Source organism: Pseudomonas sp. Z18(2022) (genome assembly GCF_036346535.1).
Lineage (GTDB): Bacteria > Pseudomonadota > Gammaproteobacteria > Pseudomonadales > Pseudomonadaceae > Aquipseudomonas > Aquipseudomonas yamanorum_A.
In genome coordinates this window covers 171,169-261,284 of sequence record NZ_JAOTOA010000006.1, presented here as the reverse complement: position 1 = coordinate 261,284, position 90,116 = coordinate 171,169, and the positions used below count along the sequence as shown (strand labels likewise).

Sequence of the window (90,116 nt, the reverse complement as noted above, 5' to 3'; positions counted from 1 at the left end):
TGGGGCTGCTACGCAGCCCAGCGGGAGCAAGCTCCCTCGCCACAGCAAGCTCCCTCGCCACAGCAAGCCCCCTTGCCACAGCATGCTCCAAAGCCACATTGGGTGTATTACCACTGCACCTTGTTGAGGGCCTCGGCAAACGCCATCAACTTCGGCGAGTACTGCCGCGACGGCGGATACACCAACGATATCGCCCGGCTGCGTCCGGCAAACTCCTCCAGCAAGGGCACCAGGCGCCCGGCCGCCAGATCCTCGCGCACCGCAAAATCCATCACCTGGGCAATGCCAAATCCGCCCACCGCGCCATCCACCAGCGCGTCACCGATATCAAAGATCAGCCTTCCTTCGACACTCACGTCCTGCACCTTGCCATCAAGTACGAATTGCCAGTCCACCAGCCGGCTGGTGCGCAGGTTGCGTACGGTCAGGCAGTTGTGGTCCTTGAGTTCATCGACGGTTTGCGGCGTACCAAAACGCGCGAGATAAGCCGGGGCGGCCACGGTGACCCAGCGCAACGGCGGCAGTGCCCGGGCGATCAGGCGCTGGTCCTGAATCTCGCCGGTGCGCAGAAGGGCGTCAAAGCCTTCGTCGACGATGTCCACCAGGCGGTCGGTCATCACCGCTTCAATGCGCAGGTCGGGGTATTGCAGGGTCAATTCGCCGATCACCGGCATCACCACCTTGCGGCCAAACAGCGACGGCGTGCTGATCTTCAGCAGACCGGACGGCGAGCTGCGGCGGTCGAGCATCTGACGCTCGGCTTCGGCCAGTTCCGCCAGCAGCGGCGCGCTGCGCTCATAGAGCATCTGCCCGTCCGGCGTGAGGCTGACGCTGCGGGTGTTGCGTTGCAGCAGGCGTACGCCCAATTGGTTTTCCAGCCGGGAAATGGCCCGGGACAAGCCCGATTGGGTCAGCCCCAGGTCCCCGGCAGCACGGGTGAAACTGCGGGTTTCGGCGACGCGAACCAGCAGGCGAACGGCGTTCAAATCCATGATTAAAGTCATTACTGAAAGAGTGATAAGGCTATTTATCATCTGTTGAGCATGAAAGACACTGGCGCCTCTCATTTTCTGGCAGGACGCTGTGATGTCTTTATCTCGACCCTCAGGCTGGATGTTGTCGTTGCTGGCAACCGCGCAACTGATCATCGCCCTGGACGCGACCATCGTGTTTGTCGCGCTGCCGCAGATCGGCAGCCACCTGGGTTTTTCCGCCCAGCAATTGCAGTGGGTGGTCAGCGCCTACACCGTGGCGTTCGGCGGTTTCCTGCTGTTGGGTGGCCGCGCCGCAGACCTGCTGGGCAAGCGGCGCTTGTACATCCTCGGTCAGTCGCTGTACGCGCTGTCATCCCTGGCGGCGGTGCTCGGCGCCAGCGCCTTGTTGCTGGTGCTGGCCCGGGCGGTGCAGGGCGTGGGCGGGGCGCTGTTGTTCCCGGCCACCTTGGCGCTGATCAACACCCACTACGCCGAAGGGCCGGCGCGCAACCGTGCGTTTGCGGTATGGAGCGCGGCGTCTGCGGCGGGCCTGGCCTTGGGTGCGTTGCTCGGCGGCGTGCTGACCCAGGCCTGGGGCTGGGAAGCGGTCTTCCTGGTGAATGTGCCGTTGGCCGGCGCCTGCGCCCTGGCGGCGCGCTACTGGATTCCCGTCGATGGCGAGCGGGCCCGTGGGCGCAATTTTGATATCAGCGGCGCGTTGACCGTGACGCTGGGCGGAACCTTGCTGGTGTTCGCCCTGGTGCAAGGGCCGGAGTGGGGCTGGGCGGCGCCGTCGACCCTGGGTTGCATGGCCCTGGCAGTGGCGCTGCTGGGGTTGTTCGCCTGGATCGAACACCACGGCCGTGATCCCTTGATGCCGCTGCGGCTGTTGGGCTACCGCGAGTTGCGCATGGCCATGGTGTTGACCGCAGTGTTCATGAGCAGCTTTGGCGTGCAGTACTATTTTCTGGCGGTGTATTACCAGCAGGTCTACGGCTACAGCGTGTTGCAGGCGGGGCTGGCGTTTTTGCCGGCGACCCTGGTGTGCACCGCCGGCATCTGGCTGGCGGAACGTTCGCTGGCGCGGCTGGGTTTGCGCACCACCTTGGTCAGCGGCCAGTTGGCGGGCGCGGTGGGCATCGCCCTGGTGTGTGTGGCGTTGCCGACGGGGGCGGGGTTCTGGTCGTTGCTGCCGGGGATTTTCATCCTGAGTATCGGCCAGGGCATGACCTGGACGGCGATGTGGGTGGCGGCCGGGTTGGGCATCCGCCCGGGCGAGCAAGGTGTGGCGGCGGGCATGGCCTCCACCAGCCAGCAGATTGGCGGCGCGTTGGGGCTGGCGTTGCTGGTGTCGTTGGCGAATGCCGGCGGGTCGACGGGTGCGGCGCAGGCGGGTGGGATCGAATTGGCGCTGTGGTGGAGCGCGGCGATTGCCCTGGTGGGTGCGGTGCTGGCGTTAGCGCTTAAAGAGCGCGCTATAGATTCGGATGCGATTTCAGCAGCGACATAAATCAACTGTGGGAGCTGGCTTGCCTGCGATGGCGGAGTGTCAGTCAGTCATTTATTCGCTGACCCACCGCTATCGCAGGCAAGCCAGCTCCCACAGGTTGATCGCGTTTCAAGGCGGGATTTTCAGCGTCCGAGCATCTTCACCCAGCGCGACGGCGGCATGCCGAAGGTGCTGCGAAACTGGCGGGTCATGTGGCTCTGGTCGGTGAAGCCTGCGGTCAGTGCCGCATCCACCAGTGACTGGCCATGGCCGAGCAGGCTGCGCACCAGGTCCAGGCGGCGCATGGTCAGGTAGCGATAAGGGCTGGTGCCGAACAACAAACGAAAATCCCGCGACAACGCCCAGCGGTCACGATTGGCGTATTCCGCCATCTCGTCGAGGGTGATCGGGCGGCCCAGGGCGCTGTGGATAAATTCCCGGGCGCGCTCGGCGGCGCGGTAGTCGAAGGTCTTGCGACTGACGGTGATGCCCGACGCATTGTTCAGCGCCTGGGCCAGGTCGAACATCGCGTCCTGTTCCTGCAACGGATCGATCGGGCAATCCAGGCTTTGCAGCAACGCTTCGCTGGCGCGGTACAGCCACGGGTCGCTGGACAGCCCGCCGGGAATAAACGGCAACGGCTTGCCACCGAGCACCTGCTGGATCAGCGCCGGCTCCACGTAAATCATCCGGTATTTGAAGCCTTCCTCGCTGCCGGCCCAACCATCATGCACTTCGTCGGGATGGATCACCATGGTCCGCCCCGGCAGGCTGTGGGTCATGCCGCCGCGATAGTGAAAACTCTGCACGCCGAACAGGGTGCGGCCGATGGCGTAGGTGTCGTGGCGATGGGGGTCGAAGCCAAATCCGGCAAAGTACGCCTCTATACGCTCCAGGCCACTGGCGTGGGGCGCGCGGTGCAGCCAGTCGATATTGGTCGCCATGATGAGTTGTCGCGCAAAGAGATGGAAATACGTTAACCCAGTCTGAATCCGCTGTCTGCCGGGGTCTTGTACGATTGTGCGCGGCGGATGCCGGGCCTATGATCCTGATTCCTGCACTGTCCTCGGCGGAATCCCACATGGAATTGTTCAATCCGGCCTACGCGGTTCCTCTGGTCTCGCTGGCCCTGCTCTGGACCGTCGCGGTCGTCACGCCCGGCCCGAACTTCTTCAACACCGCGCAACTGGCCGCCAGTTGCTCGCGTCGCCACGGCGTGGTGGCGTCCTCGGGCGTGGCCACCGGCACGGTGATCTGGGGGCTGGCAGGCGGCCTGGGGATCAAGTCGCTGTTCACCGCAGCGCCGATGCTGTACCTGGCGTTCAAGATCATCGGCGGCTGCTACCTGATTTACCTGGGGTTGAAACTGTTCCGGCGCTCGGCACCGTCCATGGCCCAGAACCTGTTGCCGGATGAGCCTCGGCGCTCACTGTTTTCCGCCTGGCGCCTGGGCTTGCTGGGCAACCTGTCCAACCCCAAGGCGGCGCTGTTCGTCGCGACGATCTTTGCGTCCACCATGCCGCAGTCACCGTCGCCGATGCTGCTGACCCTGGCGGTGATCACCATGGCGACGCTGTCGTTCAGTTGGTACTCCTGCGTGGCGCTGGTGTTTTCCAGCGAGCGGATGGCCAACGTCTACAGCCGTTCGCGCAAGTGGCTGGACCGGTTTGCCGGTGGTTGTTATGTGCTGTTCGGGGCCACGCTGGTAGCGAATCGCTGACGGCTCATGGTAAGAAGCCTTACTTTCAAACGTGAGGCCGATCATGAGCAAGCTGCGGGTAGGGATTATTTTTGGTGGCCGTTCGGCCGAGCACGAAGTGTCGCTGCAATCGGCGCGCAACATCGTCGATGCACTGGACCGTTCGCGCTTCGAGCCGATCCTGATCGGCATCGACAAGGCCGGCCACTGGCACCTCAACGACACCTCGGGGTTTTTGCTCAACGAGGAAAACCCGGCGCTGATCGCCCTCAACCAATCCAACCGCGAACTGGCCGTGGTGCCGGGCAAGGCCAGCCAGCAACTGGTGGAAACCGCCAGCCAGGCCTCGCTGGAGCATGTCGATGTGATCTTCCCGATCGTCCACGGCACCCTCGGTGAAGACGGCTGCCTGCAAGGGCTGCTGCGCATGGCCGACTTGCCGTTTGTCGGCTCTGACGTGCTGGGTTCGGCGGTGTGCATGGACAAGGACATCAGCAAACGCCTGCTGCGGGATGCCGGGATTGCCGTGACGCCGTTCATTACCCTCAACCGTCGCACGGCGGCGCGTACCACCTTCGAACAGGCCCAACAGACACTTGGATTGCCGATGTTCGTGAAGCCGGCGAACCAGGGTTCATCCGTGGGCGTGAGCAAGGTAGGCAGCGAGGCTGAATACCACGCGGCCGTTGAGCTGGCCCTGGGGTTTGATGAAAAAGTGCTGGTGGAATCGGCAGTAAAAGGCCGGGAAATCGAATGCGCCGTGTTGGGCAACGAGAACCCCATCGCCAGCGGCTGCGGCGAGATCGTGGTGCGCGACGGGTTCTATTCCTACGACAGCAAATACATCGATGACCAGGCGGCCCAGGTGGTGGTGCCGGCGGACATCAGTGTTGAACACAGCGAGCGCATTCGTGCGTTGGCCATCGAAGCGTTTGAAACCCTGGGCTGCGCCGGGCTGGCGCGGGTGGACGTGTTTCTGACGGATGAGGGTGAGGTGCTGATCAACGAGATCAACTCGTTGCCGGGTTTTACCCGCATCAGCATGTACCCCAAGTTGTGGCAGGCGGCGGGCATGAGCTACAGCGAGCTGGTAAGCCGGTTGATCGAGCTGGCGCTGGAGCGGCATGCGGGGCGTAAGGGGCTGAAGATCAGCCGGTGATTTTTACGGTTTTAGACTTGGGAGCGCCGATTACTTTTTCATGAGCGCGACTCCATTGTGGCGAGGGAGCTTGCTCCCGTTGGGCTGCGCAGCAGCCCTGAAACTGGGTACGGTGCTCTTCCTGAAAAAACGCATCAGCTCATTCTGGGGGCGCTTCGCACCCCAGCGGGAGCAAGCTCCCTCGCCACAAATTGAGTGTTGCCGGAGACGGTGTTGTTATAGGTCGCTTTATCGTTGTGCTTTTCGCGAAATCCACGAATACAACAACGTCTTGCGCTCCGTGCTGTCATGGGTCCTTCGGCGATAACTCGCAAACGTCGGTGAGGTGCAATACGTACACACCTCGCTCACCTCAACCTGCTCACGCTTGATACCCGCCGCCTCCAGCAAGATCAGCGCATAACGGCTCAAATCAAACCACGCACTCAAGGCCTGCCTGGGTTCTGGCGGCTGAATCTGCGGTGCCAACAACGGCCCCGGCTGCTCGAGCGTCCACGGCGCATTCCCGTCCAGCCATAAGTGCCCCTGACTCGCCTGCAACTGCGCCACAAACTCGCCGCTCACCTCATAACAACAAGGCTTGATCGACGGCCCGATCGCAATCCGCAACTGGTTCAGCGCCACGCCCTCGGCGGTAAACCGTTGCATGGCATTCGCGATGATCCCGCCTTGCAGCCCCTTCCAGCCGCCATGAATTGCCGCAACAAGATCCCCATTTTCCGAGGCGATCAGCAGCGGCAAACAGTCGGCAGTGATCACCGCAATCGGCTGCGCATCCCGGCTGAAAACCCCGTCGGCTTCCACCGTATTGGTCATCAGCTCCGGGCGCCATTCAATGGTCGTGGCGCTGTGCACCTGCTTGCAGATGAACACCGCGTCCGGCCGCAATGGATCGTCAATCGTACAAAACCCATGGTCGACGCCAACCAGGGCGCCGAGGTTATTTGCCTTGTGCACGCGCAGCTCTCCAGTGAGTCACATCAGTCCCCGAGGGCCTCGCCTTCACGACGCGGATCAGCCCCGCCGATCAACGATACCTTGCCCTGTGCATCACGCACCCGAACGATCGCCTGGGCGCCGCTGGTCATGTCGATTTCGCTCAGGGCGTGGCCCTTGTCCTTCAGCGCCTGCTTCAACGGCGCACTGAATAACCCGGCTTCCAGCTCGGTAGGCCCGTTGCGGCTGCCGAAGTTGGGCAGGCCGACGGCGGCTTGCGGGTCGAGGTTCCAGTCGAGCATGGCCACCAGGGATTTGCTCACATATTCGATGATCTGCGAACCGCCCGGCGAACCCACCGTGGCCACCAGCTCGCCGCTCTGGCGATCAAACACCAGCGTCGGCGCCATGGACGAACGCGGACGCTTGCCCGGCTCGATGCGGTTGGCCACCGGCTGGCCGTTCTCTTCCGGGATGAACGAGAAGTCCGTCATTTGGTTGTTCAGCAAAAAGCCCTGGACCATCACATGGGAGCCGAATGCCGACTCCACGGTAGTGGTCATCGACACCGCGCCACCCACGTCATCCACCGCCACCACTTGCGAGGTGGAAATGCGCAGTGGCGAGCGATCCGGCGCGTAGGCCACCTGAATGCCGGCAGGCTTGCCCGGCTTGGCGACGCCCATGCTGCGCTCACCAATCAATGCGGCACGGCCGGCCAGATAATCCGGCGCGACCAGCCCGGCCACCGGCACCGGCACGTAGTCGGAATCCGCCACGTACTGCGCGCGGTCGGCATAGGCCAGGCGGTCGGCCTCGGCGATCAGGTGCACCGCTTCGGGGACCGGCTCCAGGCCAGCGGGAGAGTCGTTCTTCACCGGCTTCAAAAGCGCAAGCGTCATACGCGGGTCGCGGGCTTCCAGGGCCTGCAACGTGCCGAGGATCTGCGCGATGGCGATCCCGCCCGACGACGGTGGCGGCATGCCGCAGACTTTCCAGCGCTTGTAGTCGGTGCACAGCGGCGCCCGCTCAACCGCGCTGTAGCCCTTGAGGTCGGTCAGCGTCAGGCTGCCGGCGTTGCTGTTGCCTTGCACCTTGCGGGTGATTTCCTCGGCGATCGGGCCGTAGTACAGCGCGTCCGGCCCTTCCTTGGCGATGCGCTTGAACACGTTGGCCAACGCCGGATTCTTCAACAGCGTACCGGTGGCCTTGGGGCTGCCGTCGGCGTTCAGAAAGTACGCGGTCATTTCCGGCGAGCGGCTCATGTAACGGTCGGCGGCGATCAGGCTGTGCAGGCGCGCCGAGATCGGGAAGCCCTGTTCGGCCAGGCGAATGGCCGGCTCGAACAGCGTTGCCCATTGCAGGTGGCCGGTCTTTTTGTGGGCCATTTCCAGGGCGCGCAACACGCCCGGCGTTGCCACCGAGCGCCCGCCAATCTGTGCCTGCGGGAACGACATCGGCGTGCCGTCGGCGTTGAGGAACAACCGCTCGGTAGCGCCCGCCGGTGCGGTTTCGCGACCGTCATAGGCCTGCACCTTTTTGCCGTCCCACAGCATGATGAACGCACCGCCGCCGATCCCGGACGACTGCGGTTCCACCAGGGTCAGTACAGCCTGCATGGCAATCGCCGCGTCGATGGCCGAGCCGCCCTTGCGCAGGATCTCGCGCCCGGCTTCGGCGGCCAGCGGGTTGGCGGCGGCGGCCATATGGCGCTCCGCGTGGCGGGTGCTCATGTCGGTGCGATAGCCCGAGCCGAGTTCCGGGGCGGGCGGCAGTTCCGGCGCGGTGGCGCTGTGGCAGGCGGCGAGGGTGAGGGCAGTGGTAATCAGTGAGAGGGCGGTAAGGCGTTGACGGTGGAAAATCGAAAACACGCGATGACTCCGTTCATTTGAGAATGATCTGTTGTCCGTGGAGTAAATGTACCTCAGTGCGCAAAAACGATCTTGGGCAAATCAGCCTGTGCGGGACAATGCTACCCGCTATCAAGACGGCTGCAGGTACAGGGAACCAATGCCTACAAATGGTCACTAGGGAGTTTTGAGCAGAAACTTCGAGAGGTTGCAATGAATTCAGTACCAGGAGGCCTGGCCGGATCGTATCGTCAGGGTGTGGAGTCGCCGATAACGTCAGTCACCGAAGGCGCTTCTCAGGAAACGCCTGTAAAACAACCGCACAAAGGGCTTTCAGGCTGGTTCTCGAAAGCTCCGTCTCCCGAGCAACTGAGCCGCTACCAATCGTTGCAACCCACTTCGATGTTGTTCACGCCGACCCTCAAAGAGGGGAAAGTACAGGCGGATGGAACCCGTGAGGGCCAGGAGATTGCGCGCCATTTGAACCAGGCGAACAAGCAGTATGTCGCCGAGGATCATGGCGGTGCGGGCAAGCATGCGTTGGGCTTCAAGGATGAGCGGCACTACCGGTTTCAGATCCAGTCCACGCCTGCTGCGGCGGCGGTGTTCAAAAGCAGCCGCCCCGAGGACCGGGCATCAACCCCCGCGGGCAACAACCCGGGCCGGGCCCTCATGGGGATTATCAGCCAGGTATACACCACCGTTGATGACCAGCAGTATCGCCTGGAGGGCGGGCGCCTGTACCGTTTCGATCCAGCCATCACCACCTGGTTGCCTGACCCCGACACTCGCGCCTTGAGCCGTATCAGCCTGACCCGTGAGGGCCAGTTGCTCAAGGTGCCCCTGGGCATGGCAGACAGCAGCGTCGAGGGCAAGACCACGGTCTCCCTGAGCGATGCCCCGGGTGGCTCCATTCTGCACGCGGCAGGGACGAGGTTGCGTGCGCTGGACGAGGCCGGTAACCCGCTGCAACTTACGCGTATCGGGTTGTCCGGCAATACCCTCCATGCAACCAATGCCCATGGCGAATTGTTGCAGGCCGATCTGCAACAGGCGCAGGGCGGCGTGCTGACGATGACCGTGCAACCGGTTGAGTCGTTGGAGCGGGCATTGAAGGGGGCGGTCAACGTCGAGGGATTTTTCCATGACGATGCGGGGCAGCTCAACACGCTGGTTCGGGATTCGCGCCAGCAACTGCACAGCGCCCCCTTGGCCGGCAAGGACTCACTGAGCCCGCAATGGAACCTGAGTGATGTGCTGGTCAAGGGCATCGAAAAAGGGTTGCCGCAGCCGAGCTTGCAGGCATTGGCCGGGGCGGTCGATCTCGGGCAGCGCGGAAAGGTTGTACTGGATGAGGGCAATCTGCTGGTCTGGGACAGGGCGACGCAACGCTGGGAGCGCGATCCGCAGGTGGGCCTCCAGGGGCTGGAGCGAGGGCTGGATGGCCGTGGTTATGTGCTGCAGGATGGGCAGTTGAAGGCGGTGGCGACCCAGCAAGCCCGGGAACCGATCCATGAAGGCGCGAGCCACGACTTGTCAGCGCTACCCAAACCTCGTACGCAAATCACCCTTGACGAGGTCTTGGCAGGAAACAACCAGCAGAAAGTCACGGCGTTTGCCGTGGCTGACGCCAGGACGTATGTGACGGCCAATCAAGACCATCAGCTTCAGGTCAACCTGGGCGGTGTTGCCCGCCAGTTGACCCTGACCCCGCCCATCGCCGTGCAGGTGTTGGCACTGGATCAAGACGCAAACCTCTACGCCCGAAGCAAAGACGGCGAGCTGTTCACCTTGAAGCGCGAGGATTGGCAGGAGCGCCCCGAGGCTGCGTTGAGCTGGAGCAAGGTCGAGCTGCCGAAGGGGCAGCGGCTGGACTCTCTGCGCATGGGCGCCGACAAGCACCTGGTGGGGGAGTGGGATAAGCGCTTCTTTCGCCTGGAGACATCCGCCGAGGGCACGATGACGTGGGGGCCGGTGCCATCGGCATCGTCCGCCCCTGGTCAGTCATTAACCGAGACCCTGGCAGGCGCCCAAATGCGCGCCCAGTTTCCGGGTGGCGCACTGTCCGCCACCAGTAACGTGCTGGGTCAGACCACTGAAGGTGTTCCGCTCAAGCGCGGTTTTTTCGCAGGGGTGAACGCGCACTTTCATCCGTTGGACAGCCTCAAGGAAATGGGCAAGGGCATTCAGCATCACTTCACCGGTCGCCAGGGCCTGGAAAGCGTCTACACCGAAAACAAACACCTGCACGAGCAACTCAAGGCGCTTTCCCAGGCCAGGCCGGTTCCCGGCGATATTCAGTCGCGCCTGGAAACCCTGAGCCAGTCGGGGCCGCGCGAGGCGTTGGCCAAGGGCATCAGTGAAGCACTGGCCAAGGTGGAAAAAGACAGCAAGTCTGCGGCGCAACGCCTGGGGGATGCGCATGGGATAACGTTTGATCCGAAGCCCGGCTTGAGTCGGGCGAACATTCAATCTGAGTCGACGCTGCATCAACTGTACGAGGCGTTCAAACGGCTGTCGCCCTCCACACAGAAAGAGACCGCGGCGTTGCTGGCCAATTTCGAGGGGCAGGCCCTGTCGCTTGCGGCATGGGACCCAGGCCGCAAGCGCGACCTCAGTCATCCCTCGGCGATGATCGAAGGCGACCTGATTCACCAGGCCAGCACCCTTAAGCAACTGACGGATTTGACGGTTGAGCTGGAGCGAGCCTCCGGTATGAGCTCGAGTGCCCTGGAAAGAATCAAGCAGTCCCTCGAATCCGTGATGAAGGACTATGAGCAAAGCCTGGTGCACAAGCTGTCCGGTCAGAACGTCGCCAGCTATGACCAGGCCGAGACGCTCTACAAAAACTTCAAGCTGCTGGCGAAGGACCTCGGAACCCCCGGATCGGCCCTGCATTGGCACCTCTCGCGGTTGTTGGGGCTGCCTGCCGATGGGAGCCTCAAGGAGGCGATGACGCAAGAGATCCAGCAGATGGGGAGCGGCCAGACGTTGTCCCCAAGCCGCACCAAGGGCAAAAACCTGGGGGCCATGGTGACCGGAATAAAACCGGTGGCGCCGCTGGAGTTTTTTGTCGGCGTGTCCAAGTCCCATTCCAACGGTGTCAGCATCAGTCGTACCGACAAAGGCGCCAAGTTAGAAATCAGCATGGATGACACCCGTCGGTTGGCCGCCTCGGTGGCCTCCGGGTTGACCCTTGGCAAAGGCCCAGAAGTCGTGGGCCACGGCCTGCGGGTAGCGGCGGAAATGACCGCGGCGCTGGCCAATACCAAAGGGTCGAGTATCGGTTTCGACGTGAAAGAAGCTGACTTTCCCAAGATGATGTCGATCCTGATGGGAGAGCAGGGCAACGTCTTTGACCTGCTGCAGTTGGGTGAGGCTCACGCCGTGGGTGAGAGCTCGAAAACCAACGTTGACCTCAGCCTGGATGCGCTTGCGCAATTGCGTTTGCTCTACCACCCGCAGGAAGATGTTCCCGAGGTGGCCTCGGTGCTTCGAGCCGGCGTGGGGCTGGTGGGTAACGTCAATCTGGCCCACTTTGACCAAAGCCAGTCAACCAGTCGTAGCGCCGCGGGTACAAGCCAGGGTGGCGCAACCAATGCACAACTCCTGCGCCAGGGCGGTGTGGGTGTCAACCTCGGCCCGCTGAATGCGGTGGGGCTGGGCATGCCGGGAGGCCCTGGCCATGGCGCAGCAGTGTTCGCACTGCCGGAGGTGTCGGTCATGGTGAAGTTTGATCGCGGGCAATCCCGGGGTTTCAGCTTTTCCTTCAAGCGGCCAGAGCCTGTGGCTCAGTCAGCGATCGACAGCCTTGTCAGTGACCTTTCTCGCTACGCTCCCGGATTCAAAGGCGACCTTGGCGCCCTGAAGCTGGAGGGCAAACCGGTGGCAGAACAACTGGCCACGCTGCAACGGTTTCTGGAAACGCATCCCGCGACCGCAACGAAACTCGAGGCTTACCACACACTCAGCGACTCACTGGATAAGCTCGTTCACCAGCAGAATCTGGTAGAGAAGGGGCTTCGCCAATTGGTGTCGGTGACGGCGTCTGCCACTTACGTCGGTTTGCGTGATGATGGACAGCATGCCTGGTTGAACGATGTTGCACCGGCCAACAAAGCTGACATTGTGCAGTGGCTCAAGGACGACCCACAGTTTGCCCAGGTGCTGGACCAGTTGCAGAACGGCGAAGGGACCTCGGTGGGCATCGGCCTGGAACTCAAGCCGGATGTGGTGCGCGCCGTCGAGCGCAAAATCCTCGACGGTGAAAGCCCGGAGTCGCTGATCAAAGAGGCCTTGGGCAAGCGTGAAAACCTGCGCATCAAAACCATGAGCCTCAGTTATACCGCGAGCCAGTCCCATGCGATGTCGATACCCTCAATGACCAATATCGGCTTTTCGAGCAACGCCGCACTGAGCCATACCCATAAACGCGTCAATGCCGAACTTGAGTACGGGGCCGACGCGGACAAACCCCTGAGAATGAAGTTGAACGATACGCTGGGCAGCCCGCCGCCCGCTGAATTGACCCTTGATTTGGCGGACCAGCGAGTCCGGACGCCTCGCGCCCCGAAGGTCGCGTAAAAAAAAGCCCGCGTGATGCGGGCTTTTTTTGATCGCTCCCACGCGGGCGCGAACCCGTTGCATTGAATTTGGTTGTGCGATACAACTACTTGCCTCTTCATTCGGGAAAAGGGTGTCCCCGTGAACCGTTCAATGCCAGACCTTATCGATCAGATCCGCTGTGCCTCGCGCCTGATGGTGCGAGAGCTGGGCTTCATGCAGCCGAAGTTGGCGGCCAGCAGCTACCCGCCTTCCTCCGTTCACACCCTGGTTGAAATCGGCGAGCGCGGCGCGCTGACGGCGGCGGAACTGGTCACGTTGCTGGGGCTGGAAAAGTCGTCCGTGAGCCGCATGGTGCGCAAGCTGATCGAGGCGGGCGAACTGGAAGAGTTTGCCCACGAGGACGATGCCCGCTCGAAAAAACTGCGGCTCACTGCGCGAGGCCAAAAGACGCTGGGCGCCATCGAGACGTTTGCCCGGCGGCAGGTGGGCGAGGCGATTGCCGATCTTTCCAGCGAGCAGCAACAAGCCGTCAGCCGTGGCCTGGACCAATACGCCGGGGCCCTGCAAACCCAGCGCACCGGCGCCCGGCAACCCCGGCACTACCGCATTGCCCGTGGCTACAGGCCTGGCGTGATCGGACGTATCGCGCAGATGCACGCCGAGTACTACGCCCAGCACGCTAACTTTGGCCAGCCGTTTGAAAGCCTGGTGGCGGCGGACATGGCCGAGTTGATGGGGCGCTTATCCAACCCGCGCAACGAAGTGTGGACGGTGCTGGACGGGGCACAGATCGTCGGCTCGATCGCCATCGATGGCGAGGGCGAAAACGGCGAGGCGATCCTGCGCTGCTTCATCCTCGACCCGTCGGCCCACGGCCAGGGCTTGGGCAAGCAGTTGTTGAAAGAGGCAGTGGATTTCTGTGATGAACACCGTTTTCCGGCGGTGCGGTTGTGGACGTTCAAGGGCCTGGATGTGGCGCGCAAGCTCTATGAAAACGCAGGCTTTGTGCTGGAGTCGGAACAGGAAGGGCAGCAGTGGGGCAAGGCGGTGGTGGAGCAGTGTTTTGTGCGGCGTGGTATTTGACGCAACAGCGCCCCGCGTGACGGGGCGCTGCGGCTTGGCCGCTTAGAAGTCCCAGCGCGTGGTGAGCATCACATTGCGCGGGGTGCCGTAATAGGCCGTGTTATAGAAGCCGATGTTGGTGTAGTACTGCTTGTCGAACAGGTTGTTGACGTTCAGCGTCGCGGAAAGATGTTCGCTGACCTGATACTTGGCCATCGCGTCCACCACCCAATAGGCTTCCTGCGAGAACTCTTCGTTTTGCGCCTTGGGCCGGTTGTACACCACTTGCCAGCTTCTGCTCTGCCAGCGTGCGCCGCCGCCGACGGTCAGGCGGTCCAGCGGGCCCTTGAGTTTGTACGAGGTGAAGAAACTGAGCTGGTCCTCCGGCTCCCAGGTCGACGCCTTGTCGCCATTTTCATCCCGCAGGATCTTGTGGGTGTAGCCGGCCTGGGCCTGCCAACCCGGCGCCAGCTCGCCGGACATCTCGGCCTCGAAACCCTTGGTCTTGGCCTTGATGCCTTTCTCGGCGTACCCGAGGGACGGGTTGGTCGGCGCAGCGTTGTATTCGGCGTCCGGCTCCGCGCGGTTGGTTTCATGCACTTCGAAGTAGGCCATGCTGGTGTTGAGCCGGCCCTCGAAGAACTCGCCCTTGAGGCCGGTTTCGTAGTTCTTGCCTTCATCCGGTTCCAGCAATTTGTTGTTGCGGTCGCGGCTGTAGCTCGACGGCATGAAGATGTCGGTGTAGCTGGCGTACGCGGTGAAGTTGTCGTTCAGGTCGTAGGTGACCCCGGCGTAGGGCACCAGCTTGCCGGTCTCGGTGGAGTCGTCATCGCCGCGCAATTTGTAGTTGGCCACGCGGCTGCCGAGGAACAGGTTCAAGTCGTCCGTGAGATTGAAACGTGCCGCCATATAGCCTGCGGATTGCCGGGTGGTGGCATCGATGGTCCGCGTCGGCGCGCCCCAGTCCGGCTCCGGAACGTTGCCGTCGAAGTTCCAGAAATCGATCTGGTTGTTGCCCACAAAAGTGGGGTCGCCGTAGTCTTTTCCGGTCCAGTGGGAGTTGGAGGCCGACGCGCCGATCACCAGTTCATGGGTACGGCCCAGCAGGCTGAACGGGCCGCTGGCGTAGATATCACCCGAGTCGGCGCGGGTGTTGCCGGTGAATTTGTTGGCGTACAGGGACGACAAGCCGGTGGCGGCGTACGGGCCACTCATGATCGAGCCCAGGGGCGCGTCGTAGCCCATGAGTTGGTGGGTGTATTGGCCCTTGATCACCCAGCCATTGTCGAAGTTGTGTTCCAGGGTGGAGAACGCGCTGCGGGAATACTGCTCCCAACGGCTCCACTTGGCGCCGTTGTTGTAGGAGCGTTTCACGTCGATGCGGTTGCCGCTGCGGTCGAACAGCGCCCGGCTGCCGGACCAGCCCGAGCCCTGCGGATCGCTGTCCAGGTAATCGAAGCCAACGGTGAGCAGGGTGTCGTCGGTCAGGTCGGCTTCCAGCGTGCCGAAGTACACATTGGTGTTGCGCTGGTAGTGGTCCATGAACGAGTGCTTGTCCTGGTACGCCGCCACCGCCCGCCCGCGCACGTTGCCGCTGTCGGTCAGCGGGCCACTCACGTCGATCTGGGAGCGATAGTTGTCCCAACTGCCGGCGCCCAGTTCGACACTGGCCTTGAAGTCTCGCGTGGGCTTTTTGCGGATCAGGTTGATCGTCGCGCCAGGGGCGCCGGCGCCGGTCAGCAGCCCGGTGGCGCCCTTGAGGATTTCCACCCGGTCATAGATCGCCATGTCGCTGAGGGTCTGGCTGGACGAGTAGGCGGAGTTGCGCAGGGTCGGGATGCCGTCGTACTGGAAGTTCTCCACCGAGAAGCCGCGGGCGTAGTAATTGTTGCGCTCGCTGTCGAAGGTCGACACGGTGATACCTGGCGTATGGCGCATCACGTCGTCGATCGAGGTGAGCGCGAAGTCATCCATATGCTGGCGCGTGATCACGGTGATCGACTGCGGGGTTTCCCGTGGCGTCAGCACCATGCGCGTGGCGGTGGCGATGGTGCCCGGGGTGTAGGAGCCAGTGCCTTCAGTGATAGTGCCCAACTGGTTGGCGCTGATCTCGGTTGCACCCAGCGACAGCGTGCCGCTGGCCACCGGCAGGCTTTCCAGCTGGTAGCCATCGGCGTTGCCGGTTGCAGCGAAGCCGGTGCCGGCCAGCACCTGGGCGAACCCGTCTGTCACGCTGTAGCTGCCGCGTACACCGGGGCTGTTCAACCCGGCCACCTGTTGCGACAGGAACGAAATCGGCACGCCGGCGGCCTGGGCATAACGGGTCAGCACGTCACCGAGTGGGCCTGGGGCGACGTCGAACGTCTGTACCTGCTGTTGCGCATACGCCAGGCCCGGCACCGCCAGCGGCAGGCAGCCAAGCAACAGTCGACTGGCCAGCAACAGGCCGCCGCGAGTGGGGGTTGAAGACATGTGATCGGTGCTCCTTTGGATGTTGGCCAAGGGAAGGACGCGGCAAAACCGAAAACACGCAGCGCTGCGCAAAAAATTATTCGGCAGGTACTTTCAAGCGCACGCGAGTGAGCCACGGGGTGTAGGTGCTGACTTCAATCGGCAGGGAGCGCGAGAGCAGGCGCAGCGCACGGTCGCTGTCGTCAGTCGGCAGCATCACCGTCACGCGCATGCCTTGCAGCGCCTTGCGATCAAACATCAAAACGCCCGGGCGATGCCGTGCCAGGCGCTCAAGCACATCCGCCAGCGGCTCGTCGTTGGCCAGCAATTGATGGGCCGCCCAGGCTTGCTGCTGGGCCTGCACATCGACACTTTTCGGCGTGCCCGGGCCGCTTGCATCCAGGCGCACCTGCTCGCCGGGGCCGAGGGTGATCGTGTGCCCGGCGCTGTCGATGCGGGTCGAGGATTCGAGCATCTTGACCACGGTGGCGGTGTCGCTGAGCTCGACGATAAAGCGCGTGCCCAGGGCGCGAATGCTGCCTTGGGGGGTGTCGACATAAAACGGGCGCTGGGCGTCCTTGGCCACCGTCACCAGCATCTCACCGTGCAGCAGTTGCACGCGGCGCTGGCTGGCGTCCAGGTGCAGGTTCACGGCGGAGTTGCCTTCCAGTTGCAGGTCACTGCCGTCGGCCAGCAGCGTCTGGTGCCATTCGCTTCGGCCGGTGCTCAGGTCGGCGAACAGATAGCCGCGCTGCTCGTACTGATACGCCGGCACGCCCGCCATCAGCAGTGCCAGGGCCAGGCACTTGACCAGCGTTGCCCCATGGCGAGGCTGCCGGGCGCGACGTAACGCAGCGCGGGCCGGCGCTTGTTTGAGCGGCTGCAAGTGGCCCTGAAGGCGGGCAATGGCTTGCGGGTGCTGTGGGTCGGCGGCCAGCCAGGCATGAAACGCCTGTTCGTTGGCGGCATTGCCTTCGTGATCCAGCCGCACCAGCCATTCGGCGGCCTGGCGCAACACGGATTGGGGCAGAGGCTGACTCATGGCTGTGCGCACGCATCGCACGCCAGCAAGGCTTCCACCAGATCGTTCTGCACCGTGCGCACCGAAACGCCCAGGCGCTGGGCAATCTGCGCTTGGTCCAGGCCTTCGAGGTAACGCAGGATGAAGGTGTCGCGGATCCGCTTGTTCATGCGTGCCAAGGCCCGGTCAATCGCCTCAAGCATTTGCGCGGCTTGCAGGATCTGCTCCGGTGAAGGCGCCTGTTCCAGGTACGCGGCGCAGCGTTCCAGCTCTTCGCGGTAGGCCTGTTCCAGGCGACGGCGGCGGCCATTGTCCATCAGCAAGCGGCGCGCGATGGTGGCCAGATAAGCCCGTGGTTCACCCGGCGCCACGTAAGTGCCCGATGCCAGCAAGCGTACGAAAGTGTCCTGCGCCACGTCGGCCGCCTGATGGGAGCACTGCACACGGCGCCGCAACCAGGTCAACAACCAGCCGTGGTAGCCGCGGTACAGCGCATCGAGCGTAGGCGCATCGGTGGGCGAAGCCAGCTTCATGAGATAATTTCGTAAGTGAGAATTAATCCCATTCTAGTGGTTTAAAACTTCGGGCTGCAATAGACGGCACACCAACGGTTGAGAGAGACTTTCCCAGGGTAGTGGCATTAAGCTATCTGCCGCATAACCTTTCTGACATTTAATCGGGTTTGAATTTATCTATGGGTCGTTCCTTTGCTTGGGTCATTCCGTTGTGCCTGGTGGCTGCTGTTGGAGCGGGGTGTTCTTCTCATAAAGGCCCGCCGCCGGCCAAACCCAAGCCGGTGGTACTGACGACGGACGACCACCATGCGAAGGTGATTTTCAGAATGCTCAGCACTGAATCACAGGTGCATTTCAGCGTTGGCCCGGCGGGAAACCTGAGCAGCGTGGGGAGTGTTTACAACGATGCCCAAGAGCAACAAATGCCGGCGTTTGCCCGCGGGTTGTACAAGGGGCTGGCCCGCGGGCTCTATCAGGTGCGGCCGTTCCGGGAGACGTTGGTGCCGGCGGATCAGGTGACCGTGGTAGAAGGCGTTGCGAACTGGCGCAATGATCGCGGCACGTCCTATACCCTGGAAAAGTGCGGGCCGTTGTCCCGCAGCTTCCTGCCGAAGGCTAACAAAACCTATCTGGTGGAGTTTGATTTGCAAGGATTCTCGGTGTGCAGCGAGAAGATTTATGACGTGACAGTGGAAGGGCAAAAGGACCTGGTTTTACCGGTAGCGATTTAATGGATTGACACCTTCTCATCCCGTTTTCTGGAGTTTTGATGCGCACTTTACCGCTGGTTTTCGTCCTTGCTGCACTGCTGCTCAGTGGCTGCAGCATCCCGTACCAAACCCCTGAAGCCCGCGCCCAGATACAGCAGGACCTGGGCGTTTCCGGCAGTGACATCATCGACATCTCCTACACCAACTTCTGCAAACTGAAGTACGGCGATGAAGCGATCTGCCATGCCGAGCAAGGCTTGGCGGTGCTGACCCGCAAAGGCTTGATTCTGAGCAAGTACCAAAGCAGCCGTTACGTGCCGGCCTACACCCTGAAAACCGCCGAAGTGCTGTGCGGCCATACCGCCACCTCGCGGGAGGCGGCGGAAGCGTTGAACATGTTTACCGCGGACTCCAACTTCGTGTTGTTGCCGCTCAATGCCGACAAGCAATGGAATGGCGCGATGCACCGGGAGATCGTGGATTACTTGCTGGCGGATGGTCAGCCATTGTTAATTGGTGCGGGCGCGAAGGCGGTGAGGCCGAGCGGCAAGAAGAAGTACGGCGGAGGGATGATCCCGGGGACAAAGATTCCGTACTTCACGGAGTTTGAGTATTCGGAGTTGGTGAATCCTTGTCCGGGTGCTCCAAGTGATGCCGCCCACACCGACTGAGTTGTTTAAATATCGTAGGGGTTGATCAGGGCGGTCAGTACATGGTCCGCCCAAACCCCGTTGATCTTCAGATACGCCCGCGCTTCACCTTCTCGTTCAAACCCCAGCCGCGCCAGCAGGCGCGCACTGCGCTCATTCTCCGGACGGTAGTTGGCCATGATTCGGTGCAGCTGCATTGCGTTGAACACATGAGCAATGCCCGCCGTCAGCGCTTCCTGCATCAGGCCCTTGCCTTGGGCGGATTCAGCCAGCGCGTAACCCAGGTGACAGGCCTGGAACGCACCACGCACGATATTGCTGAAGTTGCAGGCGCCGATGATTGTGCCGTGGCTGAATATCAGCAGGTGCAATGCTTCACCGTTGGCGGTTTTGTCGGCCATGGTTTCGAGGCGTTCGGTGATGGCTGTCAGTTCGAAAAAGGCTTCATCGCGCGACGGTTCCCAAGGCTTGAGGAAGTCGCGATTCTCCAGCAGGTACGCTTGCAGGGCACGTGCGTGGGAAGGGTGGGCGGGGAGCAGTAAAAGCCGGTCGGTGTGGATGCCGGTGGCGGGGAATGTCATGCGTCACCTCCATGTGGTGGGGCAGTGTACTTTTCTTCAGGCATAAAAAAACGGCCTACCTTTCGGTAAGCCGTTTTTAGTACTTGGTGGCTACACAGGGACTTGAACCCCGGACCCCAGCATTATGAATGCTATGCTCTAACCAACTGAGCTATGTAGCCAAGTGGCGCGCATTATTCGCGGAGAACGGGAATGCGTCAAGCGCTTTTTTTGAAAATTTATCTACGCTATCAACTGTTTAACGGGAAACACCTGGCAAGGCGACGAGTGGCCTGGGGTTTTCACCTTTCTTAAGATCAACATAAATCTTCTGTGGGAGCTGGCTTGCCTGCGATACAGGCGCCTCGGTCTATCAGTGGCACCGGGGTGATGCCATCGCAGGCAAGCCAGCTCCCACATTTGTTCGGTGTTAGTCGTCAGGTTTTGCGCGGGTGCAGGCACTCTATCGAGCGGTCGACCATGGCCTTGGCGATTTCCAGCAGGTGCCATACGGCGAGGACTTTGGCGCGTTCGGGGCTTTGCAGCTGTTCGCCGCAGTCGAGCGCGGTGGCCGAGGCGCTGTGCAGCAGGTCGGCGGTATAGAGCAGGGAGTCTTCGAAGCTGATGTCGTCGCTGATGGCGTAGAAGTTCGTCGACGGTTGCGGCGGGTCGGTCGGCAGGTAGTGGTCGAGCGCTCGGTTGAAGGCGGCGCGGTCTTTGGCTTGGTCACGGGGTGGATCGGGCACAATTTTAAACATGGCATAGCTCCTGATTAACTGGGAGCCGTACCGTTCGCGACTAAACGAAGGGTGGCGGCTGTACGCAGGTTAGTCGACCGGCTAATCAGGAAAACCCGGCGCACCCGAAGGTGCCCTGCGCACAGCCACCATGAAACCTCATGAGAGCATGCGCCTGATATAAGTCCGGGCGACTAAACCCGATCACTGAAAACCAGCGACGGACCGAAGACTAGCCACCGACTCCCCCAGGCACAAGGCCGAAAGATTCTCTAGGAAACGTCCCGCAAATTAAAGGGATTCATCTTGCTGGCCCTTTACAAACCATGACCGCTGCATCGATTCATCTAGTCGTTAGCCTGCTAACGGGATAGCCTTCCTGCCCCCAAAAGTGGCACATTGTCGCACCTGCACCTGTGCATCCATCTGCTGTACGGAAAACCTCCCATGGCTCTGAGCAATTCCCAGCCCTCCGTGGCTACGACGCCTGCTGCCGGGCAAACCAGCCCGTTGGTGATGCGTGTGATCGGCGCGGTGGCGCTGGCGCATTTGATCAATGACTTGATCCAGTCGGTACTGCCCTCGATCTACCCGATGCTCAAGGCCAATTACGGCCTGACGTTCACCCAGGTCGGCCTGATCACCCTCACGTTCCAGCTCACCGCGTCCCTGTTGCAGCCATGGGTGGGTTATTACACCGACCGCCACCCCAAGCCGTACCTGTTGCCCTGCGGAATGATCTGCACGCTGGTGGGCATCTTGATGATGTCCCAGGTGGGCAGCTTCCCGTTGATCCTGCTGGCAGCCGGGCTGATTGGCATCGGATCGTCGACCTTCCACCCGGAAGCGTCCCGCGTGGCGCGCCTGGCGTCGGGCGGGCGTTATGGTTTGGCGCAGTCGACCTTCCAGGTCGGCGGCAACGCCGGCTCGGCCTTTGGCCCGTTGCTGGCGGCGGCGATCATCATTCCGTTCGGCCAGGGCAATGTGGCCTGGTTCGGCCTGTTCGCGGTGTTTGCGTTGTTTGTGCTGTATGCGATCAGCCGTTGGTACGCCAACCACTTGAACCTGTTCAAGCTCAAGCAAGGCCAGGCGGCCACTCATGGCCTGTCCAAGGGGCGGGTGCTGAGTGCGCTGGTGGTGCTGGGCCTGCTGGTGTTTTCCAAGTACTTCTACATGGCCAGTTTCACCAGTTACTTCACCTTCTACCTGATCGAGAAGTTCGACCTGTCGGTGGCCAGTTCCCAGCTGCATCTGTTCCTGTTCCTGGGCGCGGTGGCGGCGGGCACGTTCTTTGGCGGGCCGATTGGCGACAAGATCGGCCGTAAGGCGGTGATCTGGTTCTCGATTCTCGGCGTTGCACCGTTCACCCTGATCTTGCCCCATGTGGACCTGTTCTGGACCAGCATCCTGAGTGTGGTGATCGGCTTTATCCTGGCCTCGGCGTTCTCGGCGATTGTGGTGTACGCGCAGGAGCTGGTGCCGGGCAATGTGGGGATGATCGCCGGGGTGTTCTTCGGTCTGATGTTCGGTTTTGGCGGGATTGGTGCGGCGCTGCTGGGGCACCTGGCAGACATCCACGGCATCGAGTACGTGTACACGTTGTGCTCCTTCCTGCCGCTGTTCGGGGTGTTGGCGATTCTGTTGCCGCGTACCAAAAAGGCCTGACTTCAAGCCAATCGAGTCGGGCAGATATCCTTGCTGCCCAACGCTTGCATCAAACGGGTAAATCAGTTGCTCCTGCAAAGGGTATCGGCATTGCGTCGGTGCCCCGATTTACGGGTGCAGTGGGTTGTAGGTGGCTCGCTTCAGCTGTTCGCGCGCACGGGATAACCGTGAGCGCACGGTGCCAATGGGGATGTCCATGGCGTCGGCGGTGTCCTGGTAACTGCCGTCAGTTTCCAGTGAGGCGTAAAGGGTTTTACGCATTTCCAGTGGCAAATTCGTGATTGCCCGCAGGGTTCTTTCGAGCTTGCGGTTGACCTCGAATTGCCAGTCCAGGTTGTTGTTGTCTTCCTGCCCATGCCACAGCGCTTCATCGAACTCGCAATGCACCGGTTTGGCGTACATACGCCGAAAGTGATTGCGGATCAGGTTCTGGGCAATCCCGCACATCCATGTGCTGAGGGTGGCCTGGCCGCTGAAGCGGTCCCTGTTGCGCCAGGCTTCCAGGTACGTCAGCTGCAGAATATCGTCTGCATCTTCTGGATTGAGCACGCGTTTATGAATGAACCGTCGGAGTTTCTTGTGGTGTTCTTCCGACAGGTTCTGGATGGAGCGGTGCGGGTCAGGTGTAAGGTGAACTAAAACATCGATAGGGATATCCATGATTTTTCCTCAGGGTAGACACGGTCGAAATAATTTCGACGGGAACCCTGTTAGCACTGCCTGTGCCAAACGATTAATTCTTGTAACTATTTGATATTTATAGATAAATATTTTGTTTCAGTGGTTTTTTGTGCCAGGGCTTGCACAAGCCGGCACGGGTTTGTGCCGACTTTTTCGCAAGCCCCGGTATCGCCGATAAAGATGGAACCGTAACGGGTTTGCCTGCCACACAAGGAAACGAAACTTCCTGTGCAGGCATCTTCATGAAACTCGATCCCAACTTTGATGTGCAGAAAAGCCAGCGCTCGGATCAGCCTGTTCCAGCGAGCATTGATAGCCACACAGTTCGCCAGTCGCCTGCGGCACCGGCCGTTGATGATCTCGCGGCGCTGTTCAGTCAGGAGGTCGAACTCAACAGCAGGGGCTTGAGTCGGCGTCAACTGGGGACGCGCGTGACGCCCGTGCAGCAGTTGGCCCAACTCTATGAGCAACTGGGCCATCCGGCTCAAGCAACACTGGCGACCATCGCGCGTAACGTCAGGGTTCAACTGTTGCTCAGGCCCAGCATCGACAAGTTGCTGGACCTGACAGGAAACGACCCGGCCCGTACGTTTGTCGTGCTCAAGCAGGTGGCTGCGCAGGCGCAGGCCGAAGCGCGCACTAACGAGGCCGCTCTGGCCAGCGACGCCCTGGCCCGGCTGGAGATCCGTTTTAAGCCGCAGATCCAGGCGGGCTTGAATATCGCGCTGGCCTTGCAGGCAAACAGTGATGACCCGAACTTGCGCCAGGCAGTGCGCAATGTGTATTACGCCAGCGTGGTCGCCCGGCAATCATTGGCCAGCATGATGCAGGCGTTGTTGGGGTTGTTCGGTGGCGATGAGTTTGGCCACGGGTTGAATTTGATGCGCCGGGCCCTGGCGGACGACATTGCGGCCTATAGTCCCTCGCTGCCCACCGCTCAATTGCGCACCTTGCTGTTGGGTTTGCGCAGTTGCGGTCAACTGGGCAGTGTCTTGGCGAGTTGCCAGGGGTTGATTGATCGACTGGTCGCCTTGCATCCCGGTATTGATCGGGACGCCGTCGCGCTGCTGCAGCGTTTATTGGGGTACGTGAGCACGGGCATCGCGCCTGCCGAGATTCAGCGCCTGGCCAGTGAGTTGGGTGGCGCGGCGCTATCCGACCAGGTGGTGTCGCTCAATACCCTCTATCCCGTGTTCGGGAGCTTGCCCCTGGCCTTGTGGCGCGACAGCAAGGGGCGCCAGGAAGCCCTGCTGGGTTTTATGGTGGTGATGGATGAGTACGCGCTCAGTGAGCGAGGTTTCCGGCACGTCGGTGCGTGGCCGAGCAACCATCCATGAGTGCATTGCGGGCAATCAACACGATGCTGCTCAAGGTTGCACAACGCGCCGAGGTGCTGGGTGCGGTCGTGATCATGGGCATTGTGTTCATCTTTATCGTGCCGTTGCCGACCTGGCTGGTGGATATCCTGATTGCCGTGAACATTTGCATTTCGTGCCTGCTGATCGTGCTGGCGCTGTACCTGCCAGGGCCGCTGGCGTTTTCCTCGTTTCCGTCGATCCTGCTGCTGACCACCATGTTTCGCCTGGCGTTGTCGATTGCGACCACACGCCTGATCCTGCTGGAGCAGGACGCCGGCGACATTGTGGAAGCCTTCGGCAACTTCGTGGTGGGGGGTAACCTGGCGGTGGGGTTGGTGATCTTCATGATCCTGACCATCGTCAACTTCCTGGTGATTACCAAGGGCTCGGAACGCGTCGCGGAAGTGGCGGCGCGCTTCAGCCTGGATGCGATGCCCGGCAAGCAAATGTCCATCGACAGTGACTTGCGTGCCGGCCTGATCGATGGCGAGCAGGCGCGTGACAAGCGCGAGCAGTTGTCCCGCGAGAGCCAGCTGTTCGGCGCGATGGACGGGGCCATGAAATTCGTCAAGGGCGATGCCGTGGCCGGGCTGATCATCGTGGTGATCAACTTGCTGGGCGGGTTCAGCACCGGCATGTTCCAGCACGGCATGAGCGCCGGCGACTCCATGGCGTTGTATTCGGTACTGACGATTGGTGACGGCCTGATTGCGCAGATTCCTGCGCTGCTGATCTCCCTGACGGCCGGCATGATCATTACTCGTGTAGCGCCGTCCGGGCGCAATAAAGGAGCCAATAACATGGGCGCCGAAATCGCCCGGCAAATGACCAGTGAGCCCAAGAGCTGGATGATTGCTTCGATCGGCATGCTGGCTTTCGCGGCGCTTCCGGGGATGCCGACGGTGGTCTTTATCCTCATTTCCCTGATGACAGGTTCCCTCGGTTACTACCTCATGCGCCAGCGCCAACGGCAGGAAGCGCCTCCCGACAAGGCGGCTGACGTCTTGCCTGCGGACAAAAACGGTGATGAGGACCTGCGCGGTTTTGACCCGTCGCGACCTTACCTGTTGCAGTTTTCGTCGCACTTGCAGGGGACTGGCAAGGCGGAAGAAATCATCCACGGGATTCGCCAGATCCGTAATCGCCTGGTTGCCCAGGTTGGCTTGACGCTGCCGCCGTTCGAGGTTGAATTCGCGCCGTCGCTGCCTGACGATGAGTTGCGCTTTTGCGTGCATGAAGTGCCGATGGTCAGGGCTACGCTTGGTGATCGGATAGCGGTTGAGCTGGCAGCACTGGGCGCCGAACCACAAGAAGGTGCCCAGGGGCTGTCGGAGCGTGACGAACAGGGCTGGGTATGGTTGGCCGCCGATGATCCGTTGCTCGACGATGCACAGCTTGAACGCCATACCGCCCATGAATTGATCCTTGAGCGCATGGAGCGAGCGATGATGCTCAGTGGGCCGCAGTTTCTCGGGATTCAGGAGAGCAAGTCGATTCTCAGCTGGCTCGAGTTCAACCAGCCGGAACTGGTCCAGGAACTGCAGCGGATCATGCCGCTGTCGCGCTTTTCGTCCGTGTTGCAGCGCCTGGCCAGCGAGGGCGTTCCGTTGCGGGCTGTGCGGTTGATTGTCGAGTCGTTGATCGAGTACGGCCAGCATGAGCGTGAACCGGACGCCCTGGCCGACTATGCGCGAATCGCCCTCAAGTCGCAGATTCTGCACCAGTACAGTGAAGCCGATGGCCTGCATGCCTGGCTGCTCTCACCCCATACCGAAAATATCCTGCGCGAGGCGCTGCGCCAGACTCAGACCGGGGTGTTCTTTTCCCTCGACAATGACAGCAGCGCGGCACTGGTGAACTTGCTCAAGCAGGCCTTCAACGTGCGTGCCAAGAGCAAACGCGTGCTGTTGGTCGCCCAAGACTTGCGCAGCCCCTTGCGTACGCTGTTGCTGGAAGAGTTCAACCATGTGCCGGTGTTGTCGTTTGCCGAGTTGGGCAGTTCGTCCAAGGTCAAGGTGCTCGGACGGTTTGACCTGGCTCAGGACGATCTGCTGCGTGGAGCCGTGGCATGAGCACGTTTTTGGCGATTGTGCGCGGGCTTGCATCGGACGGTGCTGCGTGGGGCAGGCTGTCTCGCGCCGCCATGAGGCCTGATGATGTTTGAGCTACGGGTACTCGATGGTTCGCACCAGGGGGCCGCGTTACCGTTGTTCGGCGAGCAGTGGAGCATAGGTGCGCACCCGGACGCGGACCTCGCGCTATACGATCCGGGCATTGCCGAGCGCCATGTGCGGTTGCAATGTATTGAGCAGCGCTGGTCGGTGCAGGCCGAGGAAGGGGTGGTGCAGGATGCCGATGGCCTGATCCTGGCACAGATTGCTGACCTGGCACTCAATGCAACGTTTTCGATTGGCAAGGTTCGGCTCTGCGTCGCCCGCGCCGATCAACCCTGGCCCCAGGCGCCTGTGCGTCAAGCGCCCACACCACCGGTCGAGGCGCCTGCCACGCTGAAGCTTTCTTCTATTTCGGGATCGCAGCAGAAACGGTTGATAAGCCTCGCGGTCGTGGTTGCCGTCATCATCACGGCGCTGGGCATGGCCTCTACGGGTGAGCGTGAGGCACAGGCATCGCTGATGCCACCGATGGTCCGGAAAAACGAGCTGGGCTCGCCTTACGATGTCCGCCAGCAATTGCTGAAGATGCTTAATGAGCGCGAGTTGATCAACCGCATCAGCCTTCAGTTGGTCAACGGCCAGGTGCTGCTCGATGGCCATGTTTCCCAGGACGATGTGGAGTTGGTATCGCGCATGCTCAGCCGGTTTGGCGAACAGTTTGATACGGCGGTGCCGGTGATCAGCCGGGTCAAGCTGCGCGACTCAACGCTGCCGTTCAAGATTCTGCAGATCGTCGGCGGGCCTAACGGTCACGTGGTTCTGGAGCAGGGTAACCGGCTGTTTGTCGGCGATGAAATGGATGGCTTGCGACTGGTGCTGATCGATAACACCAAAGTGGTCTTTGACGGCCAGCAACGCTTTGAGGTGCGCTGGTGACCCAGGACCTGCAAGCCCGTCTTGAGGCCTGGGAGCAACGCCAGTCGAGTACGCTGGCCAACTTTGCGCCGGTGGCGATGCGCGGCCGTGTCCAGCGCGTCAATGGCATGTTGCTGCAATGCCGGCTGCCCCAGGCGTGCATCGGCGATCTGTGCCAGATCGAAAAGTCTGCCGGCGAATATATGCTGGCCGAGATCATCGGGTTCGACCAGCAGGACGCCGTGCTCAGTGCCCTGGGCAATCTTGAGGGCGTGCGCGTGGGGGCCAGTGTGCAACGTTTGGGCGTGCCCCATCGGGTGCGAGTCAGCGATGAATTGCTGGGCCAGGTTCTCGATGGTTTTGGGCGACCGATTGCGGGCGACGGCCCCAGCGCCTTTGTGGAGGACGACACACCCGGTGCGAGCACGGTGTTGTGTGAGGCGCCATTGCCCACCGAACGCCCCAGGATCAACCGGGCGTTGTCCACCGGCGTACGTTCGATCGATGGGCTGATCACGCTGGGAGAAGGGCAGCGCGTCGGCCTGTTCGCCGGTGCCGGTTGTGGCAAGACCACCTTGTTGGCCGAGATCGCGCGCAACGTCGAGTGTGATGTGATCGTGTTCGGGCTGATTGGGGAGCGCGGCCGTGAGTTGCGGGAATTTCTCGACCACGAACTGGATGATCAATTGCGCGCCAAGGCGGTGCTGGTGTGTGCAACCTCCGATCGCTCAAGCATGGAGCGCGCCCGCGCGGCCTTCACCGCAACAGCGCTGGCCGAAGGGTTCCGGCGCAAGGGCAAGCGGGTATTGCTGCTGATTGACTCCTTGACCCGTTTTGCCCGGGCCCAGCGTGAAATCGGCCTGGCCGCTGGCGAGCCCCTGGGCCGTGGCGGCTTGCCACCGTCGGTCTACAGCCTGATGCCGCGCCTGGTGGAGCGGGCCGGCTTGACCCGCGACGGAGTGATCACCGCCATCTACACCGTGCTGATCGAGCAGGACTCGATGAATGACCCGGTGGCGGATGAAGTGCGCTCCCTGCTCGACGGCCACATCGTGTTGTCACGCAAGCTGGCCGAGCGTGGCCATTACCCGGCGGTTGACGTATTGGCCAGCCTTTCGCGGATTTTGAGCAACGTCGCGTCCCCCGAGCATATCCAGGCCGGCACTGCCTTGCGGCGTTTGTTGTCGGCCTACCAGCAGATCGAGCTGATGCTCAAGTTGGGTGAGTACCAACCCGGCAGTGATGCCCTGACCGATCTTGCGGTGAACAGCCGCCAGGCAGTCGATGGGTTTCTGCGCCAGGACCTGCGGGAGCCCGCGCCGCTGGCGGCGACCCTGGACCAACTGATGGAGTTGACGACCGATGTCCCTTTCTGAAATCGATACCTTGCGGCGTTTGCGCAAGCATCGGGCTGACCGGGCCGAGCGTGCGTTGCGTGCGGCCAAACGGCAGCAGCAAGCGCTGCTTCTGGAAATCCAGCAGGCAGGCGATGCCCTTGAACAAACCCGGTTGGACGAAGCACGGAAAACCGCCGAGTTGTTGGGCAAGCACCAAGGCCAGGTGATCTCGTTCCGCGACATCAAGTCCTGGAATGCCGAGGAGCGCACGTTGTCCGCTGACACTCGCCGTGAAGAGGGGCAGTTACGCGAACTGCACGGTCAGCGCGACGAGCAGTTGACCCACATCGACAGCGCGCAGAAGCAGGTTACCCAATGCTTGCGCGAGGTCGAGAAACTCCAGGAGTTATCCATTTTGTTGGCGCAAGAAGAAACGACGCAGGAAGAAACATGACGCAAGTTCCAGTGAGCAAGCCAGAGCGCCCGCGTTTGCGTGAGCCTCGGGATGAACGTGAACCCGGCCCGGGGGCGATCGTGCCTTGGGAGCACGGACGGTTATTTGCCCAGCTTTTTGGCAATGATAATGAGGAAGGCGGTTACGGCTCTTCCCTGCCGGGAGCCCCCGCGTCAACCCAGGCCGCGATGATCGCGGCCATGACCGAGCAGTTGGTACCGCGGATACAGGCGGCTGTTCAGTGGCCTTTGCAGGCAGTGCTTTACCTGCCGCGCCTTGGGCGGATCAACGCCAGTGTGCGCCGCGAGCAGGGTGCCTGGAACGTTGAGCTGGACGCGGAGGACGAGCGAACTGCGCGCTGGCTGCCTGGCGTGCGCCAGCACCTTGAGGACGGGCTGGCCGGCGCGTTGTCGCAGCCTGTCAACGTGCACCTTGTGCATGTGGACCCTGCGTGATCATGCCGTTTTTAACCCTGCCGGTGGTCAGCGGGGCCAACGTCGCAGCGCGGCGCAGGCTGGGTTGCGGCTTGCGCATGGCGTTTCAGGTCGCGGGGCAGGGCGGTGAGTTGTTGATGGAGCCGGGTCGTGCCCCGGCAGGTGTCAAGCCGCTGTTTTTCGAGAGCGCCAGCGGAGTGCTGGCCTTCGCCGAACCGGGGCCGCTGTTCAGCCTGCTGGGGGAGTGCCCGGTGACACTGGCCGAGGCGGGTAACGACCCGGATTCGTGGTTTTGGGAGTTGTTCCAGCACCACCTGAGCCCGCAGGTGCGTGCGCTGTTCGGCTTCCTGCGGTTGCTGCCGGCGCCCCGGAAACTGAACTTCGGTTGTCGCTTCACGGTGACGTTGGGACCGTCCCGTGTCGTGGGTTATCTGTGGCTGACGCCAGAGAGCTTGCTGGCACTGTGCGAGGCCGGTCCCTGGCATTCGATAGCGGGGCCCTTGCCGGCTTCGTTCCAGTTGGCAGTGGCGGTGACCCTGGGGCGCCTGAGGTTGCCCATCACGCGTTTGCGCAGTGTACGGGCCGGTGACGTGGTGATGCTTGAGCAGCCCTTTTTCGATGTGCAGGGTAACGGGAACCTGCACGTCGGCAGGTACCGGCTGCACGGGTGTATTGACGATGAATCCGGGCCGTTGTGCCTGACGCTTGTTTCGATTGAGGAAACGTCCATGGACGAAGATTTTGCAACACAGGACTACTCAGGGGATGCAGGGCCTGAGTTGGATGAACCGGTAGTGGATGTTTTCGGCCACGAGCCGTTTGATGAGTTGAGCATGGCGCTGAATGTGCGTTGTGGAACCCTTGCCTTGACCCTGGGAGAACTGCGCAATCTCGCCCCCGGTGCGGTGTTGGGCATCTCCGGGTACGCGCCCGGCATGGCCGGGCTCTATTACGGTGACCGGCCTATTGGCCAGGGGCAACTGGTCGAGGTGGACGGTCGACTCGGGCTGCAGTTGTCTCGCGTGATTTTTTCCCGATGACGTTTCAGGGGATTGACCCCCTTGTCCTTGCCGTTTTCCTCGGCGCATTGTCGTTGATGCCGATGCTGTTGATCATCTGCACCTCGTTCTTGAAGATCGTGATTGTGCTGATGATCACCCGTAACGCCATTGGCGTGCAGCAGGTGCCGCCGAGCATGGCGATCAATGGAATCGCGCTGGCTGCCACACTGTTCATCATGGCGCCCGTTGGCTATCAGATTGCCCAGAACGTCAAGGCCGCGCCGGTGGACATGAGCAACGTACAAACGCTCATGGATACCGGATATGAAGCCATACAGCCGTTGCGCGCGTTCATGTTGCGCAACACCGATGCGGATGTGTTGACCCACCTGCTGGAAAACACCGCGCGCATGTGGCCGCCTGAAATGGCGCAGAGCACTCAGCGGGAAGACTTGATCCTGTTAGTCCCGGCCTTTGTGCTTTCGCAACTGCAGGCGGGGTTCGAGATCGGCTTCCTGATCTACATCCCGTTCATCGTCATCGACCTGATTGTGTCCAACCTGCTGTTGGCCCTGGGGATGCAAATGGTCTCGCCCATGACCATTTCCCTGCCGCTCAAACTGTTGTTGTTCGTGATGGTTTCCGGGTGGTCGCGGTTGCTCGACAGCCTGTTCCTTTCTTACCTCTGAGTGACCTATGGAACCGATCGTGCTGTTCAAGCAGGGCATGTTGCTGGTGGTGGTGCTGTCGGCGCCGCCGTTGATCGTGGCGGTGGTCGTTGGTGTGTTGACGTCCCTGGTGCAGGCCCTGATGCAGATACAGGACCAGACGCTGCCCTTTGGCATCAAGCTGGTGGCGGTGGGGATCACGCTGGTGATGACCGGCCGCTGGATCGGCCTGGAGCTGATCCAGCTGATCAACCTGATGTTCGACATGATTGCCCGTTCGGCATTGAACTGAGGGAACAGATTTGCTGCTTTATCTCGAATATTTGCCCAGCCTGCTGGTGGCCATGGCGCGCATTTATCCTGTCGCGATTCTGGTGCCGGCGTTTTGTTTCCAGCACATAAAAGGCATGCTTCGGCACGTCATCGTGATGGTCATGGCATTGATCCCGGCTCCCGGTATCCATGCTGCAATGGCCGGCCAGGATTACTCCGCACTGATGATCAGCGGCCTGGTACTCAAGGAAGCGGCCCTGGGGTTTTTACTGGGGACCCTGTTGGCGATGCCGTTCTGGATGTTCGAGTCGGTGGGTGCCCTGCTGGATAACCAGCGTGGCGCCTTGGCGGGCGGCCAACTCAACCCGTCGCTGGGCCCGGATGCCACCCCCATCGGCCACCTGTTCAAACAGTTGGTGATTTACCTGCTGATCGCCGTCCTGGGCCTGAGCGTGCTGACCCAGGTGATCTGGGACAGCTACCTGATCTGGCCGCCAACCGCCTGGTTGCCGCTGCCGGCAGTCAATGGGTTCAGTGTTTTCCTCGGTGTGCTCGGCGATACCTTTACCCACATGATGCTGTACGCCGCGCCGTTTATTGCGGTGCTGTTGTTTCTGGAATTCGGTTTCGCCGTGTTGGGGCTGTACAGCCCGCAACTGCAGGTTTCTACCCTGGCCACGCCGGTCAAGAGCCTGGTGGGGCTAGGTATCCTGCTGCTGTACTTCCCGCTGCTGCAGGATTTGATCGTCGAACGCATGGCGCAGTTGGCAGACCTCAAGCATTCCCTGGGACTGATGTTCGGGAGCTCGGCACCATGAGTGATTCGGGTGAGAAAAAACACGCGGCCACGCCCAAGAAACTCAAGGATCAGCGCCAGAAGGGCCAGGTCGCCCAAAGCCAGGACGTCGGCAAGCTACTGGTGTTGACCGCCCTCAGCGAAATCGCGTTGTTCACTGCCGAACCCAGTATGCAGCGCTTCCAGCAATTGATGGTGATGCCCATGTCACGTTTCGGGCAGCCCTTTGTGCGGGCGCTGGAGGAAGTGCTGACGGAAGGCTTGATCGTGTTTTTTTCCTTCGCCTTGCTGATGGCCGGGGTGGCGATCACGGTGAAGTTGATCAGCGGCTGGATGCAGTTCGGTTTCCTGTTTGCGCCGGAAAGCCTGAAGCTGAATTTCAGCCGTCTCAACCCACTCAGCCAGGTCAAGCAGATGTTCTCTGCCAAGTCAGTGATGAACCTGTTGATGGGGGTGGCCAAGGCGCTGATGCTTGGGGTGATCTTGTACGTGGTGATCGGCCCGTCATTGAGCGCCTTGATCAACCTGGCCACCAGCGACCTGCAGAGTTACATCCTCGCGTTGATCATCCTGTTCCGCCATCTGTTGCACATGTGCCTGGGTTTGCTGCTGGTGCTGGCGCTGATCGACATGGCGTTGCAGAAGCACTTCTTTGCCAAGAGCATGCGCATGACTCAGGTGGAGGTGGTCAAGGAATACAAAGATATGGAAGGCGACCCTCACGTCAAGGGGCAGCGCCGGTCGCTGGCCATGCAGCTGGCCCAGGAGGAACCCAAGGTCAAGCTGCCCAAGCTGGAAGAGTCTGACATGTTGGTGGTCAACCCGACGCACTATGCCGTCGCGCTGTACTACCGGCCGGGTAAAACGCCGCTGCCGCTGCTGGTGGATAAAGGCACGGATGCCGAGGCCCGTAAACTGATTGACCGGGCCAAGGCAGCCGATGTACCGGTGATCCAGTGTGTGTGGCTGGCGCGCATGCTGTACGAGAAAAAGCTCGGGGCGAACATTCCCCGGGAGGCGTTACAGGCGGTAGCGTTCATCTACCGCACCCTGCGTGAGCTCGACGATGAGGCCAAGCGTGAGACGCTGGAGTTGCCGGAACTTGAACAGCGTTAACGGTGGCGGTGCACGTCCAGCGCTTCCAGGTTAGCCAGTGAAAGCAGGGTGCTGATGATGTCATCCGCCGCCTCTCCATCTGCTGGCAGCGCGTGCCAGATCACCAGGGCTCCCCTGGCATCGAGATAGACAAAGTAGCCGTCAAACGCCAGCGCCTGTTCAAAACGCCGCTCCAGCACCCGTTCCAACTGTCCGGCGCTCAGCGCCCCAAGGTCAAACTGCAAAGCCAGTCCAGGTTTGTCACCGGCTTTTAAGCGGCACACGCCTATGCCAGGGCTGAGAGACAGGTGGGCGTTGTTGCCGCCCACCAGGTCATTCAGGAATACCTGGCGATGCGAAGCATCGTTGGGCAGTCCCATCATGGTGCTCACCGTTCCAGTGAAATCGTTTGATAGTCCGAACGCTCGCCGGCCGGGCCGGGTTCGACGCGCATCTGCGGTGGCCACCAGACCACCATCTTATCGGCGCCCGATTGCGGGCGTGAGCAGGAGTCGCCCTTGCACGTCGGTGTGCAACCAACGACAAGCAAGGTGATGCCGAGGAGGGTGAATAGCCGTTTCATTGCGCAGTCTTCCGGGTGGGGGTGAGCAGGGAGGGGCGGGGCACACCGATGTGTTCATCTTTGACCACAGGGCGCATGGCGATGAAGACCTCGGCTTCTTCCCCCGGCTTGAGCCAGGCATGTGGCCATACGCTGACGGCGAGGGTCTGGGAGTTGCTGCATTCTTTTTCATCGATGCGCACATTGCGATTGAACTGGTTGCGCATCACTACTACCGCCACGTTGAACTGTGGGCCGGCATACCATTGGTTGCGGTCGGTATTCATCGCCAACAGGTCGCGGGTGGAGCACAGTGTGTCGATGCCCAGGGGCATCGGTGCGGCTTTGAAGGCGCTCGGCACTTGCCCGGTGACGAGATGCGCCAGGGTGCTGGTGATGTCGCTGCGCTTGATCACAGGCGCGTGTTCGGCATAGCGCCGGGCCAAAGGTTTGAGTGCGGCCTGCAGCTCCGCCTGATCGGCCTGGGGCAGGTAACGTGATGGATCGGCCTGGTCGCCGATGACCCTCGGGGTCAGGATGAACAGCCGTTCACGGCGATTGTTCTGTCGTTCGGTCGAGGAAAACAACGTCTTGCCGAGTAACGGGATGTCCCCCAGCAAGGGGATCTTGCTGTGCTTGTCGGAGCTTTCGGTGACGTGGAAGCCGCCGACCACCAGCGAGCGTTTTTCCGCCATCACCGCTTGGGTACTGACCTTGCCGCGGCGTACGTCCGGGCCGATGCGCTCGGGGTTGGACTCATCGAAGTTACCGTCCTCGATATCCACCACCAGATGGATCTGGTGAGTGCCTCGGGTGGTGATCACCCTGGGTACCACCTGGAAACTGGTGCCAACGGTAATTGGCAGGACGGTCGCCACTTCTGTGCCGGCGGTGAGGTACTGCGTGCGGTTGAAATCAATCACGGCTGGCTGGTTTTCCAAGGTGAGGACCGACGGATTGGACACCATGGACGCCAGGCCGCGTTGCTCCAGTGCACGTATATCGGCATAGAAGCGGTCACGGTTTTCAATCGACAGTTGCGACGAGGTCCCGGGCGCCATGTTCACGCCGCCACGGAAACGACTGTTTTGAAAGCCCCAGTTGACCCCGAATTCCCGCAGTTGAGTGCGCTCGATGTCGAGGATGATTGCATCGATTTCCACCAGCTTGCGCGCCACGTCCAGCTGGGCGATCAGTTCGCGGTACATCGCCTGGCGTTCCGGCAGGTCGTAGATCAGGATGGCGTTGTTGCGCACGTCGGCCTCGACCCGGATTCTGCTGGTGGAAACCGGCGCTCGTGGCGTGAGCGACATACCGCTGTCCAGCGTGCCCGGGTTGATGGTGGGGCCAAGCATCTGCCCCAGCATCGGGTTGCCCAGCCGGGGAAAGGTTGGGGTGATGGGGGACGGTTGTGATTGGGCGTTGGGGCGCGGGCTCATCCCCGAAAGGGTTGAGGCCTGCCTGGGTTCCAACAGCCCGCGCAGCATGCTGGCGACGCCCGGGATGGTGATTTTTTCGCCGCGATAATCAATCTGGCGATCCGCCGCATTGGCAAACTTCAGCGGGTAGCTCAGCACGCTTTGTTTTTCTTCCGGGGATTTGCGCTGGCTGCTGAATTGCTTGATCTGTTCGATATAGCGTTTGGGACCGGACACCAGTACGACACCGTCGTCAGGCAATTCGCCCCAACCGAAGCGGCTATCGAGCAAGCCTATATCGGTGAGGGCCTGCTTGAGGTCGGCGATGGTCTCGGAGGAGACCTCCAGGCGTGCAGACTCTTGTTGGTCCAGGGTGCTGATATACAGCGTGTTGTTGTACAGGTACCACTGGAAGCGGTGCTCTACGCCGAGCCTGTCGAGCAACGATTGCGGGGTATTGGCGCGTATCTTGCCATTGACGTTGCCATCGAGGAGGCCGTCGATTTGCAGTTGGGTACCGAAGGTCTGGGCGAAATCTTCCAGTACATCGCGCAGGGGCTTATGCTCTGCCTCATAGGCGTAGGCGGTGTTTTTCCATTCGCTGGGGACGGCGGCCAGGGTGCTTTCCACGGGAGCCAACAGGCAGGTCAGTGCAATCAGGTAGCGCCAGTCGGCGCGTTTTGATGGAACACCAGGCAAGTCAATCTGCAAGCCGGTGCGCTTGTGGGTCTTGTTATACATGAGGGTTCTCTAATTAGTACGACAGCGAACGTAGCGAGGTGGGTTTGAGGTTTTGGGCAGGCTGCGCAAGGCGGGCGAACAGGGAGCGCCATGTGTCACGCTGGTTGAGCAGGGATTCAATGCAACCCAGCACGGAGTCCAACCCCTGCGAATCCTGAACGCTTTGAATCAGCCATAACGCACCGCTGTCAGGCTTTTGGGAAAGCGCACCCTGGAAATGATTCAGGCTGGCGGCGCCCAGGCGCATCCAGTTTTGCAAGGTCGTGTTATCTGGCCGGCTTGAGGTCAGTTGAGCCCCGAGCAACAACGCGTCTCCCTGATGTTTCAGCATGAGTTCATCATCGCCTTCAAACAGCGAGAGCTGTTCTTTACGGCTGTTCAGCCAGTGACTGACGAGCTCCTGCATTTTATTGAAAGCTGTCAAAGGTACTTTTGAGCAGCATATGCTCAACGCGGTTATGTTCCAGGTACGCCATCTGGGACACGGTGCTCTTTACTGCCAGTTCATAGAATAATTCTGCGTCTCCCCCCTCTTGCGCAGCCCCCCCGGAACTTGATTTAAAAAGCTTATGGGAGGTACTGCTGGTTCTTAAAAGTTCGCGCGACAGATCATTGAAAAGGCTCATGGGCGTTCCTTTGTTATGGGTGGGTGTGCATTGAAAAATCAATTTTTTCAGGCGTGAGTCATCAAGCGCTTATCCGGTGCTCTTGGGCCTGATTGAAAAAAAGCTCGAGCATCGAGTGCCAACTGATACGGAAATCACCCTCGTCGGTTTTCAACACAAGTGTTTGAGGGGGAATCGTCTCGTCGGCGTGAAGCTTCCAGATCGTGGCCTTGCGATTAGCGAGACACTGTTTTATCTCCTCAAGGTCATGAGGGTGGCAGAGCAGCGACGCATCGATCTCCTGGACCTGGTTCGCCAGTAATTGCTTCAACAGGGCGGCCAGCCTTTGCGGGGCTACCGTTGCGTCAAGCAGGGAGCGAATCGCCTGGTTGGTGATTGATGTTGCGTACTGCTCCAGGCTGTCGCACATGGCTTGGCGGTCACGTTCCCATCGCTTGAATTGGGCATCCGCGCGCTGCCAGACTTCCAGCGAGGCCTTCTCCAGCAGCGCTTCGCATTTCTTCTCTGTCTGGGCTATCAGTTCATCGGCCTGCGCATTGGCGCGACTGATGAGCTGGCTGGCTTGCTCCCAGGTCGCGAGTTCCTCTCGGGGGATCAGGCTGCGTGGCAACCCTGGTTTGTCCTTGAGCAACTCAATGGTGTACTGACATAGCATCGTTGTGTTCCTTACCCGTTCGAGTCAGGGGGCATAGGGTCGTTTTCCGGTGTCGTCACACGCCAGACGACGGCTTGCCATAGCATGTTCAGTCGGCTGCTGGCGTTCTCGAGTGAGGCGTTGTTCTGCTCAACCTTGTGTACGCGCTCACGGGGGAACCTTAGTCGAAGGCGCTGCCAGGTCTCGGGCCCGGTCCAGCTGTGGAGCAGTTGCAACGGATCCGCACCAGGCGACAGCATGGCGGGGGGCAGAGCCTTGGAAAGACGCGTGCACCACAGGTGCTGACTGTCGCTCAAAGGCGCTGTGGCGTCAGGGTTGAACGTGTAGTGAACCAGTGTCAGCGCCAGGTCGAGCTGTTCCGTCGAGGCCAAAACCAGGCGAAGCACGGTGGGATCCGGTGCTGGCGGCAAGCAGGCTGCAATACCCGTGAGGTCGTCCGGTGCTGACCGACCGATGCGATACAGCGCGTTAATCGCAGGGTACTTGCCATCCTTCCAGTCCCGGAGGGCGTGCTTCCAGGGAAATGCCCACCATTGAGCCCAGGCCAGATGTTCGCTCAAGGGCTGATCAGGTCTAGGCGTCATGAGTTGGGCCGGCCAATTCGGCTGTCACGGGCGGCCCTTGCACAAGACGCTGGCGCCTGTTGTTTAGAAACAGGGCGCCAATCACGGTCAACATCAAGGCGAGCAGGGAGATGAGAAGGCTGCCTCGCCAAAACCCGAGATCATCGCCGGGGACCAGAAAAGGGCCGAAATACACCAGGCGTTGCGGATCCTGGTAAGCGGTAGCAGGCACGAATATCACGGTCAGTTTTTGCGGGTTGTCCACCGCGGTGGTCATGCCCGGAATGCTGCTCGCGACCATCCTGCGAACCCGTGCGCGAATGTTGTCGGGATCCAGGCGCGGATCATGCTTGATGAATACGGATGCGGATGCGGGTTGGACAGGCTCTCCCGGTGCGATGCGTTCGGGCAGTACCACGTGCACTCGGGCTACGATGACGCCGTCAATGTTGGACAGTGTGGCCTCAAGCTCCTGGGACAAGGCATAGATGTAGCGTGCCCGCTCTTCCAGCGGAGTTGAAATAACCCCCTCCTTGCGAAACGTATCGCCCAGTGTGGTCCGCGCCACTTTGGGTAGCCCGGCGGCTTCCAGTGTGCGCACTGCGCGTCCGATATCGATAGCGTTAACCGCTACGACGACACCGTCTTTGGCCGGAATCTTCTGGGCACGAATATGCTTGTCCGCCAACTCGGCGATCACTTCATTAGCCTCTTGCTCAGAGAGCTGGCGATGAAGTTCAACGCGGTCGCCGCAACCGGTCAACATAAATGCCACCGTCAGAAGTAAAGCGACAGGCAGGGATCGGGTCATGTTCACTATTGCAAGTTGCAAATTTTGTCGATGCATTGGGTTGCCTTGCCAAGGCTCTTGGTCAGCAACTGGGAAGTGAGCGTCGTGTGAGACAGTTCCCGTGGGTATTTTCTGAGTGTGTCTGCGTCCAGGCCGTTGGTTGAAGCTTTCAACGCTCGCGCGAGGCGGCTTTTCGCCGCAGTGAGGTGGTTCGATGTCTCCGTCAGCATCGTCGATACACTGTTGTTAACGGAGGCAGCTGACCTCGCTGTTGAGGGCTCGAGCATTGACGTGAAAAAGGCAACATCTGTCGTGGACGCTGAAGGTTCTCGCGCGCTGTTGGCACCTTCTCGGCGATTAGAAAGTGTTGAAGGGGCAAATGCTTCTATCTGCATATAAGGCCTGCTGCGTGAGTGTGTGAAACCATTTGCTAATAATGGCTGATGCCGAATTTTCTGCTTCAGCGCATAGGACTGCCTCCCCGGCAGATGAGCAGGGGAGGCCGTTGTGTTACGAACGGATCTCTTTAGCTGCGGCGTATAAACCCGAGATCATTTTTGCTTTTAAACTTTCTTGGAAAGTTGCTTCGGCAACGGCTTCTGCTCGATCAGACGCAGAAGTACTGCCACCACTACCAGCATCCGTTCCGTTGTTAAGGGTATTCTCCAATGGAGAAAAAGCGTTGCTGACGGCATTGTAGGATCCAACACTTGACATATTTAAACTCCAGGTTCTTCAATCGTTAGTCGTTGGTTTTTTGGTCGTGATCAGTGATACGGGTTCCGTGCTTCTCGCATTTTGTAATCACGCTACGACTGTGTGGTCGATACGACTAAAGCGTTCCAGCGTTTTTTAGATTTTTCCAAATGTTTGGCTGTTACGCAGTGGGTGCCTGGAGAGTGACGATGCCCAGTTGTTTAATCCTGTAATACAGCGTGCGCCTTGCAACCCCCAGTTCAGCCGCCACAGTGTCCACACAGTGGTGATGGCGGCTCAGCGATTCCTGAATCAGTGCTTTTTCAATGTGTCGCAGACGTGCCTTCAGGCCTGTCTGGGTATCCTGTTGTTCGCTTATCGGGGTTGCAATCGGTGGCAGACCCAGCACAAACCGCTTGGCGGTCGAACGCAGTTCGCGAACATTTCCCAGCCAGGGGTGGCAGAGCAACCGGTGCAGCAGTGCGCTGGATGGGGCAGGGAAGGTGCACTTGAAGTGCTCTGCCTCTTGTTGAATCATGTTCAAGAACAATGGAATGATCTGCTCACGGCGTTCGCGCAGGGGCGGGAGCCGGATATCGACAACGTTCAGCCGAAAGTACAGGTCGCGCCTGAAGGCCCCTTGTTCGACCATCTCCTCCAGTGATTGCTGTGCGGAGGCGATCACTCGCATGTCCACCGGGATAAAACGAGTGGAGCCCAGACGCTCAACGCCCCGGCACTCCAGTGCTCGCAGCAACTTGGCCTGCAGGTTGAGGGGCATGCTGTCAATTTCGTCGAGGTACAAGGTGCCCAGGTGGGCGGCTTCGACAAACCCGGCCCGTGATTGCATCGCACCGGTATAGGCACCGCTGTTGACACCAAACAGTTGGCTTTCAGCCAGGCTTTCCGGGATCGCCGCGCAGTTGACGGCAACAAAGTTTCCCTTTCTTCCGGATAACAGATGTATGCGTTGTGCCAACGTATCTTTACCTGTCCCTGTTTCACCCAGCAGTAGCATATCGATATTAAGTGCGGCCGTGTTCTGAACAGTAGCCTCGATCGCTGGGCATTCGGTAAGTGGTGCATCTGTAACATACTTAGGGTGATAGGAAAGCGACATATTGCTATTGCTCCAATATTGGATCGCATCACTATTTTCAGACTATTTGAGTCCATTCGAATACAGAGAAGTAAACCGGAAATTGTTTATTTTGTCACCTTGGTCAAGAAATGTCGGAGGGGTATTTAAATCTATAGTTCAAGAGGCTGATCAAAGTTCAAGTGTTTCTATGCTGTTATTTTCTTTTTGTTTGAAGGATAAATCCTAAAGACGGCTTGTCTTTTTATGGAGGGGGGTGAGTTGCTGTTGGGGGGTGGGGGGAATCGGCGTTTTGAGTGTTTTATATTTTTAATATATAAAGTTAATTAATGTGTCGTGATGCTTTTTTGTTAAGTTTGGAAGTGAGCGCCCACAAAAAAGCCGATGCACTGCATCGGCTTTTTGTTTTGCGGCATAGGCCGCAGGTGACGCTTAGACGTTGAAACGGAAGTGCATCACGTCGCCATCCTTGACGATGTATTCCTTGCCTTCCAGGCGCCATTTACCGGCTTCCTTGGCACCGGCTTCACCCTTGAACTGGATGAAGTCGTTGTAGGCGATGACTTCGGCGCGGATAAAGCCTTTTTCGAAGTCGGTGTGGATCACGCCAGCCGCTTGCGGGGCAGTGGCACCGACCTTGACGGTCCAGGCGCGGACTTCTTCAACACCGGCGGTGAAGTAGGTCTGCAGGTGCAGCATTTCGTAGCCGGCGCGGATCACGCGGTTCAGGCCAGGCTCTTCCAGGCCCAGGGCCTCGAGGAACATGTCCTTCTCTTCGCCGTCTTCCAGCTCGGCGATTTCCGCTTCGATCTTGTTGCACACCGGTACAACGATCGCGCCTTCTTCTTCGGCAATGGCCAGGACCACGTCCAGCAGCGGGTTGTTTTCGAAACCGTCTTCAGCCACGTTGGCGATGTACATCACAGGCTTGGTGGTCAGCAGGTGGAAGCCCTTGATCACCGCTTTTTCGTCGGTGCTCATGCTCTTCATCAGGCTGCGTGCCGGCTTGCCCAGGGTGAAGTGAGCAATCAACTGCTCCAGCAAGGCTTTCTGGACCACTGCGTCCTTGTCGCCGCCCTTGGCGTTGCGCGTGACCTTTTGCAGTTGCTTCTCGCAGCTGTCGAGGTCGGCGAAGATCAGTTCCAGGTCGATGATCTCGATGTCGCGTTTCGGGTCGACGCTGTTGGAGACGTGAATCACGTTCTCGTCTTCAAAGCAGCGGACCACGTGAGCGATGGCATCGGTCTCACGGATGTTGGCGAGGAACTTGTTGCCCAGGCCTTCACCTTTCGACGCGCCGGCTACCAGGCCTGCGATGTCGACGAACTCCATGGTGGTCGGCAGGATGCGCTTTGGATTCACGATGGCCGCCAGGGCGTCCAGGCGTGTATCGGGCATCGGCACGATACCGGTGTTCGGTTCGATGGTGCAGAAGGGGAAGTTCTCCGCCGCAATGCCGGATTTGGTCAGGGCGTTGAACAGGGTGGACTTGCCGACGTTAGGTAGGCCGACGATGCCGCAATTGAATCCCATGGTGTTTCCCCTCGGGTAAAGAGTCAGGCCTTCTGGCTGTGCAGGTTTTTCATCGCGCGGTTCCATTCACCGGCGAAGATATCCGGCAGCACGCCGAGGGCAAAATCGATGCTGGCATCGAGTTTTTCCTGTTCGGCGCGTGGCGCACGACCCAGGACGAAATTTGAAACCATACTGGCAACGCCCGGGTGGCCAATGCCAAGCCGCAAGCGGTAGAACGTATTCTGATTGCCCAACTGCGCGATGATGTCCCGCAGGCCATTATGCCCGCCATGGCCGCCGCCTTGCTTGAGCTTGGCAACGCCGGGTGGCAGGTCAAGTTCGTCATGGGCCACCAGGATTTCTTCGGGTTTGATCCGGAAGAAGCCCGCAAGCGCCGCGACAGCCTGGCCGCTGCGGTTCATGTAGGTGGTGGGAATCAACAGACGAACATCCTGACCCTGATGCGAAAAGCGCCCGGTCAGGCCGAAATATTTGCGATCGGCCACAAGATTGACGCCTTGGGCGTGGGCGATACGCTCAACAAAAAGGGCCCCCGCGTTATGCCGGGTCTGTTCGTATTCGGCGCCTGGATTTCCCAGGCCAACGATCAGTTTAATGGCAGTCACGACAGGGGCCCTTCCTTTGGAGTTGTGGATAACATCGCCGTTGGTGCGGCGAAAGTGGACGACAAACGCTTATCAACCGTTAGAGGCCAACCTCGCATTCTCGCCCGCTTTCTCGCTACGTTCCGGTCCGCGATGTTTCCTCAAGCTCCGGCATTACAGAGTGAATTACTCTGCAGCGCCTTCTTCAGCTTCTGGTGCAACGCGTGGAGCGTGTACGTTTGCAACAGCTTTGTCATCACCGTGAGCCAGTGCAACAAACTCAACGCCTTTAGGGGCTTTGAGGTCGGACAGGTGGATGATGTCGCCGATTTCAGCAGCCGACAGGTCGACTTCGATGAACTCAGGCAGGTCTTTCGGCAGGCAGGTCACTTCGATCTCGGCTACAACGTGCGAGATTTCGCCGCCTTTCTTGATCGGAGCAGCTTCGCCAACGAAGTGCACAGGCACGATAGCGGTCAGTTTCTGACCGGCTACTACGCGAACGAAGTCAGCGTGCAGCACGTGGCCTTTAGCTGGGTGACGTTGCAGTGCCTTGATGATGACGTTCTGCTTGGAACCACCAACGTTCAGCTCGATGATGTGGCTGTAAGCCGCGTCGTTTTCGAGCAGTTTGGCGATTTCTTTAGCCAGCATGCTGATGGATTCAGGGGCTTTTTCGCCACCGTAAACTACAGCTGGAACCAGGCTTGCGAGACGACGCAGGCGGCGGCTCGCACCTTTCCCCAGGTCGGAACGCAGTTCAGCATTCAAAGTAAAATCGTTCATGTTGTATCTCCAAAATAACCACATTCGCCCTAGCGTTTGCGACCAGCGCTAAAGGCGATATGGGCAAAAAAGCCCCGCCCCAACAGAATGCTGGGGCGGGGCGCTTTTCGTCAGGTTGATGCCTAAGGTGTGACCCTTAACGGAACATCGCGCTGATCGATTCTTCGTTGCTGATGCGGCGAACCGCTTCGGCAACTACCGGTGCGATATCCAGTTGACGGATACGCGAACAGGCTTGAGCTGCAGCGGACAACGGGATGGTGTTGGTCACCACCAGTTCGTCCAGCATTGAGTTCTCGATGTTCTCGATCGCTCGGCCCGACAGCACAGGGTGTGTGCAGTAGGCGAAGACTTTTGCTGCACCGTGCTCTTTCAGGGCTTTCGCCGCGTGGCACAGGGTGCCGGCGGTGTCGACCATGTCATCAACCAGAATACAGGTACGCCCTTCGACATCACCGATGATATGCATCACTTCAGAGTGATTGGCTTTCTCACGGCGTTTGTCGATGATCCCGAGGTCCACGCCCAGGGATTTGGCAACAGCCCGTGCACGCACGACGCCACCAATGTCCGGGGACACGATCATCAGGTTTTCAAAGCGCTGGTCTTCGATGTCATCCACCAGGACGGGGGAGCCGTAGATGTTATCTACCGGAATATCGAAGAACCCCTGGATTTGGTCAGCGTGCAGGTCAACCGTGAGAACACGGTCGATGCCTACCACGGTCAGCATGTCAGCAACGACTTTCGCGCTGATAGCCACACGTGCGGAACGCGGACGGCGATCCTGACGGGCATAACCAAAGTAAGGGATTACAGCTGTGATTCGAGTCGCTGAGGAGCGGCGGAAGGCATCAGCCATCACGACGAGTTCCATCAGGTTATCGTTGGTCGGAGCGCAAGTCGGCTGAATAATGAACACGTCTTTACCGCGGACGTTTTCATTGATCTCGGCTGTAATTTCGCCGTCGGAGAACTTACCGACAGAGATGTCACCGAGAGGGATATGCAGCTGACGTACAACACGCCGAGCCAGATCGGGGTTAGCATTCCCCGTAAAGACCATCATCTTGGACACGCGCAGTACCTAGAGGCTGAGGGTAACCTGGATGAGTATAGAAAATGGCAGGGGCGGCTGGATTCGAACCAACGCATGGCAGGATCAAAACCTGCTGCCTTACCGCTTGGCGACGCCCCTGTATCTGTTGCAACGAGTACCCAGTACTCGGTTCCTTTAGAGCAGACTTTGCAGCTTGCGATGCAACATCGAAACGTTGCTTCCCTTTGCTACAAACCCTGTAAGGGTCTCTGTAAGAAGGGCCGAGACTTTATCAGCTTCAGCTTTGCTTGGGAAGCCCCCAAACACACAACTTCCAGTTCCGGTTAATTTTGCTTCGGTAAAATTACCTAACAAATTCAAAGCGTTACGTACATCTGGATAACGCCTTGCTACAACCGGTAAGCAGTCATTTCGACTGTTTCCCTTGGGAACGGGGCGCACTTTAATGGGAGGAGAGTTACGTGTCAACAGTGGATCTGAAAAAATTTCTGCTGTACTTACAGATACTTGCGGAACAAGCACGACATACCACGGCTCTTCGGGGTCTACAGGGGTGAGTTTCTCCCCCACGCCCTCGGCAAAAGCGGCGTGCCCACGCACGAAAACCGGGACGTCCGCGCCCAGTGTCAGGCCCAGCGCGGCCAGGCGATCGTGGTCCCAACCCAGTTGCCACAAGTGATTCAGGCCGAGCAGCGTCGTTGCGGCATTCGAGCTGCCGCCACCGATGCCGCCACCCATGGGCAGGATTTTTTCGATCCAGATGTCGATGCCCAACGGGCAACCGGATTGTTCCTGAAGTTTTTTCGCGGCCTTCACAATCAGGTTGCTGTCGTGAGGCACGCCTTCGAATTCGGTGTGCAGTTGAATCACGCCGTCATCGCGAACGGCGAAGGTCAGCTCATCGCCGTAGTCGAGAAACTGAAAAATCGTCTGCAACTCGTGATAGCCGTCTTCACGGCGACCGAGAATGTGCAGCATCAAATTGAGTTTGGCCGGGGAGGGCAGGGTCAGGCGTTGTGCGGTCATGTCACTGCCCCAGCTTGCGAGGTTGCCAGTCCTTGATCACCAGCGTGACGTCAAGGTCGGTGCCATGCAGCTTGATGCGCTCGGGCAGCCAGTAACCGTTCTGTTGCACATAGCTCAGGTACTCGACCTGCCAGCCATCCTGCGCAAGCGACGCCAGGCGGCTGTCGCCGTTGAGGCTCAGGCGGCTCTTGCTGTCCGGTGCGGGAAGGCCACGCACCCACCATACGAGGTGCGAGACGGGGAGCTTCCAGCCCATCTGTTCTTCCAGCAGGGCTTCCGGCGTCGGTGCCTCAAAGCGGCCCTGATTGGCCACTTCCAGGCTGACTTGCCCCGGCCGGCCGGTCAGGCGTGCCGCACCGCGGCCCAGCGGGCCTGACAGGCGAATGTCGTAATAGTCCTGGCGTTGCAGCCAGAACAAGGTGCCGCTGCCCGAATCCTTCGGCGCACGAATGCCGACCTTGCCTTCAATCTGCCAGCCGTCGAGGCTGCTCAGTTGGTCCTTGTGCTGCTGCCATTGCGCCGGGTTGCCCGGGCCTTCGACAGATTCACGGGTGCCAAGGCCTGAACAGCCGGCGAGCAGGGCGATAAAGCTGAAAACGATGACGTGGCGCAAAAACATAGAATTAAAGGGTCTCGGATCCGGTCAGGCGCTTGATGGTGCTGCGCAGGATTGGGCTTTCGGGCTGTTCCTTGAGGAACTTCTCCCAGATTTGTCGCGCTTCGCGTTGCTTGCCATTGGCCCAGAGCACTTCGCCCAGGTGCGCGGCCACTTCCTGGTCGGGGAAACGCTCCAGCGCCTGGCGCAGCAAACGTTCAGCTTCGTCCAGGTTGCCCAGGCGGTAGTTCACCCAGCCGAGGCTGTCGAGAACGGCCGGGTCTTCCGGGTTCAACTGGTGAGCCTTTTCAATCAGCTCCTTGGCTTCGGCGTAGCGCGTTGTACGGTCGGACAAGGTGTATCCCAGGGCGTTCAGTGCCATGGCGTTGTCCGGGTCGCGCTTGATGATCAGGCGCAGGTCTTTTTCCATCTGCGCCAGGTCATTGCGTTTTTCCGCCTGCATGGCGCGGGTGTACAGCAGGTTCAGGTCGTCCGGGTATTGCAGCAAGGCTTGCTGCAGGATTTTCCAGGCGCGGTCGCCCTGCTTGTTGGCCGACAAGGTCTCGGCCTGGATCAAATACAGCTGGATCGCGTAGTCCGGTTCGGCATCCCGTGCGGCAGCCAGGCGTTTTTCCGCCTCGTCGGTGCGGCCGTTGTTCATCAGGATATCGGCCTGGCGCAGCTGCGCCGGCAGGTAATCGTTGCCGGGACCGACCTGGGCGTACTCGAGCAGCGCAGCCTGCGGGTCGTTACGCTCTTCAGCGATGCGGCCCAGGTTCAGGTGCGCCGAATCAACGTGGCTCTCGCGGGCGATCAAGTCTTCCAGATAACCCTTGGCCTCATCCCACGCCTTGGCTTCCAGGCAGACCAGCGCCAGGGAGTAACGCAACTCGTCATCGTCCGGGTATTGCTGGACGAGGTTGGCGAACTGCACCTTGGCGTCTTCCATGCGGTCCTGTTCAACCAGCATGCGCGCATAGGTCAGCAGCAGGCGCTTGTCGCCTGGGTACTTCTTGATACTTTTTTCCAGCAGCGGAATCGCTTCCTTGCCGCGGTTGAGGTTTTGCAGCAGGCGGGCCCGCAGCAGGATCGGCGCAATTTCGCCGTCTTCCGGCGGGTGTTGCTCCAGCAGCTTCAAGGCGGCCTCGGGCTCGTCATCCTGTTGCAGCAACAGCGCCTTGCCGAAAATCAGCTGGCTGTTGTTCGGGTGTTTTTGCAGCAGGCGGTCGAAACTCTTCATCAGGCCGTTGCGGGTGTCCTGATCGGTGTCGGCGGCCGACAGCGCGAGGAAGTCGAAATGCGTGTCGCCCTTGCCCTGCAGAACCTTCTCCATATACACCATGGAGTCGTCATAGCGCCCGGCGCGGGCCAGTTGAATGGCCGCTGCCCGTTGCGCCTCAAGATCGTCCGGGGCGTTCTTCGCCCAGATCAGCGAGGAATCCAGGGCTGCCTGATCGGCGCCCAGGTACTCGGCGATGCGAAACGCCCGCTCCGAAATCCCCGGATCCTGAGTATTGATGGCCTGGGTCACGTAGTTATCCAGGGCAATGTCGAAACGATTGCGCTGGCCGGCCAGCTCCGCGCTCAGCAGACTGAAGATCGTCTCTTCACTGAACGAGGAATAAACCTTGGGCTTTTCAGGGGCGGGAGTGCTGTCTTCTACCGGCGGCGTACCGTCCGGCGACACGGGTGCCATGGCCTGGCAGCCGCTGAGGAAGACAAAAGCAAGGAGCAACGCGGAAGATCTATTCATATAGGAAGAGGACGACTAACCTGCGGTCGGATCATCATGACACAAGCCTTCGGCCAAACATAACCGGGGCGCCCGTAATACGCTTATTGCTTTCCCTGTAGGAGCAAGCTTGCTCGCGAAGATCGTCAACGATAACGCGTTCATTCTGGATTGACGCGTTGCCTGAGCGTTTTTCGCGAGCAAGCTCGCTCCTACAGGATGCCTTTATAGACACAAGGCATTAGGACAATAGCCTACGGTGGTTGTTCTGAATCATTCGAAGTAGGACAATTGTCGGCTTCCCGACATCATCAGCGATATTGAATGGCCTTCCTTGCACTCGGTATTAACCACAAGACTGCTTCTGTAGACGTCCGCGAGCGCGTGGCTTTTACTCCCGAGCAGTTGGTTGAGGCCTTGCAGCAGCTCTGCCGGCTCACCGACAGTCGCGAAGCTGCGATCCTTTCGACCTGCAATCGCAGCGAGCTCTATATAGAGCAGGAGCATCTTTCAGCCGATGTGGTGCTGCGCTGGCTGGCCGATTACCACCATTTGAGCCTCGACGAGCTGCGCCAAAGCTCATATGTGCACGAAGAGGATGCGGCAGTTCGTCACATGATGCGCGTCGCCTCCGGGCTCGATTCGCTGGTGTTGGGCGAACCGCAGATCCTCGGCCAGATGAAGTCGGCCTACGCCGTGGCCCGCGAGGCCGGCACCATCGGCCCGTTGCTGGGTCGCCTGTTCCAGGCCACCTTCAATTCGGCCAAGCAAGTGCGCACCGACACCGCCATCGGTGAAAACCCGGTGTCCGTGGCGTTTGCGGCCGTCAGCCTGGCCAAACAGATTTTCAGTGACTTGCAACGCAGCCAGGCCCTGCTGATCGGCGCCGGCGAGACCATCACCCTGGTCGCCCGCCATCTGCACGAGCTGGGGGTTAAGCGTATCGTCGTCGCCAACCGCACCCTGGAGCGCGCGAGTATCCTCGCCGAGCAGTTCGGTGCCCACGCGGTGTTGCTCTCCGACATCCCGGCCGAACTGGTGCGCAGCGATATCGTTATCAGCTCCACCGCCAGCCAGTTGCCGATCCTGGGTAAGGGCGCGGTGGAAAGCGCCCTGAAACTGCGCAAGCACAAGCCGATCTTCATGGTGGATATCGCCGTTCCCCGGGATATCGAACCTGAAGTCGGCGAGTTGGACGACGTTTACCTCTACAGCGTCGACGACCTGCACGAAGTGGTCGCCGAAAATCTCAAGAGTCGCCAGGGCGCAGCCCAGGCCGCCGAGGAAATGGTCAGCACCGGTGCCGACGATTTCATGGTGCGCCTGCGTGAACTGGCGGCGGTGGACGTGCTCAAGGCCTATCGTCAGCAAGGCGAACGCCTGCGGGACGAGGAATTAATCAAGGCCCAGCGTATGCTCGCCAACGGCAGCAGCGCCGAAGACGTGCTGATGCAACTGGCGCGCGGCCTGACCAACAAATTGCTGCACGCCCCCAGTGTCCAGTTGAAAAAGCTTACCGCCGAAGGCCGCCTCGATGCGCTGGCCATGGCCCAGGAACTCTTTGCCCTCGGTGAGGGCGCGACAGAAAGCTCTTCGGATAAAAAACCGCAATGAAAGCGTCACTGCTCAATAAACTGGACGTCCTTCAGGACCGTTTCGAAGAACTGACCGCCTTGCTCGGCGATGGCGAAGTCATCTCCGATCAAACCAAGTTCCGCACCTATTCCAAGGAATACGCGGAAGTTGAACCGATTGTGGGCGCCTATACACAGTTGCTCAAGGTTCAGGCTGACCTCGAAGGCGCCCAGGCGCTGCTCAAGGACAGTGACCCGGACATGCGCGAAATGGCCGTTGAAGAAGTGCGTGAAGCCAAGGACAAGCTGATCGAACTGGAAGGCGACCTGCAGCGCATGCTGCTGCCCAAGGACCCTAACGACGGTCGCAACGTGTTCCTCGAAATCCGTGCCGGCACCGGCGGTGACGAGGCGGCGATTTTCTCCGGCGACCTGTTCCGCATGTACTCGCGCTATGCCGAGCGTCGTGGCTGGCGGGTCGAGATCCTGTCGGAGAACGAAGGCGAACACGGCGGCTATAAAGAAGTGATCGCCCGGGTGGAAGGCGAGAATGTCTACGGCAAGCTGAAGTTCGAGTCTGGCGTGCACCGCGTGCAGCGGGTGCCGGCGACGGAATCCCAGGGCCGTATCCACACCTCTGCGTGCACCGTGGCCGTGTTGCCCGAGCCCGACGAGCAGGAAGCCATCGAGATCAACCCGGCGGACCTGCGGGTCGACACCTACCGTTCATCGGGCGCCGGTGGTCAGCACGTCAACAAGACCGACTCGGCGATCCGTATCACCCACTTGCCTTCGGGCATCGTGGTGGAGTGCCAGGAAGAACGTTCCCAGCACAAGAACCGTGCGCGGGCCATGTCCTGGCTGTCGGCCAAGCTCAACGACCAGCAGACCAGCGCCGCCGCCAACGCGATTGCCAGCGAGCGCAAGTTGCTGGTGGGTTCGGGCGACCGTTCCGAGCGCATCCGTACTTACAACTTTGCCCAGGGCCGGGTCACCGACCACCGCGTCAACCTGACGCTGTACTCTCTGGACGAAATCCTCGCCGGTGGCGTTGATGCGGTCATCGAGCCGTTGTTGGCCGAGTACCAAGCCGACCAGCTGGCGGCGATAGGTGAATAAATGACCATTATTGCCAGCCTGTTACGCGCCGCCGACCTACCGGACTCGCCCACTGCGCGCCTGGACGTGGAATTGTTGCTGGCGGCTGCCCTGGGCAAGTCCCGCAGCTACCTGCACACCTGGCCGGAAAAAATCGTCAGCAGCGAAGACGCACTGACCTTCGCCGACTACCTGCAACGCCGCCGCACCGGTGAGCCGGTGGCCTACATCCTCGGCCAGCAGGGCTTCTGGAAACTCGACCTGGAAGTGGCACCGCACACGCTGATCCCGCGTCCGGAAACCGAGATGTTGGTGGAAGCCGCCCTGGAATTGCTGCCGGCCACCCCGGCCAAGGTCCTCGACCTGGGCACCGGCAGCGGCGCGATTGCCCTGGCCCTGGCCAGTGAGCGCCCGGCCTGGCAAGTTACCGCCGTCGACCGCGTGCTGGAAGCCGTGGCCCTGGCCGAGCGCAACCGCCAGCGCCTGCACCTGAACAACGCCACGGTGCTGAACAGCCATTGGTTCAGCGCCCTCAAAGGCCACACCTACAACCTGATCATCAGCAACCCGCCTTATATCGCCGATACCGACCCCCATCTGGTGGCCGGTGATGTGCGCTTTGAGCCGGCCAGTGCGCTGGTGGCCGGGCACGATGGCCTGGACGACCTGCGGCTGATCATCGCCCAGGCGCCTGCGCACCTCGACGCCGCTGGCTGGTTGTTGCTGGAACACGGTTACGACCAGGCGCCTGCCGTTCGCGACCTGCTGCTGGGGGAGGGCTTTGAAGAAGTCCACAGCCGCATCGACCTGGGCGGCCACGAACGCATCACGTTGGGACGCCGCCCGTGATGAACGACCAGGAGCTGTTGCGCTATAGCCGGCAGATTCTGTTGCAGCATGTCGACATCGATGGCCAGTTGCGCCTGAAAAACGGCCGCGCGCTGATCGTCGGGCTCGGTGGCCTTGGTTCGCCCGTGGCGCTGTACCTGGCGGCGGCGGGTGTGGGTGAGCTGCATTTGGCGGATTTCGATACCGTCGACCTGACCAACTTGCAGCGCCAGATCCTTCATGACACCGACAGCGTCGGCCTGAGCAAGGTCGACTCGGCGATTCGCCGCCTGGGCGCGATCAATCCTGAGATTCAGCTGGTCGCCCATCGCAGCGCGCTGGATGTGGATTCCCTTGCGGCCGCAGTGGCGGCGGTCGACGTGGTACTGGATTGCAGCGACAACTTCTCCACCCGCGAGGCAGTCAATGCTGCGTGTGTGGCTGCCGGCAAGCCGCTGGTCAGCGGCGCCGCGATTCGCCTGGAGGGCCAGTTGTCGGTGTTCGACCCGCGCCGCGCCGAAAGCCCGTGCTACCACTGTTTATACGGGCACGGCAGCGAAGCCGAACTGACCTGCAGCGAAGCCGGCGTCATCGGCCCGCTGGTGGGTTTGGTCGGCAGCCTGCAGGCCCTGGAAGCCTTGAAGTTGCTCGCCGGTTTCGGCGAGCCACTGGTGGGGCGGCTGTTGTTGATCGACGCTCTTACCAGCCGGTTCCGTGAACTGCGGGTCAAGCGCGACCCCGGTTGCAGCGTCTGCGGTAGCCAGCATGGTTAAGGACGCGCCGATTGGTGTGTTCGACTCCGGTGTCGGCGGCCTGTCGGTGCTGGACGAAATCCAGCGTCTGCTGCCCCATGAATCGCTGCTGTACGTGGCGGATGGCGGCCATATTCCCTACGGCGAAAAAACTCCGGCGTTCATCCTTGATCGCTCGCGACGGGTGGCGCAGTTCTTCCGCGAAAAAGGCGCCAAGGCCTTTGTGATTGCCTGCAACACGGCGACCGTCGCCGCCGTCGCCGATTTGCGCCAGGACTATCCCGACTGGCCATTGGTGGGCATGGAGCCTGCGGTTAAACCCGCCGCCGCCGCGACCCGCAGTGGCGTGGTCGGCGTGCTGGCGACCACCGGCACCCTGCAAAGCGCCAAGTTCGCCGCGTTGCTCGACCGTTTCGCCACCGATGTGCGGGTGATCACACAACCCTGCCCGGGCCTGGTGGAGCTGATCGAGACCGGCGACTTGAACAGCCTGGCGTTGCGCCGGCTGTTGCAAGGCTATGTCGAGCCGCTGATTGCGGCCGGTTGCGACACCATCATCCTGGGCTGCACCCACTATCCCTTCCTCAAGCCCTTGCTTGCCGAAATGCTCCCGCCGACGATCATTCTGATCGACACGGGCGCGGCAGTCGCCCGTCAGTTACAGCGCCTGCTGAGTGATCGCGAACTGCTGGCCACCGGCAATCCCGAGCCTGCACAGTTCTGGACCAGCGGCGATCCCGAGCACCTAAGAAAAATCCTACCAACCCTATGGAAATCTCCTGGCGTTGTGCGTAGTTTTGGCGTGTGAAAAAAACGTGAAATAACGCCTTTATCCGCTGAACTTCTGGCTACACGGCAGCTTCTATAGCAAGTTAGCCGGTACAAAATCATACAACTTCGTTCGGAAGGGATGTTTCTCTATGAAGCGCTTGTTCTGTTTGGCTGCGATTGCGGCTGCAATGTTGGGGCACTCTTTTTCTGCGCAGGCTGCGGGCCTGGAATTTGGAGTGGGGAGTACGAGCGATTCGACCATGACCTATCGGTTGGGGCTGACCTCGAATTGGGACAAAAGCTGGTGGCAGACCGATACGGGCCGCGTGACCGGGTACTGGAGTGGGGCCTACACCTATTGGGACGGTGACAAGCGCGCCAGCGTCAGCAGCCTGTCGTTCTCGCCGGTGTTTGTGTATGAGTTTGCCGGGGAGCGGGTGAAGCCGTACATCGAGGCCGGGGTTGGCGTGGCGGTGTTCTCCCGCACGCGGGTGGAAGACAACAACATTGGCCAGGCTTTCCAGTTTGAAGACCGACTGGGCTTTGGCTTGCGCTTTGTCGGTGGGAGTGAAGTGGGCATTCGTGCCACCCATTACTCCAATGCCGGGATCAGCAGCAATAACGATGGTGTCGAGAGCTATTCGCTGCACTACACGATGCCACTGTAACGCTCAAGAACACCGCAAAACCCTTGTAGGAGCTGGCTTGCCAGCGATGCAGGCACCTCGGTGCATCAGTTACACCGAGTTGATGCTATCGCCGGCAAGCCAGCTCCCACAGTTGATCTATATCGGTTTCAAAATCAGCGATACACCGTCGCAATCCCCTGGCGCTCATCAATGCACTCCGGCGCGCCCATCTCGAACTCCCGGCAGATCAGCGGTCGCTTCTCATAGATCGTGCACATCATCGTGTCGCGATCCAGCGCCGCGCACCAGCCATCATCCAGGCGCAGCATGACTTCGCCGCCCCAATCGTCGGTGTCGATAAAGCGATCAGGCACGCCGGTGTCGGTGATCAGCATGACTTCCAGCTGGCAGCAGCACGCGGCGCAGGTGGAGCAGGTGACGGCGGGTTCGGCGATTTGGGTGTGAGGGATGTTGGTCATAGGCGCGCAGTGTAAGGCAAGCGGCTTATGCGTGTGTGAAAGGCCTGACGGACGTCAGTGTGCCAACTGCCTGGCGACCCAGTGCAGCAATGGAAAAATCATGCCCCAGAGCAACGCCAGGCCGAGGAGGGTCGCCACGGTGCCGTAGCCGAAACTGACCCCGGCCAACTGGCTGCCGGCGTAATAAGACAACGGCCCGCCCACCGCACCCAACAGGCTCGCGCGCCACCAGGGCTGCGCGCTCCAGGCCAGGCAATGGCGCAGCGTGGTTGCCAGCAGCGCCCACAACAGGATCAGCCATAAAGGCGCCAATGGCCCCGGCATGCTGAAATGAAACACGCCAAACCCGCGCAACGCGGTGTCGATCACCGTGCCCAGCAGGGTGACGGCCAGGATCACCTGGCCCTCCTCGGACCACGAACTTATCCACAGCAGATGGACCGCCAGCACGGCCGCTCCCACCAACAGCCACAGGCTGTTGCCGCCCAGCACACAGGCAAACCAGCCGCACTGGAACAGCACGGCGTTCGCCAGCGGTTTAAGCATCAAAACGCCCGAGCAGCGGTTGGGTCAGCGCCGCCGGCTTGGCGAGTAGCATCTGCGCGGTGCCGATGGTGCGCTCCATGAAGCCGCCTTCGCAGTAGCACAGGTAAAACTCCCACAGGCGCAGGAAGTATTCGTCGTAGCCCATGTCTGTCAGGCGGCTGTGGGCGCGGCGAAAGTTTTCATGCCACAGGCGCAGGGTACGCGCGTAGTGCAGGCCGAAATCCTCCATGTGCAGCAGGTTCATGTCGGTGTCGCGGCTGACGATCTCGAGCATCTTCTGCACGCAGGGCAGGGCACCGCCGGGGAAGATGTAGCGCTGGATAAAGTCCACGCTGCTCTTGGCCTGTTCGTAGCGTTGCTCACGAATGGTGATGGCTTGCAGCAACATCAGGCCGTTGCCCTTGAGCAACTGCGCGCACTGCTTGAAATAGGTGGGCAGGAAGCGATGGCCCACCGCTTCGATCATCTCGATGGACACCAGCTTGTCGTACTGCCCGGTCAGGTCGCGGTAGTCCTCCAGCAGCAGCGTCACCTGGTTCTGCAAACCCAGGGCCTCGATGCGTTTTTCAGTGTAGGCAAACTGCTCTTTGGACAAGGTCGTGGTGGTGACCTTGCAGCCATATTGCTGCGCCGCATAAATCGCCATGCTGCCCCAGCCGGTGCCGATTTCCAGCAGGTGGTCGGACGGTTTCAGGGCGAGCTTCTGGCAAATGCGTTCCAGCTTGTTCAACTGCGCCTGTTCCAGGGTGTCGTCGGCGGTGAGGAACTGCGCGGCCGAATACATCATGGTCGGGTCGAGGAATTCTTCGAACAGGTCGTTGCCCAGGTCGTAGTGGGCAGCGATGTTTTTCTGCGAGCCCTTGCGCGTATTGCGGTTGAGCCAGTGCAGGCCCTGGGTGAAGGGCCGCGCGAGCTTGGCCAGGCCACCTTCCAGCGCATCCAGCACATCGAGGTTACTGACCATCACCCGCACCACGGCGGTGAGGTCCGGGCTGCTCCAGTAACCATGAATAAATGCTTCGCCCGCACCGATGGAACCGTTGGCCGCCACCAGGCCCCACACGGCTGAATCGAGGATCTGGATTTCCCCCAGCAGGTGCGCTTCCCGTGCGCCGAAGACTTGCCGTTCGCCGTCCTCCACCACCACCAACTGGCCGTGGCGCAGTTGGCCGAGCTGGCGCAGCACCGCTTTGCGCAGCAGTGCGGCGGTCATGCCGTTGACGTTCAAGCGGTTGGATTTGACCGATAAGCTAGGGGATTTCATGGCGGCGATCCTTGGTGTACCCGACTGCGGTGCGAGAAGCGCCTTCGGCGGCGTGATGGGAAAAAATCGGCGTGCGTTTAAGCAGAAGGCGCAAGGCTTGCCAATAAATGGCCAGGCAGGTCTTGGCGGTCATCCACGGGAAGCGCCACAGGTAACGGTGCAGGCTGGCGCGGTTCAAGGCTTCGCGTTGCAGGCTCAAGGTGGCGTCGAAGACTTTCAGCTCGCCCTGCCAGTCGGCCATGTGCACGCCGAGTTTCGCGGCGGGCGGGCTGAAGCTCATGCGGTACTCAAGGTCTCGGGGCAAAAACGGCGACACATGAAACGCCTTGGCCACGGCGAAGTGCTGGTGCTCGTCGGCAGGCAACGCCTGGGCCGGCAGCACGTAGTGATAGCGCTCGCGCCACGGGGTGTTGGTCACTTCACAGAGGATCGCGGCCAGTGTTCCATCGGCCTCGAAGCAGTAGAAGAAACTCACCGGATTAAAAGCCAGGCCCCAACTGCGAGCCTGGGTCAGCAGGCAGATTGCGCCCAGGGGGATGCGCCCCAGGGCCTTGCCGACTTCTTGGCGTACGGCATCGGTCAAGCTCATGCCGTGACGGGTGAATTCTCGCAGGTAATCCTGCTGGCGAAACGCGAAGGGCGCCCAGCGCTCGCCCGCCAGTGGCGACAAGCCGAACACGTCGTGCTGTTCGCTGAGGTCCAGGTACAGCAGGCCGATCCGGTAGCGGAAGGCATGGCCCTTGGGCGTAAACCGCCGATGGGCGATCCAGCCGCTGTAGAGGGCGCTGTTCACAGGATTTCCCCAAATGCCTTGGCCACGCGCAACGCGCTGACCACGCCGTCTTCGTGGAAACCGTTGGCCCAGTAGGCGCCGCAATAATAGGTGTGCTGCGCGCCGTGCAATTCTTCCCAGCGCGCTTGCGCGGCCACGGCGGCCAGGCTGTATTGCGGATGGGCATAGGTGTAGCGGGCGAGGACTTTGAGCGGGTTGATCATCGCCGTCTGGTTGAGGCTCACGCAAAAGGTGGTGGCGCTGTCGATGCCTTGCAGAATGTTCATGTCGTAGGTCACGGCCGCCTGCTTTTGCGCGCTGCCGTCCAGGCGGTAGTTCCAGCTGGCCCAGGCCAGTTTGCGCTCGGGCAGCAAGCGGGTGTCGGTGTGCAGGACCACGTCGTTGTCGGCGTAGGGCAAGGCGCCGAGGATCTGTTGCTCGGCCAGGCTCGCATCGCCCAGCAGTGCCAGGGCCTGGTCGCTGTGGCAGGCGAACACCACCTTGTCGAAGGCCTCGCTGCCGGCGGCGCTGTGGATCACCACGCCGATCGCTGTGCGTTCAACCCGGGTCACCGGGCAGTTGAGGCGGATTTTTTCGCGAAAGGACTGGGTCAGCGGCTCGATATAGCGGCTGGAACCGCCTTCGATCACGCACCACTGCGGCCGGTTGCTCACCGACAACAAGCCATGGTTCTTGAAGAACCGTACGAAGAATTGCAGGGGAAACCCGAGCATGTCCGCCAGGGACATCGACCAGATCGCCGCGCCCATCGGCACGATGTAGTGCTGGATAAACCGCTGGCCGTAGCCGCCCGCTTGCAGGTACTCGCCCAGGGTCATCTCGGCGCTGATGCGTTGCTCTTGCAGGTCCAGCGGCGCCTGGCGGTTGAAGCGCAGGATGTCGCGCAACATGCCCCAGAACCTCGGCGACAGAATGTTGCTGCGTTGGGCGAACAGGCTGTTGAGGTTGTTGCCGTTGTATTCGAACCCGGCGTTCGGGTCGCACACCGAAAAGCTCATCTCGGTGGGTTTGAACGTCACGCCGACCTGCCCCAGCAGCTTGATGAAGTTGGGGTAGGTCCAGTTGTTGAACACGATGAAGCCGGTGTCCACCGCATAGCTTTTGCCATCCACCGTGACATTCACCGTGTGGGTGTGCCCGCCGATGCGGTCGCCCGCCTCGAACAGGGTGATGTCATGGCGGCGGCTGAGCAGGTAGGCACTGGTCAGCCCGGCAATGCCGCTGCCGATAATGGCGATCTTCACAGGTCGTCCTTGAGCGGTGGCGGGCTGCGCAGCATGCGTTTGCCGATGATCAGTTGCACCCGGTTCGGCAACTTCGACAGCGGCCACAACGCGGCAATAAACAGGGCCGGAAAGGCAATTTCCAAGGGACGGTTTTTCAGCTTGGCGAAGATATGCCGCGCGGCCTTGTCCGCCGGCCAGCTCAAGGGCATCGGGAAATCATTGCGGGCCGTCAGCGGTGTGTCGACAAACCCCGGGCTGACCACCGTGACGTCAATCCCTTCGGGTGACAGGTCGATGCGCAGGGATTCGAACAGGTAACGCAGGCCGGCCTTGGAGGCACCATAGGCTTCCGCCCGGGGCATCGGCAGGTAGGTCACTGCGCTGGCCACGCCGACCAGGTGCGGGGTATTGCCTGCGCGCAACAGCGGCAGGGCAGCCTCGATGCAGTAACTGCTGGCGAGCAGGTTGGTGCGCACCACGTGTTCGATGATCGAGGCGTCGAATTGCTTGGCATCCACGTATTCGCAGGTGCCGGCGTTAAGGATCACAGTGTCCAGCGAGCCCCAGACCGTGGCGATGTGTTCACCGATTTCGCGCACGGTCTGGCTGTTGGTCAGGTCGCCTGCCACAACCAGCACTTGCCCGGGGTATTGCGTTGCGAGCTGCTCCAGCGGCGCCTTGGAGCGGGAGCTGACGGCCACGTGGGCGCCGCTGTCGAGCAGCGCCTTGGCCAGTTCGGCACCGATGCCACTGCTGGCGCCGGTCAACCAATAACGGCGTGGGGGTATAAGGCTCATCCCATTCTCCTTTTCAACCAACTGACCACGCCACCGAGGACCGGCACGTGTTCATACAGCAGTGCACCTGCGTCGAAATAGTCTCGATGCTGGTACACCTTGTCGCGCCACAGCAGGTGCGAGCAGCCTTCGACGCGAATCACTTCGCCCTTGGCCAGGCGCGGGTGGCAGAAGCTCATTTTCCAGCGCAGGTAGCCTTCGCCTTCAGCCACTTGATCGAAGCCATGGAAGTCAAAGCGCAGCTGGGTGACGTTGTCGTACAGCTCGGCGAAGTAACGGTGCAGCGCCGGCAGCCCGTGCACTTCATGCAGCGGGTCGGTAAAGCTGATGTCCTGGCTGTACAGGCTGTCGAGCAGGTGCAGGTTGTGCTTGTCCACACTGGCAAAGGCCTGGGCGAAGCGGCGCAGGAAGTCACTCATAACCACCCCCGACCGCCTGGCGTGAAGGCAGGCTGCGGAAGGCGGCGAGGGCGCGGTCGCGGGATTTTTTCAAATCGACGATAGGACGAGGATAGTCGGCCACGCCGAACAGGCCGCCCACGGCGTCGGGGTTGTGCACTTCCTTTTTGTTCAGCGCCGCCAGTTGCGGCAGCCAGTGCTTGATGAACACGCCTTCGCCGTCGAATTTTTCCGACTGGCTCAAGGGGCTGAAAATCCGGAAATACGGCGCCGAGTCGGTGCCGGTGGACGAACTCCACTGCCAGCCGCCGTTGTTAGCGGCCAGGTCGCCGTCGATCAGGTGGCGCATGAAAAAACGCTCGCCTTCGCGCCAGTCGATCAGCAGGTTTTTGGTCAGGAACATCGCCACCACCATGCGCAGGCGGTTATGCATCCAGCCGGTTTCCAGCAATTGGCGCATGGCCGCATCGATGATCGGCAGGCCGGTGCGGGCTTCCTGCCAGGCCTTCAAGTCGTCGGGGCTGTTGCGCCAGGCCACGGCTTCGGTTTCCGGGCGGAACGCGCGGTGGCGCGAGACCCGTGGGTAACCCACCAGGATATGTTTGTAGAACTCGCGCCACAGCAGTTCGTTGATCCAGGTGATGGCGCCGATGTCGCCGCTTTCGAACTCACCCTGGTTGCTTTGCAGTGCGGCGTGCAGGCACTGGCGCGGCGAAACCACACCGGCGGCCAGGTAAGCCGAGAGCTGGCTGGTGCCGGGCTTGGCCGGGAAGTCGCGTTCGTCTTTGTAGTAGCTGATTTGCCCGTCGGCAAACTGCTCGAGACGGCGACGGGCTTCGGCTTCACCGGCTGGCCACAGGGCGCGCAGGGCCTCGGTTGGCGAGGCAAAACCGTCGACGTGATCCGGGACCGGGTCGCTTTTGAGTGTGAGCGGCGCTTGGGCCTTGGGTGTTGCGACCAGGCGGGGCAGCGCGCCGTGCAAGCGGCTGTAGCAGACCTTGCGGAACTGGCTGAACACCTGGAAGTACGTACCGGTCTTGGTCAGGACGCTGCCGGGCTGGAACAGCAGCTGGTCCAGGTAGTTGTGGAAGGTTACGCCCCGGGCTTCGAGGGCCTGGGCGACGGCGGCGTCGCGGCGCTCTTCGTGGATGCCATATTCGTCATTGACGTGCACCGACTCGACCGACAGTTCCTGGCACAGGTCTGCCAGGACTTGCGGTGCCTGGTCCCAGGTAGCGGCGGGGCGGACCAAAAGCGGGATGTTCAACTCGCCCAATGCCACGCTCAAGCGCTTGAGGTTGCGCAGCCAGAAGTCGACTTTGCACGGCGCGTCATCGTGGGCCAGCCACTGCTGCGGGCTGATCAGGTAGACAGCCGCTGTCGGGCCGCGCTGTGCGGCGGCGGCGAGGGCGGTGTTGTCATGCAGGCGCAGGTCGGTGCGCAGCCAGATCAAGTGCATTTAAATAAGTCCCTGCTGGATCAGTACCTGATGGGCCGATAACGGGTCTTCGGCCAGCAGCAAATCAGGAATGTCTTGGGTTAATACGGACAGCTCGGCCTGGTGGATGCATACCGTTGGTCCGGTTATCAGTTTTGGGCAACTGAAGCCGCTCAAAAGTTTGCCCAGTGCCGACGTATGGAGTGCCTTGCTCGAATACAGCAGCACCGCCCGGGGTTGCAGGTGCTCGACGGCCAGGGCCAGTTCGCCGGCCGGCAGTGGCCAGTCGAACACTTCCACCGGGCAGTCGGCGCTGCTGGCCAGCCAGGCGGTGAGCCACAGATGCGGCTCCAGCGGCAGGTCGGATTGGTTGACCAGCAGCAACGGCGCGCCATTGAGTTGGCGGTTGTTGTGGTACATCCGCGCGCCGAATTTGCTGCGCAGCCAGGAGTAAAAAAACACCCGCTCCATCTGCGCGCCGAATTGGCCTTGCCAGCGCAGTTCAAGCTCCTTGAGCAACGGCAATAACAACTGCTCGCACAGGGTGCGCGGCGGGTACAGCGCCATGGCCTGGTTGAAGGCGTCATCCACTCGGCGTTCGGCCAATTCGCTGATGGCCTGCATCAGGTGCTGGCGACGGTTGTGCCATTCGTTTTCCACCGGCGGCTCGCTGGCGGGTTGCGCGGTGTCGATCAGGCTCTTGACCTGGCTGACGGGCACGCCGCGGTTGAGCCAGGTCAGGATGGTGTGGATGCGTTGCACGTGCTCGGCAGAAAACAGCCGGTGCCCCTTGGGCGTACGCTGGGGCACGATCAGGCCGTAGCGTCGCTCCCAGGCGCGCAGGGTCACGGCGTTGACGCCGGTCTGGCGCGCCACTTCGCGGATCGGCAGCCAGCCTTGTTCGATGGCCTCGGCGATGTCTTCGACAGGTTCTTGCAGGGGGAGAGTCATAGGTTAAATCGCATTACGCAGGCTGAGGTTTTCCGGGTGCGGTTGCAGGTAAGCCTGCTGCGCGATGTAGCGGTCCGGATGCTGGCGAAAGTGGTGCTTGAGCAGGGTCAACGGCACCACCAGCGGCACGATGCCCTGGCGGTATTGGCCGATGAGGGTCTGCACTTCCTGTTTGTCTTCGGCGCTGATGGCTTGCTTGAGGTAGCCGCTGATGTGTTGCAACACGTTGGTGTGGGTGCCGCGTGTGGCGCACTTGGTCAGGGCGGTCATCAGTTCGCTGAAATAGCCGGCGGCCAGGGCGTCGAGGTCGACGTCCCTGGGCATGCTGCCCAGCAGGTTGCCGAGGCTTTTGTAATGCGCCGGGCTGTGGGCCATCAGCAGGTATTTGTAGCGAGCGTGAAATTCCAGCAGGCGGTGGCGGGTCAGGCCTTCGGCGAGCAGTTGCTGCCAGGTGGCGTAGACGAATACCCGGGTCAGGAAGTTTTCCCGCAGTACCGGGTCATTCAGCCGACCGTCTTCTTCTACCGGCAGGTTGGGGTGGCGCGCGCAAAACGCCTGGGCATAGATGCCGCGCCCGCCGCCGTCGATGGGCATGCCGTTTTCCTGATAGACCTTGACCCGCTCCAGGCCGCAGGACGGGGATTTCTGCATGAAGATGTAACCGCAGAGGTCGGTGTGTTCAGCGGCCATTTGTTGGCCGTAGTCGTCCAGCGGCCGGGTCACGTTGAGTTCGCGGTGCACCGTGCCAACGGCCTGGGGGTTGAGCGGGTCGCCCACCAGGCGAATCGGCTCGCGGGGAATGCCCAGGCCGATGGCCACTTCCGGGCACAGCGGCACGAAGTCGAAGTAATCGGCGAGGGTGTGGCTGCACAGATGGGATTGTTTGTGCCCGCCGTTGAACCGCACGTTCTCGCCCAACAGGCAGGCACTGATGGCGATTTTCGGTTTGCCGGTGGCGGGCAGGGTGCTGGGCATGGCCAAACCTCTATGAAAAATCCTGTACAGAGTTAAATTTCTGTACAACTTAATCTCATCATAGGTTTGAAGCTGTACAAGTCAAATAATTTGTACAGGTTTTTTCGGGGGCGGCTATTTCCAGCCGATTTTCCAGTCTTCCGCGTTTTGCAGGGTTTGCCAGGCCAGGCGCTGCACGCGATGGCTCATGACGGCTTCCAGCTCGATCTCCTGCACATCGCCATCGTCGTCGCGCAGCAACTGGGTCACCAGGAAGTGTTTTTCCTTGTGCTGCGGGCGGGCTGCTGTCCACTTCGACAGCAGCAACTTGGCGGGATTGATGCGGTTCATTGCAGGTGCTCGATCAGCCGCCGGGCCGCTTCCTGGCCACTGAGCCAAGCGCCTTCCACACGGCCTGACAGGCACCAGTCACCGCACACGTACAAGCCCAGGTCGGCGTCGGCCAGCACGCCAAATTCGTGGCTGGTGGACGGCCGCGCGTACAGCCAGCGGTGGGCGAGAGTGAAGGAGGGTGCAGGCATCGCGCTGTGCAAAAGTTCGGCGAAGGCGCCGTGCAGGTGTTCGATCACCGCTTCCTTGGACAGGTCCAGGTGTTGCTTGCTCCAGGTGCTGGTGGCGTGCAGAACCCAGGTGTCGAGGGTGGTGTCGCGCCCCGGTTTGCTGCGGTTGCGGGCCAGCCAGTCCAGCGGGCTGTCCTGCACGAAGCAGCCTTCCATGGGCGTATCCAACGGCTTGTCGAAGGCCAGGGCGACGGCCCAGGTCGGGTCCATTTTTACCCCGGCGGCGGCACTCGCCAGCTTGGGCGCAGCGGCCAGCAAGGCGGTGGCCTGCGGCGCCGGAGTGGCGATGATCACGTGGCTGAAGGGGCCGTGGTTTTCGCCGTCGGCGTCCAGCAGGTTCCAGTGGTGTTTGCCCTGGAACACTTCGGTGATGCGGCAGCCGAAGTGCACCGGCAGGTCATCCAGCAGGGCACGGGTGATCGCGCTCATGCGCGGCGTGCCGACCCAGCGGATCTGTTCATCGGGGGAGGGCGTGAGTTGCCCGGACTTGAAGTTGTACAGCTGGGGTTTCCATTGCTCGGCGCAACCCTGGGCCTGCCAGCGTTGCACTTCGTTGACGAAACGCCGGTCGCGGGCGGTGAAGTACTGTGCGCCCATGTCCAGTGCCCCGGCATCGCTGCGCTTGCTGGACATGCGACCGCCACTGCCGCGGCTTTTATCGAAGAGTTGTACAGCGTGCCCCGCGTCTTTCAACGCTCGGGCGGCGGAGAGACCGGCGATGCCGGTGCCAATGATCGCGATGGGAACAGTCATGGGAGGCCTCGTTTTACCGTTGGGTACAGACTACGCCGACACCAATAGCTGTACAATATTGTTTTTTGGTATAAGTTTTGGCGTACCTGATCGTTTGGCGTGACCTATGGTTAAACCTGAGGGTTTAACCACCGTTGCGCCCGATTAAAACATCCCTGTCTATAAAATAGACTAACGGTGGTCGGCGAACGTTACACGAGGAACAACTCATGCACATTTTGCTGACCGGCGGTACGGGTTTGATCGGCCGTCAACTCTGCCAACACTGGCTTGCCCAAGGCCATCAACTTACGGTCTGGAGCCGCCATCCCGAGCAAGTGGCGAAACTGTGCGGCGCCCAAGTGCGCGGCATCGCCCGCCTGCAAGACATAAACGAGCCGGTGGACGCGGTGGTCAACCTGGCCGGGGCGCCGATTGCCGACCGCCCCTGGACCCATAAACGCAAGGCGCTGCTGTGGAGCAGCCGTATCGGTCTGACCGAAACCTTGTTGGCCTGGCTGGAGGGCCTCGAGCAAAAACCGGCCGTGCTGATTTCCGGCTCTGCGGTCGGCTGGTATGGCGACGGCGGCGAGCGTGAGCTGACCGAAGACAGTGGCCCGGTGCAGGACGATTTCGGCAGCCAGCTATCGATCGCCTGGGAGGAAACGGCCCAGCGCGCCGAGGCATTGGGTATCCGCGTGGTACTGGTGCGTACCGGGTTGGTGCTGGCGGCCGAGGGCGGCTTTTTGTCGCGGCTGTTGCTGCCGTTCAAACTGGCGCTGGGCGGGCCTATCGGCAATGGTCGGCAGTGGATGCCGTGGGTCCATATAAAGGATCAAATCGCCTTGATTGATTTTCTTCTGCACAAGAGCGATGCCAGCGGTCCTTATAATGCGTGCGCGCCACACCCGGTGCGCAACCTTGAGTTTGCCAAGACCCTGGGCAAGGTGCTGCACCGCCCGGCGTTCATGCCCATGCCGGCGTTTGCCTTGCGCATCGGCCTGGGTGAGTTGTCCGGCTTGTTGCTGGGTGGCCAGCGGGCGTTGCCCCAGCGGCTGTTGGCGGCCGGTTTCACTTTCCAGTTCACTGAGTTGCACGCGGCCCTGGACGACTTGTCCAGCCGCCTCTAGAGATAGGATGTTGCATGACGGATCACGCGTTGTTACTGGTCAACCTGGGTTCACCGGCGTCCACTTCGGTGGCGGATGTGCGCAGCTACCTTAACCAGTTCCTGATGGACCCTTACGTCATCGACCTGCCGTGGCCGGTGCGGCGTTTGCTGGTGTCGCTGATCCTGATCAAGCGCCCCGAGCAGTCGGCCCATGCCTACGCCTCGATCTGGTGGGACGAAGGCTCGCCGCTGGTAGTCCTCAGCCGTCGCCTGCAACAACAGATGACGTCGCAATGGACCCAGGGCCCGGTGGAACTGGCGATGCGTTATGGCGAGCCGTCGATTGAAAGCGTACTGACTCGTTTGGCATCCCAGGGCATCAAGAAAGTCACCCTGGCGCCGTTGTACCCGCAGTTCGCCGACAGCACCGTGACCACGGTGATTGAAGAAGCCCGGCGCGTGGTGCGGGACAAGAAGCTGGCGATTGAGTTTTCGATCTTGCAGCCGTTTTACGATCAGCCGGAATACCTCGATGCGCTGGCCAACAGTGCCAAGGCCTACGTGGAGCAGGATTTCGATCACCTGCTGCTGAGTTTCCACGGCTTGCCCGAGCGTCACCTGAAAAAGCTCGACCCTACCGGGCAACACTGTTTCAAGGACGCCAACTGTTGCCAGAACGCCTCTCCCGAGGTGCTTGCCACTTGCTATCGCGCCCAATGCTTCAGCGTTGCGCGGGATTTTGCCGAGCGCCTGGGTTTGCCGGAGGGCAAGTGGTCGGTGGCGTTCCAGTCGCGATTGGGCCGGGCCAAGTGGATCGAACCCTACACCGAGGCACGCCTTGAAGCGTTGGCTCAGCAAGGCGTGAAGAAGCTGTTGGTGATGTGCCCGGCGTTTGTCGCGGACTGCATCGAGACGCTGGAAGAGATTGGCGATCGCGGGTTGGAACAGTTCCGCGAGGCGGGGGGCGAGGAGTTGGTGTTGGTGCCTTGCCTGAATGACGACCCGCAGTGGGCTGTGGCGCTGAATACGTTGTGCGAAAGAGCACCGGTATCGCTGTGATCCGATTGTCGAAACGATAGAGATCAAATGTGGGAGCCGGGCTTGCCCGCGATAGCGGTGGATCAGTCACCAGATGCCTCGACTGAAAAATCGCCATCGCGGGCAAGCCCGGCTCCTACATTGTTTTGCGGGGTTATTCGTGATGCGGCTCGCCCAGGAAGGTCAGGGAACTGAACAGCCCGCGAGTCGCTACATCAGCATTGTCCTTGAGCGGGATTTCCACCTGCGCCGCAATCACATTCAACCCTTCATTCCTCACCAGCACCTGCGCGCGGCCGTCTTTATCGGTCTCGGTGCTCAGCGTGCCAGGTGCATTGCGATAATCCCCAATCAGCTTGATCCCCGCCGCCGGCTTGCCATCCAGCAGCACCCGCACCGGCAGTGACTTGCCCGGGCCTACGGTCAGTGGATCAACCTCCGGCAAGATCAGCAGCTTGATCTGATCCAGCTTCGGCAACTTCGCCCCCGGCTGGTAAATCGCCAGGCTGTACTTGAAGGTCTGGGTCGACTCGATCGCCCCCGGCACGTTGCTGCGGCCCTGGTTGATCCACTTCTTGTCAGCGGTCTGCGACCACATCCCGTTATCCAGCGCCACGGCCAACACCGCCGGCGACTTGAGCGGCTTCAGGCGCGCATGGTCGGGCAGGCGTTCCACCGTTACCGGGATCATTTTGCCGCTGGCGTCATAGGCCCAGGCGCCACTGATTTTCTGCGCCTTGAACGCGTTGTCTTCGGCACCGTGGCCGTAGATCACTTCGATATTGCCGCGCCGTTGTTCGGTCCACAGGCCGTGGGCCGAGACTTGGGTGGCAAACAGCAGGCCGAGTACGGCCAGGGATTTGAAGGCTTGCATGGTGACGTCCTTTTACAGGTTGAGGGTCAGGCTGACGGTGAAATTGCGCGGCTCACCGGGGTTGACCCAGTAATTGCTGTAGGAGCGCTCGTAGTACTTTTCATCGAACAGGTTGTTGAGGTTCAGGCCCACGGTGACGTTGTCGCTGGCCTTGTAGTGCGCGAGCAAATCGACGGTGTGGTAAGCCGGCAGTTCGAAGCGGCCACCGGCTTCACCCGAGCGATCGCCCACGTAGGTAAAGGCCGCGCCAAGGTCGGAACCGCGCAGCAGGCCATCCTGGAATTCATACACCCCAAGCAAGCTGCCGCTGCGTTTGGCCACGCCGAGAATCCGGCTGCCGGTAGGGATGGTTTTGTCGCCCTTGGTCACTTCCGCGTCGATGTAGGCAAAGGCGCCGATCACCCGTACGGCGTCAGTCACTTGCCCGGTCAGTTGCAGGTCAAAACCCTGGCTGCGAGCCTTGCCCATGGCGCGGTTGGTGTCGGTGGCCGGGTCCAGGGCCAGGACATTTTCCTTCTCGATATGGAAGGCGGCGAGGGTGGTGCTCAGGCGGTCGTCGAACAGCTCGCTCTTGATCCCGATTTCATAACCCACGCCTTCCTCCGGCTTGAAGGATTTGCCGCCGGCGTCCAGGCCATTGTTGGGCTTGAACGAGGTGGACGCGTTGGCGAACAGGCCTACTTCGGGCGTCAGTTGATAGAGCAGGCCGGCGCGTTGGGTCAGGGCGTCGTGGGTTTGTTGGCTTTTCGCATGGTTGCGGGCGAAGTCGTCGGTGCGCTGCTCGAAGTGTTCGAAACGCGCGCCGATCATCCCGCGCAGGCGGTCGGTGAAGATGATCTGGTCCTGCAGGTTCAGCGCCTGGCTTTTCACCTGTTCGAAAAAGTCGGTGCCGGAACGTGCGCCGTTGGGTTTGGGCTGGCCGTAGACCGGGTTGTAGATGTCGATGGTATAGGGGCCGCCGGCGATGGCGGTCACCCGTTCTTTCTTGCGGTAGTCCTCGTATTCGGTGCCGACCAGCAGTTCGTGCTGCCAGCTGCCGATGTCGAACCGCCCGCGCAGTTCGAGTTGGGTGATGCTGTCGTGCCAACCGGTGGAGCGTTCGCGGTAGCGGCGGTTGAGGGTGTGGCCATCGGTATCCAGCGGGCGGTTTTCCGAAGCGTCGCCCCACAGGCTGCCTTGTTTGTAGTGGCTGGCCAGGCGCAGCTGCCAGGCATCGTTGAGGTGATGTTCGAGGGTGGCTTGCAGGCGGTTGTTGTGGTTGCGGATATCGCCGTCGTTGGGCTCGCCGAGGAAGGTCGAGCGGGAAACGCCGCTCCAGCGGTTGTTGGGCGCGACGATGCCACGGTCGAAGGTGGAGCGGTGGCGCACGAATTCGCTTTCCACCAACAGGCTTGTGTCCGGGTCCAGTTGCCAACTGATGGAGGGCGCGACGAACACCCGCTTGGCCTCGACGTGGTCACGAAAGCTGTGGTTGTCTTCCACCGCCAGGTTGACCCGCGACAGCACGTTGCCCTCGCTGTCCAGTGGTGTGTTCACGTCCAGCGCGGTGCGGTAGCGATCCCAACTGCCGGCGCTGGTCTGCACGGTGGTGAAGGGTTCGGGCTGCGGCTTTTTGCTGACGATATTCACCGTGCCGCCCGGGTCGCCACGGCCATACAGGCTGGCGGCGGGGCCCTTGAGCACTTCGATGCGTTCGATATTGGCCGCGTCCGGTGTGCTCGGGTAGCCGCGGTTGGCGCTGAAACCGTCCACGTAGAACTCTGAGGTGGTGAAGCCGCGAACGCTGTATTCGTAAAGCGTCAGGCCACCGAAGTTATTCTGTTTGGAGACGCCGCCGGCGAACTCCAGGGCGCGCTCGACGTTGGTGCTGCCCAGGTCCTGGAGCACCGAGGCGGGAATCACGCTGATGGATTGCGGGATGTCCCGCAGGGCGGTGTCGGTCTTGGTGGCGCTGGCGGAGCGGGTGGCGCGATAGCCCTTGACCGGGCCGGTGGCCGATTCGTAGGCCTCGCTGGTGATGCGGGTGGCGTCCAGTTCAAGCGGGGTGTTGTCTTCGGCGCAGGCCGGTTCTACCAGTAAACCCAAGGCAATTGCGGCCAGTGGGGCAAATCTTCGAGACGGCATGATAGAGCGTTCCAATAGCAATATTGAAACAATATAACATCTCTAATGAGAATAATTTCCTTCTGAAATATTAGGTAACAGGAGCCCGCGAACGGGCTCCCGGCGCCGTTATTCCTCTTCTTTCACCGGCGCAGGCGGCGGACGCAGGCCCACTTCTGCCTGCAGCTTGATCTCCTTGCCATTGCGCATCACCTGGATCGCCACCTTGTCGGTCGGCTTTATCCGCGCCACCTGGTTCATCGACTTGCGCCCGTCGCCGGCTGGTTCGCCGTCGATGCTGAGGATCACGTCGCCCAGTTGCAGGCCGGCTTTCTGCGCCGGGCCATCGCGGAAGATCCCGGCGACTACGATGCCAGGGCGCCCGGTCAGGCCAAACGACTCGGCCAGTTCCTTGGTCAAGGGCTGTACTTCAATCCCCAGCCAGCCGCGAATCACCTGGCCATGCTCGATGATCGACTTCATCACTTCAGTGGCCAGCTTCACCGGGATGGCGAAGCCGATGCCCTGGGAGCCGCCGGACTTGGAGAAAATCGCCGTGTTGATGCCGGTCAGGTTGCCGTTGGCATCCACCAGCGCACCGCCGGAGTTGCCGGGGTTGATCGCGGCGTCGGTCTGGATGAAGTCTTCGTAGCTGTTGAGGCCCAACTGGTTGCGCCCGGTGGCGCTGATGATGCCCATGGTCACCGTCTGGCCGACGCCGAACGGGTTGCCGATGGCCAGCGCCACGTCACCCACGCGCAGCCCTTCGGAGCGGCCGATGGTGATCGAAGGCAGGCCTTTCAAATCGATTTTCAGTACTGCGAGGTCGGTTTCCGGGTCGCTGCCGACCACACGGGCCAGGGTTTCCCGGCCATCACGCAGGGCCACGACAATCTGGTCGGCACCGGTGGTCACGTGGTTGTTGGTCAGGATGTAGCCTTCCGGGCTCATGATCACGCCGGAGCCGAGGCTGGATTCCATGCGCCGCTGCTTGGGCCCGTTGTCGCCGAAATAGCGGCGGAACTGTGGGTCTTCAAACAGCGGGTGCGCCGGTTTGTTGATGACTTTGGTGGTGTACAGGTTGACCACGGCGGGGGCGGCGATCACCACCGCGTCGGCGTAAGTCACCGGGCCTTGTACCACCGCGCTGGTTTGCGGTGCCTGTTGCAGGTTGACATCGAAAGTCGGCAGGCCGACCAGTTGTGGATAACGCTGAATAATCAGCATCGCGATCAGCACGCCAGCCAACAATGGCCATCCAAAAAAACGCAGTGCCTTGAGCATTAAGAAAAATCCTGACAGGTTGCAGGGGACGGGAGAGCGCCCATAATGTCGCGCATTATACGAGGCCGTGAGCGCCTCTGAACGGGATATTTAGGAGTCTTTTATGGCCGTAGCCCTGAGCACCTTAGTCGAGGAAGCGGACCGCTACCTTAATAGTGCAAAAATCGCCGATTACTGCCCCAATGGCCTGCAGGTCGAGGGTCGGCCGCAGGTGCTGCGTATCGTCAGCGGCGTGACCGCCAGCCAGGCACTGCTGGACGCGGCGGTGGAGGCCCAGGCCGACCTGGTGCTGGTACACCACGGCTATTTCTGGAAAGGCGAAAGCCCGTGCATCACCGGCATGAAGCAGCGCCGCCTGAAAACCCTGCTCAAGCACGACATCAGCCTGCTGGCCTATCACCTGCCCCTGGATCTGCACCCGGAAGTCGGCAACAACGTGCAACTGGCCCGGCAACTGGACATCACCGTCGAAGGCCCGCTGGACCCGGACAACCTCAAGGTCGTGGGCCTGGTGGGTTCCCTGGCCGAGCCGGTGTCGCCCCGCGACTTCGCCCGCCGCGTGCAGGAAACCATGGGCCGCGAGCCGCTGCTGATCGAGGGCAGCGAGATGATTCGCCGGGTCGGCTGGTGCACCGGGGGTGGCCAGGGTTATATCGACCAGGCGGTGTTGGCCGGGGTCGATTTGTACTTGAGTGGCGAGGCGTCGGAGCAGACGTTCCACAGTGCCCGGGAAAACGACATCAGCTTTATCGCGGCCGGGCATCACGCCACTGAGCGGTATGGTGTGCAGGCGTTGGGTGATTACCTGGCACGGCGTTTTGCCCTGGAACACCTGTTCATCGATTGCCCCAACCCCATCTAAAGAACACCACCAACAATGGATAATCCCCAATCCTTGTGGGAGCTGGCTTGCCTGCGATGCAGGCACCGCGGTTGGTCAGTTACACCGCGGCGATGCCATCGCAGGCAAGCCAGCTCCCACATTGACCGCGCTCTGTGCCCCAAACCCCGAGGTATATTCATATACCGTTTCGATCTAGCCGGCTCCCTCAATAGAATCAGGCGCTGTGCTAGCATGCCCCGCTCGAACACGGCCCGCTGGCCGTCCATAAGATCGTTTTTCCGTGAGTAACCATGGTCGACAAACTGACGCATCTGAAACAGCTGGAGGCGGAAAGCATCCACATCATCCGCGAGGTCGCCGCCGAGTTCGATAACCCGGTGATGCTCTACTCGATCGGTAAAGACTCCGCCGTGATGCTGCATCTGGCACGCAAGGCATTTTTCCCGGGCAAGCTGCCGTTTCCGGTGATGCACGTCGACACCCGCTGGAAATTCCAGGAGATGTACAAGTTCCGCGACAAGATGGTCGAAGAGCTTGGTCTGGACTTGATCACCCATATCAATCCGGATGGCGTGGCGCAGAACATCAACCCGTTCACCCACGGCAGCGCCAAGCACACCGACATCATGAAGACCGAGGGCCTCAAACAGGCCCTGGACAAGCATGGTTTCGACGCAGCATTCGGCGGTGCCCGTCGCGATGAAGAGAAATCCCGTGCCAAAGAGCGCGTGTACTCGTTCCGCGACAGCAAGCACCGCTGGGACCCGAAAAACCAGCGCCCGGAGCTGTGGAACGTCTACAACGGCAACGTCAACAAGGGCGAGTCGATCCGTGTGTTCCCGCTGTCCAACTGGACCGAGCTGGACATCTGGCAGTACATCTACCTGGAAGGTATCCCGATCGTTCCGCTGTACTTCGCCGCCGAACGCGAAGTGATCGAGAAGAACGGCACGTTGATCATGATCGACGACGACCGGATCCTCGAGCATCTGTCTGACGAAGACAAAGCCCGAATCGTCAAAAAGAAAGTACGTTTCCGTACCCTTGGCTGCTACCCGTTGACGGGCGCGGTGGAGTCCGAAGCCGAGACGCTGACGGACATCATTCAGGAAATGCTCCTGACGCGAACTTCCGAGCGCCAGGGCCGTGTCATCGACCACGATGGTGCAGGCTCGATGGAAGATAAAAAACGTCAAGGCTATTTCTAAGGGGCTGTCATGTCGCATCAATCTGATTTGATCAGCGAGGACATCCTCGCCTACCTGGGCCAGCACGAGCGCAAGGAAATGTTGCGCTTCCTGACCTGTGGCAACGTCGACGACGGCAAGAGCACCCTGATCGGGCGCCTGCTGCACGACTCCAAGATGATCTATGAAGACCATCTGGAAGCCATCACCCGCGATTCGAAAAAATCCGGCACCACCGGCGATGACATCGACCTGGCGTTGCTGGTCGACGGCCTGCAGGCCGAGCGTGAGCAGGGCATCACCATCGATGTTGCCTACCGCTACTTCTCCACCGCCAAGCGCAAATTCATCATCGCCGACACCCCCGGCCATGAGCAGTACACCCGCAACATGGCCACCGGTGCGTCCACCTGTGACCTGGCGATCATCCTGATCGACGCCCGCTACGGCGTGCAGACCCAGACCCGCCGCCACAGCTTTATCGCCTCGTTGCTGGGCATCAAGCACATCGTGGTGGCCGTCAACAAGATGGACATCAACGGTTTTGACCAAAGCGTATTCGAGTCGATCAAGGCCGATTACCTGAAGTTCGCCGACGGTATCGCGTTCAAGCCGAGCACCCTTGCCTTCGTGCCGATGTCGGCGCTCAAGGGCGACAACGTGGTGAACAAGAGCGAGCGTTCGCCCTGGTACACCGGCCAGTCGCTGATGGAAATCCTCGAGACCGTCGAGATCGCCAACGACCGCAACTACACCGACCTGCGTTTCCCGGTGCAGTACGTCAACCGTCCGAACCTGAACTTCCGTGGTTTTGCCGGCACCCTGGCCAGCGGCATCGTGCACAAGGGCGACGAAGTGGTGGTGCTGCCGTCGGGCAAGAGCAGCCGCGTCAAATCCATCGTCACCTTTGAAGGTGAACTGGAAAACGCAGGTCCCGGCCAGGCCGTGACCCTGACCATGGAAGACGAGATCGACATCTCCCGTGGTGACCTGTTGGTACACGCCGACAACGTGCCGCAAGTGACCGACGCCTTCGACGCCATGCTGGTGTGGATGGCCGAAGAGCCGATGCTGCCGGGCAAGAAATACGACATCAAGCGCGCCACCAGCTACGTGCCGGGTTCCATCACCAGCATCGTGCATCGCGTGGATGTGAACACCCTGGAAGAAGGCCCGGCGAGCGCCTTGCAGTTGAACGAGATCGGCCGGGTCAAGGTCAGCCTCGACACAGTGATCGCCCTGGACGGTTACGCGAGCAACCGCACCACCGGTTCGTTCATCGTCATCGACCGGTTGACCAACGGCACCGTGGCCGCCGGCATGATCATCGCACCGCCGGTGACCCATGGCAGCGCGGCGCAGCATGGCAAGTTGGCGCACGTGGCCACCGAAGAACGCGCCCAGCGCTTCGGCCAGCAACCGGCGACCGTGTTGTTCAGCGGTTTGTCGGGCGCCGGCAAAAGCACCCTGGCCTACGCTGTTGAACGCAAGCTGTTCGACATGGGCCGTGCGGTGTTTGTGCTGGATGGCCAGAACCTGCGCCACGACCTGAACAAGGGCTTGCCGCAGGACCGTGCCGGGCGTACCGAGAACTGGCGTCGTGCCGCGCATGTGGCGCGTCAGTTCAACGAAGCGGGCTTGTTGACCCTGGCTGCGTTCGTGGCCCCGGATGCTGAAGGGCGTGAGCAGGCCAAGGCACTGATCGGCGGTGATCGTTTGCTGACCGTTTATGTGCAGGCTTCGCCGCTGGTGTGCGCCGAGCGTGACCCGCAAGGCTTGTACGCGGCGGGCGGGGATAACATCCCGGGTGAGTCCTTCCCGTATGACGTGCCGTTGAATGCCGACCTGGTGATCGACACCCAGGCACTGTCGCTGGAAGACAGCGTCAAGCAAGTGCTGGAGCTGCTGCGTCAGCGCGGCGCGATCTAAGCTTTACGCGCACAAAAAAGCCCGCCACCGATCACTCGGTGGCGGGCTTTTTCAAATCATCAAGGCCAACTCGGTCAACTGGGGGAGCTGGCTTGCCTGCGATAGCGGTCTGTCAGTGCATGCAGTTTTAGCTGACCCACCGCTATCGCAGGTAAGCCAGCTCCCACATTAAATTTGCATCCACATGTTGATCAGCGGCGGGCTGGGAAGTCTTTGTGAAGCTGTTCGAGAAGCACATCCTTCTCTTCCCACAACCGGTTGATCCAACCCTGGAACGCCAACCGATACTCCCCATCCTGCTCATAATTCTTGCCGATGAACTCGGCCGGAATCTGCACTTCCTCAAACTGCACGACCACGTCCTTCACATTGCCGCACAGCAAATCCCAATAACCAGGACGCCCGCCAGGGTAGTGAATGGTCACGTTCACCAGCGACTTCAACTGCTCGCCCATGGCATCCAGCACAAACGCAATGCCGCCCGCCTTGGGCTTGAGCAAGTAGCGAAACGGTGACTTCTGCTGCGCATGTTTACCGGGAGTAAACCGCGTGCCCTCGGCAAAGTTGAAAATGCCCACCGGGTTGTGGCGAAATTTCGCGCAGGTCTTGCGGGTGGTTTCCAGATCCTTGCCTTTCTTCTCCGGGTGCTTTTCCAGGTACGCCTTGGTGTAGCGCTTCATGAACGGGAAGCCCAGTGTCCACCACGCCAGGCCGATCACCGGGACCCAGATAAGCTCTTGCTTGAGGAAGAACTTCAGCGGGCGAATACGCCGGTTGAGCACGTATTGCAGCACCATGATATCGACCCAGCTCTGGTGGTTGCTGGTCACCAGGTACGAGTGCTGATAGTCGAGGCCTTCCAGGCCCTTCAAGTGCCAGCGGGTGCGGCGTACCAGGTTCATCCAGGCCTTGTTGTTGCTGATCCAGGCCTCGTGGGTCTGGTTCATCAGCCATTCGCTGAAGCGCTTGGCAAACGGCAACGCCTTGAACAGCGCCACGATAAACAGGAACGAGCACAGCAGGATCGTGTTCAACGCCAACAACAGCGAGGCGATCACCCCGCGCACGGCGGCAGGTAGAAAATCCAGCATTTAGACATCCATAGGTCGGTTGGCGGCTTGAATCGCGGTCAATGCGATCGTGTACACAATGTCGTCCACCTGCGCCCCGCGGGGCAGGTCGTTTACCGGCTTGCGCAGGCCTTGGAGCATTGGCCCCAGGCTCACGCAATCGGCGCTGCGCTGCACCGCCTTGTGGGTGGTGTTGCCGGTGTTCAGGTCGGGAAACACAAACACCGTGGCCTTGCCCGCCACCAGGCTGTTGGGCGCCAGTTGCCGGGCCACGGTTTCGTTGGCGGCGGCGTCGTATTGCAACGGGCCGTCGATCAACAGCGAGCTTTGGGCTTCGTGGGCGAGCAGGGTGGCTTCGCGGACTTTCTCGACTTCTTCGCCTGTGGCGGAGTCACCGCTGGAGTAACTGATCATCGCCACCCGTGGCGTGATGCCGAACGCGGCAGCCGAGTCGGCGCTTTGCAGGGCGATTTCCGCCAGTTCCGCCGCACTTGGGTGCGGGTTCATCACGCAGTCGCCGTACACCAGCACTTGCTCCGGGAACAGCATGAAGAATACCGACGAGACCAACGTGCAGCCCGGCGCGGTCTTGATCAACTGCAAGGCCGGGCGAATGGTGTTGGCGGTGGAGTGGATGACGCCGGAGACCAGGCCGTCGACTTCATCCAGCGCGAGCATCATGGTGGCGATCACCACGGTGTCTTCCAGTTGCTGCTCGGCCATCGGCGCGTTGAGGCTTTTGGTTTTGCGCAGGGCCACCATGGGCTCGACGTAGCGTTGGCGAATCAGGTCGGGGTCGAGAATCTCCAGGCCTTCGGGCAGCTCGATGCCATGGGCGCGGGCTACCGCTTCCACGTCTGCCGGCTTGGCCAGCAGCACGCAACGGGCAATGCCCCGTGCCTGGCAGATGGCGGCGGCCTGCACGGTCAGCGGCTCGCTGCCTTCGGGCAGCACGATGCGCTTGTTGGCGGCCTGGGCGCGCTGGATCAGTTGATAGCGGAACACCGCCGGCGACAGGCGCATTTCCCGCGGCGTGCCGCAGCGTTGGTGCAGCCAGCGGGCGTCGAGGTGGCTGGCGACGAAATCGGTGATGATCTCCGCACGTTCGCGGTCATCAATCGGGATTTCCTTGTTCAGGCTGTTGAGCTGGTTGGCAGTGTCGTAGGAGCCGGTGCTCACCGACAACACCGGCAGCCCGGCCTGGAACGCGCCACGGCACAGGTCCATGATCCGTGGGTCGGGCAGGGTGTCGCTGGTCAGCAGCAGGCCGGCCAGCGGCACGCCGTTGATGGCGGCCAGGCTGACGGCGAGGATGATGTCGTCGCGGTCGCCGGGCGTCACTACCAGCACGCCGGGCTTGAGCAGTTCCACGGTGTTGCGCATGGTGCGGGCGCAGATGATGATCTTGGTCATGCGCCGGGTTTCGTAATCACCGGCGTTGAGGATCTGCGCGCCCATCAGGTCGGCCACGTCGCGGGTGCGCGGGGCGTTGAGTTCCGGTTGGTACGGAATGCAGCCCAGCAGGCGGAAATCGCCGCTGCGCAGCAACGGCGAATGCTCCTTGAGGCGCGCCGAGAACGCTTCCATGCTTTCGTCGGTGCGCACTTTGTTGAGGATCACCCCCAGCACTTTTGGATCTTTCGGGCCGCCGAACAGCTGGGCCTGCAGTTCCACGCGGCCGGAGAGTTCGGTGAGCACTTCGTTTTCCGGGGCCGAGACCAGGATCACCTCGGCGTCCAGGCTCTTGGCCAGGTGCAGGTTGACCCGGGCGGCGTAGCTGGCGCTGCGGGTCGGCACCATGCCTTCGACGATCAACACGTCCTTGCCCACGGCGGCTTGCTGGTAAAGGGTGATGATTTCTTCCAGCAGCTCATCCAGCTGGCCGTCGCCGAGCATCCGCTCTACGTGGGCCAGGCCCAGGGGCTGCGGCGGTTTGAGGCCGTGGGTACGGGCTACCAGCTCGGTGGAGCGCTCGGGGCCGGTGTCGCCGGGGTGCGGCTGGGCAATCGGTTTGAAGAAGCCGACTTTCAGCCCGGCCCGTTCAAGGGTGCGCACCAGCCCAAGGCTGATGGAGGTCAGACCCACACCAAAATCGGTGGGCGCGATAAAAAAAGTCTGCATGCGGATTCTCTAAAGGTGCATGGCATGGGTCCGGGCCTATGTCTGGCCTGTAACCGAATTTCAATCCCTAAGGTTATCGCTAACCGGGCCTTGAGCACACCAGCCACAGGCAAAGGGCTCGCCTATTTTTTCAAGGCGTTGCGCCGGGTCCGTGACCCAGGCGCGGGATTGCCAGGGCGGCTGGTGGCGCAGGTGCTGGGTGTGGCCGCAGGAAAGCTCGACGACCCAGTGCTGGTCTTCGTCCTGGTGAAATCTGACGACCGTCGGGTCAGTTGTTCGACCCCGTCCGTCCGGGTTGTGTTCGCTTTCGGGCAAATCCTTGTTTAGACTTGTCCGTTCTTCATTCTTCTGCAAAAGGTCTCGCCCCATGCCGATCGCCGCCAATAAGGCTGTCTCCATTGACTATACCCTGACCAACGACGCTGGTGAGGTCATCGACAGTTCTGCCGGCGGCGCGCCGCTGGTCTACCTGCAAGGTGCAGGTAACATCATCCCGGGCCTGGAAAAGGCCCTGGAAGGCAAAGAGGTCGGTGACGAACTGACCGTTGCCGTAGAACCTGAAGATGCCTACGGCGAATACGCTGCCGAACTGGTCAGCACCCTGAGCCGCAGCATGTTCGAAGGTGTCGACGAGCTGGAAGTGGGCATGCAGTTCCATGCTTCCGCTCCGGACGGCCAGATGCAAATCGTCACCATCCGCGACCTGGACGGCGACGACGTGACCGTCGACGGCAACCACCCGCTGGCTGGCCAGCGCCTGAACTTCCAGGTGAAGATCGTCGCTATCCGTGACGCTTCCCAGGAAGAAGTGGCCCACGGCCACGTGCACGGCGAAGGTGGTCACCACCATTAATTGACTGAGCGACGCTCTGTCAGTTGGAAAAAGGCGCCTTCGGGCGCCTTTTTCATTTGGCGGCTATTCTTGCCGACTTGGCGGCTGTAATCTCGAATGGCCGTTACGAAGAACATGGGATATCTGGAGTTCGTCATGAGTGCTTTCCACGACCTTAAACTCAAAGCCCTGGATGGTCAGGAGCTGCCTCTGGCGCCCTTCAAGGGGCAAGTCGTGCTGGTGGTCAACGTCGCCTCCAAATGTGGTTTGACCCCACAGTACGCAGCGCTGGAAAACCTCTATCAGCAATACAAAGCCCAGGGTTTCACCGTCCTCGGGCTGCCGTGCAATCAATTTGCCGGGCAGGAACCGGGTACCGAAGAAGAAATCCAGGAATTCTGCAGCCTCAATTACGGCGTGACCTTTCCCTTGGGCAGCAAGCTTGAGGTCAATGGCCACGATCGCCATCAGCTGTATCGCTTGCTGGCGGGCGAGGGCGCCGAGTTTCCCGGGGACATCACCTGGAACTTTGAAAAATTCCTGCTGGGCAAAGACGGCCGGGTGCTGGCGCGTTTCTCCCCGCGTACACCACCTGATGACCCTGCCATCGTGCAGGCGATTGAAAAAGCCTTGAACTGATACGTTCAGCACTGTCGAGTGAGCTTCTGTGGCAAGGAAGCTTGCTGTGGTGAGGGCGCTTGCTGTGGCAAGGAAGCTTGCTGTGGCGAGGGAGCTTGCTCCCGCTGGGCTGCGAAGCAGCCCCCCCATGCCCTCCCGCTTTTACCCCTTAATCACCCCGATCAATAGTGCTATCCAGCACGCTGCACACTCCATATTATCCACATCATAAATTCCTTTTCTTATGGAGTGCTCCCATGCCTGTCCAAGCTTTGTTCAAACCGTTCCAGCTCGGTGCACTGCAACTGCCGAGCCGCGTGGTCATGGCGCCGATGACCCGTTCATTCTCCCCGGGCGGCGTGCCCAATTCCAAAGTGATCGAGTACTACCGCCGCCGCGCCGCTGCCGGCGTAGGCCTGATCATCACCGAAGGCACCGTGGTCGGTCACCCGGCTTCCAACGGTTACCCGAACGTCCCGCACTTCTATGGCGAAGCCGCCCTGGCCGGCTGGAAGAAAGTGGTCGACGCGGTGCACGCCGAAGGCGGCAAGATCGTTCCGCAACTGTGGCACGTGGGCAGCGTACGGCGCATCGGCACCGAGCCGGATGCCAGCGTGCCAGCCTACGGCCCTACCGAAAAACTCAAGGACGGCAACGTCGTCGTCCACGGCATGACCGTGCAAGACATCAAGGACGTGATCGCCGCCTTCGCCCAAGCCGCCAAGGATGCCCAGGGCATCGGCATGGACGGCGTGGAAATCCACGGCGCCCACGGCTACCTGGTGGACCAGTTCTTCTGGGAAGGCACCAACCAGCGCACCGACGAATACGGTGGCGACCTGGCCAACCGTTCGCGTTTCGCCATCGAATTGATCCAGGCCATCCGCGCCGCCGTTGGGCCGGACTTCCCGATCATCCTGCGTTTCTCCCAGTGGAAGCAGCAGGACTACACCGCGCGCCTGGTGCAAACCCCAGAAGCGCTGGGTGAATTCCTCAAGCCGCTGTCTGACGCCGGCGTGGATATTTTCCATTGCTCCACGCGCCGTTTCTGGGAGCCGGAATTCGACGGCTCCGAGCTCAACCTGGCCGGCTGGACCCGCAAGCTCACCGGCAAGCCGACCATCACCGTGGGCAGCGTCGGCCTGGATGGCGAGTTCCTGCAGTTCATGGTCAACACCGACAAGGTTGCGCAACCGGCCAGCCTGGAAAACCTGCTGGAGCGCCTGAACAACGACGAGTTTGATCTGGTCGCCGTGGGCCGTGCGCTGCTGGTGGATCCGGATTGGGCGCTGAAGGTTCGCGAAGGCCGTGAGGGCGACATCCTGCCGTTCAGTCGTGAGGCGTTGACGACGTTGGTGTAAGCGGCGTCTGGTATGACGCTATCGCGGGCAAGCCCGGCTCCCACAGCTAATCGCATTCCAATGTGGGAGCCGGGCTTGCCCGCGGATACCTGCGTCAGATCAAGCGTGATTCCCCTGCAATCACCGGCTGCTCGCCACATACCCCGCGCAACTGCCGCTCAAACTGCTCGACAATCGCCGGCCAACCCTGACGGCTGGCGTGTTGCCGGGCATTGAGCCGCACCCGCCGCAGGCTCTCGCGCTCTTCCAGCAGCCAATTGGCGGCATCGCAAAACGCTTCTTCATCTCCCGGCATCGCCAGCACGCCGCTGTAGCCATGGCGAATGTGCTGGGTCGCGGCCGCCTGGTCGTACGCCACCACACCCAACCCTGAAGCCATGGCTTCCAGCACTACGTTGCCGAAGGTTTCGGTGAGGCTGGGGAACAGGAACAGATCCCCGGACGCATAGTGCCGGGCCAGCTCTTCACCGCGCAGGGTGCCGCAGAAAATCGCTTCCGGCAGTTCCTTTTCCAGCGTTGCCCGTTGCGGGCCATCACCGACAATGATCAGTTTCATCTGGCGCAGTGGATAAGTGTCCTGCAATGTCTCGAAGCAACGCTTGAGCAACCCGAGGTTTTTCTCCTGTGCCAGGCGGCCCACGTGCAGCACCGCGGTTTGCTCACTGTTCAACCCCCAACTTTCCCGCAACGCATTGTCGCGTTTGGCCGGGTGAAACAGCTGGCTGTCGACACCGCGGGCGAGCATGCCCAGGCGCTCGAAATGGCGGCGTTCCAGCTCCAGGCGCTGACTGGCGCTGGGTACCAGGGTCAAGGTCGAGCGGTTATGGAACCAGCGCAGGTAGTGGGTCAGCATCCGGCTGAGCATGCCCAGGCCGTACTGGTTGGAGTACTGCTGGAAGTTGGTATGGAAGCCACTCACCACGCTGATGCCCAGGCGCCGCGCGGCCCGCAACGCAGACAGACCCAGCGGCCCTTCCGTGGCGATATACAGCACATCCGGGCGCTGGCGAGTCCAGCGCCGCAGCAACTTGTGCATCGACGACTGGCCCCATTGCAGGCCCGGGTAGCCCGGCAGTGGCCAGCCGCGGCACAGCATCAGGCCGTCGTCGCTGGGCCGGCTCTGGTCGCTGCCCTGGCGCGGGCGAACCAGTTCGACTTGATGCCCGCGCGCGCGCAAACCTTCACACAGGCGGCCAAGGGTATTGGCCACCCCGTTGATCTCTGGCGGGAAGGTTTCGGTGATCAGGGTGATGTGGAGCGAAGCTGTCGTCATGACCCACAGTGTCGGCGTGGGCCATGTCGTCATTGTGTCTTTTGGATGATGGATTTATGACGACTCAGGCCTTTTTAAGGGCCTGAGCCTCGGCGCCTTGTTCACGCACCCAGAACAGCGTGGCCCCGGCCACCGCCGCCGGCATCATCAGCAGGTTGACCACCGGCACCAGCAGCACCAGGTAAACGATGCCGCCAAAACTCATGCTCTGCCAGCGCTTCTGACGCAGCCAGGCGAGCATTTCGTTCCAGCCCAGCTTGTGGTTATCCGCCGGGTAGTCGATGTACTGGATCGCCATCATCCACACGCCAAACAGCAGCCACAATGGCGCGGCCACCAGGTTGACCACCGGGATGAACGACAGGATAAACAGGCCGATGGCCCGGGGCAGGAAGTAGCCCAGTTTGCGCATTTCCCGGGCCAGGGTGCGCGGGACCATGGCCGCCAGTTCGCCCCAGCTGAACGCCGGAAAATCATCGGTGCCGCGCACCACCACTTCGACCTTTTCCGACAGAAAGCCGTTGAACGGCGCAGCGATGATATTGGCAAGCATGGTGAAGGTGAAAAACACCATCAGCACCACCAGCACCACGAACAAAGGCCACAACAGATAGTTGAGGAAGCTCAGCCAACTCGGCAGCGTCGGCATCAGCGTATCGACCCACAGGCTGAACTGATGGCCGGCGAAGTAGATCAACCCGACGAACAGTATCAGGTTGATTGCCAGCGGCAGCAGCACGAACAGGCGCAGGCCGGGGCTGAGCACCAGTTTGAGGCCTTCGCGCAGGTATTGGGGGCCTGAAAGAACGGGGGCGGGCATGGGTAACTCCGGGCAATGGGGGCGAACGCGCCGACCTTACCGGCTTTGCGAGGACCGGGAAAGCACGGCCCGCATCACGACATTAACGGTAACAAAGGTGTCGATTAATAGAGGGCACGGGATAGAGACCACCTATGAGCTGGATTGTTATTCCGTATTTCCTTAATCTTGCCACCCTCTATACGCTGCACCCATTATTTTCAGGATCTGCGAGTTCAAGCCTTCCCCAAGTGCTTCGCGGTCCTTTTTTATTCCAGCCGTTCTGTAGTCCGGGCGGTCGATAGGAGTGAGTCATGTCTGATACCCGTCATTCGCGAGTGATTATTCTCGGTTCCGGCCCTGCCGGTTACAGCGCTGCCGTCTACGCTGCCCGGGCCAACCTCAAGCCGCTGCTGATCACCGGCATGCAAGCGGGCGGTCAGTTGACCACCACCACCGAAGTCGACAACTGGCCCGGCGACGTCCACGGCCTGACCGGCCCGGTGCTGATGGAACGCATGAAAGAACACGCCGAGCGTTTCGAAACCGAAATCGTGTTTGATCACATCAACGCAGTCGACTTCTCGAAAAAGCCTTACAGCCTGACCGGCGACAGCGGCGTGTACACCTGTGACGCGCTGATCATCGCCACCGGCGCCAGCGCGCGTTACCTGGGCCTGCCGTCGGAAGAAGCGTTCATGGGCAAGGGCGTTTCGGCCTGCGCGACCTGCGACGGTTTCTTCTACCGCAACAAGCCCGTGGCTGTGGTCGGTGGTGGCAACACCGCGGTGGAAGAGGCGCTGTACCTGGCCAACATCGCCAGCACCGTGACCCTGGTTCACCGCCGCGAGACTTTCCGCGCCGAGAAGATCCTGATCGACAAGCTGCATGCCCGCGTTGCCGAAGGCAAGATCATCCTCAAGCTCAACGCCACCCTGGATGAAGTCCTGGGCGACAACATGGGCGTGACCGGTGCTCGCCTGAAGAACAACGACGGCAGCTTCGACGAGCTGAAAGTTGACGGTGTGTTCATCGCCATCGGCCACACCCCGAACACCTCGCTGTTCGAAGGCGTGCTGGATGCCAAAGACGGTTACCTGATCGTGCAGGGCGGCCGTGAAGGCAACGCGACTGCCACCAACATCGAAGGCATCTTCGCGGCCGGTGACGTGGCCGACCACGTTTACCGCCAGGCGATCACCTCCGCCGGCGCGGGCTGCATGGCGGCACTGGATGCCGAGCGTTACCTCGACGGTTTGAAGGACGCTTCGTTCTAAACCGCTGAAACAAAAAAACCGGCTGCGAGGCCGGTTTTTTTATGTCCGCGATTTATGCCGCACCGCATTCCAGAAGTGATAACCCAATCACTGTGGGAGCTGGCTTGCCTGCGATAGCGGCGTTGGCTGACACACCGCTATCGCAGGCAAGCCAGCTCCCACATTAAACCGGGTTATCCAATTGAATCAGCGTCGGGTCAGTGGCTGCTGAGTGAACTTCACACCCGCCAACCCATGCTCGATCAGCGCACGAATGTTGCCATGGTCACTGCCCTCAGGCGTGGCCAGTACCGAGCGGTAATGCTCGCCAAACGCCAACAGCGCTTGCTGGTCGCTCAAGCCTTCCAGCAACGCCAGGCCCAGGGTCTTGCACGAGCCTTCGTTCTGCCCGGCGGCATTCTCCACGCCGCCATTGGTGAAGGCCTGTGGCTGGTAATCGTAACCGGCGGCCACGAAGGCCAGGGTGTCGGCGAAGGCGTGTTCGCCGCTGTTGAGGCTGGCGCGCAGGGTGTTCAGGTCAGTCATGGGTTTTTCCTTTGGCGAATGCCGCTTGCTGTTCGGCACTGGCTTCTTGCTGGTATTGGGCTTTCCACTCGGCGTACGGCATGCCGTACACCACTTCACGGGCGTCATCCAGGCTCAGCTCGATGTGGCGCTCGTCGGCCTCGGCCTTGTACCACTTGGACAAGCAGTTGCGGCAGAAGCCTGAGAGGTTCATCAGGTCGATGTTCTGCACATCCTTGCGGCTGTCCAGGTGGGCCACCAGCCGGCGGAAGGCGGCGGCTTCGAGTTCAAGGCGTTGTTGATCGTTCATGATGCTCACTGCAAAGGTAAGGGTTAGCGACTGGCCGCCAGGGTGATCGACACCGATTCGGCAAAACGCAACGCATGGGGTTTGTCGACTTCGACTTCGGCATACAGCACCGACACATTGCTCATCACCAGGTCGAGGATTTCCTGGGTCAGGCGCTCCAGCAGGGCAAAACGATTGCCTTCCACGTGGGCGATGATGGCCTTGGTGATGGTGCGGTAGTTCAGCGCGTGGTCGATGTCGTTGTCGCGTACGGCTTCCTGGGCGGCATACAGGATGGTCAGGTTGATCAACACATCCTGCTTGTTGAGGATTTCATCCTCGTTGATCCCGATAAACGTGCGCAGGCACAGGTCTTTGACCCGGATGCGCGCCATGCCTGGCTGAAGTTGTGGCATTGCTACTTGCTCCGTCCAATCAGTTGCAGGAACTCCATGCGCGTGGTGTTCGACTCACGGAAGGCGCCGAGCATCACCGAGGTGTTCATGGTTGAATTCTGTTTTTCGACACCGCGCATCATCATGCACATGTGCTTGGCTTCGATCACCACCGCCACGCCGGATGCCTGGGTGACTTGCTGGATGGCGTCGGCGATTTCCCGCGTCAGGTTCTCCTGGATCTGCAGGCGCCGGGCGAACATGTCGACGATACGCGCCAGCTTCGACAGGCCGAGGACCTTGCCGGTCGGAATATAGGCCACATGCGCCTTGCCGATAAAGGGCAGCAGGTGATGCTCGCACAGCGAATACAGCTCGATGTCCTTGAGGATCACCATCTCGTCGTTGTCGGAAGCGAACAGCGCCCCGTTGACGATTTCCTCCAGGTTCTGCTCGTAACCATGACACAGGTATTGCATAGCCTTGGCGGCGCGCTTTGGCGTGTCGAGCAAGCCTTCGCGCTCCGGGTCCTCACCCAGGCCCTTGAGGATCTCGCGGTAGTGGTGGGGCAGGGATAAAGTCATACAACATCCTCGCAAACGGCTTACTTGATATGCCGCCCGCCGTTGACGGTCAGGGTGGTACCGGTGACATACGGGTTATCCAGCAGGTAACGCACACTCTGGTAAATCACCTCGGGGCCGGGCTCGATGCCCAGTGCCGCCTTGGCCAGGACCTTGGCGCGGTAGGCCGCGTCGTCGCCCTCGTTGAACATCACCATCGCCGGGGCAATGCCGTTCACCTTGATATCCGGTGCAAGCTGCGCAGCAAACGACAAGGTCAGGCTGTCGAGCCCGGCCTTGGTGGCGCAGTAGGCAATGTGCTGGCGGCTGCCCTTGCGGGTCACGTCGTCGCTGATGTGCACGATATCCGCAGGTGTGGAGCGTTGCAGCAAGTGGGCACAATGCAGGTTGATCAGGTACGGCGCAAGCATGTGCACGCTGAACATGTCGATGAACGCGCTGCTCTCATTGCCGGGTGTTTCCGCGTCCCAGGCCGAGGCATTATGAATGATCGCCCGCAGGCTTTGGGTGTGGGTCTTCAGTTCGTCGATGAAAGCGAGAATACCGGCTTCGTTGGAGAAATCGGCAAACACGCCAATCGCACCGCGCTCGCGCAAGGTCTGCACGCCGGGGCGTTCGCTGCGGTAGCTGAAAATCACCGGCTGCCCTTCGTCCAGCAGGCGCTGGGCGCAATGCAGGCCGACACGTTGGCCGGCACCGGTGATCAGGATCGGGGCGGGAGTGGAAGACATGGGAGGCTCGGGTCGCTGGCAGGCTAAAACTATACCAGCGAGCGGCCTCCCTTGTACTCAAGCGGTGGCTTCGCTGGCCTTTGGCCGGGCCGGGGTCGGATGCAGCCAGCCGGCCAGCAGGTGGGTCGACAACGGGATAAAGAAGTAAACCATCAATGGCGTGAGCGCGAGGGTGCTGACCAGCACGCGGCTCAACAAACCCAGCTCGCCGAGCAGCGGCTCAAGGCCAAAGTTGAACAGCAGCGACACCGGGAAAAATGCCAGCCAGATCGCCACGGCCTGCTTCCAGCGCGGCGGTCGCGCGGCGGCGGCACCAAACCAGCCGTCTATACCGCGTACGCGGTGCTCAGACGGTGCAGCAAACAGCTCGCTGCCACGACCGAGCCATGCACTGCGGGACGCGGAAAACTCCCACGCGTGCAGGGTCTTTTCATCGGCAAAGCGGAAAATAATCTGGAATTCATCATCGTTGGGCGGCGGTGCAAGCACGCCGGAGCCCAGGTAACCGGGAAAGTCCGTGGCCAATTGCTCGCCTTCGCGCAGCCACGCCATCAACTCTTCATAACGACCCTTGGCCACGCGGCGCGCAACCATCAGGGTAACGGGGGAGGTAGACATCGTGTATCTCCATAAGGATCAGGTGCGCTGGGCCGGGTAGGTGGCGCACGAACGAAGCTGCGGGGTAAGCAGCCACGTTGAAAAAACAGGCAAGGATTATTCCTGTTTTGAAAAAATACGCCAGCGGCACTGGTCGGTTAACTGAAGACCTTGAATCGGACAGTTGTATGGGCGTTAAATGGGATCCAACATTCCCCGATGATTCAGTGCCCAGATGTCCGTAATGACTGCTCCCCTCCCTGAAATTGCGTTTGGCGGCCCCGCTGATTCCGGCGAGCTGTTCCCTATTCGCGAAGTGGCAAGATTGACAGGCGTTAATCCGGTCACGCTGCGTGCCTGGGAACGTCGTTACGGGCTGATCCAGCCGATTCGCACCGAAAGCGGGCACCGCCTGTATTCGCGCACCGATGTCGAGACCGTTCATCGCATCCTGGACTGGATTGAGCGCGGCGTGTCGGTGAGCAAGGTTGGGAAAATCCTTGCCCGCGATGAGCAGCCAGTCGACGCAGCTTCCGTCGCACCAGCCGGCGCCGAGCAGGAATGGAGCCAATGGCAGCAGCAACTGCGAACGGCCGTCGGTGCCTTCGACGACCGGCAACTGGACCGGTTGTATGGCCAGATTTACGCGGCCTACCCGGTCGCGGTGGTGTTCCAGGACATTCTGATGCCGCTCTGGCAGCAGCTATTGCGGCACCAGGGGCTTTTTGGCCAAACCAGTGAGTGGCTGTTCTTTGATGGTTTCCTGCGTAGCCGCACCTGGAAACGCCTGCAGACAGGCTGTGCCACTGCGGCGCCTCGGGTGTTGCTGGCGGCCATTGCCGGGGAATGCCGGGAGCTTGAACTGTTGGTGGCAGGCCTGCTGATGAGCGGTGACGAGCTGGCGGTCAAGGTCCTGGCCGTGGGGCAGCCGATGGATGAATTGACCCTTGTCTGTGAAAAAACCAAACCACAGGCTCTTGTGGTGTTCTCTAATCACTCGCCTACCAACGAATTGCCCCGGCGCCTTGAGCGGCTGGCCTTGACCCTGGATTGCCCGCTGCTGCTGGCCGGCGATGCGTCGGAACTGGCGCAGGAGCAGTTGGAGGGTACGCCCGTCGGTTGCCTGGGGAATGAAGGGCGACTGATGCAGCGCCGCCTGCGGCAGTTTCTGCGCGGCAACCTGGATAGCTGACGTCAGGCGTGGACTTCGGGGTGAAACAGGCGGTGTTGCTGCAGGATGAACTGGCGCAGGCGCTCGGTTTCATCCACGTCATTCTGGCTTAGACGGTAGGCGAACAGGCCCCGGGCATTTTCCCGCTCCAGGGTGCCACGCACCGAGATGCGCTCGTAGCCGGACGGGCTGAACCACAGCGAAAAGGTCTTGGGCGCCTTGAGCCGCCCGCGAATTTCCACCAGCAATCCCTTGAACGACACCTCGTGTACCCACAGTGCACCGGGCTGCCCCTTGATATTTTCCAGCGCTACCGGCTCTTCAAGCGCCAGGCGCCACGGGCGGATCATCGGCCCGTCTTCGAAAATACTCGGCACACCCAGGCGCAAATGCACGGCATGAAACTCGTCTTCCACCAATTGCAGCGGAAAGGTCATTTGCTGGTTGTCGAATTGTGCCTGGAGGGTGACATGGTCATGGGCGGCCAGGCGGGTGAGCAGATCACGAATCTGCGCACCGCCGTTGACCGTCAGGCTCGACGACGCATCCCGCACGTTGAGTTGCGGGTTATGGTGCATGGTCTGAATAAAATCCAGCTCGTCCTGCGTCAAAAGCGCGTCGCGTTGCATTGATCTTGCTCAAGGGAGAGGTATTAAAACGCCATTATCTCTCTAAAGACCGCGTTTTCTAGTTTTTGTTAGATCCGCTCGTCGCCTTGAGTGCTTCAAGCTCCGCCCTGAGTTCTGCCAGTTGGGCTTCCAATTGCGCCACACGCTGCTGGGCCTTGACCTGTACCGTCACGTCTTTTTGCACGCCGACGAAATAGGTCTGCTTGTCGGCTTGGTTGTAAACCGTTGATAACGACAGCTCATTCCAGAAATGCGTGCCGTCCTTGCGGTAATTGCGCAGGATTTCGCGGCAGGAGCCACCGCTGTCCAGGGCTTCCCGAATCGCCATCAGCCCCGGCTGGTCACGGTCGCCCGATTGCAGGAAGCGGCAATCCTGATAGAGGATTTCGTCGAGGGTGTAGCCGGTCATGCGTTCGAACGCCGGGTTTACGTAGATCAGTGGCTTGTCCTTGCCTTCCCGCTCGGCAACCACGATGCCGTCGTTGGAAGCGTTGATCACCAGTTGCATCAGCTTGGCGTTAATCATTGAGCGGTCCATGGCTTGTCTTGGAATGTGCAGTTTAAGACATGCCGGTAGTCTGTCCACTGGCCCCAGCTGTTAATATCCCAGGCTTTTAGTCAGCTACAGGATCAGATTGATGAAAGTCGCCATCCTTTCCGGCTCGGTGTACGGCACGGCTGAAGAAGTTGCCCGCCACGCTGCCAGTATTCTCAACGCGGCCGGCTTCGACGCCTGGCACAACCCGCGGGCCACCCTGGCCGACGTACAGGGCTTCGCCCCTGAAGCCTTTCTGGCCGTGACCTCTACCACCGGCATGGGCGAATTGCCCGACAACCTGCAGCCGCTGTATTCGACCATTCGCGACCAACTGCCGGCCGCCTGGCGCGGGCTGCCGGGCGCGGTGATCGGCCTGGGCGATGCCAGCTATGGCGACACCTTCTGCGGTGGCGGTGAGCAAATGCGCGAGCTGTTTGCCGAGTTGGGCGTGCACGAAGTGCTGCCGATGCTGCGCCTGGATGCCAGCGAAAGCGTGACCCCGGAAGCCGACGCCGAGCCTTGGCTGGCGGACCTGGTTACTGCACTGCGCGGTTGACCGGAAACTCCCGCAACAACGCCAGCCAGGCCTGGGCGGCTTTCGACAGATAGGCGCCCTCACGCCAGATAAAGGCAATGTCCCAGCGCAGGTAGTCGGGGGCCTTGAGCGTGAGGCGCACCACCCCGGGCCGCACCAGGCCTCGAGCCACCACGCTGGGCAGCAGCACCACGCCTTGGCCGGCGGCCACCAGGGCCGCGAGGAAATCCGCCTGGCCGCTGCGCCCGCTTTCCTTCGGGGTAAAGCCCAGTTGCTGACAGGCCTGTAGCAGGCGGTCGTTTAATACAAAGCTGCGCTGGTACATCAGGAACGGTGTGTCAGCCAACTCCTCCAGGCGAATCTGCGCGTTATCAGCCAGCGGATGGTCCATCGGCAGCAGGGCGTCCAGCGGCTCATCGCAAAATGCCTGCCAGGCGAATGCCGGGTCGCTGGGCATCAGGCTGCCGCCCACTTCCAGCTCTCCACTCAAGATCGCCTGCTCGATATTGCGGCTGCCGCCTTCCAGCAACTGAATGGTCACGTTCGGGTAGCGCCGCCGGTATTCGGCAAACAGCCCGGCAAACAGCGTGTCGCCGCCCAACTGTGGCAGGCCCATGCGCAGCTCGCCACGGGTCAACTGATTCAAGTCATCCAGCTCACTGAGCAACTCGGCTTGCTGGCGCAACATGGCCTCTGCCCGCTGCAGCACCACCTGGCCGGCGGCTGTCAGACGAATCTGCGAACCCAGGCGATCCAGCAGCGGTGTGCCCAGGCTTTGCTCCAGTTGGGCCACCTGCTTGCTGACGGCGGACTGGCTGATGTGCAGGGTTTTGCCCGCCTGGGTAAAACCTCCCCGGTGGATCACTTCGACAAAGCTGCGCAGCTGTTTGAATTCCATTAGCCTGATTCCAATTTGGAATAGCTTGCAGTCTAACAATTCGCTGTGGGGATGCCAGGGCCCTCTTTAAAATG

At 60.9% G+C, this 90,116-nt stretch carries 93 protein-coding genes and 2 tRNA genes; 36 read left to right on the top strand and 59 right to left on the bottom strand.

Features of this window, described 5'->3' with window-relative positions; all coding sequences use genetic code 11:
* Positions 1–107: 107 nt before the first annotated feature.
* Positions 108–992, bottom strand: coding sequence for a LysR family transcriptional regulator (locus V3W39_RS16270; protein WP_177042074.1), 885 nt, complete (start codon positions 990–992; stop codon positions 108–110).
* A 121-nt stretch (positions 993–1,113) separates the two neighbouring features.
* Here V3W39_RS16270 and V3W39_RS16265 point away from each other — a divergent pair, with 121 nt between their 5' ends.
* Entirely contained in the window at positions 1,114–2,484 is a 1,371-nt protein-coding gene (locus tag V3W39_RS16265; RefSeq protein WP_330212970.1) for an MFS transporter, read from the top strand.
* 122 nt (positions 2,485–2,606) lie between these two features.
* Here V3W39_RS16265 and V3W39_RS16260 read toward each other — a convergent pair whose 3' ends face one another.
* Positions 2,607–3,407, bottom strand: coding sequence for an AraC family transcriptional regulator (locus V3W39_RS16260; protein WP_177042075.1), 801 nt, complete (start codon positions 3,405–3,407; stop codon positions 2,607–2,609).
* Between the two features lie 137 nt (positions 3,408–3,544).
* Between V3W39_RS16260 and V3W39_RS16255 the strand changes: the two genes are divergently transcribed.
* Entirely contained in the window at positions 3,545–4,183 is a 639-nt protein-coding gene (locus V3W39_RS16255) for a LysE family translocator (protein WP_330212964.1), read from the top strand.
* 43 nt (positions 4,184–4,226) lie between these two features.
* Positions 4,227–5,321, top strand: coding sequence for a D-alanine--D-alanine ligase (gene ddlA / locus V3W39_RS16250; protein ID WP_177120342.1), 1,095 nt, complete (start codon positions 4,227–4,229; stop codon positions 5,319–5,321).
* 228 nt (positions 5,322–5,549) lie between these two features.
* Here the strand turns inward: ddlA and V3W39_RS16245 are convergent, their stop codons facing one another.
* Positions 5,550–6,278 carry a polyphenol oxidase family protein gene (locus tag V3W39_RS16245; RefSeq protein ID WP_330212963.1) on the bottom strand — a complete coding sequence of 243 codons (729 nt, stop codon included), beginning with the start codon at positions 6,276–6,278 and terminating at the stop codon, positions 5,550–5,552.
* Between the two features lie 23 nt (positions 6,279–6,301).
* Positions 6,302–8,128, bottom strand: a complete 1,827-nt coding sequence (ggt, locus tag V3W39_RS16240; RefSeq protein ID WP_330212962.1) for a gamma-glutamyltransferase — start codon at positions 8,126–8,128, stop codon at positions 6,302–6,304.
* 192 nt (positions 8,129–8,320) lie between these two features.
* Here ggt and V3W39_RS16235 point away from each other — a divergent pair, with 192 nt between their 5' ends.
* Together V3W39_RS16235 and V3W39_RS16230 are read left to right on the top strand one after the other, a co-directional pair.
* Positions 8,321–12,691: an AvrE-family type 3 secretion system effector gene (locus V3W39_RS16235; protein WP_330212961.1), complete on the top strand. Its 4,371-nt coding sequence runs from the start codon at positions 8,321–8,323 to the stop codon at positions 12,689–12,691.
* 132 nt (positions 12,692–12,823) lie between these two features.
* Positions 12,824–13,756 carry a bifunctional helix-turn-helix transcriptional regulator/GNAT family N-acetyltransferase gene (locus V3W39_RS16230; protein WP_330212960.1) on the top strand — a complete coding sequence of 311 codons (933 nt, stop codon included), beginning with the start codon at positions 12,824–12,826 and terminating at the stop codon, positions 13,754–13,756.
* 42 nt (positions 13,757–13,798) lie between these two features.
* Here V3W39_RS16230 and V3W39_RS16225 read toward each other — a convergent pair whose 3' ends face one another.
* The 3 genes from V3W39_RS16225 to V3W39_RS16215 all read right to left on the bottom strand — a co-directional run bounded on the left by V3W39_RS16225 (position 13,799) and on the right by V3W39_RS16215 (position 17,740).
* Positions 13,799–16,207, bottom strand: a complete 2,409-nt coding sequence (locus V3W39_RS16225; RefSeq protein ID WP_330212959.1) for a TonB-dependent siderophore receptor — start codon at positions 16,205–16,207, stop codon at positions 13,799–13,801.
* A 76-nt stretch (positions 16,208–16,283) separates the two neighbouring features.
* Positions 16,284–17,228: a FecR family protein gene (locus V3W39_RS16220; protein ID WP_330212958.1), complete on the bottom strand. Its 945-nt coding sequence runs from the start codon at positions 17,226–17,228 to the stop codon at positions 16,284–16,286.
* Positions 17,225–17,740 carry a sigma-70 family RNA polymerase sigma factor gene (locus V3W39_RS16215; protein ID WP_177042089.1) on the bottom strand — a complete coding sequence of 172 codons (516 nt, stop codon included), beginning with the start codon at positions 17,738–17,740 and terminating at the stop codon, positions 17,225–17,227. Before V3W39_RS16215 ends, V3W39_RS16220 begins: the two co-directional genes overlap by 4 nt.
* A 308-nt stretch (positions 17,741–18,048) precedes the next feature.
* On the opposite strand from V3W39_RS16215, the gene V3W39_RS16210 reads away from it, so the two are divergent.
* Together V3W39_RS16210 and V3W39_RS16205 are read left to right on the top strand one after the other, a co-directional pair.
* Positions 18,049–18,453, top strand: a complete 405-nt coding sequence (locus tag V3W39_RS16210; RefSeq protein ID WP_177120336.1) for a hypothetical protein — start codon at positions 18,049–18,051, stop codon at positions 18,451–18,453.
* Between the two features lie 38 nt (positions 18,454–18,491).
* Positions 18,492–19,103, top strand: a complete 612-nt coding sequence (locus V3W39_RS16205; RefSeq protein WP_330212957.1) for a hypothetical protein — start codon at positions 18,492–18,494, stop codon at positions 19,101–19,103.
* 5 nt (positions 19,104–19,108) lie between these two features.
* Here the strand turns inward: V3W39_RS16205 and rimJ are convergent, their stop codons facing one another.
* The 3 genes from rimJ to V3W39_RS16190 form a co-directional block, all read right to left on the bottom strand.
* The gene (rimJ, locus tag V3W39_RS16200) at positions 19,109–19,663 is read right to left on the bottom strand and encodes a ribosomal protein S5-alanine N-acetyltransferase (RefSeq protein WP_330212956.1); all 555 of its coding nucleotides are present in this window, start codon (positions 19,661–19,663) and stop codon (positions 19,109–19,111) included.
* Positions 19,664–19,747: 84 nt separating this feature from the next.
* Positions 19,748–19,824: transfer RNA gene (locus tag V3W39_RS16195), tRNA-Met, on the bottom strand.
* A 255-nt stretch (positions 19,825–20,079) separates the two neighbouring features.
* Positions 20,080–20,400, bottom strand: a complete 321-nt coding sequence (locus tag V3W39_RS16190) for a DUF6124 family protein (protein ID WP_010177056.1) — start codon at positions 20,398–20,400, stop codon at positions 20,080–20,082.
* A gap of 426 nt (positions 20,401–20,826) precedes the next feature.
* On the opposite strand from V3W39_RS16190, the gene V3W39_RS16185 reads away from it, so the two are divergent.
* On the top strand, positions 20,827–22,044 hold the full coding sequence (locus V3W39_RS16185) for an MFS transporter (RefSeq protein ID WP_169387095.1): 1,218 nt from the start codon (positions 20,827–20,829) through the stop codon (positions 22,042–22,044).
* A 108-nt stretch (positions 22,045–22,152) separates the two neighbouring features.
* On the opposite strand, the gene V3W39_RS16180 is transcribed toward V3W39_RS16185, so the two are convergent.
* Positions 22,153–22,704 carry an RNA polymerase sigma factor gene (locus V3W39_RS16180; protein ID WP_330212955.1) on the bottom strand — a complete coding sequence of 184 codons (552 nt, stop codon included), beginning with the start codon at positions 22,702–22,704 and terminating at the stop codon, positions 22,153–22,155.
* A 263-nt stretch (positions 22,705–22,967) separates the two neighbouring features.
* Here V3W39_RS16180 and sctW point away from each other — a divergent pair, with 263 nt between their 5' ends.
* The 11 genes from sctW to sctU all read left to right on the top strand — a co-directional run bounded on the left by sctW (position 22,968) and on the right by sctU (position 33,191).
* Positions 22,968–24,062 (top strand): type III secretion system gatekeeper subunit SctW, encoded by a 1,095-nt coding sequence (sctW, locus tag V3W39_RS16175; RefSeq protein ID WP_330212954.1) that lies wholly within the window; start codon positions 22,968–22,970, stop codon positions 24,060–24,062.
* Positions 24,059–26,155, top strand: coding sequence for a type III secretion system export apparatus subunit SctV (gene sctV, locus V3W39_RS16170; RefSeq protein WP_177115949.1), 2,097 nt, complete (start codon positions 24,059–24,061; stop codon positions 26,153–26,155). The genes sctW and sctV overlap by 4 nt, the downstream gene beginning before the upstream one ends.
* 84 nt (positions 26,156–26,239) lie before the next feature.
* Complete coding sequence (locus V3W39_RS16165; protein WP_177048235.1) at positions 26,240–27,133, top strand: FHA domain-containing protein; 894 nt, start codon at positions 26,240–26,242, stop codon at positions 27,131–27,133.
* Positions 27,130–28,488 (top strand): FliI/YscN family ATPase, encoded by a 1,359-nt coding sequence (locus V3W39_RS16160; protein WP_177048219.1) that lies wholly within the window; start codon positions 27,130–27,132, stop codon positions 28,486–28,488. Before V3W39_RS16165 ends, V3W39_RS16160 begins: the two co-directional genes overlap by 4 nt.
* Positions 28,475–28,903 (top strand): type III secretion system stalk subunit SctO, encoded by a 429-nt coding sequence (gene sctO / locus V3W39_RS16155; protein WP_177048217.1) that lies wholly within the window; start codon positions 28,475–28,477, stop codon positions 28,901–28,903. The genes V3W39_RS16160 and sctO overlap by 14 nt, the downstream gene beginning before the upstream one ends.
* Positions 28,900–29,358: a type III secretion system HrpP C-terminal domain-containing protein gene (locus V3W39_RS16150; RefSeq protein WP_259197522.1), complete on the top strand. Its 459-nt coding sequence runs from the start codon at positions 28,900–28,902 to the stop codon at positions 29,356–29,358. Before sctO ends, V3W39_RS16150 begins: the two co-directional genes overlap by 4 nt.
* On the top strand, positions 29,355–30,377 hold the full coding sequence (locus V3W39_RS16145) for a FliM/FliN family flagellar motor switch protein (protein ID WP_330212953.1): 1,023 nt from the start codon (positions 29,355–29,357) through the stop codon (positions 30,375–30,377). Before V3W39_RS16150 ends, V3W39_RS16145 begins: the two co-directional genes overlap by 4 nt.
* Positions 30,374–31,027, top strand: coding sequence for a type III secretion system export apparatus subunit SctR (gene sctR, locus V3W39_RS16140; protein WP_177048211.1), 654 nt, complete (start codon positions 30,374–30,376; stop codon positions 31,025–31,027). The genes V3W39_RS16145 and sctR overlap by 4 nt, the downstream gene beginning before the upstream one ends.
* 7 nt (positions 31,028–31,034) lie before the next feature.
* Entirely contained in the window at positions 31,035–31,298 is a 264-nt protein-coding gene (sctS, locus tag V3W39_RS16135) for a type III secretion system export apparatus subunit SctS (RefSeq protein ID WP_177048209.1), read from the top strand.
* Positions 31,299–31,308: 10 nt separating this feature from the next.
* Complete coding sequence (gene sctT, locus V3W39_RS16130) at positions 31,309–32,097, top strand: type III secretion system export apparatus subunit SctT (protein ID WP_177077134.1); 789 nt, start codon at positions 31,309–31,311, stop codon at positions 32,095–32,097.
* Positions 32,094–33,191 (top strand): type III secretion system export apparatus subunit SctU, encoded by a 1,098-nt coding sequence (gene sctU / locus V3W39_RS16125; RefSeq protein ID WP_177048205.1) that lies wholly within the window; start codon positions 32,094–32,096, stop codon positions 33,189–33,191. Before sctT ends, sctU begins: the two co-directional genes overlap by 4 nt.
* Here the strand turns inward: sctU and V3W39_RS16120 are convergent.
* From V3W39_RS16120 to V3W39_RS16030, 19 genes are all read right to left on the bottom strand, one after another.
* On the bottom strand, positions 33,188–33,550 hold the full coding sequence (locus V3W39_RS16120; RefSeq protein WP_177077194.1) for a transcriptional regulator: 363 nt from the start codon (positions 33,548–33,550) through the stop codon (positions 33,188–33,190). The two genes, sctU and V3W39_RS16120, sit on opposite strands and share 4 nt — an antisense overlap.
* An 8-nt stretch (positions 33,551–33,558) precedes the next feature.
* Positions 33,559–33,753: an HrpT family type III secretion system protein gene (hrpT, locus tag V3W39_RS16115; RefSeq protein WP_177048203.1), complete on the bottom strand. Its 195-nt coding sequence runs from the start codon at positions 33,751–33,753 to the stop codon at positions 33,559–33,561.
* Entirely contained in the window at positions 33,750–35,891 is a 2,142-nt protein-coding gene (sctC, locus tag V3W39_RS16110) for a type III secretion system outer membrane ring subunit SctC (RefSeq protein ID WP_177048201.1), read from the bottom strand. Before sctC ends, hrpT begins: the two co-directional genes overlap by 4 nt.
* A gap of 13 nt (positions 35,892–35,904) precedes the next feature.
* Positions 35,905–36,342 carry a type III secretion protein gene (locus V3W39_RS16105; protein ID WP_310503546.1) on the bottom strand — a complete coding sequence of 146 codons (438 nt, stop codon included), beginning with the start codon at positions 36,340–36,342 and terminating at the stop codon, positions 35,905–35,907.
* Positions 36,299–36,517 (bottom strand): hypothetical protein, encoded by a 219-nt coding sequence (locus V3W39_RS16100; RefSeq protein WP_259197519.1) that lies wholly within the window; start codon positions 36,515–36,517, stop codon positions 36,299–36,301. The genes V3W39_RS16105 and V3W39_RS16100 overlap by 44 nt, the downstream gene beginning before the upstream one ends.
* Before the next feature lie 61 nt (positions 36,518–36,578).
* Positions 36,579–37,172 carry a type III secretion system stator protein SctL gene (sctL, locus tag V3W39_RS16095; RefSeq protein WP_330212952.1) on the bottom strand — a complete coding sequence of 198 codons (594 nt, stop codon included), beginning with the start codon at positions 37,170–37,172 and terminating at the stop codon, positions 36,579–36,581.
* Between the two features lie 11 nt (positions 37,173–37,183).
* Positions 37,184–37,732 (bottom strand): type III secretion protein, encoded by a 549-nt coding sequence (locus V3W39_RS16090; RefSeq protein WP_259197518.1) that lies wholly within the window; start codon positions 37,730–37,732, stop codon positions 37,184–37,186.
* A gap of 13 nt (positions 37,733–37,745) precedes the next feature.
* Entirely contained in the window at positions 37,746–38,546 is an 801-nt protein-coding gene (gene sctJ, locus V3W39_RS16085) for a type III secretion system inner membrane ring lipoprotein SctJ (protein ID WP_330212969.1), read from the bottom strand.
* Between the two features lie 5 nt (positions 38,547–38,551).
* On the bottom strand, positions 38,552–38,812 hold the full coding sequence (locus V3W39_RS16080) for an EscI/YscI/HrpB family type III secretion system inner rod protein (RefSeq protein ID WP_259197547.1): 261 nt from the start codon (positions 38,810–38,812) through the stop codon (positions 38,552–38,554).
* Positions 38,813–39,035: 223 nt separating this feature from the next.
* Positions 39,036–39,242: a hypothetical protein gene (locus V3W39_RS16075; protein WP_177048191.1), complete on the bottom strand. Its 207-nt coding sequence runs from the start codon at positions 39,240–39,242 to the stop codon at positions 39,036–39,038.
* A gap of 160 nt (positions 39,243–39,402) precedes the next feature.
* Positions 39,403–40,341, bottom strand: a complete 939-nt coding sequence (locus V3W39_RS16070) for a sigma 54-interacting transcriptional regulator (RefSeq protein WP_177048189.1) — start codon at positions 40,339–40,341, stop codon at positions 39,403–39,405.
* 411 nt (positions 40,342–40,752) lie between these two features.
* A complete protein-coding gene (gene ychF, locus V3W39_RS16065) occupies positions 40,753–41,853 on the bottom strand; it encodes a redox-regulated ATPase YchF (protein WP_076014965.1) in 1,101 nt (366 codons plus the stop codon).
* Between the two features lie 23 nt (positions 41,854–41,876).
* On the bottom strand, positions 41,877–42,461 hold the full coding sequence (gene pth / locus V3W39_RS16060; RefSeq protein ID WP_003208389.1) for an aminoacyl-tRNA hydrolase: 585 nt from the start codon (positions 42,459–42,461) through the stop codon (positions 41,877–41,879).
* Between the two features lie 165 nt (positions 42,462–42,626).
* Complete coding sequence (locus tag V3W39_RS16055; RefSeq protein WP_177048187.1) at positions 42,627–43,226, bottom strand: 50S ribosomal protein L25/general stress protein Ctc; 600 nt, start codon at positions 43,224–43,226, stop codon at positions 42,627–42,629.
* 136 nt (positions 43,227–43,362) lie between these two features.
* Positions 43,363–44,304, bottom strand: a complete 942-nt coding sequence (locus V3W39_RS16050) for a ribose-phosphate pyrophosphokinase (RefSeq protein ID WP_003208392.1) — start codon at positions 44,302–44,304, stop codon at positions 43,363–43,365.
* A gap of 45 nt (positions 44,305–44,349) precedes the next feature.
* A tRNA-Gln gene (locus V3W39_RS16045) sits at positions 44,350–44,424 on the bottom strand.
* 36 nt (positions 44,425–44,460) lie between these two features.
* Positions 44,461–45,312: a 4-(cytidine 5'-diphospho)-2-C-methyl-D-erythritol kinase gene (gene ispE / locus V3W39_RS16040; RefSeq protein ID WP_076014967.1), complete on the bottom strand. Its 852-nt coding sequence runs from the start codon at positions 45,310–45,312 to the stop codon at positions 44,461–44,463.
* A 1-nt stretch (position 45,313) separates the two neighbouring features.
* Positions 45,314–45,931 carry a lipoprotein insertase outer membrane protein LolB gene (gene lolB / locus V3W39_RS16035; RefSeq protein WP_177048184.1) on the bottom strand — a complete coding sequence of 206 codons (618 nt, stop codon included), beginning with the start codon at positions 45,929–45,931 and terminating at the stop codon, positions 45,314–45,316.
* Positions 45,932–45,935: 4 nt separating this feature from the next.
* The gene (locus V3W39_RS16030) at positions 45,936–47,660 is read right to left on the bottom strand and encodes a tetratricopeptide repeat protein (RefSeq protein ID WP_177048183.1); all 1,725 of its coding nucleotides are present in this window, start codon (positions 47,658–47,660) and stop codon (positions 45,936–45,938) included.
* A gap of 303 nt (positions 47,661–47,963) precedes the next feature.
* Between V3W39_RS16030 and hemA the strand changes: the two genes are divergently transcribed.
* The 6 genes from hemA to V3W39_RS16000 all read left to right on the top strand — a co-directional run bounded on the left by hemA (position 47,964) and on the right by V3W39_RS16000 (position 53,330).
* Positions 47,964–49,253 carry a glutamyl-tRNA reductase gene (hemA, locus tag V3W39_RS16025; protein ID WP_008432265.1) on the top strand — a complete coding sequence of 430 codons (1,290 nt, stop codon included), beginning with the start codon at positions 47,964–47,966 and terminating at the stop codon, positions 49,251–49,253.
* A complete protein-coding gene (prfA, locus tag V3W39_RS16020; RefSeq protein WP_177048181.1) occupies positions 49,250–50,332 on the top strand; it encodes a peptide chain release factor 1 in 1,083 nt (360 codons plus the stop codon). Before hemA ends, prfA begins: the two co-directional genes overlap by 4 nt.
* A complete protein-coding gene (prmC, locus tag V3W39_RS16015; RefSeq protein WP_177077138.1) occupies positions 50,333–51,160 on the top strand; it encodes a peptide chain release factor N(5)-glutamine methyltransferase in 828 nt (275 codons plus the stop codon).
* Positions 51,157–51,912: a molybdopterin-synthase adenylyltransferase MoeB gene (locus tag V3W39_RS16010; RefSeq protein WP_177077141.1), complete on the top strand. Its 756-nt coding sequence runs from the start codon at positions 51,157–51,159 to the stop codon at positions 51,910–51,912. Before prmC ends, V3W39_RS16010 begins: the two co-directional genes overlap by 4 nt.
* On the top strand, positions 51,905–52,699 hold the full coding sequence (gene murI, locus V3W39_RS16005; RefSeq protein ID WP_330212951.1) for a glutamate racemase: 795 nt from the start codon (positions 51,905–51,907) through the stop codon (positions 52,697–52,699). The genes V3W39_RS16010 and murI overlap by 8 nt, the downstream gene beginning before the upstream one ends.
* Before the next feature lie 112 nt (positions 52,700–52,811).
* Entirely contained in the window at positions 52,812–53,330 is a 519-nt protein-coding gene (locus tag V3W39_RS16000) for an acyloxyacyl hydrolase (RefSeq protein ID WP_177048173.1), read from the top strand.
* A 134-nt stretch (positions 53,331–53,464) separates the two neighbouring features.
* Here the strand turns inward: V3W39_RS16000 and V3W39_RS15995 are convergent, their stop codons facing one another.
* The 12 genes from V3W39_RS15995 to V3W39_RS15940 all read right to left on the bottom strand — a co-directional run bounded on the left by V3W39_RS15995 (position 53,465) and on the right by V3W39_RS15940 (position 63,471).
* Positions 53,465–53,770, bottom strand: coding sequence for a YkgJ family cysteine cluster protein (locus V3W39_RS15995; protein WP_003208416.1), 306 nt, complete (start codon positions 53,768–53,770; stop codon positions 53,465–53,467).
* 54 nt (positions 53,771–53,824) lie between these two features.
* Positions 53,825–54,316 (bottom strand): DUF2878 domain-containing protein, encoded by a 492-nt coding sequence (locus tag V3W39_RS15990; RefSeq protein ID WP_330212950.1) that lies wholly within the window; start codon positions 54,314–54,316, stop codon positions 53,825–53,827.
* Complete coding sequence (locus V3W39_RS15985) at positions 54,309–55,580, bottom strand: SAM-dependent methyltransferase (protein WP_177115957.1); 1,272 nt, start codon at positions 55,578–55,580, stop codon at positions 54,309–54,311. The genes V3W39_RS15990 and V3W39_RS15985 overlap by 8 nt, the downstream gene beginning before the upstream one ends.
* Positions 55,567–56,373: a DUF1365 domain-containing protein gene (locus V3W39_RS15980; protein ID WP_177077147.1), complete on the bottom strand. Its 807-nt coding sequence runs from the start codon at positions 56,371–56,373 to the stop codon at positions 55,567–55,569. Before V3W39_RS15980 ends, V3W39_RS15985 begins: the two co-directional genes overlap by 14 nt.
* Complete coding sequence (locus tag V3W39_RS15975) at positions 56,370–57,617, bottom strand: NAD(P)/FAD-dependent oxidoreductase (RefSeq protein ID WP_330212949.1); 1,248 nt, start codon at positions 57,615–57,617, stop codon at positions 56,370–56,372. Before V3W39_RS15975 ends, V3W39_RS15980 begins: the two co-directional genes overlap by 4 nt.
* Positions 57,614–58,396 carry an SDR family NAD(P)-dependent oxidoreductase gene (locus tag V3W39_RS15970; protein ID WP_330212948.1) on the bottom strand — a complete coding sequence of 261 codons (783 nt, stop codon included), beginning with the start codon at positions 58,394–58,396 and terminating at the stop codon, positions 57,614–57,616. Before V3W39_RS15970 ends, V3W39_RS15975 begins: the two co-directional genes overlap by 4 nt.
* Positions 58,393–58,815, bottom strand: coding sequence for a nuclear transport factor 2 family protein (locus tag V3W39_RS15965; RefSeq protein WP_177048161.1), 423 nt, complete (start codon positions 58,813–58,815; stop codon positions 58,393–58,395). Before V3W39_RS15965 ends, V3W39_RS15970 begins: the two co-directional genes overlap by 4 nt.
* Positions 58,808–60,253, bottom strand: a complete 1,446-nt coding sequence (gene phrB, locus V3W39_RS15960; RefSeq protein WP_177048159.1) for a deoxyribodipyrimidine photo-lyase — start codon at positions 60,251–60,253, stop codon at positions 58,808–58,810. The genes V3W39_RS15965 and phrB overlap by 8 nt, the downstream gene beginning before the upstream one ends.
* A complete protein-coding gene (locus V3W39_RS15955; RefSeq protein WP_177048157.1) occupies positions 60,254–61,183 on the bottom strand; it encodes a MerR family transcriptional regulator in 930 nt (309 codons plus the stop codon). It lies immediately after the preceding gene.
* Positions 61,184–61,186: 3 nt separating this feature from the next.
* Entirely contained in the window at positions 61,187–62,158 is a 972-nt protein-coding gene (locus V3W39_RS15950) for a YbgA family protein (RefSeq protein WP_442968405.1), read from the bottom strand.
* A gap of 114 nt (positions 62,159–62,272) precedes the next feature.
* Positions 62,273–62,488 (bottom strand): TIGR02450 family Trp-rich protein, encoded by a 216-nt coding sequence (locus tag V3W39_RS15945; RefSeq protein ID WP_177077155.1) that lies wholly within the window; start codon positions 62,486–62,488, stop codon positions 62,273–62,275.
* Entirely contained in the window at positions 62,485–63,471 is a 987-nt protein-coding gene (locus tag V3W39_RS15940; RefSeq protein ID WP_177048154.1) for an NAD(P)/FAD-dependent oxidoreductase, read from the bottom strand. Before V3W39_RS15940 ends, V3W39_RS15945 begins: the two co-directional genes overlap by 4 nt.
* Before the next feature lie 209 nt (positions 63,472–63,680).
* On the opposite strand from V3W39_RS15940, the gene V3W39_RS15935 reads away from it, so the two are divergent.
* Both V3W39_RS15935 and hemH read left to right on the top strand, forming a co-directional pair.
* On the top strand, positions 63,681–64,580 hold the full coding sequence (locus V3W39_RS15935; protein ID WP_177120326.1) for a TIGR01777 family oxidoreductase: 900 nt from the start codon (positions 63,681–63,683) through the stop codon (positions 64,578–64,580).
* 14 nt (positions 64,581–64,594) lie between these two features.
* Positions 64,595–65,620 (top strand): ferrochelatase, encoded by a 1,026-nt coding sequence (gene hemH, locus V3W39_RS15930; RefSeq protein WP_330212947.1) that lies wholly within the window; start codon positions 64,595–64,597, stop codon positions 65,618–65,620.
* Positions 65,621–65,753: 133 nt separating this feature from the next.
* Here the strand turns inward: hemH and V3W39_RS15925 are convergent, their stop codons facing one another.
* The 3 genes from V3W39_RS15925 to algW all read right to left on the bottom strand — a co-directional run bounded on the left by V3W39_RS15925 (position 65,754) and on the right by algW (position 69,860).
* Positions 65,754–66,473, bottom strand: a complete 720-nt coding sequence (locus tag V3W39_RS15925) for a DUF4198 domain-containing protein (RefSeq protein ID WP_330212946.1) — start codon at positions 66,471–66,473, stop codon at positions 65,754–65,756.
* Between the two features lie 12 nt (positions 66,474–66,485).
* Positions 66,486–68,597 carry a TonB-dependent siderophore receptor gene (locus V3W39_RS15920; protein WP_330212945.1) on the bottom strand — a complete coding sequence of 704 codons (2,112 nt, stop codon included), beginning with the start codon at positions 68,595–68,597 and terminating at the stop codon, positions 66,486–66,488.
* A 108-nt stretch (positions 68,598–68,705) separates the two neighbouring features.
* Complete coding sequence (gene algW, locus V3W39_RS15915; RefSeq protein WP_010177003.1) at positions 68,706–69,860, bottom strand: Do family serine endopeptidase AlgW; 1,155 nt, start codon at positions 69,858–69,860, stop codon at positions 68,706–68,708.
* 103 nt (positions 69,861–69,963) lie between these two features.
* On the opposite strand from algW, the gene V3W39_RS15910 reads away from it, so the two are divergent.
* The 3 genes from V3W39_RS15910 (at position 69,964) to cysN (ending at position 73,820) form a co-directional block, all read left to right on the top strand.
* Positions 69,964–70,722, top strand: a complete 759-nt coding sequence (locus V3W39_RS15910; protein ID WP_330212944.1) for a Nif3-like dinuclear metal center hexameric protein — start codon at positions 69,964–69,966, stop codon at positions 70,720–70,722.
* A gap of 272 nt (positions 70,723–70,994) precedes the next feature.
* The gene (gene cysD / locus V3W39_RS15905; protein ID WP_016971196.1) at positions 70,995–71,912 is read left to right on the top strand and encodes a sulfate adenylyltransferase subunit CysD; all 918 of its coding nucleotides are present in this window, start codon (positions 70,995–70,997) and stop codon (positions 71,910–71,912) included.
* A 9-nt stretch (positions 71,913–71,921) separates the two neighbouring features.
* The gene (cysN, locus tag V3W39_RS15900; protein ID WP_008432291.1) at positions 71,922–73,820 is read left to right on the top strand and encodes a sulfate adenylyltransferase subunit CysN; all 1,899 of its coding nucleotides are present in this window, start codon (positions 71,922–71,924) and stop codon (positions 73,818–73,820) included.
* Positions 73,821–74,011: 191 nt separating this feature from the next.
* Here cysN and V3W39_RS15895 read toward each other — a convergent pair whose 3' ends face one another.
* The 3 genes from V3W39_RS15895 to V3W39_RS15885 are packed head-to-tail and all read right to left on the bottom strand — an operon-like array spanning position 74,012 to position 77,410.
* Positions 74,012–74,911 (bottom strand): acyltransferase, encoded by a 900-nt coding sequence (locus tag V3W39_RS15895; RefSeq protein WP_330212943.1) that lies wholly within the window; start codon positions 74,909–74,911, stop codon positions 74,012–74,014.
* On the bottom strand, positions 74,912–77,011 hold the full coding sequence (pta, locus tag V3W39_RS15890) for a phosphate acetyltransferase (RefSeq protein ID WP_017476010.1): 2,100 nt from the start codon (positions 77,009–77,011) through the stop codon (positions 74,912–74,914). It abuts the gene before it with no gap.
* Positions 77,012–77,071: 60 nt separating this feature from the next.
* Positions 77,072–77,410 (bottom strand): DUF3565 domain-containing protein, encoded by a 339-nt coding sequence (locus V3W39_RS15885; protein WP_177077163.1) that lies wholly within the window; start codon positions 77,408–77,410, stop codon positions 77,072–77,074.
* On the opposite strand from V3W39_RS15885, the gene V3W39_RS15880 reads away from it, so the two are divergent.
* The 3 genes from V3W39_RS15880 to V3W39_RS15870 all read left to right on the top strand — a co-directional run bounded on the left by V3W39_RS15880 (position 77,379) and on the right by V3W39_RS15870 (position 79,822).
* Positions 77,379–77,864 (top strand): FKBP-type peptidyl-prolyl cis-trans isomerase, encoded by a 486-nt coding sequence (locus tag V3W39_RS15880; RefSeq protein ID WP_003208457.1) that lies wholly within the window; start codon positions 77,379–77,381, stop codon positions 77,862–77,864. The two genes, V3W39_RS15885 and V3W39_RS15880, sit on opposite strands and share 32 nt — an antisense overlap.
* 135 nt (positions 77,865–77,999) lie before the next feature.
* Positions 78,000–78,482, top strand: coding sequence for a glutathione peroxidase (locus V3W39_RS15875; protein WP_177048139.1), 483 nt, complete (start codon positions 78,000–78,002; stop codon positions 78,480–78,482).
* A gap of 236 nt (positions 78,483–78,718) precedes the next feature.
* A complete protein-coding gene (locus V3W39_RS15870; protein WP_330212942.1) occupies positions 78,719–79,822 on the top strand; it encodes an NADH:flavin oxidoreductase in 1,104 nt (367 codons plus the stop codon).
* 94 nt (positions 79,823–79,916) lie between these two features.
* Here V3W39_RS15870 and V3W39_RS15865 read toward each other — a convergent pair whose 3' ends face one another.
* Entirely contained in the window at positions 79,917–81,095 is a 1,179-nt protein-coding gene (locus tag V3W39_RS15865; protein WP_330212941.1) for a glycosyltransferase family 4 protein, read from the bottom strand.
* 64 nt (positions 81,096–81,159) lie between these two features.
* Complete coding sequence (gene cysZ / locus V3W39_RS15860; protein WP_177048132.1) at positions 81,160–81,915, bottom strand: sulfate transporter CysZ; 756 nt, start codon at positions 81,913–81,915, stop codon at positions 81,160–81,162.
* A gap of 293 nt (positions 81,916–82,208) precedes the next feature.
* Between cysZ and trxB the strand changes: the two genes are divergently transcribed.
* Positions 82,209–83,171: a thioredoxin-disulfide reductase gene (gene trxB, locus V3W39_RS15855; RefSeq protein WP_177048130.1), complete on the top strand. Its 963-nt coding sequence runs from the start codon at positions 82,209–82,211 to the stop codon at positions 83,169–83,171.
* 186 nt (positions 83,172–83,357) lie between these two features.
* On the opposite strand, the gene V3W39_RS15850 is transcribed toward trxB, so the two are convergent.
* From V3W39_RS15850 to V3W39_RS15825, 6 genes are read right to left on the bottom strand one after another with little or no spacing between them, the layout of a single operon-like run.
* A complete protein-coding gene (locus V3W39_RS15850; RefSeq protein WP_177048128.1) occupies positions 83,358–83,696 on the bottom strand; it encodes a HopJ type III effector protein in 339 nt (112 codons plus the stop codon).
* Positions 83,689–83,985 (bottom strand): DUF1244 domain-containing protein, encoded by a 297-nt coding sequence (locus V3W39_RS15845; RefSeq protein WP_063033096.1) that lies wholly within the window; start codon positions 83,983–83,985, stop codon positions 83,689–83,691. Before V3W39_RS15845 ends, V3W39_RS15850 begins: the two co-directional genes overlap by 8 nt.
* A 23-nt stretch (positions 83,986–84,008) precedes the next feature.
* Positions 84,009–84,380: a dihydroneopterin triphosphate 2'-epimerase gene (gene folX, locus V3W39_RS15840; protein WP_177077171.1), complete on the bottom strand. Its 372-nt coding sequence runs from the start codon at positions 84,378–84,380 to the stop codon at positions 84,009–84,011.
* A gap of 2 nt (positions 84,381–84,382) precedes the next feature.
* A complete protein-coding gene (gene folE / locus V3W39_RS15835) occupies positions 84,383–84,943 on the bottom strand; it encodes a GTP cyclohydrolase I FolE (protein ID WP_177026501.1) in 561 nt (186 codons plus the stop codon).
* Positions 84,944–84,963: 20 nt separating this feature from the next.
* Positions 84,964–85,674: a dihydromonapterin reductase gene (gene folM / locus V3W39_RS15830; RefSeq protein ID WP_259197505.1), complete on the bottom strand. Its 711-nt coding sequence runs from the start codon at positions 85,672–85,674 to the stop codon at positions 84,964–84,966.
* A gap of 57 nt (positions 85,675–85,731) precedes the next feature.
* Positions 85,732–86,292: an antibiotic biosynthesis monooxygenase gene (locus V3W39_RS15825; RefSeq protein ID WP_177077176.1), complete on the bottom strand. Its 561-nt coding sequence runs from the start codon at positions 86,290–86,292 to the stop codon at positions 85,732–85,734.
* 214 nt (positions 86,293–86,506) lie between these two features.
* Here V3W39_RS15825 and V3W39_RS15820 point away from each other — a divergent pair, with 214 nt between their 5' ends.
* Entirely contained in the window at positions 86,507–87,463 is a 957-nt protein-coding gene (locus V3W39_RS15820; RefSeq protein WP_442968404.1) for a MerR family transcriptional regulator, read from the top strand.
* Between the two features lie 2 nt (positions 87,464–87,465).
* On the opposite strand, the gene V3W39_RS15815 is transcribed toward V3W39_RS15820, so the two are convergent.
* Positions 87,466–88,071, bottom strand: coding sequence for a hypothetical protein (locus tag V3W39_RS15815; RefSeq protein ID WP_177077180.1), 606 nt, complete (start codon positions 88,069–88,071; stop codon positions 87,466–87,468).
* A gap of 58 nt (positions 88,072–88,129) precedes the next feature.
* Entirely contained in the window at positions 88,130–88,597 is a 468-nt protein-coding gene (locus V3W39_RS15810) for a PAS domain-containing protein (protein ID WP_259197503.1), read from the bottom strand.
* 112 nt (positions 88,598–88,709) lie between these two features.
* Here V3W39_RS15810 and V3W39_RS15805 point away from each other — a divergent pair, with 112 nt between their 5' ends.
* The gene (locus V3W39_RS15805; RefSeq protein WP_330212939.1) at positions 88,710–89,165 is read left to right on the top strand and encodes a flavodoxin; all 456 of its coding nucleotides are present in this window, start codon (positions 88,710–88,712) and stop codon (positions 89,163–89,165) included.
* Here V3W39_RS15805 and V3W39_RS15800 read toward each other — a convergent pair.
* A complete protein-coding gene (locus V3W39_RS15800; RefSeq protein WP_088427075.1) occupies positions 89,146–90,042 on the bottom strand; it encodes a LysR family transcriptional regulator in 897 nt (298 codons plus the stop codon). The genes V3W39_RS15805 and V3W39_RS15800 overlap by 20 nt on opposite strands.
* Positions 90,043–90,116 lie beyond the last annotated feature (74 nt).

What these genes read in the sequence shown, in the direction of transcription:
- V3W39_RS16270 (WP_177042074.1), bottom strand. Translation starts at nt 992, where the DNA reads ATGGATTTGAACGCCGTTCGCCTGCTGGTTCGCGTCGCCGAAACCCGC.
- V3W39_RS16265 (WP_330212970.1), top strand. Translation starts at nt 1,114, where the DNA reads ATGTTGTCGTTGCTGGCAACCGCGCAACTGATCATCGCCCTGGACGCG.
- V3W39_RS16260 (WP_177042075.1), bottom strand. Translation starts at nt 3,407, where the DNA reads ATGGCGACCAATATCGACTGGCTGCACCGCGCGCCCCACGCCAGTGGC.
- V3W39_RS16255 (WP_330212964.1), top strand. Translation starts at nt 3,545, where the DNA reads ATGGAATTGTTCAATCCGGCCTACGCGGTTCCTCTGGTCTCGCTGGCC.
- ddlA (WP_177120342.1), top strand. Translation starts at nt 4,227, where the DNA reads ATGAGCAAGCTGCGGGTAGGGATTATTTTTGGTGGCCGTTCGGCCGAG.
- V3W39_RS16235 (WP_330212961.1), top strand. Translation starts at nt 8,321, where the DNA reads ATGAATTCAGTACCAGGAGGCCTGGCCGGATCGTATCGTCAGGGTGTG.
- V3W39_RS16230 (WP_330212960.1), top strand. Translation starts at nt 12,824, where the DNA reads ATGCCAGACCTTATCGATCAGATCCGCTGTGCCTCGCGCCTGATGGTG.
- V3W39_RS16225 (WP_330212959.1), bottom strand. Translation starts at nt 16,207, where the DNA reads ATGTCTTCAACCCCCACTCGCGGCGGCCTGTTGCTGGCCAGTCGACTG.
- V3W39_RS16220 (WP_330212958.1), bottom strand. Translation starts at nt 17,228, where the DNA reads ATGAGTCAGCCTCTGCCCCAATCCGTGTTGCGCCAGGCCGCCGAATGG.
- V3W39_RS16215 (WP_177042089.1), bottom strand. Translation starts at nt 17,740, where the DNA reads ATGAAGCTGGCTTCGCCCACCGATGCGCCTACGCTCGATGCGCTGTAC.
- V3W39_RS16210 (WP_177120336.1), top strand. Translation starts at nt 18,049, where the DNA reads ATGCTCAGCACTGAATCACAGGTGCATTTCAGCGTTGGCCCGGCGGGA.
- V3W39_RS16205 (WP_330212957.1), top strand. Translation starts at nt 18,492, where the DNA reads ATGCGCACTTTACCGCTGGTTTTCGTCCTTGCTGCACTGCTGCTCAGT.
- rimJ (WP_330212956.1), bottom strand. Translation starts at nt 19,663, where the DNA reads ATGACATTCCCCGCCACCGGCATCCACACCGACCGGCTTTTACTGCTC.
- V3W39_RS16190 (WP_010177056.1), bottom strand. Translation starts at nt 20,400, where the DNA reads ATGTTTAAAATTGTGCCCGATCCACCCCGTGACCAAGCCAAAGACCGC.
- V3W39_RS16185 (WP_169387095.1), top strand. Translation starts at nt 20,827, where the DNA reads ATGGCTCTGAGCAATTCCCAGCCCTCCGTGGCTACGACGCCTGCTGCC.
- V3W39_RS16180 (WP_330212955.1), bottom strand. Translation starts at nt 22,704, where the DNA reads ATGGATATCCCTATCGATGTTTTAGTTCACCTTACACCTGACCCGCAC.
- sctW (WP_330212954.1), top strand. Translation starts at nt 22,968, where the DNA reads ATGAAACTCGATCCCAACTTTGATGTGCAGAAAAGCCAGCGCTCGGAT.
- sctV (WP_177115949.1), top strand. Translation starts at nt 24,059, where the DNA reads ATGAGTGCATTGCGGGCAATCAACACGATGCTGCTCAAGGTTGCACAA.
- V3W39_RS16165 (WP_177048235.1), top strand. Translation starts at nt 26,240, where the DNA reads ATGTTTGAGCTACGGGTACTCGATGGTTCGCACCAGGGGGCCGCGTTA.
- sctO (WP_177048217.1), top strand. Translation starts at nt 28,475, where the DNA reads ATGTCCCTTTCTGAAATCGATACCTTGCGGCGTTTGCGCAAGCATCGG.
- V3W39_RS16150 (WP_259197522.1), top strand. Translation starts at nt 28,900, where the DNA reads ATGACGCAAGTTCCAGTGAGCAAGCCAGAGCGCCCGCGTTTGCGTGAG.
- sctR (WP_177048211.1), top strand. Translation starts at nt 30,374, where the DNA reads ATGACGTTTCAGGGGATTGACCCCCTTGTCCTTGCCGTTTTCCTCGGC.
- sctS (WP_177048209.1), top strand. Translation starts at nt 31,035, where the DNA reads ATGGAACCGATCGTGCTGTTCAAGCAGGGCATGTTGCTGGTGGTGGTG.
- sctU (WP_177048205.1), top strand. Translation starts at nt 32,094, where the DNA reads ATGAGTGATTCGGGTGAGAAAAAACACGCGGCCACGCCCAAGAAACTC.
- V3W39_RS16120 (WP_177077194.1), bottom strand. Translation starts at nt 33,550, where the DNA reads ATGGGACTGCCCAACGATGCTTCGCATCGCCAGGTATTCCTGAATGAC.
- hrpT (WP_177048203.1), bottom strand. Translation starts at nt 33,753, where the DNA reads ATGAAACGGCTATTCACCCTCCTCGGCATCACCTTGCTTGTCGTTGGT.
- sctC (WP_177048201.1), bottom strand. Translation starts at nt 35,891, where the DNA reads ATGTATAACAAGACCCACAAGCGCACCGGCTTGCAGATTGACTTGCCT.
- V3W39_RS16100 (WP_259197519.1), bottom strand. Translation starts at nt 36,517, where the DNA reads ATGAGCCTTTTCAATGATCTGTCGCGCGAACTTTTAAGAACCAGCAGT.
- sctL (WP_330212952.1), bottom strand. Translation starts at nt 37,172, where the DNA reads ATGCTATGTCAGTACACCATTGAGTTGCTCAAGGACAAACCAGGGTTG.
- sctJ (WP_330212969.1), bottom strand. Translation starts at nt 38,546, where the DNA reads ATGACCCGATCCCTGCCTGTCGCTTTACTTCTGACGGTGGCATTTATG.
- V3W39_RS16080 (WP_259197547.1), bottom strand. Translation starts at nt 38,812, where the DNA reads ATGCTCGAGCCCTCAACAGCGAGGTCAGCTGCCTCCGTTAACAACAGT.
- V3W39_RS16075 (WP_177048191.1), bottom strand. Translation starts at nt 39,242, where the DNA reads ATGTCAAGTGTTGGATCCTACAATGCCGTCAGCAACGCTTTTTCTCCA.
- V3W39_RS16070 (WP_177048189.1), bottom strand. Translation starts at nt 40,341, where the DNA reads ATGTCGCTTTCCTATCACCCTAAGTATGTTACAGATGCACCACTTACC.
- ychF (WP_076014965.1), bottom strand. Translation starts at nt 41,853, where the DNA reads ATGGGATTCAATTGCGGCATCGTCGGCCTACCTAACGTCGGCAAGTCC.
- V3W39_RS16055 (WP_177048187.1), bottom strand. Translation starts at nt 43,226, where the DNA reads ATGAACGATTTTACTTTGAATGCTGAACTGCGTTCCGACCTGGGGAAA.
- ispE (WP_076014967.1), bottom strand. Translation starts at nt 45,312, where the DNA reads ATGACCGCACAACGCCTGACCCTGCCCTCCCCGGCCAAACTCAATTTG.
- lolB (WP_177048184.1), bottom strand. Translation starts at nt 45,931, where the DNA reads ATGTTTTTGCGCCACGTCATCGTTTTCAGCTTTATCGCCCTGCTCGCC.
- V3W39_RS16030 (WP_177048183.1), bottom strand. Translation starts at nt 47,660, where the DNA reads ATGAATAGATCTTCCGCGTTGCTCCTTGCTTTTGTCTTCCTCAGCGGC.
- hemA (WP_008432265.1), top strand. Translation starts at nt 47,964, where the DNA reads ATGGCCTTCCTTGCACTCGGTATTAACCACAAGACTGCTTCTGTAGAC.
- prfA (WP_177048181.1), top strand. Translation starts at nt 49,250, where the DNA reads ATGAAAGCGTCACTGCTCAATAAACTGGACGTCCTTCAGGACCGTTTC.
- prmC (WP_177077138.1), top strand. Translation starts at nt 50,333, where the DNA reads ATGACCATTATTGCCAGCCTGTTACGCGCCGCCGACCTACCGGACTCG.
- murI (WP_330212951.1), top strand. Translation starts at nt 51,905, where the DNA reads ATGGTTAAGGACGCGCCGATTGGTGTGTTCGACTCCGGTGTCGGCGGC.
- V3W39_RS16000 (WP_177048173.1), top strand. Translation starts at nt 52,812, where the DNA reads ATGAAGCGCTTGTTCTGTTTGGCTGCGATTGCGGCTGCAATGTTGGGG.
- V3W39_RS15995 (WP_003208416.1), bottom strand. Translation starts at nt 53,770, where the DNA reads ATGACCAACATCCCTCACACCCAAATCGCCGAACCCGCCGTCACCTGC.
- V3W39_RS15990 (WP_330212950.1), bottom strand. Translation starts at nt 54,316, where the DNA reads ATGCTTAAACCGCTGGCGAACGCCGTGCTGTTCCAGTGCGGCTGGTTT.
- V3W39_RS15985 (WP_177115957.1), bottom strand. Translation starts at nt 55,580, where the DNA reads ATGAAATCCCCTAGCTTATCGGTCAAATCCAACCGCTTGAACGTCAAC.
- V3W39_RS15970 (WP_330212948.1), bottom strand. Translation starts at nt 58,396, where the DNA reads ATGAGCCTTATACCCCCACGCCGTTATTGGTTGACCGGCGCCAGCAGT.
- V3W39_RS15965 (WP_177048161.1), bottom strand. Translation starts at nt 58,815, where the DNA reads ATGAGTGACTTCCTGCGCCGCTTCGCCCAGGCCTTTGCCAGTGTGGAC.
- phrB (WP_177048159.1), bottom strand. Translation starts at nt 60,253, where the DNA reads ATGCACTTGATCTGGCTGCGCACCGACCTGCGCCTGCATGACAACACC.
- V3W39_RS15955 (WP_177048157.1), bottom strand. Translation starts at nt 61,183, where the DNA reads ATGACTCTCCCCCTGCAAGAACCTGTCGAAGACATCGCCGAGGCCATC.
- V3W39_RS15950 (WP_442968405.1), bottom strand. Translation starts at nt 62,158, where the DNA reads ATGCCCAGCACCCTGCCCGCCACCGGCAAACCGAAAATCGCCATCAGT.
- V3W39_RS15945 (WP_177077155.1), bottom strand. Translation starts at nt 62,488, where the DNA reads ATGAACCGCATCAATCCCGCCAAGTTGCTGCTGTCGAAGTGGACAGCA.
- V3W39_RS15940 (WP_177048154.1), bottom strand. Translation starts at nt 63,471, where the DNA reads ATGACTGTTCCCATCGCGATCATTGGCACCGGCATCGCCGGTCTCTCC.
- V3W39_RS15935 (WP_177120326.1), top strand. Translation starts at nt 63,681, where the DNA reads ATGCACATTTTGCTGACCGGCGGTACGGGTTTGATCGGCCGTCAACTC.
- hemH (WP_330212947.1), top strand. Translation starts at nt 64,595, where the DNA reads ATGACGGATCACGCGTTGTTACTGGTCAACCTGGGTTCACCGGCGTCC.
- V3W39_RS15925 (WP_330212946.1), bottom strand. Translation starts at nt 66,473, where the DNA reads ATGCAAGCCTTCAAATCCCTGGCCGTACTCGGCCTGCTGTTTGCCACC.
- V3W39_RS15920 (WP_330212945.1), bottom strand. Translation starts at nt 68,597, where the DNA reads ATGCCGTCTCGAAGATTTGCCCCACTGGCCGCAATTGCCTTGGGTTTA.
- algW (WP_010177003.1), bottom strand. Translation starts at nt 69,860, where the DNA reads ATGCTCAAGGCACTGCGTTTTTTTGGATGGCCATTGTTGGCTGGCGTG.
- V3W39_RS15910 (WP_330212944.1), top strand. Translation starts at nt 69,964, where the DNA reads ATGGCCGTAGCCCTGAGCACCTTAGTCGAGGAAGCGGACCGCTACCTT.
- cysD (WP_016971196.1), top strand. Translation starts at nt 70,995, where the DNA reads ATGGTCGACAAACTGACGCATCTGAAACAGCTGGAGGCGGAAAGCATC.
- cysN (WP_008432291.1), top strand. Translation starts at nt 71,922, where the DNA reads ATGTCGCATCAATCTGATTTGATCAGCGAGGACATCCTCGCCTACCTG.
- V3W39_RS15895 (WP_330212943.1), bottom strand. Translation starts at nt 74,911, where the DNA reads ATGCTGGATTTTCTACCTGCCGCCGTGCGCGGGGTGATCGCCTCGCTG.
- pta (WP_017476010.1), bottom strand. Translation starts at nt 77,011, where the DNA reads ATGCAGACTTTTTTTATCGCGCCCACCGATTTTGGTGTGGGTCTGACC.
- V3W39_RS15880 (WP_003208457.1), top strand. Translation starts at nt 77,379, where the DNA reads ATGCCGATCGCCGCCAATAAGGCTGTCTCCATTGACTATACCCTGACC.
- V3W39_RS15885 (WP_177077163.1), bottom strand. Translation starts at nt 77,410, where the DNA reads ATGGAGACAGCCTTATTGGCGGCGATCGGCATGGGGCGAGACCTTTTG.
- V3W39_RS15875 (WP_177048139.1), top strand. Translation starts at nt 78,000, where the DNA reads ATGAGTGCTTTCCACGACCTTAAACTCAAAGCCCTGGATGGTCAGGAG.
- V3W39_RS15870 (WP_330212942.1), top strand. Translation starts at nt 78,719, where the DNA reads ATGCCTGTCCAAGCTTTGTTCAAACCGTTCCAGCTCGGTGCACTGCAA.
- V3W39_RS15865 (WP_330212941.1), bottom strand. Translation starts at nt 81,095, where the DNA reads ATGACGACAGCTTCGCTCCACATCACCCTGATCACCGAAACCTTCCCG.
- cysZ (WP_177048132.1), bottom strand. Translation starts at nt 81,915, where the DNA reads ATGCCCGCCCCCGTTCTTTCAGGCCCCCAATACCTGCGCGAAGGCCTC.
- trxB (WP_177048130.1), top strand. Translation starts at nt 82,209, where the DNA reads ATGTCTGATACCCGTCATTCGCGAGTGATTATTCTCGGTTCCGGCCCT.
- V3W39_RS15850 (WP_177048128.1), bottom strand. Translation starts at nt 83,696, where the DNA reads ATGACTGACCTGAACACCCTGCGCGCCAGCCTCAACAGCGGCGAACAC.
- V3W39_RS15845 (WP_063033096.1), bottom strand. Translation starts at nt 83,985, where the DNA reads ATGAACGATCAACAACGCCTTGAACTCGAAGCCGCCGCCTTCCGCCGG.
- folX (WP_177077171.1), bottom strand. Translation starts at nt 84,380, where the DNA reads ATGCCACAACTTCAGCCAGGCATGGCGCGCATCCGGGTCAAAGACCTG.
- folE (WP_177026501.1), bottom strand. Translation starts at nt 84,943, where the DNA reads ATGACTTTATCCCTGCCCCACCACTACCGCGAGATCCTCAAGGGCCTG.
- folM (WP_259197505.1), bottom strand. Translation starts at nt 85,674, where the DNA reads ATGTCTTCCACTCCCGCCCCGATCCTGATCACCGGTGCCGGCCAACGT.
- V3W39_RS15825 (WP_177077176.1), bottom strand. Translation starts at nt 86,292, where the DNA reads ATGTCTACCTCCCCCGTTACCCTGATGGTTGCGCGCCGCGTGGCCAAG.
- V3W39_RS15820 (WP_442968404.1), top strand. Translation starts at nt 86,507, where the DNA reads ATGTCCGTAATGACTGCTCCCCTCCCTGAAATTGCGTTTGGCGGCCCC.
- V3W39_RS15815 (WP_177077180.1), bottom strand. Translation starts at nt 88,071, where the DNA reads ATGCAACGCGACGCGCTTTTGACGCAGGACGAGCTGGATTTTATTCAG.
- V3W39_RS15810 (WP_259197503.1), bottom strand. Translation starts at nt 88,597, where the DNA reads ATGATTAACGCCAAGCTGATGCAACTGGTGATCAACGCTTCCAACGAC.
- V3W39_RS15805 (WP_330212939.1), top strand. Translation starts at nt 88,710, where the DNA reads ATGAAAGTCGCCATCCTTTCCGGCTCGGTGTACGGCACGGCTGAAGAA.
- V3W39_RS15800 (WP_088427075.1), bottom strand. Translation starts at nt 90,042, where the DNA reads ATGGAATTCAAACAGCTGCGCAGCTTTGTCGAAGTGATCCACCGGGGA.